At 57.3% G+C, this 111,817-nt stretch carries 110 protein-coding genes, 2 tRNA genes and 2 pseudogenes (2 of these 114 only partly in view); 61 read left to right on the top strand and 53 right to left on the bottom strand.

Annotated elements, in window-relative coordinates; genetic code table 11:
* Positions 1 to 392: the start of a deoxyguanosinetriphosphate triphosphohydrolase gene (locus ABOK31_RS06105; RefSeq protein WP_174174583.1), read on the bottom strand. The gene continues 826 nt to the left of window position 1, outside the view; only the first 392 of its 1,218 coding nucleotides appear in the window; the start codon lies at positions 390 to 392; its stop codon lies beyond the left edge, outside the window.
* Positions 393 to 697: 305 nt separating this feature from the next.
* Here ABOK31_RS06105 and erpA point away from each other — a divergent pair, with 305 nt between their 5' ends.
* Complete coding sequence (erpA, locus tag ABOK31_RS06100; protein WP_069611967.1) at positions 698 to 1,030, top strand: iron-sulfur cluster insertion protein ErpA; 333 nt, start codon at positions 698 to 700, stop codon at positions 1,028 to 1,030.
* Between the two features lie 129 nt (positions 1,031 to 1,159).
* Entirely contained in the window at positions 1,160 to 1,951 is a 792-nt protein-coding gene (gene xth, locus ABOK31_RS06095; protein WP_349958161.1) for an exodeoxyribonuclease III, read from the top strand.
* A 68-nt stretch (positions 1,952 to 2,019) separates the two neighbouring features.
* Here the strand turns inward: xth and exoR are convergent, their stop codons facing one another.
* From exoR to ABOK31_RS06070, 5 genes are all read right to left on the bottom strand, one after another.
* Positions 2,020 to 2,823, bottom strand: coding sequence for an exopolysaccharide production regulator ExoR (gene exoR, locus ABOK31_RS06090; protein WP_174174580.1), 804 nt, complete (start codon positions 2,821 to 2,823; stop codon positions 2,020 to 2,022).
* Positions 2,824 to 3,506: 683 nt separating this feature from the next.
* A complete protein-coding gene (locus ABOK31_RS06085; protein WP_174174578.1) occupies positions 3,507 to 4,766 on the bottom strand; it encodes an OmpP1/FadL family transporter in 1,260 nt (419 codons plus the stop codon).
* Positions 4,767 to 5,276: 510 nt separating this feature from the next.
* The gene (locus ABOK31_RS06080) at positions 5,277 to 8,120 is read right to left on the bottom strand and encodes a valine--tRNA ligase (protein ID WP_174174576.1); all 2,844 of its coding nucleotides are present in this window, start codon (positions 8,118 to 8,120) and stop codon (positions 5,277 to 5,279) included.
* A 122-nt stretch (positions 8,121 to 8,242) separates the two neighbouring features.
* The gene (locus tag ABOK31_RS06075; protein WP_349958160.1) at positions 8,243 to 9,142 is read right to left on the bottom strand and encodes a DUF2497 domain-containing protein; all 900 of its coding nucleotides are present in this window, start codon (positions 9,140 to 9,142) and stop codon (positions 8,243 to 8,245) included.
* Between the two features lie 240 nt (positions 9,143 to 9,382).
* Entirely contained in the window at positions 9,383 to 10,033 is a 651-nt protein-coding gene (locus tag ABOK31_RS06070; protein ID WP_174174573.1) for a protein-L-isoaspartate O-methyltransferase, read from the bottom strand.
* A 452-nt stretch (positions 10,034 to 10,485) separates the two neighbouring features.
* Between ABOK31_RS06070 and ABOK31_RS06065 the strand changes: the two genes are divergently transcribed.
* Positions 10,486 to 10,926: a Rap1a/Tai family immunity protein gene (locus ABOK31_RS06065; protein WP_174174571.1), complete on the top strand. Its 441-nt coding sequence runs from the start codon at positions 10,486 to 10,488 to the stop codon at positions 10,924 to 10,926.
* Between the two features lie 727 nt (positions 10,927 to 11,653).
* Positions 11,654 to 11,797 carry a hypothetical protein gene (locus ABOK31_RS06060; RefSeq protein WP_349958159.1) on the top strand — a complete coding sequence of 48 codons (144 nt, stop codon included), beginning with the start codon at positions 11,654 to 11,656 and terminating at the stop codon, positions 11,795 to 11,797.
* 273 nt (positions 11,798 to 12,070) lie between these two features.
* Here the strand turns inward: ABOK31_RS06060 and ABOK31_RS06055 are convergent.
* Positions 12,071 to 12,144, bottom strand: a tRNA-Cys gene (locus ABOK31_RS06055).
* A 317-nt stretch (positions 12,145 to 12,461) separates the two neighbouring features.
* Between ABOK31_RS06055 and ABOK31_RS06050 the strand changes: the two genes are divergently transcribed.
* From ABOK31_RS06050 to ABOK31_RS06040, 3 genes are all read left to right on the top strand, one after another.
* Complete coding sequence (locus tag ABOK31_RS06050; protein ID WP_349958158.1) at positions 12,462 to 12,914, top strand: acetyltransferase; 453 nt, start codon at positions 12,462 to 12,464, stop codon at positions 12,912 to 12,914.
* An 836-nt stretch (positions 12,915 to 13,750) separates the two neighbouring features.
* Positions 13,751 to 14,857: a porin gene (locus ABOK31_RS06045; RefSeq protein ID WP_092715745.1), complete on the top strand. Its 1,107-nt coding sequence runs from the start codon at positions 13,751 to 13,753 to the stop codon at positions 14,855 to 14,857.
* Between the two features lie 211 nt (positions 14,858 to 15,068).
* Positions 15,069 to 15,386, top strand: coding sequence for a hypothetical protein (locus tag ABOK31_RS06040; RefSeq protein WP_349958157.1), 318 nt, complete (start codon positions 15,069 to 15,071; stop codon positions 15,384 to 15,386).
* Positions 15,387 to 15,556: 170 nt separating this feature from the next.
* On the opposite strand, the gene ABOK31_RS06035 is transcribed toward ABOK31_RS06040, so the two are convergent.
* The 3 genes from ABOK31_RS06035 to ABOK31_RS06025 all read right to left on the bottom strand — a co-directional run bounded on the left by ABOK31_RS06035 (position 15,557) and on the right by ABOK31_RS06025 (position 16,823).
* Positions 15,557 to 15,739, bottom strand: a complete 183-nt coding sequence (locus tag ABOK31_RS06035) for a hypothetical protein (RefSeq protein ID WP_174174555.1) — start codon at positions 15,737 to 15,739, stop codon at positions 15,557 to 15,559.
* 318 nt (positions 15,740 to 16,057) lie between these two features.
* A complete protein-coding gene (locus ABOK31_RS06030) occupies positions 16,058 to 16,453 on the bottom strand; it encodes a DoxX family protein (RefSeq protein ID WP_349958156.1) in 396 nt (131 codons plus the stop codon).
* A gap of 295 nt (positions 16,454 to 16,748) precedes the next feature.
* A tRNA-Asn gene (locus ABOK31_RS06025) sits at positions 16,749 to 16,823 on the bottom strand.
* A 116-nt stretch (positions 16,824 to 16,939) separates the two neighbouring features.
* Between ABOK31_RS06025 and ABOK31_RS06020 the strand changes: the two genes are divergently transcribed.
* On the top strand, positions 16,940 to 17,251 hold the full coding sequence (locus tag ABOK31_RS06020) for a hypothetical protein (protein WP_106997669.1): 312 nt from the start codon (positions 16,940 to 16,942) through the stop codon (positions 17,249 to 17,251).
* A 77-nt stretch (positions 17,252 to 17,328) separates the two neighbouring features.
* Here ABOK31_RS06020 and ABOK31_RS06015 read toward each other — a convergent pair whose 3' ends face one another.
* Positions 17,329 to 17,886 (bottom strand): sugar O-acetyltransferase, encoded by a 558-nt coding sequence (locus tag ABOK31_RS06015; RefSeq protein WP_174174552.1) that lies wholly within the window; start codon positions 17,884 to 17,886, stop codon positions 17,329 to 17,331.
* Between the two features lie 327 nt (positions 17,887 to 18,213).
* Here ABOK31_RS06015 and ABOK31_RS06010 point away from each other — a divergent pair, with 327 nt between their 5' ends.
* The 4 genes from ABOK31_RS06010 (at position 18,214) to ABOK31_RS05995 (ending at position 23,648) form a co-directional block, all read left to right on the top strand.
* Entirely contained in the window at positions 18,214 to 19,566 is a 1,353-nt protein-coding gene (locus tag ABOK31_RS06010) for an extracellular solute-binding protein (protein WP_113345483.1), read from the top strand.
* Positions 19,567 to 19,665: 99 nt separating this feature from the next.
* The gene (locus ABOK31_RS06005; RefSeq protein ID WP_349958155.1) at positions 19,666 to 20,550 is read left to right on the top strand and encodes an ABC transporter permease subunit; all 885 of its coding nucleotides are present in this window, start codon (positions 19,666 to 19,668) and stop codon (positions 20,548 to 20,550) included.
* 7 nt (positions 20,551 to 20,557) lie between these two features.
* Positions 20,558 to 21,472, top strand: coding sequence for an ABC transporter permease subunit (locus ABOK31_RS06000; protein ID WP_349958154.1), 915 nt, complete (start codon positions 20,558 to 20,560; stop codon positions 21,470 to 21,472).
* Between the two features lie 559 nt (positions 21,473 to 22,031).
* Positions 22,032 to 23,648, top strand: a complete 1,617-nt coding sequence (locus ABOK31_RS05995; protein ID WP_349958153.1) for a tannase/feruloyl esterase family alpha/beta hydrolase — start codon at positions 22,032 to 22,034, stop codon at positions 23,646 to 23,648.
* 114 nt (positions 23,649 to 23,762) lie between these two features.
* Here ABOK31_RS05995 and ABOK31_RS05990 read toward each other — a convergent pair whose 3' ends face one another.
* Entirely contained in the window at positions 23,763 to 24,875 is a 1,113-nt protein-coding gene (locus ABOK31_RS05990) for a sn-glycerol-3-phosphate import ATP-binding protein UgpC (protein ID WP_174174546.1), read from the bottom strand.
* Between the two features lie 248 nt (positions 24,876 to 25,123).
* Between ABOK31_RS05990 and ABOK31_RS05985 the strand changes: the two genes are divergently transcribed.
* Positions 25,124 to 26,581, top strand: a complete 1,458-nt coding sequence (locus ABOK31_RS05985) for a deoxyribodipyrimidine photo-lyase (protein ID WP_349958152.1) — start codon at positions 25,124 to 25,126, stop codon at positions 26,579 to 26,581.
* A gap of 3 nt (positions 26,582 to 26,584) precedes the next feature.
* Here ABOK31_RS05985 and ABOK31_RS05980 read toward each other — a convergent pair whose 3' ends face one another.
* Positions 26,585 to 27,415, bottom strand: a complete 831-nt coding sequence (locus ABOK31_RS05980; protein ID WP_349958151.1) for an SDR family NAD(P)-dependent oxidoreductase — start codon at positions 27,413 to 27,415, stop codon at positions 26,585 to 26,587.
* A 295-nt stretch (positions 27,416 to 27,710) separates the two neighbouring features.
* Between ABOK31_RS05980 and ABOK31_RS05975 the strand changes: the two genes are divergently transcribed.
* From ABOK31_RS05975 to ABOK31_RS05955, 5 genes are all read left to right on the top strand, one after another.
* Positions 27,711 to 28,751, top strand: a complete 1,041-nt coding sequence (locus tag ABOK31_RS05975) for a cysteine synthase A (RefSeq protein ID WP_349958150.1) — start codon at positions 27,711 to 27,713, stop codon at positions 28,749 to 28,751.
* Positions 28,752 to 28,755: 4 nt separating this feature from the next.
* A complete protein-coding gene (locus ABOK31_RS05970; RefSeq protein ID WP_349958149.1) occupies positions 28,756 to 29,493 on the top strand; it encodes an alanyl-tRNA editing protein in 738 nt (245 codons plus the stop codon).
* A 60-nt stretch (positions 29,494 to 29,553) separates the two neighbouring features.
* Positions 29,554 to 30,411: a 3-mercaptopyruvate sulfurtransferase gene (gene sseA, locus ABOK31_RS05965; RefSeq protein ID WP_174174536.1), complete on the top strand. Its 858-nt coding sequence runs from the start codon at positions 29,554 to 29,556 to the stop codon at positions 30,409 to 30,411.
* A complete protein-coding gene (locus tag ABOK31_RS05960; protein WP_174174534.1) occupies positions 30,366 to 30,980 on the top strand; it encodes a GNAT family N-acetyltransferase in 615 nt (204 codons plus the stop codon). Before sseA ends, ABOK31_RS05960 begins: the two co-directional genes overlap by 46 nt.
* Before the next feature lie 81 nt (positions 30,981 to 31,061).
* The gene (locus ABOK31_RS05955) at positions 31,062 to 31,571 is read left to right on the top strand and encodes a DUF1203 domain-containing protein (protein WP_174175021.1); all 510 of its coding nucleotides are present in this window, start codon (positions 31,062 to 31,064) and stop codon (positions 31,569 to 31,571) included.
* A 17-nt stretch (positions 31,572 to 31,588) separates the two neighbouring features.
* Here ABOK31_RS05955 and ald read toward each other — a convergent pair whose 3' ends face one another.
* The gene (gene ald / locus ABOK31_RS05950; RefSeq protein WP_174174531.1) at positions 31,589 to 32,707 is read right to left on the bottom strand and encodes an alanine dehydrogenase; all 1,119 of its coding nucleotides are present in this window, start codon (positions 32,705 to 32,707) and stop codon (positions 31,589 to 31,591) included.
* Between the two features lie 152 nt (positions 32,708 to 32,859).
* Here ald and ABOK31_RS05945 point away from each other — a divergent pair, with 152 nt between their 5' ends.
* Positions 32,860 to 33,321: an Lrp/AsnC family transcriptional regulator gene (locus ABOK31_RS05945; protein WP_075852386.1), complete on the top strand. Its 462-nt coding sequence runs from the start codon at positions 32,860 to 32,862 to the stop codon at positions 33,319 to 33,321.
* Between the two features lie 6 nt (positions 33,322 to 33,327).
* Here the strand turns inward: ABOK31_RS05945 and ABOK31_RS05940 are convergent, their stop codons facing one another.
* Positions 33,328 to 34,131, bottom strand: coding sequence for an endonuclease/exonuclease/phosphatase family protein (locus ABOK31_RS05940; protein ID WP_349958148.1), 804 nt, complete (start codon positions 34,129 to 34,131; stop codon positions 33,328 to 33,330).
* Positions 34,132 to 34,291: 160 nt separating this feature from the next.
* Between ABOK31_RS05940 and ABOK31_RS05935 the strand changes: the two genes are divergently transcribed.
* Complete coding sequence (locus ABOK31_RS05935; RefSeq protein WP_174174527.1) at positions 34,292 to 34,651, top strand: PilZ domain-containing protein; 360 nt, start codon at positions 34,292 to 34,294, stop codon at positions 34,649 to 34,651.
* A gap of 138 nt (positions 34,652 to 34,789) precedes the next feature.
* The gene (locus ABOK31_RS05930) at positions 34,790 to 36,778 is read left to right on the top strand and encodes a bifunctional 2',3'-cyclic-nucleotide 2'-phosphodiesterase/3'-nucleotidase (protein ID WP_349958146.1); all 1,989 of its coding nucleotides are present in this window, start codon (positions 34,790 to 34,792) and stop codon (positions 36,776 to 36,778) included.
* A 45-nt stretch (positions 36,779 to 36,823) separates the two neighbouring features.
* On the opposite strand, the gene ABOK31_RS05925 is transcribed toward ABOK31_RS05930, so the two are convergent.
* Positions 36,824 to 37,792 (bottom strand): LysR family transcriptional regulator, encoded by a 969-nt coding sequence (locus ABOK31_RS05925; RefSeq protein ID WP_174174523.1) that lies wholly within the window; start codon positions 37,790 to 37,792, stop codon positions 36,824 to 36,826.
* 136 nt (positions 37,793 to 37,928) lie between these two features.
* Here ABOK31_RS05925 and ABOK31_RS05920 point away from each other — a divergent pair, with 136 nt between their 5' ends.
* The gene (locus tag ABOK31_RS05920; RefSeq protein ID WP_174174521.1) at positions 37,929 to 38,543 is read left to right on the top strand and encodes an FMN-dependent NADH-azoreductase; all 615 of its coding nucleotides are present in this window, start codon (positions 37,929 to 37,931) and stop codon (positions 38,541 to 38,543) included.
* A gap of 53 nt (positions 38,544 to 38,596) precedes the next feature.
* Here the strand turns inward: ABOK31_RS05920 and ABOK31_RS05915 are convergent, their stop codons facing one another.
* Entirely contained in the window at positions 38,597 to 39,178 is a 582-nt protein-coding gene (locus ABOK31_RS05915) for a TetR/AcrR family transcriptional regulator (RefSeq protein WP_349958144.1), read from the bottom strand.
* Positions 39,179 to 39,283: 105 nt separating this feature from the next.
* Here ABOK31_RS05915 and ABOK31_RS05910 point away from each other — a divergent pair, with 105 nt between their 5' ends.
* Positions 39,284 to 40,060 carry an SDR family oxidoreductase gene (locus ABOK31_RS05910; protein ID WP_349958142.1) on the top strand — a complete coding sequence of 259 codons (777 nt, stop codon included), beginning with the start codon at positions 39,284 to 39,286 and terminating at the stop codon, positions 40,058 to 40,060.
* Positions 40,061 to 40,269: 209 nt separating this feature from the next.
* A complete protein-coding gene (locus ABOK31_RS05905; RefSeq protein ID WP_349958140.1) occupies positions 40,270 to 41,397 on the top strand; it encodes a GNAT family N-acetyltransferase in 1,128 nt (375 codons plus the stop codon).
* Positions 41,398 to 41,399: 2 nt separating this feature from the next.
* On the opposite strand, the gene ABOK31_RS05900 is transcribed toward ABOK31_RS05905, so the two are convergent.
* Together ABOK31_RS05900 and ilvA are read right to left on the bottom strand one after the other, a co-directional pair.
* Complete coding sequence (locus ABOK31_RS05900) at positions 41,400 to 41,738, bottom strand: HlyU family transcriptional regulator (RefSeq protein ID WP_174174512.1); 339 nt, start codon at positions 41,736 to 41,738, stop codon at positions 41,400 to 41,402.
* A 37-nt stretch (positions 41,739 to 41,775) separates the two neighbouring features.
* On the bottom strand, positions 41,776 to 43,026 hold the full coding sequence (gene ilvA / locus ABOK31_RS05895) for a threonine ammonia-lyase (protein ID WP_350019272.1): 1,251 nt from the start codon (positions 43,024 to 43,026) through the stop codon (positions 41,776 to 41,778).
* Positions 43,027 to 43,384: 358 nt separating this feature from the next.
* On the opposite strand from ilvA, the gene ABOK31_RS05890 reads away from it, so the two are divergent.
* Together ABOK31_RS05890 and ABOK31_RS05885 are read left to right on the top strand one after the other, a co-directional pair.
* Positions 43,385 to 43,726, top strand: a complete 342-nt coding sequence (locus ABOK31_RS05890) for a hypothetical protein (protein WP_349958138.1) — start codon at positions 43,385 to 43,387, stop codon at positions 43,724 to 43,726.
* Positions 43,727 to 44,015: 289 nt separating this feature from the next.
* A complete protein-coding gene (locus ABOK31_RS05885) occupies positions 44,016 to 45,239 on the top strand; it encodes a site-specific integrase (RefSeq protein WP_349958136.1) in 1,224 nt (407 codons plus the stop codon).
* A 27-nt stretch (positions 45,240 to 45,266) separates the two neighbouring features.
* Here ABOK31_RS05885 and ABOK31_RS05880 read toward each other — a convergent pair whose 3' ends face one another.
* Positions 45,267 to 46,019 (bottom strand): hypothetical protein, encoded by a 753-nt coding sequence (locus ABOK31_RS05880; RefSeq protein ID WP_349958134.1) that lies wholly within the window; start codon positions 46,017 to 46,019, stop codon positions 45,267 to 45,269.
* A gap of 668 nt (positions 46,020 to 46,687) precedes the next feature.
* On the opposite strand from ABOK31_RS05880, the gene ABOK31_RS05875 reads away from it, so the two are divergent.
* Genes ABOK31_RS05875 through ABOK31_RS05860 form a run of 4 tightly spaced genes read left to right on the top strand, consistent with a single transcriptional unit; the run spans position 46,688 to position 49,624 of the window.
* Complete coding sequence (locus ABOK31_RS05875) at positions 46,688 to 47,764, top strand: MobA/MobL family protein (protein ID WP_349958132.1); 1,077 nt, start codon at positions 46,688 to 46,690, stop codon at positions 47,762 to 47,764.
* Between the two features lie 38 nt (positions 47,765 to 47,802).
* Positions 47,803 to 48,117, top strand: a complete 315-nt coding sequence (locus ABOK31_RS05870; protein ID WP_349958130.1) for a hypothetical protein — start codon at positions 47,803 to 47,805, stop codon at positions 48,115 to 48,117.
* Between the two features lie 23 nt (positions 48,118 to 48,140).
* Positions 48,141 to 48,614, top strand: a complete 474-nt coding sequence (locus ABOK31_RS05865) for a hypothetical protein (RefSeq protein WP_349958128.1) — start codon at positions 48,141 to 48,143, stop codon at positions 48,612 to 48,614.
* Entirely contained in the window at positions 48,599 to 49,624 is a 1,026-nt protein-coding gene (locus ABOK31_RS05860) for an HNH endonuclease signature motif containing protein (RefSeq protein ID WP_349958126.1), read from the top strand. Before ABOK31_RS05865 ends, ABOK31_RS05860 begins: the two co-directional genes overlap by 16 nt.
* Here the strand turns inward: ABOK31_RS05860 and ABOK31_RS05855 are convergent.
* The 7 genes from ABOK31_RS05855 to ABOK31_RS05825 form a co-directional block, all read right to left on the bottom strand.
* On the bottom strand, positions 49,609 to 50,532 hold the full coding sequence (locus ABOK31_RS05855) for a M48 family metalloprotease (RefSeq protein ID WP_349958124.1): 924 nt from the start codon (positions 50,530 to 50,532) through the stop codon (positions 49,609 to 49,611). The genes ABOK31_RS05860 and ABOK31_RS05855 overlap by 16 nt on opposite strands.
* Positions 50,492 to 52,243: a type IV secretory system conjugative DNA transfer family protein gene (locus ABOK31_RS05850; protein ID WP_350019271.1), complete on the bottom strand. Its 1,752-nt coding sequence runs from the start codon at positions 52,241 to 52,243 to the stop codon at positions 50,492 to 50,494. Before ABOK31_RS05850 ends, ABOK31_RS05855 begins: the two co-directional genes overlap by 41 nt.
* Positions 52,244 to 52,655: 412 nt before the next feature.
* Positions 52,656 to 53,771, bottom strand: coding sequence for a hypothetical protein (locus tag ABOK31_RS05845; RefSeq protein WP_349958120.1), 1,116 nt, complete (start codon positions 53,769 to 53,771; stop codon positions 52,656 to 52,658).
* Positions 53,772 to 53,782: 11 nt separating this feature from the next.
* Positions 53,783 to 55,033: a phage tail tip lysozyme gene (locus tag ABOK31_RS05840; protein WP_349958118.1), complete on the bottom strand. Its 1,251-nt coding sequence runs from the start codon at positions 55,031 to 55,033 to the stop codon at positions 53,783 to 53,785.
* Positions 55,034 to 55,063: 30 nt separating this feature from the next.
* On the bottom strand, positions 55,064 to 56,140 hold the full coding sequence (locus ABOK31_RS05835) for a hypothetical protein (protein WP_349958116.1): 1,077 nt from the start codon (positions 56,138 to 56,140) through the stop codon (positions 55,064 to 55,066).
* 259 nt (positions 56,141 to 56,399) lie between these two features.
* A complete protein-coding gene (locus tag ABOK31_RS05830) occupies positions 56,400 to 56,702 on the bottom strand; it encodes a hypothetical protein (RefSeq protein ID WP_349958115.1) in 303 nt (100 codons plus the stop codon).
* Positions 56,702 to 57,574: a phage integrase N-terminal domain-containing protein gene (locus ABOK31_RS05825; RefSeq protein WP_349958113.1), complete on the bottom strand. Its 873-nt coding sequence runs from the start codon at positions 57,572 to 57,574 to the stop codon at positions 56,702 to 56,704. Before ABOK31_RS05825 ends, ABOK31_RS05830 begins: the two co-directional genes overlap by 1 nt.
* A gap of 1,333 nt (positions 57,575 to 58,907) precedes the next feature.
* Between ABOK31_RS05825 and ABOK31_RS05820 the strand changes: the two genes are divergently transcribed.
* From ABOK31_RS05820 to ABOK31_RS05810, 3 genes are read left to right on the top strand one after another with little or no spacing between them, the layout of a single operon-like run.
* Positions 58,908 to 59,747 (top strand): hypothetical protein, encoded by an 840-nt coding sequence (locus ABOK31_RS05820; RefSeq protein WP_350019270.1) that lies wholly within the window; start codon positions 58,908 to 58,910, stop codon positions 59,745 to 59,747.
* Positions 59,737 to 60,240, top strand: a complete 504-nt coding sequence (locus ABOK31_RS05815) for a hypothetical protein (RefSeq protein WP_349958109.1) — start codon at positions 59,737 to 59,739, stop codon at positions 60,238 to 60,240. Before ABOK31_RS05820 ends, ABOK31_RS05815 begins: the two co-directional genes overlap by 11 nt.
* A gap of 5 nt (positions 60,241 to 60,245) precedes the next feature.
* The gene (locus ABOK31_RS05810) at positions 60,246 to 61,046 is read left to right on the top strand and encodes a hypothetical protein (protein ID WP_349958108.1); all 801 of its coding nucleotides are present in this window, start codon (positions 60,246 to 60,248) and stop codon (positions 61,044 to 61,046) included.
* Positions 61,047 to 61,065: 19 nt separating this feature from the next.
* On the opposite strand, the gene ABOK31_RS05805 is transcribed toward ABOK31_RS05810, so the two are convergent.
* Positions 61,066 to 61,221, bottom strand: coding sequence for a helix-turn-helix domain-containing protein (locus ABOK31_RS05805; RefSeq protein WP_350019269.1), 156 nt, complete (start codon positions 61,219 to 61,221; stop codon positions 61,066 to 61,068).
* A gap of 115 nt (positions 61,222 to 61,336) precedes the next feature.
* Here ABOK31_RS05805 and ABOK31_RS05800 point away from each other — a divergent pair, with 115 nt between their 5' ends.
* From ABOK31_RS05800 to ABOK31_RS05785, 4 genes are read left to right on the top strand one after another with little or no spacing between them, the layout of a single operon-like run.
* Positions 61,337 to 61,795, top strand: a complete 459-nt coding sequence (locus tag ABOK31_RS05800; protein WP_349956556.1) for a transposase — start codon at positions 61,337 to 61,339, stop codon at positions 61,793 to 61,795.
* Positions 61,792 to 62,148 carry an IS66 family insertion sequence element accessory protein TnpB gene (gene tnpB / locus ABOK31_RS05795; protein WP_192239914.1) on the top strand — a complete coding sequence of 119 codons (357 nt, stop codon included), beginning with the start codon at positions 61,792 to 61,794 and terminating at the stop codon, positions 62,146 to 62,148. Before ABOK31_RS05800 ends, tnpB begins: the two co-directional genes overlap by 4 nt.
* Positions 62,149 to 62,196: 48 nt before the next feature.
* Positions 62,197 to 63,771 (top strand): IS66 family transposase, encoded by a 1,575-nt coding sequence (locus ABOK31_RS05790; protein WP_349956552.1) that lies wholly within the window; start codon positions 62,197 to 62,199, stop codon positions 63,769 to 63,771.
* Positions 63,768 to 64,331, top strand: a complete 564-nt coding sequence (locus ABOK31_RS05785; protein WP_349956551.1) for a UPF0149 family protein — start codon at positions 63,768 to 63,770, stop codon at positions 64,329 to 64,331. Before ABOK31_RS05790 ends, ABOK31_RS05785 begins: the two co-directional genes overlap by 4 nt.
* Here the strand turns inward: ABOK31_RS05785 and ABOK31_RS05780 are convergent.
* Entirely contained in the window at positions 64,300 to 64,755 is a 456-nt protein-coding gene (locus tag ABOK31_RS05780) for a recombinase family protein (RefSeq protein WP_349958106.1), read from the bottom strand. The genes ABOK31_RS05785 and ABOK31_RS05780 overlap by 32 nt on opposite strands.
* Positions 64,756 to 65,042: 287 nt before the next feature.
* Between ABOK31_RS05780 and ABOK31_RS05775 the strand changes: the two genes are divergently transcribed.
* The 4 genes from ABOK31_RS05775 to ABOK31_RS05760 all read left to right on the top strand — a co-directional run bounded on the left by ABOK31_RS05775 (position 65,043) and on the right by ABOK31_RS05760 (position 66,909).
* Positions 65,043 to 65,300, top strand: coding sequence for a hypothetical protein (locus ABOK31_RS05775; protein ID WP_349958104.1), 258 nt, complete (start codon positions 65,043 to 65,045; stop codon positions 65,298 to 65,300).
* Positions 65,301 to 65,311: 11 nt separating this feature from the next.
* On the top strand, positions 65,312 to 65,842 hold the full coding sequence (locus ABOK31_RS05770) for a hypothetical protein (RefSeq protein WP_349958103.1): 531 nt from the start codon (positions 65,312 to 65,314) through the stop codon (positions 65,840 to 65,842).
* Positions 65,843 to 65,923: 81 nt separating this feature from the next.
* Positions 65,924 to 66,370, top strand: a complete 447-nt coding sequence (locus tag ABOK31_RS05765; protein WP_349958101.1) for a hypothetical protein — start codon at positions 65,924 to 65,926, stop codon at positions 66,368 to 66,370.
* Between the two features lie 8 nt (positions 66,371 to 66,378).
* Positions 66,379 to 66,909 (top strand): hypothetical protein, encoded by a 531-nt coding sequence (locus ABOK31_RS05760; RefSeq protein ID WP_349958099.1) that lies wholly within the window; start codon positions 66,379 to 66,381, stop codon positions 66,907 to 66,909.
* Between the two features lie 78 nt (positions 66,910 to 66,987).
* On the opposite strand, the gene ABOK31_RS05755 is transcribed toward ABOK31_RS05760, so the two are convergent.
* Entirely contained in the window at positions 66,988 to 67,554 is a 567-nt protein-coding gene (locus tag ABOK31_RS05755) for a hypothetical protein (protein WP_349958098.1), read from the bottom strand.
* Positions 67,555 to 67,891: 337 nt separating this feature from the next.
* Between ABOK31_RS05755 and ABOK31_RS05750 the strand changes: the two genes are divergently transcribed.
* A complete protein-coding gene (locus ABOK31_RS05750) occupies positions 67,892 to 68,113 on the top strand; it encodes a hypothetical protein (protein ID WP_349958096.1) in 222 nt (73 codons plus the stop codon).
* A gap of 131 nt (positions 68,114 to 68,244) precedes the next feature.
* Entirely contained in the window at positions 68,245 to 68,508 is a 264-nt protein-coding gene (locus ABOK31_RS05745; RefSeq protein WP_349958094.1) for a hypothetical protein, read from the top strand.
* 192 nt (positions 68,509 to 68,700) lie between these two features.
* Here the strand turns inward: ABOK31_RS05745 and ABOK31_RS05740 are convergent, their stop codons facing one another.
* The 5 genes from ABOK31_RS05740 to ABOK31_RS05720 all read right to left on the bottom strand — a co-directional run bounded on the left by ABOK31_RS05740 (position 68,701) and on the right by ABOK31_RS05720 (position 74,367).
* Positions 68,701 to 69,150: a helix-turn-helix transcriptional regulator gene (locus ABOK31_RS05740; protein ID WP_349958093.1), complete on the bottom strand. Its 450-nt coding sequence runs from the start codon at positions 69,148 to 69,150 to the stop codon at positions 68,701 to 68,703.
* A gap of 676 nt (positions 69,151 to 69,826) precedes the next feature.
* Complete coding sequence (locus tag ABOK31_RS05735) at positions 69,827 to 71,239, bottom strand: SAVED domain-containing protein (protein ID WP_349958091.1); 1,413 nt, start codon at positions 71,237 to 71,239, stop codon at positions 69,827 to 69,829.
* A complete protein-coding gene (locus ABOK31_RS05730) occupies positions 71,236 to 71,697 on the bottom strand; it encodes a Mov34/MPN/PAD-1 family protein (protein ID WP_349958089.1) in 462 nt (153 codons plus the stop codon). Before ABOK31_RS05730 ends, ABOK31_RS05735 begins: the two co-directional genes overlap by 4 nt.
* Positions 71,672 to 73,360, bottom strand: a complete 1,689-nt coding sequence (locus tag ABOK31_RS05725; RefSeq protein ID WP_349958087.1) for a ThiF family adenylyltransferase — start codon at positions 73,358 to 73,360, stop codon at positions 71,672 to 71,674. The genes ABOK31_RS05730 and ABOK31_RS05725 overlap by 26 nt, the downstream gene beginning before the upstream one ends.
* Entirely contained in the window at positions 73,357 to 74,367 is a 1,011-nt protein-coding gene (locus tag ABOK31_RS05720) for a nucleotidyltransferase (RefSeq protein ID WP_349958086.1), read from the bottom strand. The genes ABOK31_RS05725 and ABOK31_RS05720 overlap by 4 nt, the downstream gene beginning before the upstream one ends.
* Before the next feature lie 353 nt (positions 74,368 to 74,720).
* Here ABOK31_RS05720 and ABOK31_RS05715 point away from each other — a divergent pair, with 353 nt between their 5' ends.
* A complete protein-coding gene (locus ABOK31_RS05715) occupies positions 74,721 to 75,269 on the top strand; it encodes a hypothetical protein (RefSeq protein ID WP_349958084.1) in 549 nt (182 codons plus the stop codon).
* Between the two features lie 61 nt (positions 75,270 to 75,330).
* Positions 75,331 to 75,465: pseudogene (locus tag ABOK31_RS05710) on the top strand (DUF3768 domain-containing protein).
* Between the two features lie 147 nt (positions 75,466 to 75,612).
* Here the strand turns inward: ABOK31_RS05710 and ABOK31_RS05705 are convergent.
* The 4 genes from ABOK31_RS05705 to ABOK31_RS05690 all read right to left on the bottom strand — a co-directional run bounded on the left by ABOK31_RS05705 (position 75,613) and on the right by ABOK31_RS05690 (position 78,688).
* Complete coding sequence (locus ABOK31_RS05705) at positions 75,613 to 76,389, bottom strand: hypothetical protein (protein WP_349958083.1); 777 nt, start codon at positions 76,387 to 76,389, stop codon at positions 75,613 to 75,615.
* A gap of 495 nt (positions 76,390 to 76,884) precedes the next feature.
* On the bottom strand, positions 76,885 to 78,060 hold the full coding sequence (locus tag ABOK31_RS05700; RefSeq protein WP_349958081.1) for a hypothetical protein: 1,176 nt from the start codon (positions 78,058 to 78,060) through the stop codon (positions 76,885 to 76,887).
* A gap of 44 nt (positions 78,061 to 78,104) precedes the next feature.
* Positions 78,105 to 78,404 (bottom strand): type II toxin-antitoxin system RelE/ParE family toxin, encoded by a 300-nt coding sequence (locus tag ABOK31_RS05695; RefSeq protein ID WP_349958079.1) that lies wholly within the window; start codon positions 78,402 to 78,404, stop codon positions 78,105 to 78,107.
* On the bottom strand, positions 78,401 to 78,688 hold the full coding sequence (locus tag ABOK31_RS05690; RefSeq protein WP_349958078.1) for a type II toxin-antitoxin system ParD family antitoxin: 288 nt from the start codon (positions 78,686 to 78,688) through the stop codon (positions 78,401 to 78,403). The genes ABOK31_RS05695 and ABOK31_RS05690 overlap by 4 nt, the downstream gene beginning before the upstream one ends.
* Positions 78,689 to 79,001: 313 nt before the next feature.
* Here ABOK31_RS05690 and ABOK31_RS05685 point away from each other — a divergent pair, with 313 nt between their 5' ends.
* Both ABOK31_RS05685 and ABOK31_RS05680 read left to right on the top strand, forming a co-directional pair.
* Positions 79,002 to 80,930 carry a ParB/RepB/Spo0J family partition protein gene (locus ABOK31_RS05685; RefSeq protein WP_349958076.1) on the top strand — a complete coding sequence of 643 codons (1,929 nt, stop codon included), beginning with the start codon at positions 79,002 to 79,004 and terminating at the stop codon, positions 80,928 to 80,930.
* Positions 80,931 to 81,213: 283 nt separating this feature from the next.
* Positions 81,214 to 81,471 carry a hypothetical protein gene (locus ABOK31_RS05680; RefSeq protein WP_349958074.1) on the top strand — a complete coding sequence of 86 codons (258 nt, stop codon included), beginning with the start codon at positions 81,214 to 81,216 and terminating at the stop codon, positions 81,469 to 81,471.
* A 22-nt stretch (positions 81,472 to 81,493) separates the two neighbouring features.
* Here the strand turns inward: ABOK31_RS05680 and ABOK31_RS05675 are convergent, their stop codons facing one another.
* Together ABOK31_RS05675 and ABOK31_RS05670 are read right to left on the bottom strand one after the other, a co-directional pair.
* A complete protein-coding gene (locus tag ABOK31_RS05675) occupies positions 81,494 to 81,733 on the bottom strand; it encodes a hypothetical protein (RefSeq protein WP_349958073.1) in 240 nt (79 codons plus the stop codon).
* Between the two features lie 451 nt (positions 81,734 to 82,184).
* Complete coding sequence (locus ABOK31_RS05670) at positions 82,185 to 82,529, bottom strand: NUDIX domain-containing protein (RefSeq protein ID WP_349958868.1); 345 nt, start codon at positions 82,527 to 82,529, stop codon at positions 82,185 to 82,187.
* A gap of 263 nt (positions 82,530 to 82,792) precedes the next feature.
* On the opposite strand from ABOK31_RS05670, the pseudogene ABOK31_RS05665 reads away from it, so the two are divergent.
* Positions 82,793 to 83,127 (top strand): annotated as a pseudogene (locus tag ABOK31_RS05665) (hypothetical protein).
* A 95-nt stretch (positions 83,128 to 83,222) separates the two neighbouring features.
* Here ABOK31_RS05665 and ABOK31_RS05660 read toward each other — a convergent pair.
* Positions 83,223 to 83,498 carry a hypothetical protein gene (locus ABOK31_RS05660; RefSeq protein WP_349958867.1) on the bottom strand — a complete coding sequence of 92 codons (276 nt, stop codon included), beginning with the start codon at positions 83,496 to 83,498 and terminating at the stop codon, positions 83,223 to 83,225.
* Between the two features lie 498 nt (positions 83,499 to 83,996).
* Here ABOK31_RS05660 and ABOK31_RS05655 point away from each other — a divergent pair, with 498 nt between their 5' ends.
* Together ABOK31_RS05655 and ABOK31_RS05650 are read left to right on the top strand one after the other, a co-directional pair.
* Positions 83,997 to 84,194, top strand: coding sequence for a hypothetical protein (locus ABOK31_RS05655; protein WP_349958071.1), 198 nt, complete (start codon positions 83,997 to 83,999; stop codon positions 84,192 to 84,194).
* Entirely contained in the window at positions 84,194 to 84,832 is a 639-nt protein-coding gene (locus tag ABOK31_RS05650) for a DNA methyltransferase (protein ID WP_349958069.1), read from the top strand. The genes ABOK31_RS05655 and ABOK31_RS05650 overlap by 1 nt, the downstream gene beginning before the upstream one ends.
* 86 nt (positions 84,833 to 84,918) lie before the next feature.
* Here ABOK31_RS05650 and ABOK31_RS05645 read toward each other — a convergent pair whose 3' ends face one another.
* The gene (locus tag ABOK31_RS05645; protein WP_349958068.1) at positions 84,919 to 85,530 is read right to left on the bottom strand and encodes a hypothetical protein; all 612 of its coding nucleotides are present in this window, start codon (positions 85,528 to 85,530) and stop codon (positions 84,919 to 84,921) included.
* 6 nt (positions 85,531 to 85,536) lie between these two features.
* A complete protein-coding gene (locus tag ABOK31_RS05640; RefSeq protein WP_349958066.1) occupies positions 85,537 to 85,968 on the bottom strand; it encodes a hypothetical protein in 432 nt (143 codons plus the stop codon).
* An 88-nt stretch (positions 85,969 to 86,056) separates the two neighbouring features.
* On the opposite strand from ABOK31_RS05640, the gene ABOK31_RS05635 reads away from it, so the two are divergent.
* The 3 genes from ABOK31_RS05635 to ABOK31_RS05625 are packed head-to-tail and all read left to right on the top strand — an operon-like array spanning position 86,057 to position 89,732.
* Positions 86,057 to 87,658 carry a thymidylate synthase gene (locus ABOK31_RS05635; protein WP_349958065.1) on the top strand — a complete coding sequence of 534 codons (1,602 nt, stop codon included), beginning with the start codon at positions 86,057 to 86,059 and terminating at the stop codon, positions 87,656 to 87,658.
* Entirely contained in the window at positions 87,655 to 88,614 is a 960-nt protein-coding gene (locus ABOK31_RS05630) for a TylF/MycF/NovP-related O-methyltransferase (RefSeq protein WP_349958063.1), read from the top strand. The genes ABOK31_RS05635 and ABOK31_RS05630 overlap by 4 nt, the downstream gene beginning before the upstream one ends.
* On the top strand, positions 88,611 to 89,732 hold the full coding sequence (locus ABOK31_RS05625) for a nucleotide kinase domain-containing protein (RefSeq protein ID WP_349958061.1): 1,122 nt from the start codon (positions 88,611 to 88,613) through the stop codon (positions 89,730 to 89,732). The genes ABOK31_RS05630 and ABOK31_RS05625 overlap by 4 nt, the downstream gene beginning before the upstream one ends.
* A 32-nt stretch (positions 89,733 to 89,764) precedes the next feature.
* On the opposite strand, the gene ABOK31_RS05620 is transcribed toward ABOK31_RS05625, so the two are convergent.
* The 5 genes from ABOK31_RS05620 to wrbA form a co-directional block, all read right to left on the bottom strand.
* Positions 89,765 to 90,160, bottom strand: coding sequence for a hypothetical protein (locus ABOK31_RS05620; RefSeq protein ID WP_349958060.1), 396 nt, complete (start codon positions 90,158 to 90,160; stop codon positions 89,765 to 89,767).
* An 83-nt stretch (positions 90,161 to 90,243) separates the two neighbouring features.
* Positions 90,244 to 91,611, bottom strand: coding sequence for an integrase family protein (locus ABOK31_RS05615; protein WP_349958058.1), 1,368 nt, complete (start codon positions 91,609 to 91,611; stop codon positions 90,244 to 90,246).
* A gap of 343 nt (positions 91,612 to 91,954) precedes the next feature.
* Entirely contained in the window at positions 91,955 to 94,708 is a 2,754-nt protein-coding gene (locus ABOK31_RS05610) for a caspase family protein (protein WP_349958057.1), read from the bottom strand.
* A gap of 4 nt (positions 94,709 to 94,712) precedes the next feature.
* Positions 94,713 to 95,033 carry a hypothetical protein gene (locus ABOK31_RS05605; RefSeq protein WP_349958055.1) on the bottom strand — a complete coding sequence of 107 codons (321 nt, stop codon included), beginning with the start codon at positions 95,031 to 95,033 and terminating at the stop codon, positions 94,713 to 94,715.
* Between the two features lie 401 nt (positions 95,034 to 95,434).
* Complete coding sequence (wrbA, locus tag ABOK31_RS05600; protein ID WP_349958053.1) at positions 95,435 to 96,034, bottom strand: NAD(P)H:quinone oxidoreductase type IV; 600 nt, start codon at positions 96,032 to 96,034, stop codon at positions 95,435 to 95,437.
* Between the two features lie 241 nt (positions 96,035 to 96,275).
* On the opposite strand from wrbA, the gene ABOK31_RS05595 reads away from it, so the two are divergent.
* The 7 genes from ABOK31_RS05595 to ABOK31_RS05565 all read left to right on the top strand — a co-directional run bounded on the left by ABOK31_RS05595 (position 96,276) and on the right by ABOK31_RS05565 (position 106,011).
* Positions 96,276 to 97,031, top strand: coding sequence for a competence/damage-inducible protein A (locus tag ABOK31_RS05595; protein WP_174174504.1), 756 nt, complete (start codon positions 96,276 to 96,278; stop codon positions 97,029 to 97,031).
* A 237-nt stretch (positions 97,032 to 97,268) separates the two neighbouring features.
* The gene (locus ABOK31_RS05590; RefSeq protein WP_349958052.1) at positions 97,269 to 98,114 is read left to right on the top strand and encodes a universal stress protein; all 846 of its coding nucleotides are present in this window, start codon (positions 97,269 to 97,271) and stop codon (positions 98,112 to 98,114) included.
* Between the two features lie 314 nt (positions 98,115 to 98,428).
* Positions 98,429 to 98,926, top strand: coding sequence for a xanthine phosphoribosyltransferase (gene gpt, locus ABOK31_RS05585; protein ID WP_349958050.1), 498 nt, complete (start codon positions 98,429 to 98,431; stop codon positions 98,924 to 98,926).
* Between the two features lie 772 nt (positions 98,927 to 99,698).
* Positions 99,699 to 103,505 carry a vitamin B12-dependent ribonucleotide reductase gene (locus ABOK31_RS05580; RefSeq protein ID WP_349958049.1) on the top strand — a complete coding sequence of 1,269 codons (3,807 nt, stop codon included), beginning with the start codon at positions 99,699 to 99,701 and terminating at the stop codon, positions 103,503 to 103,505.
* Between the two features lie 372 nt (positions 103,506 to 103,877).
* Positions 103,878 to 104,534: a hypothetical protein gene (locus ABOK31_RS05575; RefSeq protein ID WP_349958047.1), complete on the top strand. Its 657-nt coding sequence runs from the start codon at positions 103,878 to 103,880 to the stop codon at positions 104,532 to 104,534.
* Between the two features lie 210 nt (positions 104,535 to 104,744).
* Positions 104,745 to 104,960: a hypothetical protein gene (locus ABOK31_RS05570; protein WP_349958046.1), complete on the top strand. Its 216-nt coding sequence runs from the start codon at positions 104,745 to 104,747 to the stop codon at positions 104,958 to 104,960.
* 52 nt (positions 104,961 to 105,012) lie between these two features.
* Positions 105,013 to 106,011 carry an acyltransferase gene (locus ABOK31_RS05565; RefSeq protein WP_349958044.1) on the top strand — a complete coding sequence of 333 codons (999 nt, stop codon included), beginning with the start codon at positions 105,013 to 105,015 and terminating at the stop codon, positions 106,009 to 106,011.
* 93 nt (positions 106,012 to 106,104) lie between these two features.
* On the opposite strand, the gene ABOK31_RS05560 is transcribed toward ABOK31_RS05565, so the two are convergent.
* Entirely contained in the window at positions 106,105 to 107,223 is a 1,119-nt protein-coding gene (locus ABOK31_RS05560; RefSeq protein ID WP_349958043.1) for an alpha/beta fold hydrolase, read from the bottom strand.
* A 313-nt stretch (positions 107,224 to 107,536) separates the two neighbouring features.
* Between ABOK31_RS05560 and ABOK31_RS05555 the strand changes: the two genes are divergently transcribed.
* A complete protein-coding gene (locus tag ABOK31_RS05555) occupies positions 107,537 to 109,159 on the top strand; it encodes an ABC-F family ATP-binding cassette domain-containing protein (RefSeq protein ID WP_174174493.1) in 1,623 nt (540 codons plus the stop codon).
* Positions 109,160 to 109,177: 18 nt separating this feature from the next.
* Here ABOK31_RS05555 and ABOK31_RS05550 read toward each other — a convergent pair whose 3' ends face one another.
* The 3 genes in view from ABOK31_RS05550 to ABOK31_RS05540 are tightly spaced (each overlapping or abutting the next) and all read right to left on the bottom strand, a layout consistent with a single transcriptional unit that may run on beyond the window.
* Positions 109,178 to 110,191 carry a hypothetical protein gene (locus ABOK31_RS05550; protein ID WP_349958865.1) on the bottom strand — a complete coding sequence of 338 codons (1,014 nt, stop codon included), beginning with the start codon at positions 110,189 to 110,191 and terminating at the stop codon, positions 109,178 to 109,180.
* The gene (locus ABOK31_RS05545) at positions 110,185 to 111,123 is read right to left on the bottom strand and encodes a hypothetical protein (protein WP_349958041.1); all 939 of its coding nucleotides are present in this window, start codon (positions 111,121 to 111,123) and stop codon (positions 110,185 to 110,187) included. The genes ABOK31_RS05550 and ABOK31_RS05545 overlap by 7 nt, the downstream gene beginning before the upstream one ends.
* On the bottom strand, positions 111,123 to 111,817 hold the 3' portion of the coding sequence (locus ABOK31_RS05540) for a hypothetical protein (RefSeq protein ID WP_349958040.1). 124 nt of this gene lie beyond the right edge of the window; only the last 695 of its 819 coding nucleotides appear in the window; the start codon falls outside the window, past its right edge; it ends in the stop codon at positions 111,123 to 111,125. Before ABOK31_RS05540 ends, ABOK31_RS05545 begins: the two co-directional genes overlap by 1 nt.

Genomic DNA, 111,817 nt, shown 5'->3' with positions numbered 1-111,817 from the left:
CCACCATAGGGCAGCAGCACCTCATGCAGCGCATCCTCGCCCGTATGACCGAAAGGCGTGTGGCCGAAATCGTGAACCAGCGCTACGCCTTCCGCCAAGTCCTCGTCGAGTTTAAGGGCACGTGCCAATGCGCGGGCAATCTGCGCCACCTCGATCGTATGCGTCAGTCGGGTGCGATAGTGATCGCCATCCTGGGCGATGAAGACCTGCGTCTTATGCTTCAATCGCCGGAAGGCGGTCGTGTGGACGATCCGGTCGCGGTCGCGCTGGAATTCAGAGCGTGTCGGGCTCGATCCTTCTTCGTAGAGCCTTCCACGCGATTCCGAGGGATTTGTTGCATAGGCTGCCTTTTCCCCATACCCGAAACCCAATGCATGCGTATCAATCGTCATTATCAATCCATTCCAGCATTTGACTCCCGCACCGCCATCAGCGCGACAGCCGCTTCCCTGCAATCGGTCCCTCGCCTTGCCCGGCGATGCGGACTGCTGTCCGCTCTTCGTATATACCAGCCCATTGACGTCGCTTTGCGGCCTTCATACCTATAGACAAGAAACAGCAAAACGGTGTGTGGCTCAACTACGAAACCATGCTGTCACCGGCCTGACTTTCATGATAAAGGCTACGGATATCAGCCGTTTGAAAGTTTGACGGCTTATTGGTTCTCTCCGGATCTTGACCCCGGCAGGAGGAAGATATGACTGAGACAAGTGTTACCCTATCGGACGCCGCAGCCAAGCGAATCGCCGCCATCGTCGGCGCGGACGCCGGAAAGCGCGCATTGCGCGTCGCTGTCGAAGGCGGCGGCTGCTCGGGTTTTTCCTATAAATTCGACCTCGTCGAAGGTCCCGAAGATGACGATATCGTCGTCGAAAAGGATAATGCCACCGTGCTGATCGATCAGTTGTCGCTGGTCTACATGGCAGGCTCCGAGATCGATTTCGTCGATAACCTGCTTGGACAATCCTTTCAGATCAAGAATCCGAATGCGGTCGCAAGCTGTGGCTGCGGCACGAGTTTTGCCATCTGATCCCTACCCGCTTTTTCCACAGCTTGATGACCGGCTCGGAGCCCATGCTCCGGGCCGGTTCTCATTTGGGCTGTAGTCAAGCCGGACGGCTGCGGATACAACAAGCCGAAGCAAAGGAATGAGCCGCCCATGAAAATCGCCACCTGGAACATCAACGGTGTCAAAGCGCGTATCGAGAACCTCTGCCAGTGGCTGAAGGATTCGAACCCGGATATCGTCTGCCTGCAAGAGATCAAAACGGTCGACGAAGGCTTTCCCAGGCTGGAGATCGAGGCGCTCGGCTACCACGTCGAGACGCACGGGCAGAAAGGCTTCAACGGTGTTGCGATTCTCTCCAAGACCAAGCCCGACGAAGTGACCCGTGGCCTGCCCGGCGACGATAGCGATGAGCAGGCCCGCTTCATCGAAGCGGTGTTTTCGATCGAAGGGCACGGCGCGCTACGTGTCTGCTGCCTCTATCTGCCGAATGGCAATCCGGTCGATACGGAGAAATATCCGTACAAGCTTGCCTGGATGGAGCGCCTGCGTAAGTTCGCATCGACCCGCCTGGCATTGGAAGAACCGCTGATCCTCGCTGGCGACTACAACGTCATCCCGGAGCCGTATGACTGCTTCGACCCGAAGGTTTGGGAGAACGATGCCCTCTTCCTGCCGCAGACGCGCCAGTCCTTCCGTCAGCTCGAGCATCTAGGCTTTACCGATGCGGTGCGCGCGACGACCGATGCAATCAAGCTTTACTCATTCTGGGATTATCAGGCTGGCGCATGGCCTAAAAACAACGGCATCCGCATCGACCACCTGATGCTGTCGCCGGAGGCTGCAGACCGGCTCACCTCGACGGCGATCGAAAAGCATGTGCGCGCTTGGGAAAAGCCCTCGGACCATGTGCCTGTAATCGCGCATCTTGATTTCAGCCATTAAGACCGGGTGCTTAACACACCGGGATCCAGGCACCGGCGCCGCCATGGCGGCGCTGCGATCAAAGCCAATCAGTCGGAGCCGGCAACGTCAAGCTGATGCGCCATGGAGACCGCCACACGGCGGTCGTTCTCGTTGGCGATGGAGAAGGCCTGCTCCTGCATGTCTTCCATCCAGCTGCAGTCCTTCGGCTTGCACTTGTCGAGCGCTGCGGTCATGAATGCCAGGCCGCGGATCGATTGACCTTCCTGGAACAGGATATTGCCGAATACGGCCATGGCGCCCGGATGGCCGCTCTTGCGCGCCTGGTTCAGCCATTTCTTGGCCTGCTGAACATTGGTGGCGCCGCCCTCGCCTGACAGCATCATCTGCGCCAGCTGGAACTGCGCCTCTGGAACGCCGAAGGTCGATGCGACCTGGAAATAGAGCTGCCGGGCCTGGTTGAGGTCGATCTTCACCGGGCTGTTGGGGATGCCGCTCTTGTAGTAGCTCGCGAGCGCCAACAGTGCATTGATGAAGAAGCCGGTGTCTTCCGAGCCCGGTTCCACTCCCTGCTGGGCGATCTCGCTGTAAATCTTGAAGGCTTCGAAATCGTTCTGTGCCACGCCGTCGCCATCGGCATACATATTGGCCAAGGCCCAGCGTGAGCCGGTATGGCCTTTCTCGGCGGCGTAGCGATAGGCTTCAACCGCCTCTTCCTTCTGTCCGTTCTTGTAGGCCTTGAAACCGAACTTGAAGAGATCGAACGGACCTGATTCCTTGGTGACGCCGGCATTGATATCGAATGCCTTGGCTTGACCCGCCAGCACCACCGCGGTGGCAAGGGACAGGCTGAGCATCATGACTCTCGCTGATATGAACTCGGACTTAAACATAACAGTCGATTTCTTTCGCTCCATTCGGACCTGTCGCGGCACTTGCATAAACGCCGTCAGCTTCACGAATGTTTTCCCTGATGGCGCACGAGACTGGATCGTCCTTCGAGAAGGCAGTTCCTGTGACATCCAACCGATGCTGTTTGCCACAATTGCGAGCATAGCTTGCAATTATGTCCAAACCAGCATTTGTGCGGCCGCTATCGCTTCCCACCATCAAAGGCACGCTCTCATTCGCTTTCCGATGACGGAGTCCAAAGATCGGCCGTCTAACGATTTCCCTTGGCAGACAGCGAGTTTTCGGCTGCGTCGGAAACATCACTGCTCCGATCCCGGATTGTTGCTTATGCCAAAGTGGAAGTTCACCCATCGACCGCTTACGCACTTTCTACAAGGCTTGCCCCTGTGCCCACGTAATCGCTGCTCCCCATTTGTGGCGGGAAATGGACAAATTGTAATCTGATCACGTGGCTGCAATGTCTTGAAATAGAGTGTTGCTAATTCGTCACAAAGATTTTATCGGACTTGAGATTTCTTTAACCATAAATCGGGCAAAAGATGCGGTTTGCACTCCGCTTTTTGCCGATCAGACAAAGAAACGTCGCGAGACTTGGAAGAGCTCGCGACGTTGATGATAAGGTGAAGGATCAGTCAATAAGCTCCTTCAATTCAATGGTTTATCGTCAGAAGCTGACTTTCACCGATGTCTGAAGAGCAGCGACCAAGTCATTGCCGAAGCTATAGGTCGCATCATTGCCGTAGACGACACCACCGCGTGTGACCGGTCCGGATTTTCCTGATGTCATGAGGCCGAGAGCACCGCCGAAATTGAACTGAACATGCTCTGTCGCCTTGTAGGCGACGCCCGCACCGAGGGTCCACGTGTCGGAATTCATACCATAGCCGTCGCTCGTACCGCGATCCCAGGTCAGGCTGACGGCGCCGCTCCACTTATCGTTGAACTTGTGTCCGACACCGCCAGTGATCGTCCAACCGTCCTTGTACAGCAGGTCAAGCGAGGTGAGCTCGGTGGGGCCATTGGCGCGGCAGGATATGCTGCGAGTGGAGCTCGGGCAGAGCGCGATGCTTTGCAGGATGCTCCAGTTTGTCCACTTGACCGAACCGAAGGCGAGCCAGTCCGGCGCGATACCGGTCTGTACTTTCCACTCCAGAGAATCAGGAGCATCGGCCGAGCCGAAAACGGACGTCACCTTGCCACCGAAGCCAGGGACAACAGGCGGCGGTACTTCGGTCAAGTCGACGCTACCCTTCAGGTTGTCGTATTTGACCCGGCTGTTGTAGACGAGGCTCGTGCGGAACGCATATTCCGGGATTTCGTAGGCGATACCGGCGCGCCAGCCCCAGCCATGACCGTCGATGTCAAGCGAACCCATGCCATTGTAAACGGCGGAAATCGGGGCCGGCGTGTCGTAGACCAGGCGCGACTTGTAACCGCTGACTTCCTGGTAGAAGCCGCCGCCGATCAGGCGCAACTGGCCCGGACCCGCATCGAACTTGTACGAGCAAGTGGCCGAATAGTTGTTCGTGCGAACCTTGACTTCAGTTTCGTTGTTGGCGCCGGCCCAGTTTACACCTTCGTTGAGGTGGCCGCCGAACGGCTGCGAATAGTCGGCCATGCAGTCAAGATCATCGGTGATACCGATCTTGAAGGCGGCATAAGGAATGGCGTAATTTTCCGACGCGTCCGTCGAACGGCTGCGGTTATTGAGATTGCCGTCAGCTGGATTGATGTCCTTGGCATTCTTCAATTTGCGGTCCGGCATCACATAAGTAACACCCGAGTCGAAAACATAACGGCCCTTATCGAAAAGCAGATCGATGTCGTAGCCGCCGCGATCAAGGCCGCCCGCAAAGGCAGCGCTCGCGAAAGATGAGCTGATGACGAGTGTGACTGCGCCCCTCAGCGCAATAGAAAATGCCATTGTATCTCCCCCACAGGTGCATTCATTTGTTTGATTGTTGCGATGATCGCGTGAATTGGCAATGTGCCGCTCGGGAGCACCAACTATGAAAGAGAGCAATTTATTTACGTAAGAAAACGAACGCCGCCTTGGAAAATCCACCGCTGTAGGTAATTTTTTCTTTCGAAATAGCATTTTAGGCCCCTGATAGATTCTCATTCTTCGCAGCAACAATTCTGTTACAATATGACAACAGTTTTGCTTTTCGAGCGTGTCCGACAACTTTAGGGGTAATCTGTTTCGCCTGTGCGAAACTGGCGGCGGATCTGGGGCTTTCGATCCAGTCAATCCCCATCGAATCGAGGGAATAAACAAAAAGGCACGCGGAGAACACCGCGTGCCTTTTTTCGATCCCAGATATCTACTTCCTCAAGCGAATCACGATTTCTCGGCTTCGCTTCTTGCGCTTTTCACCCTCGATCGGGCACATGCCGTTGTCGCAGACCACGGCATGGTTTTGCGCGGTATGCCTTAGCCGGCTTCGCTCACCCGGGCCAGCGCCACCTTGAGGCTCGACTGCTGCCCCTCGAGCTCGCCGAGGCGCTCGCGCTCGGCGGCGACCACGTCCGGATTGGCATTGGCAACGAACTTCTCGTTCGAGAGCTTGCCGGCAATGCGGGCGATCTCCTGATCGTTCTTGGCGATCGCCTTTTCGAGACGCGCCGTCTCGGCAGAGAGATCGATGAGGCTGCCGAGCGGCAGGCAAACGGTCGCCTCGCCTACGACGATCTGAGCGGCACCCTTCGGTGCTGTATCGGCAAGCGAAATCGCCTCCACACGCGCCAGCCGCTTGATGGCGGCATCATGACGGAAGAGGCGCTCGCGCGTCAGGCTATTGGCATCGACAACGACCAATGGCGCCGTTGCAGCCGGCGGCACGTTCATTTCCGAACGAACGGAGCGAATGCCGGAGACCAGATCGATCAGCCAGTTGATTTCATCGGCGGCGACGTTATCGGCATAGGACGGTGCCGGCCAATCCGCATGGCAGATCAGGCCTTCGCGCTCCTGACCATCGCCCGCCGTGTGCGCCCAGAGCTCTTCCGTCATGAAGGGCATGAACGGATGCAGCAGCTTGTAGGTCTCTTCGAGAACATAAGCGGCGCAGGATTGAGCCTCCGCCTTGGCATTCTCGTCTTCGCCGCTGAAGATCGGCTTCAGCAATTCGAGATACCAGTCGCAGAACTGGTTCCAGATGAAGCGGTAGAGAGCGCCGGCGGCATCGTTGAAGCGGAAGCTTTCCAGCGCCTCGGTGACGTCACGCTCCGCACGCGCCAGCTCCGTCAGGATCCAGCGGTTGACGGTAAGCTCGGCGGCTTCCGGCACGAAATGCGGGTCGCTCTTGGCGCCGTTCATTTCGGCAAAGCGCGTGGCGTTCCAGAGCTTGGTGCCGAAGTTGCGATAGCCGGCGATGCGGGCGGGATCGAGCTTCACGTCGCGACCCTGCGCGGCCATGATCGCCAGCGTGAAACGCAGCGAATCGGCACCGTATTGGTCGATCAGTTCAAGCGGATCGATGACGTTGCCCTTGGACTTCGACATCTTCTGCCCGTTCTTGTCGCGCACCAGGGCATGAATATAGACCGTGCTGAACGGCTCGACGGAATTGCCGTTCTCATCCTTCATGAAGTGCAGGCCCATCTGCATCATGCGAACGACCCAGAACGGGATGATATCGAAGCCGGTAACGAGGAGATTCGTCGGATAGTAGCGCGCCAGTTCCGGCGTCTCGTCCGGCCAGCCGAGCGTCGAGAACGGCCAGAGTGCGGATGAGAACCAGGTATCGAGCACGTCTTCATCGCGCGTCAGGATTTCGCCGGGCTTGAAGTTCTCCAGCAGGTCCTCGACATAGGCCTTCATCGGGCCTTCATGCGAAAGATAGTGCTGGATCGCCGCCTGCAGCGCTTCCTCTTCGGATTTTTCGACAAAGACCTGCCCATCCGGACCATACCATGCCGGGATCTGATGACCCCACCAGAGCTGACGGGAGATGCACCACGGCTCGATGTTTTCAAGCCAGTTGAAATAGGTGTTTTCCCAGTTCCTGGGCACGAACTTGGTTCTGCCCTCGCGGACGGATTCCAGCGCCGGCTGTCCCAACGTCTTGTTGTCGACGAACCACTGTTCCGTCAGGCGCGGCTCGATCGGCACGCCGCCACGATCGCCATGCGGCACGGCATGCGTATGCGGCTCGATCTTGTCGAGCAGACCCGCCTCTTCGAAGATGCGGACGATGATCTTGCGCGCCTCCAAGCGGTCCTTGCCTTCCAGCTCGTCCCAGGCGCCATGCAGCGCTGCGGGATTATCGAGGCCCTCGAGGAAATCCTCGTTCTCCTTGATGTTGATGGAGGCATCGACGTTCATGACGTTGATGGCACGCAGTCCCGTTCGCTTGCCGACTTCGAAGTCGTTGAAATCATGCGCAGGCGTGATTTTCACCGCGCCGGTGCCGGCGGTCGGATCGGCGTAGGAATCGGCGACGATCGGAATGCGACGACCGACGATCGGCAGAATGACATGCTTGCCGACGATGCCGCGATAACGCTCGTCTTCCGGATTTACCGCAATACCGGTATCGCCAAGCATCGTTTCCGGGCGCGTCGTCGCGACGACAATATAGTCCCGAGTTTCGAATTCGGTCGGCTTGCCTTCCTCATCGAAGGCAATCGGATATTGATAGGTAACGCCGGGCTCCAGCGGATAGCGCAGGTGCCAGAGATTGCCCTTCACCTCATGCTGCTCGACCTCCATATCGGAGATTGCCGTCAGCAGTTTCGGGTCCCAATTGACGAGGCGCTTGTCCTTGTAGATCAGGCCTTCCTTGTAGAGCGTGACGAAGACTTCGAGAACGGCCTTTGACAGGCCCTCGTCCATGGTGAAGCGCTCGCGCGACCAATCGCAGGACGCGCCGAGGCGTTTCAGCTGGTTGAAGATCAAGCCACCCGATTCAGCCTTCCATTCCCAGATCTTCTCGATGAAGGCCTCGCGGCCCATCTTGCGGCGATCCGGCTGCTGGCGTTCGGCGAGACGACGCTCGACGACCATCTGCGTGGCGATGCCGGCATGGTCCATGCCCGGCTGCCAGAGAACGTCCTTGCCGCGCATGCGCTCGAAACGCACCATGATGTCCTGCAGCGTGTTGTTCAGTGCATGACCCATGTGCAGCGAACCGGTCACGTTCGGCGGCGGGATGACGATGGTGAAGGTTTCCGCGCCTGGCTTAGCGTTCGCGCCGGCGCGAAAGGCGTCGGCCTCATCCCATTTTTGGGCGATCTTCGGTTCGACGGTGGCGGAATCATATGTTTTGTCGAGCATTTTATGACCGGATCTAGAGGATTGGGTGATGCGGGTTGTAAATAGGATGGCCGTGGGCAAGTCAATAAAAAAGCCGCCCCGGAGCCCGGAGCGGCGGATCGTCTACCCGAAGCTCAGGCTTGTCAGCGGCGCGGGCCGCGGGCCACTCGCTCGATTTCCTCGCGCACGAGGCGCTCGACAAGCGTCGGCAAGTTGTCGTCGAGCCATTCCTGCAGCATGGGGCGCAGCATCTCCTGGGCAAGCTCATCAAGAGAGCGGCGCGGGCCACCATCGACGATCGCTGCGAGCTCTTCGAACGAACGGCTAACCTGCGCACCGGCTGCCTCGGACATCAGCGGCGATACCGATACGGCCTGGCCCTGCAGCACGGACGCTTCCGTTTCCGCGGCAACGACTGACGGTTCCGGCGCCTGGAAAATCGGGGCCTCGACCGGTGCGACCAACTGAGGTGCGGGAGCAACAGCCATCGGCCTCGACTCTTCCATTTCAGGCTCAATCCGGACTTCGGCGACGGCCTGCATAGCGGGCGAAGCGGCCGGCGCCGGGATATCGGCAACGGCATGTCGCAGCGCAACGTCGGCAACCGGCTCGACACGGGCTTCAGTGACATCAACTTCGGCAAGGCGCGCGGCCATGGCCGGCGGCAGCTCGCGCGGCTGCGGCGGTTCGCGGCCGGCATTCAGCAAGGCGGCGGTATTGCGCTCTGAAGCGGCGCGGACGCGGGCGGCGACATCAGCCAGTGACAGGCCGCGACCGGCACCTTCCGGCTCGGCAACCGGCATCTGCGAGTTTGCCGCAACGAAACGAGGATCCTGTTCGGCGGCACGGGCGCGATCAGCGGCAGCAAACTCTTCGTCAACGGTCAGTTGAATATCGTCGGCGCGCATGCCGGAGCCGGCAAAATGCGTCGCGGGGATCGGCTTGGCGCCTACGGGGTCGTTGCTTTCGATGATCCTGCGGATCGACGCCAGGATCTCTTCCATGGACGGTTCACGCACTACATTTGGCTGAGCCATATTCATCCCCGTTTTCCCATATTCAGCGACCGGAAACTCGCCAGGCGGCACCCGAATCAGGGCCACCCTAGATGACTGTCTTCGGGAAAAAAATCACCTGGAAAGCACTAAACCCGGTGATGCACAGTTTTGTTACGATCACGACGAATCGCTCTGCTAAGCACGATTCTGCCACAGGCGGCGACAATAAAAAACAGGCGCACAAAGGCGCCTGTCGCAAGCTCAAAAAGCAGGTCGTTCAGGAAATCAGAATACGAATTCCTTGGCCTTGGCAAAGCCCGGAAGCGGCTTGATCGATGCGTTGAAGAAGACGTTTTCCGAGAAGGCGCCACGTTCACGCATGAAAACGGTCGCGCGGGCGGCATGGCCATAGCCGATGACGGTGATCAGGCGGCCATCTTCGCCGAGCTGGTCAAGCAGGCCCTGTGGCAACTGCTCGATCGAGCCATTGAGGAAAATCACATCATAGGGTGCGTTGCCGGCATGACCCTTTTCAAGGTCGCCGCCAACAACGGTCACGTTGTCGTAGCCAAACGCGGCAAGATTGGCCTTTGCCTGAGCCGCAAGCTCCTCGTTGGATTCAAGTGCGATAACCTTGCCGGCAACCAGCGACAGGACGGCGGAGACATAACCCGTGCCACAGCCGACATCGAGAACCTTGTCGTCCTTGGTGATAGCGCCGAGCTGCAGCAACTTTGCGAGCGGCGAGGCTTCCATGAGGAAACGCCCGGGAGCAACCTCGATATCGCAATCGACATAGGCCAGGAGCTTCGACTTCTCCGGCACGAAATTTTCGCGCGGTACGGCGAAAAACGCATTCAACACGGAATGGGAGGTGACATCCGTCGTCCGGATCTGGTTCTCGACCATCTTCACGCGCGCTGCTTCGAAATCCATCTTATCCTCTTGCGCCCTTGGTGCCCGAACGGGCTGGCTCTACTTTCTGTTACGCGTGTCTTAATCGCCTGACGCTACGCTTTCAAGGCATTGCGGTAACAGGCGCCGAGATTCATGACCAAGCGTCGCCGACGAACAACAATCGATGCCCTTAAATGCCAGCTGGCGGTTTCCGGCATCCGGGATCTGCGACGCCTTGCAAATCCGCCATGTTCCAGACCGGGACGCTCGTTAGCAAAATGTTAACTTCACACGACCACGCTTCAGGGCATTGGACCCGCCCGGGTGTGGTGACCAATCAACCTTCCGGCCCGAAGCTATTCGGCCGAAACATTAAATTTGAATAGAAGGTGGCTGGGATGCCTGTTTCTCTTGTTCTTTTCGTCGTAACGTCGCTGCCGCTGGTGGTTTTTCTGGCCGCGAGTCTTTCCTCGATGATGTAGGTTTTCCGAATGAGGCTTTCGCTCTTCGTCGCAGCGCTTCTCCTTCTCTTACCCCAGGTCGCGTTGAGCGAGGAAACGTCAAGCGAGGACGAGCCGAAAGAGACAGCCCCGATCATCGGACACGTCGTTACCGGAAAACAGCTCGACGAATGGTGCGAAGAGGATCGAACGCTCGCGTCCGTCTATATCCAGGGCATTCTCGATGAGGCCCAGCGAACGAAGAACCTCACGATCCGAGCCACCAAACAGACGCCGAAAAACTCGTCGCGCTACGAGCGCTATCTTCAACAGTTCGTCGGCGCTTTCTGTCTGCCGCCAGATCTCAGTAATGCAAAGGCGACAGCAACCGCCTGCAAATGGATGGCGGAGCACTCATGGCAGCTCGAGCGGCCTGCCAGCTCGCTGATCGCACGCGCCTACAAATTCGCCTTCCCTTGCCTTGAGGAATAGTCATTCTCCCGCAATGGCGGTCGAGCGGCGGCGTGAGACAGTTAAAGCTTTCGCGGAAGATTGAGAATCATCCAAAGCGACGAGGCCTCTGCCCGCCGATATTGCGGACCAAATGCCCAGCGGAAACCGGCGGTTCGAACGACGATCGCAAACAAGCCAAAGAGCGCAGCGCTTGATGCGCGAAGACGTCATATCGCATTTGCGTTGACAATTACTAAGTCCACCTTATAATTAGGATGCTGAATTTGATTGACCTCTAGTCCAGCAAAAGGCGGCCCAGTTTTTTCCCTAGACTGGACCGCTTTTGCTTTTGTAGAGCGTCAACTTTCCTGTCCATTTGCTTCCACATGTCTGGCGCAGATAGACCCGATCGGGCAATGGATGTCGCCACCTGGATGACAAGCACCCGGTTCGCAATCTTGGCGCGGTATTTTTCCTGATGCCTCATCCGCTCAGCCACCGAACCCTCGATGCCCTAGCAACCAGGTACTTTGGACCCACGAGGACACCTGTACCCTTGCGCCGACCTCCGCAGCTGCTGCTGCGTTCAATATGCAATTGAAAAATATGACGGATGTCGGATCGGCATCCGATTGGATTTGCTACTCAGCCGCAATGCCGAAACTGAAGCGCCGGCACCTACGGCCCTCAACTCCTGCAACTCCCCAATACCTTAAGCGTCAGTTCAGTTTCGAATGCGACGCTGAGACGGGGATAGGGAGTATCAATGTCGTTACCGAAGTCACGGTGGCTTGCGCTGACAATGGGCGAGCGCAAGAAGCTTGCTCGCCAGATTATGATTCTGCTGCTGCCAATCCTTGGCGCTTTGGCGCTGCTCGGCAGCGTGTTGCTTATAGTGTTTACCCAATAGAGAGTTTCGAAGATCAAACGCTACCACTTTCGTCTCATAGTGGAGAATCATATCTCAGATCAGCAATGCGACCCGAGAACGCCGCGTCTCACCTCTCATTCCGAGCCATGGATAGGCGCCAAATCATTGCTGGCGGCCGATGAGACGGAACGCTGAAAGCGGAACGGATTGCCACACCCCGTTTGGGTGCGGCGGAACGGTTCAGGTCCAAATTGCCGCACCAGAAAAATTCGATAGGGAAAACAAATACTTATAACGGCAACAAGGGAAGGATGGAGGCCTCGCCCGGAATCGAACCGGGGTGCAAGGATTTGCAGTCCTCTGCGTAACCACTCCGCCACGAGGCCATCCGAAAGCAATTTGCGTTGTGGTGGCGCGGATTTAGAATGATCCAAAGAAAACCGCAAGAGGCTTATTCTGAATTCTGTCCTTTTTTCATTCTGAGGCGATAATTGCCTGCTGCTCTTGTGGAGGCCGTCAATGCGGGTGATGAAACACATCGCACGCAACACTGCAGGAGTGTCGCAGATGCGAGTTCTATCGGGCGAACCGAAACAGCACAGGGAATAGTTGCGCAGTTAAAGGCCGCACAGCCTTTACGCGGCAGCGCGAGGACATTAAACAGCCATGCTGAAATTTCGGACAGCATATCGAGAATTCAGACATGTTCCTGCTGCGACCTGCAACGCCCGACGACATCCCACGCAGTTATGAGATATGGCGAACCTCCGTCGAGGCAACCCATGATTTCGTCGATGCATCAGACTGGGAGGCGATTGCGAGGATGGTTTTGGAAGACTATCTGCCGAATGCAGAGTTCACTGTAGCGGTGGATGCCAATAATTTGTCGCACGGCTTCCTGGGAGCGACCGGGAGCCATATCGATTCACTCTTCATACATGCCGACAGCAGAAGCACGGGTTTGGGACGTCTGCTTTTCGACGGATTCCGTACTGGGAAAGATGTCGTCACTGTCGACGTGAACGAGCAGAATGCCGGCGCTGTCGGCTTTTACGAGCGACTTGGGTTCATGGCGACAGGGCGTGCCGATGTCGACGATCAGGGCCGTCCCTACCCGATCCTTCATTTGCAATGGCAAAGACCGACTGCGCCATGAGGCACAGCTGCCGACGATGTTCCATTTCGGATGCTGTGCCGATTATCTTGGATTTCGGCGAACCCGTGGGAATTAAGGGCCAAAAGATCATTGCCGGATCGGGGCGCAGCCACCCCGTCTGGAGGCTAGGACTGCCAGCCCATTCAGGTAGGTTATAGAAACCTATGGTAGATGCTAAAATTAACACCACCGGTTTGTACGCCACCCACGGACCGGACAGTGCCGCGTCCGACGAGACTACGCCCCCAGTAATGTCGTCGGACGCACCGTGGCCAAATGCCCGGCAGCGGCATCGCAACGAAGCGCGATTGCCAGGCAGTCTCCCCCCTTCTCTTCTATAGAGTGATGCGCATCCCCTATGGGTTTCTCTGCCCGAGAATCGTTTCAATACTCGCGACTCGAAAGTGTCGCGACCCGGCTGCCATGCCTATTGTACGGTGATCGGCTGCGCCCGGTCTCAGGATTGACGATAATCATATGGCTGCGGCTTCCTGCCCTCACCCGCCTTACGCCAGCGCGCTCACCGCCTTTAACACCTAGAGACTTAAACGCTTTCCGGGCTCGTAGAACGGAAGCTATTCAAATGCGATGGAACACACGCAGGGATCAGACACCCCCGCGAATTGCGTCATTTTTGCAACAACGCCGGTTTTCAAGTAGTGCACATATAGTTCCATACCCTTAGTATCTTGCCAAATCACCGAAGCAGGTTCAGGAAATAGTTCGCGAAGCTTATTACTTCGCACCTACTGATAGGGAACATGAACGGGATGGGGTTGGGCACGTCGTTTCTCGGCGCGATATCTCATGCCCAATCAAGAAAGATTGGAGTTATTATGAACATCAAGAGCCTTCTTCTCGGCTCCGCTGCTGCGCTTGCAGCAGTATCCGGTGCTCACGCGGCTGACGCTATCGTAGCAGCTGAGCCGGAGCCGCTGGAATACGTCCGTATCTGCGACGCATACGGCGCTGGCTACTTCTTCATCCCGGGCACCGAAACCTGCCTCAAGATCGGCGGCAAGGTTCGTACGGAAGGTGAATGGTACAACGCTTACAACCGCGACAGCCATCAGGGCACGCTCTGGCACACTCGTGCTGAGTTGAACGTCGACACCGCGACCGACACCGAATACGGTCCGCTGAAGACCGAAACCATCGTTCGTTGGGACTGGAACGACGGCGGCTCCACCTCCACCAACCTGCTGTGGTCCTACATCAGCCTCGGCGGCTTCACGGTCGGTAAGAAGGACTCGCAATACAACCTGTACATGGGTTACGCCGGCGACGTCATCAACGACGACGTGATCTATGACGGCCCGTACGAACTCAACCAGTTGACCTATGAATATGACGGCGGCAACGGCTTCTCGGCTGTGATCTCGCTCGAAGATTCCAACTCTGCCACGACCGGCTCGGCATCTTACGGTGCAAGCTGGTGGACGGACGACAAGACCAACCACTACGCTCCTGACGTTGTCGCCGGTGCTGGCTTCAAGTCCGGCGCATGGGGCTTCAAGGTCGTCGGCGGTTACGACTCGATCGTCGAACAGGGCGCTATCAAGGCTCGCGTCGATGCTGACTTCGGCGCATTCACGGCCTTCTTGATGGGCGGCTGGAACACCGACGGCGACAAGCTCAACAAGTACGCAGGCACCAACCAGGACGTCTCCGCTTGCACGGCACCGAACGGTACCGTCAATGCATCGAAGTGCGGCTGGGGTGACTGGGCAGTTTGGGGCGGTGTTGGCGTTCCGTTCAACGACAAGCTGAAGTGGAACCTCCAGCTCGCCTACTCCGACTCGAAGATCTTCGAAGCCACCACGAACCTCAAGTTCAACCCGGTCAAGAACCTCCTGGTCGAGCCGGAACTGACTTACGTTCACTACGACTATGCCCACGACGACACCGTTTCGGGCATCCTGCGCTTCGAACGCAACTTCTAACCTGATCAGACTTGACCTCCGATCAGAGAAGGAAGGGGGCCGGCTTTCCCTGCCGGCCCCCTTTTTTTGTCGTCAGCTCCTAGAATTATCAGTTTCCCCTGCGATCAGCACACGAGCCGCAAGGATCTCCAATCAACGAAAAGGGGAACCTAGTCGCTACCGTGGCGTTTAGCCATGAAAAGGGACGTGACTGAATATAGGAGTTACCACCTTGAAACATCTGGCTTCGTTCGCTTTGACCGCCGCGCTGGCCGTAGGCGCGGTGCTGTCCGCCACCCTGCCCGCAGCGGCCGTGCCGCTCGCCAGCCCATCATCGACGACGGCTTCCAATATCATCCTGGTGCAGGAACAGGGAACACGCAGATATCCGTATGACGACCGCCGGACTTATTGGCGTGATCGCGATCGTGATCACCGCCATTGGCGCGAGCGGCGCTGGGAGCGGCGCCATTCGGATGACAGATGGCGGGACGACCGTCGCTATCATCATCGGCGTCATGGCGGTGTAATATTCGAAATTCGTCCGTGACGCCCACACTGTGGCATGGCGGCGCGCTGCCATGCCCGTCGACGCCGGCGATTGCATGCGCCGGTTCGGCCCTTCAAACACCAGTGAAACAATAAGGCCGCTGCCGGAGAGACTGGCAGCGGCCGACTAATCTTGTAACGGAACTTGCGCCAGTTCCGGATGTCTCCCGATTAACGGCAGACGCGCACTCTGCGGACGACCCAGCGGCCGTGAACCCTGTGCTTCACCTTCTTCATGTAGCAGTGATGATGATGGTGGTAATGACGATGATGCATCGGGGCGGCCTCAGACGGCACGCTGACGGCAAAAACCGATGCCACGGCTACTGCAGAAGCAAGAATCAGATTTTTCATGTCGAACCTCTAAAGCATTGGGGGACTATGCTGCGCGGATCGCGCATATATGTTCATGCGCCGCGTCGCATTAACGACACATGAACATGTTCTCACATTCGTGAGAGCAACCATACCTTGAACTATTTTTTCCGGAAATACCACATATATCCGCTCGAGAACCGCCGTTACGAAACGTCGAAAACCATCGATGTGTCGCGTTGGCACACTCTTATTAGCCCGCTACCAACCGCGATGACAGTCGAGGCGATGTGCAGCGCAAGATATTGTTATTGCATCGCAAAAGTCTGAGTGAGCTATGCGTCGATTTTCAGCCGCTCAGCGAACGAAGGGCAGCAAGCGTCTTACACGTTCGTCACGAAGATAGAGACCGCCCCATGCGATGACGCCGAGCAACAAACTTATAAGTTGTGACGGAGACCCGATTTCCGCGAGACGAAAATGGGCGCAAATAGCGCCGCCGAAGAAACCGGTCGTGAGGATCGTTCCAAGGACTGCGGTGCGCGGAATTGCGTAAAGAACGACGCAGACGAGGATGATTAGGCCAACTGGTGTTGCCAGACCGGCGGGAAAGCCCGTCTCCTCCATCTGTGCGCCGACCAATGACGGTGCAAACAGATCAACGGCCGCATCGGCCGCCAACGCAAGAATCACGATTGCGCTCAGAAGCCACCCCAGCGCCACTCCTCGATGAAAGCTCGTATTCTCAGCCATTTCATCCCCCAATGCGCCGCATCTGGCTCATACCCCCGATCGCCCAGCCGGCTTTCGCGTCTGGCTGACAAGCGGCGGCAATCTGGCACGAATGAGAAAGCGAGGTCAACGAAGATGCGGCCGGCGAACGGAGCGGGCTCCGGCCGGAATCAATGTCCCGAGGCATGTGCAATAAAACTGCAAAAATGCGCTGGTATAAGCCCGTCGGCGTTCATCGAGCTTCAGAACAGCGGATACAGGGCCAAGTCGTCAGGCGCGTAAGCGCCGACATATGAACAGTTCTGTAGAAGAAGAGTGGCTCCCCGGGCCGGATTCGAACCGGCGACCTGTCGATTAACAGTCGAATGCTCTACCGCTGAGCTACCAGGGAATGCGCTTGGCGCGGTGTGAGCGGGGTAATACAAATGCTTTCCCGATTTGCCAAGCGGTTTTTTCAAAAAAATCGCATTCTCTTGCATTATTTCCTCGCGCCACCATTTCCTGTGGATGACCGATCAAAGCGAAACGACAGCAAATGCCGATCGGAATGGCCGGAAAACCCGCCGTTTTGGCATTGATCCCTCGACCCGGGAGCTGGTTTTTGGCTCCGTGAGAATTCCCTTGCCCCGATCGCGTCTTGCCCGCGTCGGCGTGGGAATAGCCCTCATATTTGGCGGACTGCTTGGCTTTCTGCCAGTGCTCGGCTTCTGGATGCTGCCATTGGGCTTCATCGTGCTCTCGCACGACATGCCGATGGTTCGCCGCTGGCGACGACGCTTTGCCGTATGGTGGACGCGAAAGCGCCGCCCAGCAAACTGAAGCGCGTCGCGATCATTCAAATTCGCTTCTCGCGCTTTTGGTCTTTGATTTTACGCGACATGCTTTAAGCCCTCCCCCTATCCTGCGTGAACGGGACGAGCCGGATTGCCGACGACCGTCGCACCGGCGGCAACATCTCTGGTGACGACTGCACCGGCGCCGATGATCGCGCCGTCCCCCACCGACACGCCGCCCACAAGGATCACGCCGCCGCCGATCCAGACGCTTCTGCCGATCGTTACTGGCCGTGCGACTTCCAGACCCGCTCCGCGTAATTCGGCGTCCTTGTGATGTTCGGCGCAATAGATATGGACGCCCGGCCCCAGCATGCTGCCGTCGCCGATGCGGACGCTAGCGCTGTCGAGGATCGTACAGCCAGCATTCATATAGACCCGGCGGCCGAGCGAGATATTGATACCATAGGAGCAGTGAAACGGCGCCTCTACGAAGACGCTCTCGCCGATGTCGGCAAAGAGCGCGGACAGGGCCGGCGCGAGATTGCCGCGTTGGGAGGGCGGCATTGTGTTGTGCGCATGCACAGCCTCGCGCGCCTGCCAGCGCAAGGCGTCGAGTTCCGGATCGAAACAGCAGTACCACTCTCCCGCCGCCATTTTCTGCCGCTCGCTGAGACCCATATTCTCATTCCTCCAATGCCATCCGAACTTCCCGCCAGCAATCTTGCAACACCGTTCCGTGCACAGGCAAGGAAGACCGTCGCGTCTTTTTAGGCGACCAACAATCTATGGGCGAATGCGTGCGGCCCACATCTCTTGATTAGCAAAATCTCAAATGCACGATCCTGCAAGGAGCGCTTCTCTGCAAAGCCGCTGGCCCTGTGAAAAAGCCCGCCAATGCGGGATTCTTGCCCTCAACAAACTGTCACACAGCTTGTCTATAACCCGCGCTACCGCGGACTTGCGCAAGACCACCGGTTCCGAGCTTTCAAAAAGGAAATAGGGATTATGTCTAAACTTAAAAACCTCATTTCGGCTGCAACAGCCGGTGTCATGAGCGTAGCGCTCGCCATGCCGGCTGCCGCTGCTCCGGTCAAGTTCGATTTCTGGTTCGGCCTGTCGGGCGACCTGCAGCGCGTCGTTGAGACCATGTGCAAGAACTTCAACGACTCCCAGAAGGATTATGAAGTTTCCTGCGTCAGCCAGGGCAACTACGACGCCGCTCTGCAGAACACGATTGCCGCCTTCCGCGCTGGCAAGCAGCCTACAATCGTTCAGGTCTATGACGTCGGCACCGCGACCATGATGCTTTCGGGCGCCTACTATCCGGTCAACAAGCTGATGGCCGAAAATGGCTACAAGGTTAAGTGGGACGACTATTTCCCGGGAATCGCCCGCTATTACGCCACCTCCAAAGGTGAACTGCTTTCCTTCCCCTTCAACTCTTCGACCGCCCTGCTCTACTGGAACAAGGACGCCTTCGCGAAGATCGGCAAGACTGCCGCTCCGAAGACCTGGGAAGAAGCTGCCGAAGACATGAAGGCGCTCAAGGGCGCCGGCTATGATTGCCCGATGGCAATCAACATCTCCGGCAACGAAAGCTGGCAGCTCATGGAGCAGTTTTCTGCCATCCACGACCAGCCGGTTGCCACGAAGAACAACGGTTATGATGGCCTCGACGCTCGTCTGACGGTCAACAAGACCAAGTTCGTCAAGTACGTAACGGACCTCAAGAGCTGGTACGACCAGGGCCTCGTCAAGATCAAGTCCAAGGACCTCGGTCAGGACATGGTTCAGGCCTTCGCTTCGGGCGACTGCCAGATGATCATGACCTCGGTCGGTGACCATGGTTCGGTCACCAAGACCCAGAAGGCTGGCATGAACTGGGATGTTGCCGAACTTCCGGTATACGCTGGCACCGAGCGCAAGAATTCGCTCGTTGGCGGCGCGTCGCTCTGGGTTCTCTCCGGCAAGTCGGCTGACGAGTATAAGGGCGCTGCTGCGTTCCTGAACTTCATCGCCAAGCCGGAAACCGCTCTCTTCTGGTCGACCAACACCGGTTACATCCCGGTCACGAAGTCCGGCTTCGAATTCATGAAGTCCTCCGGCTTCTATGACAAGGCTCCCTTCAAGGGCCGCGAAGTCGCTATCGCCAGCTTGACCGCTTCCGAGCCGACCCCGATCACCCGCGGCGTTCGCCTTGGCAGCTTCACGCAGATCCGCGCTGAATTCGGCAACCAGATGCAGGCCATCTTCGCCAACAAGGTCAGCGTCCAGGAAGGCATCGACAACCTCGTCAAGAACGGCGATGCTGTCCTCGAGCGTTTCGAAGCCACCTACAAGGGCAAGCAGCTGCCGTAATCGGCAGAACTCGTAGCAAACAGCGTCCGCCGAGATTTTCCCGGCGGACGTTCGTTATGAGAGCAGGCGTGGCATCAGGCCCCCAAGCCGGAAGAGACAATGGAAAAGCGTATAACTTTCAACAAGTGGAGCGTCGGCATCCTGTTCGCAGTGCCGCAGCTGCTCCTTATCTTCACCTTTTTCTATTGGCCGGCCGGTCAGGCGGTCTTCTGGTCGGTGACGCTGCAGCAGCCCTGGGGCGGCGGCAATATCTGGGTCGGCCTCGATAATTTCAAATCCATTATTGCCAATGCGGACTACTGGAACTCGGTCACGATCAGCATCACCTTCGCAGCGATCAGCACCGGCATTTCCATGATGGGCGGGCTCATACTCGCAGCGCTGACCGATCGGCAGCTGCGCGGTTCGAAACTCTACCGCGTAGTCCTGATCTGGCCCTATGGCATCGCAGCTCCCGCGGCGGCGATGGCCTTCCGCTTCATTCTGGCGCCGGAAGCCGGCCTCATCGCCGTGGTCAATCAATGGTGGCCTGGAATCTGGGACCCGGGCCTCGACGGCAACGCCGCGATGGCTTGCATCATCGCCGCCTTCTCGTGGAAATATATCGCCTACAGCTTCATCTTCTTCCTGGCGGCTTTCCAGGCAATTCCTCGTTCGTTGATCGAAGCGGCCGCCATGGACGGCTCTAGCGTGCTCCGTCGCTTCTGGGACGTCCAGTTCCCGTTGATCACGCCAACCATCTTCTTCCTGCTCGTCATCAACATCACCGAGAGTTTTCAGGATTCCTTCGGCATCGTCGACATCATGACATCAGGCGGCCCGCACAACTCGACCAATCTCATGGTCTACAAGATCTATTCCGACGGCTTCAAAGGACTCGATTTTTCCGGCGCGGCAGCGCAGAGCATCATTCTGATGCTGCTGATCATCGTGCTCACCGTCTTCCAGTTCCGCTTCATCGAGAAGCGCGTACATTACCGTTGAGGCTGACATGGTCGAGCGCACACCCATTCTCAATTTCTTCACCCACCTGATCCTGTTTATTGGCTTCGTAGTCGCAGTCGGACCGATCATCATCGTTGCCATCGCCGCGTCCCACAATATCGCCGACGTCAATAAGGTGCCCATGTCGCTGATCCCCGGCTCGGATTTCTGGGTCAACATGCAGACGGCCTGGACAACCGCCAATCTCGGCCCCAAGCTGCTGAACAGCCTGATCTTTGCCAGCGGCGTGGCGGCAGGAAAGGTGATCATTTCGGCGATAACGGCCTTTTCGCTGGTCTATTTCCGTTATCCCGGCCGTCACTTCATCTTCTGGCTGATTTTCATCACGCTGATGCTGCCGCTCGAAGTGCGTATCGTGCCGACCTATGCGGTCGCGGCAAACGTTCTGTCGCCCTTCCAGGGGATTCTCGACATTACCGGTATCACCTGGCTTATCGAAAAGCTTACGGGCGTCGAGGTCGCGCTGAGTTTCGGGCTGCTCAACTCCTCGCTCGGCTTGATCCTGCCATTGATCGCGACGGCGACAGGCACCTTCCTCTATCGTCAGTTCTTCCTGACGATCCCGGACGAGTTGACCGAGGCTGCCCGCATGGACGGCGCCGGAGCACTGCGCTTCTTCATCGATATCCTGCTGCCGCTGTCACGCACCAACATGGCCGCACTCGGCACCATCATGTTCCTATGGGCCTGGAACCAGTATCTGTGGCCACTGCTGGTCACGACCGATCCTGCGCACGTGACGGCCGTGCACGAGCTCAAGTCGCTCATCCCGAACGTCGGCGGCCTTCCGGAATGGCACATCGCCATGGCAGGCACGCTTGTCGTCATGCTGCCGCCGCTTCTCGTCGTCGTGCTGATGCAGCGCTGGTTCGTTCGCGGCCTCATCTCGACCGAGAAGTGATACGATCATCCGTCGCGTCCGCTTGCGGGCGCGACAGTTTCCGACAGGGGAGCCGCCGACGACCCGTTTTGGCGCTGGGCTTATGGCCCTCACCCAATCCCCGAAACAATGCCGCTGGTCCGAGCTGGCCGATTGCCAGCCCGATTGCTCGCACCCGTGCGAACACACCCGCCGCCAGCATTTTACCGCGGCCGAACTCCCACCGAATGATCTGACCGCAACATCGCAAAGGCTCCGGCCTCTCGCCCAGGGGCGATATCTGGCGCATCCGCCGATGTTCGATTAGTGCAATTTATTGCTTGAAAAATGCATTGTGACGCTCCGTCGTTCCCTGCATTTTTCACTCACGCAATCGGATGGAGAGGCCGATTGGAGGAGTCGTCAAGCTTCCCTTAGCCGCATGTTTTTCGCCGTGATCTCGCTTCGCTCCGCTGAGGCGGAGCCGACATCCGTGACGAAGCGATGCCGCATGCGCAAATTTCGGGAGCGAACCCAGGAACTCTTTGGGGCGACAAGTCCAACCGCGCGAGCATTTCAAAATTGCAAGGAGGAGGATGGAATGAAACTGTGGCATTTGACGATAGCAAATGCAGTGTTTTTGCTGAGCGCGGGCATCGGTGCTGCTCAAGACATGCCGACGCCGGAAGAAGCGCACTGCATAGCTCTGCGCGGAATGTTGATCTCGCCCGAAAAGATCGCCGAGCCGGCCCGTCGCGGCGTCGTCTATTCCGCCGATCTCGTCAAAGGTGATCAGTCTGCCGGGGGCGGCTTCTGCAAGGTGCTCGGCGGCATCGAGCCAATCGACCCCAAGGCGCCCAATATCAATTTCCAAATCAACCTGCCGCTGACCTGGAACGACAAGATCATCCAGTACGGCGGCGGAGGCTATGACGGAACCCTGATCGAGGCGGTCAAGAACGTCTCCTTCGGATCGGACGCCGTCAAGACGCCACTGCAGCGCGGCTACGTGACCTTCGGCAGCGACAGCGGCCACCAGTCTCCTTCCGTGCTTGACGGTAAGTTCCTTCTGAACGACGAGGCGCTGGCCAATTTCGGTGGTCTCCAGATCAAGAAGACCCATGACGTCACCATGGCCGTGGTCGAAGGCTATTACGGCAGAAAGCCGCGGAAGAGCTATATTCAGGGCAATTCGCAAGGCGGGCATGAATCCCTGATCGCGATCCAGCGCTGGCCGGCCGACTATGACGGCGCCATCGTCACTCATCCCGCCAACCCTTTCTCGGCCCTGCAGCTTTCCGGCAATTATCTTGCAAAGGCTTTCTACAAGAGCGGCGCCTATCTGAGCCCTGCGAAAGTGGAGTTGCTCAACACGGCTGTCGCCAAGGCGTGCGACAAGCTCGACGGCGTCGAAGACGGTCTCATTTCGAATACGGCAGCGTGCGATGCGACCTTCAAGGTCGAGGACCTTCGTTGCGCAAGCGGCAAGGATGAGGGCAATGCCTGCCTTTCGGATGCGCAGATCGCCGTGCTGAAGACGATCAATACGCCTTACAAGTCTCCGGTCAGGCTGGAGGGTGGCGTCGATGGCTTCGCCCGCTGGCCGATTTTTCAGGGCGGCGATCTCTACGGTCTCTGGAGTTTCGGTTCATCGCCTGATCTGACGACACCGCCGACACCCTTCGCCAATTTCGGCCTGGCCGTCCTTGCCGATCCAATGATCCGTTATGCGGTCGTGCGGGATCCGAAATTCGACTCGATAACGTTCGATCCGACGAAATATGCCAAGCGGGTTGCGCAGGTTTCCAAGCTGATCGATGCAAACAGCGCAGACCTCTCCGCCTTCGAGAAACGCGGCGGCAAGATGTTGCTGATGCATGGCACCATCGATTTCGCGATCTCGCCCTACAATACGGTTTCCTATTATGAGCGCGTCGTCAAAACGATGGGGGCGGATAACGTCCACAGCTTCATGCGCTTCTACCTCGTGCCCGGATTCGGCCACGGCAGCGGCAAGTTCATCGCCGCCTGGGATCCGCTGACGGCGTTGGAGAACTGGGCTGAAAATGGGAAAGCACCGGAGAACCTAATCGTCAGCGATGCCGGCAAGGATGGCGCCGGTCGCACGCGGCCCATGTGCGAATATCCGTCCTATCCGAAGTACAAATCCGGCGCGACCGATCCGAGCAAGGCTGGGAATTTCGAATGCGCGAAATGATCTGCCGATTGGTTTAAGCCGGACCTCTGCCGCGTTCAGTTCAGGCCCGGCATAAAAAAAGCCCGGAAGTCGGGAAAACTTCCGGGCACACCTACTGAAAAGTTATGTTTGAAATCAGCTCGCCAGCACCTTGAGCGGTGTGACGGAGGCGACGGCGTCGAGCCGCAGCCCGGTATCCTGGGCAAAGAGATGCGTGTGCTGCTGCGGCAGCTCAAGCGCAACAGATTGGCCGGTCTGGCCGGTCGTGTGGTCGGCGACCGCGACTGCGAAGCTCGAGCCGTTGATGTCGCAATGGATGACGCGGCCGGCACCGAGTTCTTCGACAAAATCGACCGTTGCCGGGATTGCGCCCGGCGTGCCGGCAGGAACGAGACGTGCATGTTCCGGACGGATGCCGAGAGCAACGGGCTGGCCGGCATGGCGCTTGCCGATATTGGCGTCGATGGCAATCGGAATGCCGTCGAAGATGAATTGCTCGCCATTGGCAGCAAAAGTGCCTTCCAGGAAGTTCATGGCCGGCGAGCCGATGAAGGAGCCGACGAAGCGGGTGCGCGGCGTGTTGTAGACCTCGAGCGGCGTGCCGACCTGCTCGACATTGCCCTTGTACATGACGACAAGCTTGTCGGCGAGAGTCATGGCCTCGACCTGATCGTGGGTCACGAAGACCGAGGTGGCCGATAGGCGCTTGTGCAGGCGGCGGATTTCGACGCGCATCTGCACGCGCAGCTTGGCATCGAGGTTGGAGAGCGGCTCGTCGAACAGGAAGACCTTCGGCTCGCGGATGATGGCGCGGCCCATGGCGACGCGCTGGCGCTGGCCGCCGGAAAGCTCGGCCGGCTTGCGGGCGAGGAAATCTTCAAGGCCGACGATCTTGGCGGTTTCCTTGATGCGGCGATCGCGCTCCTCGCGCGGCACGCCGGCGACCTTCAGCGCGTAGCCCATGTTGGCGGCAACATCCATGTGCGGATAGAGCGCATAGTTCTGGAAAACCATAGCACAGCCACGCTCGCGCGGCTCGAGCTGGTTGACCACCTTGCCATCGATGATGATCTCACCCGAGGTGATGTCCTCAAGGCCGGCAATCATGCGCAATAGCGTGGACTTGCCACAGCCTGAAGGTCCAAGGATCACGACAAATTCGCCTGAGCGGAAATTCAGGTCGACGCCATGAACGACTGGATTTCGTCCATAGGCCTTGCGAACTTGTTCGATGCGGATTTCCGCCATTTTAATCTTCCCCGCCTGTCAATCCTGGGCCTGTCAATCGGGTGGACTGCTAGCGAATTTGCATTACAGAACAGTGACAAGCACGCCTTATATCACAAACGGCATCCAGATTTCCTCACGAGAGTTGCGTGTAGGATTCCCTTATAAAACGCGCGGTGGTGGAACCATCTTGCTGCCGGTGCCGTATATTGGTTTCGGCGGAGGCAAGGAATGTGAAAGAAACGAAGGATAGGCGATCGACAGCGACCATGACGACATCGAAGACAGAGCCCAATCCCATCCTGCTGTGGTTTCGCAAGGACCTGCGCCTCGACGACAATCACGCCCTGCAAGCTGCCGCAACATCGGGCCGTCCGATCATTCCGATCTATGTTCGCGAGCCGGAAGGGGATGGTAACGGGCCGCTGGGCGGCGCGCAAGAATGGTGGTTGCATCATTCGCTGGCTGCGTTGCAAAAGGCTCTCGGCGCACTGAACAGCAGGCTCATCCTTCGACAAGGCGATGCGCTGGCCGTGCTCGAAAAACTTATTGCGGAGACTGGCGCCGGGGCCATCGCCTGGAACCGGCGCTACGATCCGGCCGGCATAGCGGTGGACATGCAGATCAAGAAGGTACTGCGGGACAACGGCATCGAAGCCAAAAGCTTTGCCGGCCAGCTGCTGCATGAGCCGACACGCTTGCGCACCGGCACCGGCAACCACTACAAGACCTACACGCCGTTCTGGCGCGCATTCGAGCATTCCGGCGAACCGCCGTTTCCAGTCGAGGCGCCCGAAAAGCTTCTCGCCCCCAGCCATTGGCCGAAATCGGATACGCTCGATGCCTGGTCGCTACTACCCACAAAGCCGAACTGGGCATCCGAGTTTCCGAATATGTGGAAGCCGGGCGAAGCTGCAGCTCTTGAGAGGCTGGAGGACTTCATCGACTATGCGATCAACGACTATGCGGTCGATCGCGATTTTCCAAACAAGCCGGCAACCTCCCTGCTCTCGCCGCATCTGGCGCTTGGAGAAATTTCACCTGCCCGCATCTGGCATGCGACGCGCGGACTGGCCGGCAAGATCCCGACGGACGATACCATTCGCTTCCGCAAGGAGCTTGTCTGGCGTGAATTCTGCTACCATCAGCTCTTCCATTTCCCGAAGCTCAGAACGGCCAATTGGAACGACCGTTACGACGATTTTCCGTGGCTTTCCGATACCAGGCTGCTGATAAGCTGGCAGCGCGGGCAAACCGGCTATCCGATCGTCGATGCCGGCATGCGGCAGCTTTGGCGCCATGGCTGGATGCACAATCGCGTCCGCATGATCACCGCCTCCTTCCTGATCAAGGATCTGCTGATCGACTGGCGCGAAGGCGAAGCCTGGTTTCGCGATACGCTCGTCGATGCCGATCCGGCCGCCAATACGGCAAACTGGCAGTGGGTTGCGGGCTCCGGCGCCGATGCCTCGCCCTTCTTCCGCATCTTCAATCCGGTGCTGCAAGGCGAGAAATTCGATCCGGATGGCGGCTATGTCAGGACCTTCGTGCCGGAGCTCTCCAAGCTCGACAGCAAATATATCCATCGGCCGTTCGACTCACCCGATGACGTGCTCATGCGCGCTGGCATAGAGCTCGGCAAGCACTATCCACGGCCAATCGTCGATCATGTCATGGCGCGGCAGCGCGCGCTCGCTGCGCACGCATCGCTTAAAGATGATGGATAGGCGCTATTCGGCCGGATGTGCGGTTATACGCGGCCCGACCGACCGGCGCTTATTGCCGCTCCCGAGAAAGTATTTGAGCACCTTGAAATAGAGGCTGTAGGGCAGAAATTTCAACAGCTTCGCCCGATAGACCAGGCCCTTCGGGAAGCTGATGTCGAAAGATGGAGATTTCAATCCGGCAGCGATCGCATCCGCCGCCTGCTGTGCCGACACGATATCAGGCATGTCGAACTTGTTCTGCGCCGTCAACGGCGTGTCGACATAGCCGGGGGTGACGAGCTGGATGTGAATGCCCATGCGGTCGAGCTCGAAATTCAGGCTTTCGGCCATGTTGATCAGCGCAGCCTTGCTAGCGCCGTAGGCCGCGCCGCCGGGCAAACCGCCATAACCGGCCACGGAGGATACGAGGGCAACCTGACCATATCCCCTCGCCCGCATATGCCGCACCGCCGGAACGAGACAATTGACAACACCATGAAGATTGACGGCAAAACTGCGCTCGAACACTTCGTGATTGAGATCCTCGCCCCGTGCCGGCAAATAGATGCCGGCGTTCAGAACCGCCAGAGCGATAGGGCCGTGCTGATATTCGATTGCGGCAACCGTATGCTCCATATCCTCGGTATCGGCCACATCGCCATCGAGTACGACGATGTTGCCGGCAAGCGCGCTGGCCTCTGCCTGCAGCGCCAGAAGCTTGTCGTGGCTGCGTGCCGTAACGGCGACCTTGTATCCTTCTTCGGCCAGCTTCAGCGCGAGCGCGCGGCCAATCCCGGAACTCGCGCCGGTAATCCAGACGACTCCGTGTTCAGGACGTGCGATGAACGGGCTCATGGCTCTTCTCCTTGGCTGGCGGTCGCCTGTATCAAACGCTCAAACCGCGACCGCCCGTGGCATTTTAGAAATAGCGTATCATTGTGGCCGCTTTCGGCCAGCTTGGTGGCTCGAAGCGGAAATCGATGTCACCGATTAGGGACTGATGTGCTATTTGGAAAACCTCGGTCAATGATTGCCGCCAAGTCGAATTTTGCGGCGCGAACAAGGAGCGAGGAACAGAATTTCTTGCCTATGCAGCCTTGTGAAGGGAAAAGACCGTTCTTACAGTAGTTGCGAACAGAAGGCAGATTCCATGACCGTCCATCCCTCCGTCCTCGAAGCAATTGGCAATACGCCGTTGATCAAGCTCAAGGGCGCCTCCGAGGCGACGGGCTCGACCATTCTTGGCAAGGCCGAGTTTTTGAATCCGGGCCAATCGGTCAAGGATCGCGCCGCGCTCTACATCATCCGCGATGCCGAGAAGAAGGGACTGCTGAGACCTGGCGGCGTCATCGTCGAAGGAACGGCCGGCAATACCGGCATCGGTCTGACGCTGGTTGCCAAGGCGCTCGGCTATCGCACCGTCATCGTCATTCCGGAGACCCAGAGCCAGGAAAAGAAGGACGCGCTGAAGCTGCTCGGTGCCGAACTGGTGGAAGTTCCGGCCGTCCCTTACAAGAACCCGAACAACTATGTGAAGGTATCGGGTCGGCTTGCCGAACAGCTGGCCAAGACCGAGCCGAACGGCGCGATCTGGGCGAACCAGTTCGACAACGTCGCCAACCGTCAGGCCCATATCGAAACGACAGCCAAGGAAATCTGGGCCGATACCAATGGCAAGATTGACGGTTTCATCTGCTCGGTCGGCTCCGGCGGCACGCTGGCGGGCGTTGCCATGGGCCTGCATGCCTTCAACAAGGATATCAAGATCGGCATTGCCGATCCGGAAGGCGCCGCCCTCTATGAATTCTACAGGAACGGCGAGCTCAAATCCTCCGGCTCCTCAATCACCGAGGGCATCGGTCAGGGCCGCATCACGGCCAATCTGGAAGGCTTCACGCCCGATTTCGCCTATCAGATCACCGATGCCGAAGCACTTCCCTACGTCTTCGACCTCGTCGAGCATGAGGGCTTGTGCCTGGGTGGTTCCACAGCCATCAACATCGCCGGCGCGGTTCGCCTGGCTCGGGATCTCGGTCCCGGACATACGATCGTGACCATCCTGTGCGATTACGGCAATCGCTATCAGTCCAAGCTCTTCAATCCCGACTTCCTGAAGTCGAAGGGCCTGCCGCTGCCGGCCTATTTGGAAAAGCGGGCGGATATTGCCGTCCCATACGAAGCAACAGCGTGATCATATGACCGTCAATGCCCTCTATCGTGATGATTTCTATCTCTCGACGGCCGAAGCGGTCGTCACCGCAATTCACGAAGACGGGGGCATAGAACTCGACCAGACCTGCTTCTACGCCACCTCAGGCGGCCAGCCAGGCGACACGGGTTTCCTGGAGCGCGGTGACGGCTCCAGGATTGCACTCGGCCAGACCAAGCATGGTCCGATCAAGGATATCATCATCCATGTGCCGCTCGAGGGTGAACCACTGCCCATCGTCGGCGAGAAGCTGGTGCTTCATATCGACTGGGCGCGGCGCTACAGACTGATGCGCATGCATACCGCTTGCCATCTGCTCTCGGTGGTCTGCCCCTTTCCGATCACGGGTGCGGCAGTCGGCGAGGATGAAAGCCGCGTCGATTTCGACATGAGCGAAACCATCGACAAGGACGAGGTGACGGCGAGGATGATGGCGCTCGTCAACGAGAACCATCCCGTTTTCCTCCGCTGGATCACCGACGAGGAGCTGGTTGCCAATCCCGGCATCGTCAAATCCAAGAATGTACGCCCGCCGATGGGCCTCGGCCGTGTCAGCCTAGTCTGTATCGGCGAGGATTCGGCCATCGACAGCCAGCCCTGTGGCGGCACGCATGTGTCGGAGACGCAGGAAGTCGGCGCGATCCACATCGCCAAGATCGAGAAGAAGGGCAAGGAAAACCGCCGCTTCCGCATTCGTTTCGGCGCACCGACCGACGAGAATTGACCGGGCAAGCGCCTATATCTCGATATCAAGACCAATAAACTATAGCAGGGAGTGATCATCATGGCAGCGGACAAGAGCCGTTTCGTCGTATCCGCCGACTGGCTGCAAGGCGAGCTGGGCGCCAAGGACCTGCGCATCCTCGACGCATCCTTCTATCTGCCGGCGCAGAAGCGCGATGCCGATGCAGAATATGCCAGCGGCCATATTCCGGGCGCGATCCGCTTCGATCAGGACAAGATATCAGATCACTCGACCAGCCTGCCGCATATGGTCCCCTCGCCCGAATTCTTCGCGGCCGAGGTCGGCAAGCTCGGCATCAGCGAGACCGATCGCATCGTCATCTATGACGGCCCGGGCCTGTTCGCCTCGCCGCGCGTCTGGTGGCTGTTCCATATCGTCATGGGCGCGCCGAACGTCTTCGTGCTCGACGGTGGTCTGGATGGCTGGAAGGCCGAAGGGCGGCCGCTGGAGACGGCGCTGCCTGCCTTTGCGCCCGCAACCTTCAAGCCCAGCTTCAACGGCAGCCGCGTCGTTTCGCTCGACGAGATGCGCGGTATCGTCGACAGCCGTGCCCTGCAGATTGCCGATGCCCGCAGCGGCGGTCGTTTCGCAGCGACAGAGCCGGAACCGCGCGAAGGTATGCGCTCCGGCCACATGCCGGGAGCCAGAAGCCTGCCATCAGGCGTCTTCGCCGTGAACGGCAAGTTCAAATCGCTGCCGGAACTGCGCGAAACGATCGAGAAGGCCGGCATCGATCTCGACAAGCCCGTGGTGACGACCTGCGGGTCCGGCATTACCGCCGCCATCATCACGCTGGCGCTCGAATCCCTCGGCCATGGCAATAACAAGCTCTATGACGGCTCCTGGTCGGAATGGGGCAGCCGGGCGGATACGCCTATCGTCACCGGTCAAGCTTGAGCATCGCCGCCGTGAAGACGCCCTCGTCGATCAAAGTCCACATCACCCGTCTGGAAATGACCGCGCCACCCAAGGCAAGCCTGCCCGTGCCGGTCAATATCCAGACAGCGATCATGCGGGCGCCTGGTATTCCGCTGCCCTTCTATCGCTATCTCTATCGTCAGGTCGGTGCCCGCTGGCACTGGGTGGAGCGCCTGCGCCTCTCCGACGAGCAATTGACCGCAGTCCTTCACGACCAGCGCAACGATATCAGTGTGCTTTACGTCAATGGCGCGCCGGGCGGGTTCTTCGAATATTTCCGCCAGGACGAGGAGACGATCGAGCTCAGCCATTTCGGCCTCATCGAAAACGCGCTCGGCCTCGGCATCGGCAAATGGTTCCTGCTGCAGTCGCTCTACGCCATATGGACGCTGAACCCGCAACGGATCATCACGACGACAAACAATCTCGATCATCCACGGGCGTTGCAGCTCTACCAGATGTTCGGCTTTTCGCCGATCTCAACCGGCGAAGGCATCGTCAGGCCGCTGAGCGACAAGGAACTGCTCGAGCTCGCCAAGAAGGGCTAGGGGCGCCATAGCTGCAGGAATCGGGTGGCTTCGCGCCTCGCTCCGGAGCATCACATGGCAAATCTCGAAAGGAGCTTTGCCATGCCTTCCATCGCCTTTGCAGCCATGCCCACCCCCGACGCCGAAACTTTGTGGAACGGTGGTGCGGATGCCTACGGTCACCAGCCGGAGACCATGATTTCCGATGGTCCGGGCCATCCCTGCCGCCATTGCCTGCGCAACATCGATGCCGGCCAGGCGCTATTCGTCTTTGCCTATCGGCCCTTCCCGGAATTGCAGCCCTATGCGGAAACAGGGCCGATCTTCCTGCACAAGACGCCGTGCCGGCGCTACGAGGCGGAAGAGATCCTGCCGCCTGTACTGGCAAGCAGCCGGGACTTCATCGTGCGTGGCTATGGCAGGAACGACCGCATCGTCTACGGAACCGGTGCCGTAACGCCGACCGACGATATTGCGGTCTATGCGGCCTCGCTGCTTGAGCGTCCCGACATCGCCTATGTCCATGTCCGCTCGGCGCGCAACAACTGCTATCAATGCCGGATCGACAAAATAGGAGCGCCGGCATACGCGGATGCCGGCGTCTCCATCTGACGTACGCGCGATCGGCTTTACGCGACGTTCAGAATGCTTTCCGGCGCAACGGCCTCATAGCCGAGCGCTTCGGCCACCGGCCGGTTGGTGATGCGGCCCTTGTGGACATTGAGGCCATTGCGGAGGTGCTTGTCTTCCGCGATGGCGCGCAGGCCGCGATCGGCGAGCGCGAGGCCGTGATAGATCGTGGCGTTGTTGAGCGCATGTGCCGAGGTCACGGGAACCGCGCCCGGCATATTGGCGACGCAATAATGCACGACGCCTTCGACCACATAGGTCGGATCGGAATGGGTCGTTGCGTGCGAGGTTTCGAAGCAGCCGCCCTGGTCGATCGCGACGTCGACAATGACCGAGCCCGTCTTCATGCCTGAGAGCATTTCGCGGGTCACCAGCTTCGGCGCGGCAGCACCGGGGATCAGCACGGCGCCGATGACGAGATCGGCGGAGAAGACTTCTTCTTCGAGCGCCTGGATGCTGGAATAGCGGGTATGGACGCGACCGTTGAAGATGTCGTCGAGCTGGCGCAGGCGCGGCAGCGAGCGATCGAGGATGCTGACATCGGCGCCGAGGCCGGCTGCCATCTTGGCCGCATGCAGGCCGACGACACCGCCGCCGATGATCGCCACCTTGGCCGGCAGCACGCCCGGTACGCCGCCAAGCAGGATGCCGAGGCCACCATTGGCCTTCTGCAGAGCCGTCGCACCCGCCTGGATGGACAGGCGACCGGCGACTTCGGACATCGGCGCCAGAAGCGGCAGGCCACCACGCTCGTCCGTCACGGTCTCGTAGGCGACGGCGGTCACACCGGAAGCCAGCAGGCCCTTGGTCTGTTCCGGATCGGGCGCGAGATGCAGATAGGTGTAGAGAAGCTGGCCCTCACGAAGCTGTGCCCATTCGGAAGGCTGCGGCTCCTTGACCTTCACTATCATGTCGCACTTCTCGAAGATGTCCTTTGCACTTGCGGCAATCTTGGCGCCTGCAGCTGCATAGGCATGATCATCGGCGCCGATGCCGGCACCGGCCTTCGTTTCCACCCAGACTTCGTGGCCATGGGCGACATATTCCCGAACGGATGCCGGCGTCAGGCCGACGCGATATTCGTGGTTCTTGATTTCCTTGGGGCAGCCAACGCGCATTTCATTCCTCCTCGAATGCTTTTGCGTCTTTCATTTTCTCCAACCGAAATCAGACCACCACCGCCCCGCAATGTCCTTGCAAAGACGATTTGCACTGCAGTCATTTTTCGTGATTTATTGCGTAGACAGGAGTTTTTTCGAAAGTTCTTCGAATGTCTGACCTCGACGCCATAGATCATTCGATTCTGCGGATGCTGCAGCAGAATGCCAGGATCACCAATGCCGAGCTGGCCGAGAAGGTCGGCCTCTCCCCCTCGGCCTGCTCGCGTCGGCTCGATATCCTAGAAAAAAGCGGCGTCATCGACGGCTATCACGCGCATCTCTCGCACAAGGCGCTTGATTATAAGATGATTGCCTTCGTGCACATCTCTTTATCCGGCCAGTTCGCCAAGACACTATCCGAATTCGAGACTGCGGTGAAACGTTGCCCCAACGTACTCTCCTGCTACCTCATGTCGGGGGAATATGATTACATCTTGCGCGTCGCGGCGCGGGACCTCGAGGATTACGAACGCATCCACCGTGACTGGCTCTCGGCCCTGCCCCACGTTGTGAAGATCAATTCCAGTTTTGCGTTGCGTGAAATCATCGACCGGCCGAATGTCGGCCTCTGACGCCGTTCAGCATAGGTCCAACAGCAAGGCGCGATGATCCGAAACTTCGGGCTCGGCGACAGGATCGAAACCGACAACCTCGATGTCAGGCGTCACCAGCATATAGTCGGCAAAGCGCGGCTGCTTTCGGTAGTAAGAGGTGCGCGTGTCGTCATGTCCCCGTGAGGTGACGAGATCGGCAAGCCCCAGGCTACCGAGAATTTCGAAGGTTTCGCTATCCGGCAGCACGTTGAAATCGCCGCAGACGACCAGCCGGTCGCCTTCCTGCAGAACCTGGCGAATGATCTCGACGAGCGCATTCGCCTGATGGCGCCGGGCCGACGTATCTCCCTTACCCGCGATGTCGCGAAGGCCATGCATTTGGGCGATGGTGATGGGATAGCCACGCTCGTAGTCGAACAAGCGGATGCAATGGGCATTGCGCGAGCGCGGGTGCGGTCCCCAACCATCGGCGGAGAATTCGCCGTGGACGAAGCCTGCCGCCTGGCCAATGATCGGATAAGTCTTGCGGACGAAGGTTGCCAGCCCGAATTCGGAAGCAATCCGTCGATCGCCATCGAAGAGATCCCCTCGGGCAACCGGGAGAAAGAAACCATCATGATCAGGCAAAGCAATCTGCAACTCGTCGAATAGATTGACCCGCTGCTGAAGTTCGACGCCGTGATCCCGATAGGTCAGCCAATCGGCTTGCGAACCAGGCGCGCGTCCCACCTCTTGCAAGCATAGAACATCGGCATCAACATCGACCAGGTACCGCATCAGCGGCTCATGCAGCAGGCCGCCCCATGCATTCAAGGAAACGATACGCATATCCCGCACCCCAATATCCATATTGCCGGTCGCGATCAGCCACCGGATTCCAGTGCCGATTCGGAACGCCCTGATACAATTTTAACGATTACACTAAACATCTTTCAATGCACACATGCTATCGAGGAACGGAAAAGGGTGTACGAGCCGGGATAACATCATGCAGTTCTCTTCGAAATCTGTCGTTCAAGGCAATCTGAAAATCAAGACACGAGGTACGCCGCGCCATCACGCCCGGCTGGTGGGGCAGGTTCGATATTTCACCAAGCTCGTCGCCGGCCGTGTCGTCGATATTTCCACAAGCGGCATCGCTCTCGATCTTCAAGCGCCGCTTTATGCCGCTGCGGGCAGCAAGGTTCGCGTCGAATGCGACGATATCGGCCTGCTGGACGGTTTCGTGCGCTGGGCTCACAACGGCCGCATCGGCATCGAGTTCGACCGCTCCTCCAATGCGTCCGCAAAAGTCGCATCCTATTTCCGCTTTTTCCACAAGGACATAAAGCCGGTTCTCAAACGTTGACGGCATGCTGGCGCAAGCCGGCTACGATCCACAATAAGCCTGTCACATTACTGGTGCACACCTTCAAAAATCGTCCTAATCTCCCTCGCCTGAGAGATGATCGACGGACTTATAGCCCCATCGTTGAAGGAGTGTCTTATGTCTTCCATTCTGGATTTGCCCAGCATGTCGCGCCGTTCCCTGCTGCAAGGCCTCAGTGCCACGGCGGCGCTGATCGTGCTGCATCCTTTCGCCGCCCGTGCCGCCGGCAACCAGGCACATCTGCGCCTGATGGAAACGACTGATATCCACGTCAACGTCTTCCCCTATGACTACTATGCCGACAAGCCGAATGATACGATGGGCCTGACGCGCACGGCAACGATCATCGACAATATTCGCGCCGAAGCCACCAACTCGCTCCTGATCGACAATGGCGACGTGCTGCAGGGCAACCCGATGGGCGATTACATGGCCTATCAGCACGGCATGAAGGACGGCGACGTCCATCCCGTCATCAAGGCGATGAACACGCTCGGCTATTCCGTCGGCACGCTCGGCAACCATGAATTCAACTATGGCCTCGACTTCATGTTCAAGGTGCTGGCCGGCGCGAACTTCCCGTTCGTCTGCGCCAACCTGACCAAGGGCCAGCTGGCCTCCGACCCGACGAAGGACGACCTGTTCTTCAAGCCCTATCTGATCCTCGAAAAGACGATCAAGGACGGCGCCGGCAATGAAAGCCCGATCAAGATCGGCTTCATCGGCTTCGTGCCGCCGCAGATCATGCTTTGGGACATCAAGAACCTCGAAGGCAAGGCGCAGACGCGCGATATCGTCGAAGCCGCCAAGGCCTGGGTTCCGGTCATGAAGGCCGAAGGCGCCGACATCATCATCGCCCTCTCGCATTCCGGCATCGACGGCAGCGGCCCGAGCGACAAGATGGAAAACGCCTCGCTCTACGTTGCCGCGGTCGATGGCATCGATGCCGTCTTCACCGGCCACCAGCATCTCGTCTTCCCCGGCCCGAAGACCTGGGACGGCATCAAGGACGCCGATCCGGTCAAGGGAACGCTGCACGGCAAGCCCGCCGTCATGGCCGGCTTCTGGGGCTCGCATCTCGGCCTCATCGACCTGCTGCTCGAAAAGGACGGCAAGAGCTGGAAGATCGTCGACTTCACCTCCGAAGCACGGCCGATCTATCACCGCGATGACAAGAAGAAGGTCGTCGCAGATGTCGCCGACAAGAAGGAAGTGGTCGAAGCCGCAAAGGCCGAGCATGAGGCAACGCTGACCTATGTGCGCACGCCCGTCGGCAAGACGTCTGCGCCGCTCTATTCCTACTTCGCGCTGGTCGCTGACGATCCGTCGGTGCAGATCGTCAGCCAGGCACAGGTCTGGTACATCAAGGACATGCTGAAGGAGACACAGTACAAGGACCTGCCGGTTCTTTCGGCTGCGGCTCCCTTCAAGTGCGGCGGCCGCAACGGCGCCGATTACTATACGGATGTTCCCGCCGGCAATATCGCCATCAAGAACGTCGCCGACCTCTACCTCTATCCGAACACAGTGCAGGCCGTCGTCATCAACGGCGCACAGGTCAAGAACTGGCTGGAAATGTCAGCTGCGATGTTCAACCAGGTGCAGCCGGGCGCCAAGGATGCGGATCTCATCAACAACAGCTTCCCGTCCTACAATTTCGACGTGATCGACGGCGTCACCTACCAGATCGACGTGTCGCAGCCGCGCCGCTTCGGCGATGACGGCAAGGTTCTGAATGCCGACGCAAACCGCATCCAGAACCTGCAGTTCAATGGCAAGCCGATCGACCCCGCACAGAAATTCCTGGTCGTCACCAACAACTACCGCGCCGGCGGCGGCGGCAATTTCCCGGAAATCGCGGCGGACAAGGTCGTCTACCAGGCGCCCGATACCAACCGCGACGTCATCGTGCGTTATGTCCACGATCAGGGCACGATCAACCCGACCGCCGACGGCAACTGGACCTTCAAGCCGCTGGCGGACACGACGGCACGGTTCCAGAGCTCGCCGAAGGCCAAGGATTTCCTCGATCAGGTCAAGAGCGTGAAGATCGAAGACGCCGGCGAAGGCGCGGACGGCTTCCGCAACTACCGCCTAATGCTGTAATCACCGGCGCGATTGTCCTCTCCCCGTTTCGGGGAGAGGATTTCCTCATTCTGCGGCGAGACGCTTGTCTCCCGGATGGAACATCTCGACCGCGGATTTGAAATCCTCGTGATTCGGGCATCGCGCCAGACGCGAGCGGAAAGCCTCTATCATCCAGGCCGCAGCCGGCCCCGGAGGATTGTCGACCTTGCGCACCGCATAGAGCGGATATTCGCTTTGGTCATAGGCATCGAGCGCCAAAGGCACCAGCCGCTCCTTCTGCAGATCTTCCATGATGAACGAGGCCGGCAGGCCGCCCCATCCGAGACCGCCGCGGATCAGCTGATGCTTGGTAGCGATATCGCTCACATGCCAGACCTTGTAGGACAGGACGTTGAAATCCCTGCCATTCGTCAGGCTCGAGGCGTCAGTAACGACGAGCTGGATCTCGTCGCGCACATCGGCCAAAGTCAACGGCCTTCCCATCTGCGCCAGCGGGTGAGTCGGTGCCGCGACCGGCATCATGAAGGAATGGCCGATGCGTTCGATGACCAGGGCATCATCCTGCTTCACGACAGAGCCGCCGATGCCGATCGTCGACTTGCCACTGGAGACGAGTTCCATCATCGAGCCGAGTTCGCCGGTGTCGAGCCGCAAAGACACGTAGGGAAAACGGTCACGGAATTCGCGCAGCACGTCGACGGTGGCGTGCACCGGCACCATGACGCTGATGGCGACGGCCACTTCCGCCTCAAGCCCCGTCTTCAGGCCCTTCACTCTGGCGCGCATCACCTGGAGATCGGAAAGGATGCGGCGCGCATCCTCCAGCATCACCCTGCCCTCGTCCGTCAGCTTCGGCTGGCGCGAGCCCGACCGCTCGAACAAAGGCATTTCGAGCTGAGCCTCCAGATTGGCGATCGTGTAGCTGATGACCGATTGCGCACGGTTGAGCATACGCGAAGCGGCCGAAAAACTGCCTGACTCCGCAACGGTCAGAAAGACCTGCAATTGGTCGAGGGTGGGATTGGGGAGCATCTGCCATCCATTCTATCGATAATTCCAATCCATATTATCACAGTTTTTCTCGATAGCACTGAAGACTTATCTATTGATGCGAAGGCGATCGGACTCTCCCAGCCGATTTAGCAACTCATTGAAAAGGAAAACGGATATGTCCTCCATTCTGCTTCTGACCTCCAGCCCGCGTCCGGACTCACTCTCCACCAAGATCGCCACCGAACTGGCCGAGAAGATCAAGTCCAACAATCCGGGCAAGACGCTTGTCAAGCGCGACCTCGCTGCCGATAACCTGCCGCACATCGACGGCCCCTTCACCGCCGCCATCCGCACGCCGGCCGACGCCCGTACGCCCGAACAGCAGGAACTGGTCAAGGTTTCCGACGCGCTCGTCGACGAGCTGCTGGCAGCCGACACCGTGGTCATCGGCACCGGCCTCATCAACTTCAACATCTACTCGTCGCTGAAGACCTGGATCGACAACATCGCTCGCGCCGGCCGCACCTTCACCTATACCGAAACCGGCCCGAAGGGTCTGGCCACCGGCAAGAAGGCCTATATCGTGCTCGCTTCCGGCGGCGTCTACTCCGAAGGCCCGGCTGCCCCGCTGAACCATGCCGTTCCCTACCTGAAGTCGGTTCTCGCCTTCATCGGCATCACCGATGTCGAGACCGTCTATGTTGAAGGCGTTGCCTTCGGCCCGGAAGCTGCCGAAAAGGCAATCGGCGCCGCTCAGGCCCGCGCTTCCGAGCTGGCTCTCGCCGCTTAATCGACAGCATTATTCCGATAACGAAAGGCGGCCGGCTCCAACCGGCCGCTTTGCTATTCTGCCTGTGGCAGCGCCTTAACGAATTGCTTCACCGTCTCCAGAATTTCGTTCGAGAGCGCCTCGTCGTTCGCCACGCGCGCAAGACCGAGCGCGCCAGTCATGAGACAAGAGGCGATGATTGCCTTCCGTCTGGCGTCGGCGGTTTCCGGCTTTGGCATACGCGCCGTCATGGCCTCGAAATTCCTTTGCAAGCCTTCCGTTGCCACGGCGCGGACTGCATCGCTGCTACGTGCCATATCGGCCGTAAGTGCCGCATAGGCGCAGCCCTCGCCGCAATGATCTCGGTGTCGTTCGCTGAGATAGGTATCGACATACTCGTCGAGCGAGATGCTCGTCGGATCAATCCCCTTTTCCTCCTGCTGCCGTCGCCATGATCCAACCGCCGATTCCACGGCTTCCGCTACGAGTTCGTCGCGGGAGGCGAAGTGCTTGTAGAAGCCGCCGACCGTAAGCCCCGCTTCCTTCATCAGGTCGGCGACGCCGATCCCTTCCAATCCTTCTTCACGCAGACGCTTGGCGGCAAGGGTCACGATGCGTTCGTGCGTCTTCTGTTTTTCCAGTTGCGAACGACCCATCGAAAATCCTTTCGTGCTCGGCTTGACAAAATGGATTACGATCATAATCCTTATAGATAACGATCATAATCCAGATCGTGACAAAAGCCAACAGGAGCTACGAACATGCGTCTCAAGAACAAGGTTGCCATCATCACTGGTGGAAATAGCGGTATCGGCCTTGCCACAGCCCGCCTCTTCCTCGCCGAGGGCGCCAAGGTCGCCATAACAGGCCGCAACGCGAAAACGTTGGCCACGGCGGCCGAGGAACTTGGCAGCGGCGTGCTGGCGCTTCAGGCCGACACAACAGACATACCAGCGATGGAAAAGGCGTTCGCCGAGGCTGCGGAGAAGCTTGGGAAATTCGACATCGTCTTCGCCAATGCAGGTATCGGCGGCGATACCCCACTCGGCAAGACCACGCTTGAGCAGTTCGAAACCATCGTGCGCATCAATTTCACCGGCGTCTTCTTCACCGTGCAGGCCGCTCTGCCACATCTGAACGATGGCGGCTCCGTGATCCTGAACGGCTCGGTCCACGCCGTGCTCGGCATTCCCGGCGCTTCGGCCTATGCAGGCACCAAGGGCGCCGTCCGCGCCATGACCCGCAATCTCGCGTCCGAACTTGCGCCCCGCGGCATCCGCGTCAACCAGGTCACGCCCGGCGCGACCAAGACACCGATCTGGAACCCGCGCGCTGCGACACCCGAGGCCATGGATGTGTTGGAACAGCGCTTCGGCGGCCTGAGCCCACTCGGCCGCATGAGCGAAGCCGACGAAATCGCCAGGGCCGCGCTCTACTTCGCCTCCGACGATTCCGCCAATGTGACGGCCATCGAAATCACCGTCGACGGTGGCGCGACCAACGCTCCGTCGGGCGCGAAGATGTTCCGCACGGCTTGAGCCTGCCAAGATTGAATGACGGTTGATAGAGACAATCATATCGGGTCGCCCGACGCAGATGCGAAGGGCGACCTTCGCGGCCAATTCCCATTGCCGCGACGGGCGGCTTTTGCAATGCTCTGGTCGGGAAGCGGACAAGTCTCGTCTTTAGCGCCGTTCTTCGTACATCAATCCACCAACAGGGCGACGACTCGGATGAAGAGAAAAAGATGCTAATTCCGTTGTACACGCCGCGACATTTCCGGCGCTTAGGCACCTGGTACATATCCGGTTGGCGCATCAAGGCTTACGGGATCTCTGCGCACGCCCCGGAAAAAGAACAGTTCCTGCAACCGGAATTGATCATAGAGGCGCGCTCTTTCGTCGAAGCCAATCTTGGCCGTATCGAAGGGGCGCCCCATTACTCCGTCGGCTTCGTTATCCTTCATCACGGAAGCAGCGCAAAGACCTTGTTGACCCAATGGTGGGTAAACGAGTGCGTTTGCATGCAATACGCCGCTCAGTCGAACTATTCAGGACAACCAAAATTTTCATTCACCAAGAGCGATCTCATGGCCTGCGCTTACGAACTGGTCGCAATTGATTTTGAACGGCGCGCCTGGATTTCGACAGTCATGTCGGGAAAGCCGATTGAAGACTATCTGGAAAGCTGGCTGCCGGACGGTCTTAACTTACGCGGCATATCGCGATGTCGGGCAAACGTCTTTATGACTGCTTGCCGCGTTTGCTATCCTTCTATTTTGCAAAAGCCGTTCTCACCGGCTTGGAACCCGTTGGATGAAGGTATGATCCCAAGCTTCCGAGCAATAACCCCGGACGACACCGCAGACCTGCAAGATTTATGGAGAGATGCCTGGACCGCTACCTACGGCCCGAGTCTGGGCCAAAACGCGCTGTCGGCTATGCTCGAAGATATAGAGCGCAAAGGAACTGCATCGATGCTGCCGGGCTCAGGTGAGCGCGGCCATTGCATGGCCTCGGACCATCAAATCCTCGGAAGTGCTATCGTCGCGGAACGTGGAGCCATCGCCTATCTCTGGGGGATGTATGTTCATCCCAGCCAACAAAGGAAAGGCCTCGGCTCGCGGCTGCTGCGTGGAGTGGCGGCTACAATCGAAACCGCTGAAAAGGTCGAAATCAGGGTTCTCGTTTCAAGCCCGATGGCTATCGGCTTCTATAGAAAACACGGCTTTACGGAAACGAGCGGCGAGACGATCGAAATTTTGGATAGCGTGAAAGCCTCGGCACTGGTGATGTCCGCCAATATCGAGAGTTTGAAGGCGGCGGTGCAAGGAAATCCAAATTCCTTCATTGCGACGTCGAATAAACCTGCCTGATATCAGACTTGGCGAATCTTTTCGCCGTCGCCGAAAAGACCGGCGCCGTTCTGGTCGATGATCTGCTGGCCCTTGCGGAAGGTCGATTCCACGGCATCATCAGACGAGGTGAAGACATCGGCGCGGATGAAATTGCGCACCAGGATCTCGCCGTTCACATCCTTTTCGATCCGGCCCATGAGGCGGAACTGATTGCCCTCGCGCTGCGGGGTCGCATGGATCGTGCAGCCGGCATGCACCTGGGGCTCGACGCTGACCGTGGAACCACTAGACTTTTCAGTGCCCGCCTGCGACGCGCCACCGGTGAAGATCGAAATGATATTTGAAAAGAACGAAGCCATGAATGGCCTTTAGCATGAAGGTTGCAAGGTCGCAAAGTCAAATGATCAGGTTGGCCAGGATCTCGTTTTCGGTGATGTCCTCATAGCCCATGCCGGAACTTTCAAAATTGGCGATAAGCTGCTTGAAATTATCCGGATTCTTCGTCTCGATGCCGATCAGGATGGAGCCGAAATTGCGGGCGCTCTTCTTCAGATATTCGAAGCGGGCGATATCGTCTTCCGGTCCGAGCATATTGAGGAAATCGCGAAGCGCGCCGGGACGCTGAGCCAAGCGCAAGATGAAGTATTTCTTCAGCCCGGCATAGCGCATGGCGCGCTCCTTGACGTCAGGCAGGCGCTCGAAATCAAAATTGCCGCCGGAAACGACGGCGACGATGGTTTTGCCGCGGATGCTGTCCCGATCGAGCTTTTCCAGAGCGGTGATCGCCAGAGCCCCGGCCGGTTCCAGCACGACGCCTTCGACATTCAGCATATCGGTGATGGTCACGCAGATGGCGTTTTCCTCGATGAGCTTGACCTGCTCGGCCGCAAAGCCCTCGAGGGCCGCAAAATTCAGTTCGCCGATGCGGCCGACGGCCGCGCCATCGACGAAATTGTCGACCTTGGCAAGCGTCACCACCTGCCCTGCCTCTATACTGCGGCGAAGGCTCGGCGCACCGGCCGGTTCTGCGAAGGTGAAAGCAGCAGGCGGAAGTTTATCTGCAAAATAGCCGGTGATGCCCGCCGCAAGACCGCCGCCACCAACCGGAAGAAGAACATGGTCGGGAACAACGCCGTCGGGCAGTTGCTCGGCAATCTCGGCCGCAACAGTTGCCTGCCCCTCGATAATATCCGCATGATCAAAAGGCGGCACCATGACACCATCAATCTTTTCAACGTGCTCGCGCGCGGCCTGATAGCACTGGTCGAAGAAATCGCCGAAGAGCTTGATGGTGATGAACTCGCCGCCGAAGATGCGGGTTTTGTCGATCTTCTGCTGCGGCGTCGTGACTGGCATGTAGACCACGCCCGGCACGCCGAAATGGCGGCAGACGAAGGCAAAGCCCTGGGCATGATTGCCGGCGGATGCGCAGACGAAGGTCTTTCCCGTGCCGCCCTCGGCAATCACCTTGCGGAAGAAATTGAAGGCGCCGCGGATCTTGTAGGAACGCACCGGCGTCAGATCCTCGCGCTTCAGCCAGATTTCCGCGCCATAGCGGGCGGAAAGATGCTCGTTCAGCTGCAGCGGCGTTGCGGGAAAGAGGCCACGCATGGCCTCTGTGGCTTCGAGAACAGTCTGTTTGTCCACGGCTTGTCCGTCCTTCTTCAATCCCCCCGCTATGACACAGGAAAGATGACTAAAGAAAGCCTGTTTATCGCGCTTTCGGTCCTGTCGGAATGAGATTTCCGCTGTACAGGTGACGCTGACTATTTTTGCGTCCAAAGACTGGCTCCCTAAATCTGCGAGTTGACAGCCAAGCGCCCCCTCCCTCCAATAGGAAGCAGCCATCATGACGATGGTTAGAGGCCCGCCTTAAATCCGATCCGTCGGCTACGGCGGGCTTCGCTTATCAGCGACAAAGCAGCAATTAACTTCATAATTGCGCTCCCGATTGAAAGTCGCGCGAAAGATGCTATCCCGACATTGTCCAAGGGAGACCATCATTATGCGCTTTATACCATCCGCGTCGTTCGTCTTTGCCCTAGCCGTTCTGGCCTCCTGCACGTCCCAGGAAGAAAACTTCAAGAAAGGCGTTCCGATTATCAAGGAAAGCCCGACTGCCCGTGCGCAGCTCATCTCCAAGTGCATGTCGCAGCACTTGTCGCCGGAAACGCTGGATGAAGTCGCCTTTTACGTCAAATCCCAGAGAAGCGAAGCAAAGCGGCTCTTTTGTCAGCGGCTGACGAACGGCTTGGCATCGGGAAAAATCAGCTATGCCGATTTCAAGGCCATGTTCCAGCAAAAGAAGGTGACGCCAGCGCTTGTCAGCGTTCTCAAAGGTCACTGAGCAACGCGCGTCGCGCCGACACCTGTCGGCCCTTTCCCACAAAACATTTCCTTGACTGAATCGCTCAAGTGCTTGATGGGGAAAGGCACGCGGACGTGGCGAAACTGGTAGACGCAAGGGACTTAAAATCCCTCGGCCTTTGTCCCTACGGGTTCTCATCATCAAAAATAATTATGTGAAATCAGCTATTTAATATTTCACCCGCCATAAAATCTCCGCCATTTTGGCGTACACATTCCATACACAGTCTGATGCACAGTTTTCGGGACGCAAGGATGGGATTGAAAGCATGGCCACGCACGAGATTTTAGGCGGCAAGGTGCTCGTCTACCGCCGTGAGAACAGCAAACGGTGGCAGTGCTCCACCCGCATCAACGGCAAGAACTGGCGGACCAGCACCGGCGAAGAAAGCCTCGCCCAGGCGAAGGAATTCGCGGAGGACTGGTTCTTCCGGATGAAAGCCAAGGAGAAAGGCGGCGGGCTGAAGGACGAGAAGACCTTCAAGGAGGCCGCCAAGCGTTATCTTGAGGAATACGACGTGGTGACCGGCGGCGCCCGCAACCGCACTTACGTCGATGGCAACGAGCGCCGGTTGCGGCTCTACCTTACCCCCTTCTTCGGCGAGTTGGGGCTGTCGGAGGTGACGGCGGGCAAAGTGCAGGAATACCGGGTCATGCGCTACACCACCGCGCCTGAGGTGGTGCCGAAGGACGATCCTGACGGCAAGCCGGTCAAGAAGCTGCCCGCCAAGAACACCCTGCATCAGGAGATCGTGGTGCTGCGACAGGTTCTGAAAACCGCCATCCGGCATGGCTGGCTGACCCATCTGCCGGATCTTACGACCCCGTATAAGTCCGCCGAGAAGATCTCGCACCGGGCGTGGTTCTCACCCGATGAATACAAGCAACTTTACACGGCGACCCGCAAACGCGCCGAGGAGCACCAGGGCAAGCGCTTCGAGTGGAATGCGCAGCAGTTGCACGACTATGTGCTGTTCATGGCCAATACCGGCCTGCGGCCCGACGAAGCCAAGAGGCTTCAGTACCGGGATGTCGAAATCGTCGAGGATGAAGAGACCAAGGAAACCATCCTGCTGATCCAGGTGCGTGGCAAGCGTGGTGTGGGCTATTGCAAGAGCATGCCTAGCGCCGTGTTCCCGTTCGAGCGGCTGCTCAAGCGGAACCTTCCGAAGCCGGAGGCGCTGATCTTTGAAGACAACCACATGGAGATGTTCAACAACATCCTGGAAGAGGAAGGCCTGAAGTTCGACCGCGAGGGCACTCGCCGCACGGCTTACAGCCTGCGGCATACCTATATCTGCCTGCGGCTTATGGAAGGCGCCGATATCTACCAGGTCGCCAAGAACTGCCGGACCAGCGTCGAGATGATTGAGAAATACTACGCTTCACACATCTCGACCAGCATCAGCGCCGCCGCCGTGAACGTCCGGCGCAAGGTGAAGTCGAAGAAGAAGATCGTTGAGCATGAGAAGCGGAATGCACACCGAGCTTAGTTAGCGCCTTTTGAACGTCGCGGTGAATTACCCACCCCCGGACGGAGCTGCTTTCACAACGCGCAACGTACCGCTCAGAATTCGCCACCAGATCAGAAATCCAAAGGCGACCATCACTAAGCCCGGATAGTTGGTGGAAAGTCTGAGGCCGAGGAGTTCAATTTCGCTCGTCCCCGCGAGGCTTAGAAAGAATAAGGCAAAACCTGCGCAGAAGAGCACAAGTGCGAAGAGGCCGGAAAGCCGCCGTGCGTGCCATTGAAAAAAGAACTCGGGGTTTTTCGTCGCCTGAATCTCTGATCTGCTCATGCGATAAGAGATGAAATAAATAATTGGAGCTCCAATCGTCCCAAAGACAATTAGCGCCAATATTACGAGCATAATCGGATAGCCAATCCCGGTACCGTAAGCGGTATAGTACTGGCCGCCAATTTTTGTTGTTAATATACCGAAATCATCCATTTGAGAAATGAACGCTTTACAGCTGCACTCGGGATTTTGATCGTTTAGAAACTTGGCCGGTGGGCACCCTCCGAAGAATGCTCGTATCTTTGAGATATTGACGATTTTTGGAACTCTGCATGTATGCCCATTTGCATCGAATACGCCGAACTCGCCGTTGGTCTCACCAATCAGCAAGGGCTGGTACTGCGGCAGGATGGGCATAGGACCCGCACCGATCGGCGGCAGAACAGCCGGCGCCGATGCGTCGGCCAACATTCCCGGCGGGCGACTTGCTGCCGCCGATTGATGCACATCTGGGATTGCGCTGAAGTCGCTCATGAGAACCCCTCCCTCTTACGCGCACAGCGGTATGAATAGAATTACCGAGAAAGGGATTTGGTCAAGCTAATATTCAACTATATGCAATTGGTGCGGACGACGGGGGTCGAACCCGTATAGCCAAAGGCCGAGGGATTTTCTTACCAGCTACGGCTTTCGCCGCCGCCATTCGGCGTTTGTGGTCTGGACTATACCTTCACCCTAGCGTTGCCTTAGGTGCTGCCCGTCTAGTCTCTACACCTTCCTCTCGCGAGGCTTGGCTCGGGATCGCCATCTGACAGGGTTCCCCGACTTTGAGCAGTTCTACAGCCAGCGTTTCCGCCGGTGCACTCAAATTGCGTTTAAGTCCCTTGTGTCTACCAGTTTCACCACGTCCGCGTGGTTTCCTCTGCTAGCAAAGTGGCGGGCCATTCTCAACTGATAATCGCGCGCTCGGGAGACTTTCCCAAGGAGGTTCGGCAACCTGCAGTGTTGCCGCCATCTTGAAAGAAACAACCAACCATGTATCAATGCGTAACAGCGCACCTACGCATCGCCCCAATGTGTACGCATTGGCAAAAGAGGCGATGCGTTGCACGATTTTCTAACCGGCCGCACGGCGTCCGGAGAAAATCGGCAAGTGCGCCCGGGGAGACCCCTGGACCCCCGTCCGTGCCGAGGAGAGGTGTGTGGCCATCTACCATCTGCATGTGAAAAACATCAGTCGCGGCGACGGGCGGACCATCGTGGCCGCCGCCGCCTATCGTGCCGGTGAGACCCTGCCCAATGAAGCCGAGGAGCGCGAGTCCGCATTCAGCGGACGGCGCGATGTCGTCGCCAATGAAATCCACCTCCCCGCGGGTGCGCCATCGTGGATGGCGGATCGCGCGCGGCTTTGGAATGGCGTCGAGGAAGCGGAAAAGCGCGTCGATGCACGTCTCGCCAAAGAGATCGAATTCGCGATTCCGAGGGAGCTGCCGCGCGAGACCTGGCTCACCGTGGCCCGTGCCATGGCCAATGCGTACACGACGCAAGGCTTCGTGGTGGATCTCGCCATCCACGAGGACGGCACTCGCCACAATCCCCATGTCCACCTCCTGATGACCACACGTGTGGTCACGCCGGACGGGTTTGGGCCGAAGATCCGCAGCGCTGACGGGCGCCAGTTCGTCACCGAAGCGCGCAGCCTCTGGAAGAAGGTGGCGAACGAGGCCTTGGCCAAAGCCGGCGTGTCCGTGACGATCGATAACCGCAGTCATGCCAAACGCAATGCCGAGCAAATACCCGGAACCCACCGTGGCGCCAACCCGGACGAACGGCGTGCACGCCGCGCCCATGCGCGCAAGGAGAACGAACAGATGCGAGCCGATGAGCCTGACCATGACCTTCCCGTGCCCGATCCCGACGGGTCGCCGATCCATCCCCGCGACTTGGACGCGGCGGAAACCAAGATGCTTGACGCCATGCACTGGCCGGTGCCGGCAGAACGCGTGGAGCAAGCCGGCGACCGCGCTGATGCGCAGGCCGCCCTCGACCGCCAGAATAGCCGCGAGTTGAGCGAGGACGAAGCCGCCGCCTATCGGTTGGCTCCCGATCATACGTTGGACTGGATGGACCGACCAGAGCAGCATGCTGAAAGTCCGGGTGACCTAGCGGTTCTGGAACGGTGGGAAAACCATCTCGACTGGCTGGACGTGGAGATTCAACCTCTCCCCAAACCATCCGAGGATGGCGAATGGCACGAGCCGGAACAAAGCCGCAGATAGCACTTGCAGAATGGCGGAGGTCGTCCCATCATTTCTGCATGACACAGGTTTACACAGGCTCGGTACTTGGCATCCGCGAGTTGACGGATGAGCAGCGCGCAAAGACGCGGAAGGAGCTGGAATGGTTGGAAACCGACCTCATTCGCCGCCGCAAGCGGCTCGCCTACTGGGCGATGCGAAAGATCCAGGCGGACACCCTGCCAGATATCAGCGAGGAACTGCGCCAGAGCACCTACTACTTCCACGCCCGTGCTCAGGAACTTGTTGCGTCAGGTGAGCGCCTGCGCGCCTTTCTCATTGCCGAACTACAAGACCAGCCCGATCATCAGCCCACCTACTATTACGCCCACTGACCTTGCCTTGACCGGAGGCCACCATGGATATGAAAGCGCAACTGGAAGCCTTGCGTGAACATGCCCACACCCTTGAGGATACGATAGAGGATCTCGACTATCAGATCGAGCGCGCCATCCATGCGATAGCCGCCGCGACCGATGATGTCGGCCACGCCATCATGGTACTCACCGAGCGCCAGAAAACCCAGGCTGGCTTTATGTTCGAGCTCGGTAAGGCCACGGCGCAGATTGAAGATCTGGAAAACCGTATCCGCGAGCAGGACGAAAGAGGTGTTGAAAGGCTGGTCACTCAGCAATGGGAAGCCAAAACGCCCGCCATACAGGAAGATCATCTGGACTGGTTACGGCCTGTCCTTGATGCGCCCGGACCGGAACGGCGGGACATTGCGCGGGATGAGCGCCACCCGCGTCGTGAGGCTGAGGAACGGATGCTCGACGAGATGCATCGCGAAGATCGCGAACCGGAGGATTATCTGGATTGGTGGAAACCGTAGCGATCGATTTTCCCGACATTCAAATTCATACACGGTCCTTTCACGAATTCGGAAATAGCTACTTCATGAGGCCAACCCGCCGTATCTATCCTGCAAATCGCGCCGTCGTACTCAAGAATGCGCGCTGCGCTTATTGTGGCATCGCATTGACAGACAGCAACCGCACTAGAGACCATGTAATTGGTCGCCGGTTTGTCCCCAAGGGGAAGCTCAATGGTCAATGGAACCTGATCCTCAACGCCTGCCGATCATGTAACAACGATAAGTCAGACCTTGAAAACGACATTGCCGCCATTACTCTTGCGCCCGACCCGACCGGACGTTACTCGCATGACGATATGGCTGCGATTCAAGAAGCGCGACGACGCGCGGCAAACTCCATTAGCCGACGCACGAAGAAGCCTGTTCAGGACAGCCGCGAGACATTGAACATCGGTGGTAGCCTTGGGCCGGGAGTCACTGTGAATTTCAGCATGGTGGCGCCTCCACAAATTGATGAGGCGCGGGCTTTTGAGTTAGCGCGGCTGCATCTCGTGGCCTTCTTCTTCATGCAGACCTATAGTGCCGAGACGTGCGAGGGTCGCTGGTGGCTGCATGGCTTTCATCCCGTCCTCATGACGCGCTGGGAAGACTGGGGCAATCCCGTCATGCGAGGGTTTATGCGGGAAGTCGAAGATTGGGATAACCGTCTGCATGCCGTAACGGCTGACGGTTTCTTCAAGCTCATGACGCGACGGCATCCATCTGCGGACTGTTGGGCATGGGCCATTGAGTGGAATAGATCTCACCGGCTTATCGGGTTCTTTGGTGAACGCGAACCAGCACAGGAAGTAGTAAATCGCTGCCCTCCGCGAAAACGAATCACGGTCTTTGAAGGGCCCAGCCAGTCGTTACACTACAGTCCCGAAACAGCTTTATCCGAGGACGACGACACTCTTTTTAAGGTGCCAGCGGAAGTGGAGGAGGCAGAAAAGGCTTTAGCCAACAATTTCACCTATCGCTTCGCATAGGCGATATCCTCGGCCTTTGGTAAGACGCCAGGAACTTGCGGTGGCAACGATCTGGGAGCGTGTACCGGAATCCGCTTGAGGAATCTCTCCGATTGGAGGGCAATCCGCCGCTCCTCAAGCGTGGGATGTGTCGAGAGCATCGAACCGAGCGCCCGCCCCCGGACCATAATGCGCGCATTGTCGTGTTCAAAACCGCTAATGGCCGGGCCGTTGTGCAGCTTCTCCAGAGCCGAAATCATATGTTCCTTGCTCGTCAGCGCCGCGCCGATGGCGTCGGCCCAGTACTCGCGCTTCCGGGAAAGCCGTAGGATGGCGAGTTCCGACATCCATGTGAGTATCCAGCGCGCCCAGGTTTCGAGCGTCTGCGAAAACCGGACATACCAGACCAGCGAGTTCTGGAACGAACGTGCGAGCCCCATTCGGCGCATGTCATTGTTGGCGATGTGACCAAGCTCATGGCCGATAATGGCGTCAATTTCGGCGGCATCGAGCGTGTCGATCAAGGGCTGTCCGATCACCACCATGGCATTGTCGGCGTTGGCGCCGATGGCGAACGCGTTGTTGTACGGCATGGTGCCAACCCAGGGCTTGGTTTTGAGACCGAGTTGGGCGGCCAACGCGTGAACCCTTTGCGCCAGGGGTTCATCTTCCTTGAGCAAGGTCACGCCTTGTCGTACGGCCCTGTCTCGCTGGCTGCCAAGACCAATCAGGCCCCAGAACGTTCCCCACAAGGGAACGGCGATGAAACCGCCAAAGCCGCTTAGGGCGGCAACACCAACGCCTACGCCGATTGGAGAGGAAATCAGGCTGCCCCAGATCAGGCCGCCCCATGTTCCGAGAACCAAGCCCAACCAGGTCGGGATACTGCTATTTCTGAGATTGTGAAGATTCACCCTTACGTCGCTCATGATCGTTCCCCAGCGATATCATTCCGATGCGTTGTCTGCAGGTTTCGCTCTTCTCGTGGACGACGAGTCCCGTTTTGAACGGGCGTGTCCCCGCGATGTCGGTAATGCCGTAGCGCCAGCCGTCGCCTTGCCATCCGCCCAGCAGTTCACGGACCTCATCGCTGGTCAGAAGCGGGCGACCCAGAAACTGGACGCTCTCGCTCATGGAGATGCCGCTGTTGGTGGAAGCGTCACTCGGCCATCCGCCAAGATGGGATGATAGGTTCGCACTGCCGCTGGTGTTCATGTAGGCATGGGTCTTGTGGCCGAGATAACTGCCGATCAGCTTGGCGGTTTCCTCGTCGTTGACCCCGAAAAACTGCTTCACGGCGCAGTTCAGGAACGGCTGCCAGCTGGCGCCGGGATAATGTTCCTGAATGGCGTAAAGATTTTGCAGGAAGAACCAGAGCCGGACGCCCGCGCCGGCATGGGTGTTGATGGCATCGCGGTATTCCGGGAACGGCCCGATGTTCAGGAACTCGTCGAGCATGAACAGAACGGGGATTTCCGGAATGCGTGGATTGGCGAGCATGGCGTCAAGCGCAGCCTTCAGGACGACGCGCAACCATCCCGAAAGGGTTTTCATCATGTCGAACGGGATTTCGATGTAGACGGTCGCCGTTTGATCCTTCAGGCTTTCGAAACTCACATCGTTTCCGCTGATACTCCGCTGAATATCCGGGTCTTTCCATTCATAAAGCTTGCTGGAAAGCGTTTCCTGCAACACCTTCAAACCGCGCTGCGGATCTTTTTCGAGGACGGCCTTAGCGGCATCGGCGGATGGCGGAAACGTCTCCAGTTCCTTCATGACCTTGAGCAGGCTCGCGCCCTTCAAGGATGCCATCTGGCAGACGGTCGCAAGGCTCCGTCGATGCGGTGGCGCTTTATGGCGGACGTATTCGATGACACCGGTCATGAAGCCGACGACATCGTCAGCGAAAAATGACGGGGATTTGGGATCATGGGGAAACATCTGCTGCGCGATGGAGCGTGAATCCGACGGACGACGAACCCGGCTCACGGGATCGAAGCGATGCACCGGCTTGCCACAACCACCATCCAGCGGGGCAATGCGGTAGACTGGGCCAAGCTTGCCGCGCCACGCCGATGTCGCCTCGAACAGCTCACCCTTCGGGTCGAGGACCACGCAGCTGCCTTGGTAGCGTAACAGATTGGGTATGATCGTGGTCTTGCCTTTGCCGGAGCGCGTCGGCGCGATGGTCAGCAAGTGCCCATCCCCATCCCAATGCACCAACCCGGCCGATTTGGTCTCGCCTTCGTCGTTGAAGGCACCCAGCAGGAGCGAGCGTGGATGGTCGAACGCCTCACGAGGCCTGAGATACTGACGAAGATCCTGCGATGTCGGCCATCGCGCCGACCCGTAAAGGGGTGGCGGGTTGGCGACGAGCCGCTCCCGCTCCTGGCGGGCGGCCAGATCCCGCTCGGCGCGCTCGATGATGGGCCCGGGATCCCGGCCGGAGCGGATGGCCGCCTCGACGGCATCGGCCACCTCTGGCCCATACATCCGCTCAATATCGCCCCGCGTGAACTTGGCTCTCAAATGCCTTCCGGCTTTGAGGCCCCAATTCCCAAATTTTGTCGCTATCGAAAACTGACGTTGAAAATCACCAAAAGGATCAAACTTGTTGGTCATCGTGTCGCCCCAGTCCAACTTGGGGCAGAGTAGCAACCGTTGTTAGAATTGCAACATAATTTCACTTCCCTATAGGTTGCTGTATTCTTCCGTCGATTCCCTGTTCTATCCGTGCGCCGTGGCTTTTATTTAAGCTGTTGCAGGGAGGGACTAGTTTGTAGCGACTTCAAAATGTCCTTCTGAAGGTCAGGCGACACTTGTTTCTTGAACATGTCTGGAGAAATTTGCGACTTGAAGTCTTTATCTTGGACATGTTGCTCAATGACACCAGGCCCATTACTTACGATAGGCGGAGCGACCCAGGGCAAATTGCTGAGGGTGCAACCTACATCTCCGTCGGCGCATATGGGCGCCGGGTTTTTGGGTAAATCGTCTGCCAGAGCTTGGAGTGGCAGAAGTAAACCCAAGATAAGCGTGGACCTACTTATACTCATTTCCCGTTCCCCAGGTTAGTACTGTTGGGCTTTAGGGCGAACGACACCTGACGGAATCCGAACGCTATCGGTCGTGAAAATGGCCGCTCCAGCTTCACGCCATTTGAGTATCTATTCTGGTAGTCCGCAGAAGTGGCTGCCTGTTTTGATGGAGTTTGTGTGCCCTCGTCGGCGGCGCCTTGGTTGGCCGGCTCTTTGAAGCCAGCCGTAACTCCATCTCCGCGGAAACGTTGAGATTTGATATACCGGGTCAGGAAGACCTGTCGGATGAGACTAATGCGGATATTGAAGGTATAGGCGCCATTAACGCGCTCGTTCACCGCATCGCCAAACGCATATGAGAGAATTTTCCGCGCCGCGTCATCTTGGCAAAATGTGGCAGTCGATTTCTCGCCGCAGAATTTCGCCAATCTCAACACTGCATCCACCACTGGCACGGAATAGGTTTCAGCAGTCGGGATCGAAATTTCCTCAGTTTGGCCGGTCTTTCTGCCAAGCGAAAAGTTCCATCCACTCGCCTGGCTTCCGACGAATGTCTTAACATCGACCCCGGGGAAAGCTGTGATCGAAAGCTCGACAGGTGCGGATTTATCGTCGGTTGAATTCGTCGTGGCGGGAGCCTGACTTGCTTCCTCGATTTTTGGAGTTGTTGGGTCGTTTTCCGTGAAAGTAAATGTATACGGTCTCCTCGAAAAATTATCGCGCATATCGAGCGTTGCGATTTTTACGCTTCGTCCCTTCAGATTCCCGTCGGTGTCTGCGGCGCCACCATGAGCGGCATCGAGGATGAGATAGATATCCCCCACGGACAGATCCTCTTGAGGCGGATAAACTGGATCAATATCCAGCCGCCGCATGGTCGTGTTCCACGCAAGAGCAACGTCATCCGCATTGCTTTCCGCTGGTGATTTCCAAGGCTTAATAAAGAATACTGTCCAGACTACCAGGACGGCCAATGGCAACCAAGTCAACAAGGTCCGCCCGGATGGCATGGAAAAACGCCTACTCTTAGTTTCGTTGTTTGCCTGCGGTGATTGTGCTTGGTTTGGATCGGGTGGCGGTTGAGGCGGAGCTTGCGCACCTGCCGGCGTGGGTTCATTTCCGTCGCTCATGTTGGCAGCCCCTAATGAACAAGATTGACAGCGATCTGAAGGCGCGTGGTTATCGCGCCAGCGGTGTCGGCAGGGCGTTCGAACTTTCTAACGAAAATTGATACGGCATCCTGTAGCGATGTCGCAGCCCGAAACAGCAGATCAGAAGCATGTTCCTCACCGCTCATATACTGCAACATAATCGCGATATTCCGTTCGGGGTCACGCAGCTCATCTGCGCTATGGCCTGCCCCAACTCCGTTTTGGTTGAGCTGAAATAGTCCGTAGCTTTTTTCGGTTCCCGCAGATTTAATCGTGGGGTCAAGCCCGGATTCGGCAATCGCGTTTGCCAGCGCCGCAACCTCCTGAATAGCTCCGTATCCGGCCTCCTGAAATCGCTGAACTATTAGCTGTGCCATGTCTTTTCGCTTGGGTGGGATTTTGGCAGCGTCAAAATTAATCGACACACTCGGGGATGTTGTCGGCGACAACGTTGCGTCCGAGGACGACAGGATCTCTGCTGCGACCGTCGCTATGAACTGGCTTGTGTTCTTGAGAGCAGTATCGAGCGCCGCTCCCAATTTATCGAGAGCGGCGGCGCCTGTTAGATTCAGCAAGCTAGCCGCGATTTTCTGGGGCTCAATTCCCTCTCGTCCCAACTCGCTGGCATCAACAGCATTCAATTTTGATGCAAGGGAGGTGGATGGGTCGGCGATAGCAGCAGCAGCAGCAGCAGTTCCAACTATCTGTGCAAGGTACAGCTCGCGAACCGTGGGCTGATCGGAGAGCAATGTTGCGAGGGTCTTTTGTGTGATCCGTGTAATGACCGCGAAGACAACACACTGAACAAGCCAGTCGTTGATATCAGCAGCCGCAAATTGGCCAAGGACTTCGGGGCGCTGCGCATAGGCCCCCCAGACTTGAGGAGATAACGAGAACGGTCCGGTCTCCGCGCCATTCGCATGCGGACCGTCGGTAATATCAGTGCGCAAGGAAGCGACGGCGACCAGGTAATGCGCGCTGACATCGTAGATAATCGCTTGCCACGCGCATTGTGACGCAAAGGCCAGTTTGTCCAACGGACCGGGTGTATCGCTGTTAAGGTCGACAGCAGCTTCCGCCACCCAACCTTTGGGAGTGTCCGCAATGCCCGGAATCTGAATCTCAACCCAGGGGATTTTCGTATCAAGGATTGAAACTTTGGCGCGAGCCGGCGCATCGATACCGATAGAGTTGCCACCAGGAGCATCTCTGAGTGTACGCGTCGAAATCATGACTGCCATCGAATGCTCCGTAGATTTGAGGGAAATTATTCAGAACATCAGTTGTCCCAGCTCGGTGGCACTTTTGTATTTGCGTGCGGAATCACCCGTACCGGTGCAACTTTTTGGAAGCTCGGCTTTGTAGAGCTGCAATGCCTCAGATATTTTCGGCGTCACATCGTTCTGTTGAACTCCGTCCTTTGTGATCGCGGGTCTCGGATGTTCTCCGCCTTGATAGAAGGCGACGAACGCATTGCGGGTTTCTTGATTCCAGACGCCGGTAGGGGGGACACACAAAAGGGATTGGATTTGTTTAAGCAGAACAGGAGGAAGCTTGCTCTCGAACGGCGTGATTGCTCCCATGGTTTGTTGTGGTGGCCGCGGAGCTGGCAAGTGTTGCCTGCTGTCCGGCAAAGGCCGCAAGGCTTCGATCTTTTGCGCAACGCTCTGGCCGGTTCCAACAACGACCCTCGCCTGGCCGTCTGTTGTCACAACGGCAGCTTGAGCGTCGGCAACATAGTCCGCAATTTCAGCCTCAATCATCGGCGGCATGCATAGCTTCAGATAGCTTTGTATCTCGTGGTACGCCTTTGATGGTGAGTCGATCTCATTCTGACGTCGGTAAGCGCCCCCACGATAAGCCGTTTGAAGCGACCCAACAAACTTCATAGTCCGGTCTGGGGGCAATCGATAAAGGAACGAATTGGCTGAAATATCCACCAGCCTGCCGCCCAGTCCAAATGCCTGCGCAACAACAGCCAGCGAAATACCACTCGCACCCGTCGCGGCCAATATCGCCGACGTTGTTTGTGAGAAACCCGATAGCGTATCGCGAACCGCAAGCCGGTCACGATCCAACTTAAATAACGTCACGAAATAGGCGTCGCAGCGGGTATCAACGTAATTAAACCCCGCCTCCGTTACTCTATACCAGTTTGTTTTTCCTGTAGAATCCGCGCTGTCTTTCGACAACGCATAGAGTACTCGCTGTACGTTATTTGAATTCGACTCCACCCGAGATGCGTCTATCGCTACGACTTCTGCATCCCCTGCATTAACAAAACTTGAGCATGAAGATACTCCGGCTGCAAAAAGCAAAATAGTAGCGTTCAGACTGCTACGAAACATAGCATTCTCCAAGGAATCAAGAATAAACGACATTTCACTTCGGAGAAATATTTGCGAGTCCTACTGTCGCAAACAATAGATACTTCAATTCAACCTTTGCTTTTCCACAGCTATATCTGCTTTCGCGCAGGCGGGGCATTGCGGTGGAATGTTGATGGAAATTTCTAACGGGCTGGTATTGGGCATTGCCATGAAATCGGACGTCCAGATACGGAAAGACATGAGCGCAGCCCCGCGTGGATGGCTGCGCCTCTTGTGCTTACCAGACGATTAGAAGCTCGGGATATTCGCTAGAAATCGTAGGCCGCATATCATCCGGCTTAATCAGGGTCGGTCGCCACATATAATGGAACTGTTCCTGATCGAGCCATTCCTCCAAGGCCTTGGCGGCCTCAGTATCGGACAGGTCGAACGGCAGTTCCTGAACAATGCGGTACTGCCGGTGACCCTTGAAGGCCACCTCGTCGATGGCGGTGGCGACTGTTTCCGGCTTGAAGATTGTGTTGGCGTATTTGGTGCGCACCTTGGTCGCCATCAGGAAATTGCCCTCTGCACGTTTCATCAGAAAGCACTCCCCAGATAGGTGTCGGTGATTTTCAAGCGGCCATGGCCGAGTTCGGCCGAGATTTGCCGCCTTGCGGCGCGATCGGCTTCGCGCTCCTTGGCGTCCATGTCTTTCCAGCGTTTGCCGCCCGCGAGCGGGCACGGCTTGCCGGTGAGCGCGGCGTAGCGCCGTTGGGCGTAGGCGTGGCGGAACCCGTGGGTGTTCCGCAAGCCGGCCTTGCTGGTCTGGTATTCGTAGCGCTTGAGGTGTTCGACGTAGGTTAGCTCGGCGGGGATCAAAGAATCCTGGCCCTTGGCAATCGTCATGACATATTGCAGCACCTGGCGCTGCTCCAGAGTCGCAATAGCGACAGTTCGTGCTCGCCCCCCTTTCGTCCAACTCGCCTGGAGCGAGATATGGTCGGCACGTATAGCCACATGCGGCCGGAACTTCAGGGCTTCCTCGCGGCGAAGGCCGAACGCGACCTGCAACTGAATCGACGCCTTGATGTGGGGATCTTCGATGGTATTGAATTTCGTCGGGTCGAGTACCTGCGCGCGATTGCGGGTCGCCTCGCCACGCTCGGCGACGCCATAGGCGGCGTTATCGCGGCTGACGACATTCGGTTTGTCGATCTTTTCCGCCCACCAGCGCAGCCAGCTCAGCCGGTTGCGCACGCTCGCGTCGGTCTTGTCCTCCTCGAGCCATTTTTCGACAAGGGCCTCAACATGCTTGGGTTTGAGGGAGGAAGCTCCCGGTAGCTTGTAACCAAGCTCCTGGAGGTCTTCGGCCATTGCGGTCAGTCCGCGTTGGCGATTGGCTTGCGTGCCGCGCGAACCGTCACGGTTCCGCCGGCACAAGCGTACAAGGTCCATGGTCAGATCGTCCATCAGACTCTATTCCTTTGTTCAAGGTGAGTGTTGATGGCCGATGCGAAGAGATCCTTGGATCAATACATCCCGCGAAAAGACATTCGCGGCGGGGGCCGGAATGCGGTTAGTCTCCTTTCTTGCGGTAAGAGCCGTCCTGAGCCAGCCGGATGGCTGGCCGATGTGGTGTGCCCTGTTGGGCGTCCGATACCGGCTCGGTGAGCTGGTATCGGGAGTTGCGCCGCCGCGGCGGCGCACGAATGCAGTGAGCAAACATGTTGCTCTCCTTTCTGAGTGGGGAAACGGTGAGGAAGATGGATCAGGCTTAGGCTTGATCTGGGGGGATAGTGAACGATGGCGCCTGCTAAATGCCAGCGCCTTGTCGGGTAAAATGATGCCGCTTCGTTCCGTTCGGAACGGGCATCATTCATCTGTCATGTGAGGGCATTTGAATAAACCAATGGGGTGATTGGGGTTTGGCGGGTCCGTCACTCCCCAACACGTTGGCGAGTGACGGACCCGCCGCCGCCCGCACGGTCGGACATCTGATGTCCGACCTATTCCGCCTTTGGCTTTGTGCCGATAGGTCCGCGTTCTGCGATGGGCAATCGGTGTGAGGTGGCACCGTGATCCACCGTCAGCAACCCGCAAGTCGTGTGCCGCCGCCGGGGGCGGTCTCCCGAGCACAGACTTGCGGAACGCTGATGTCGGTGGATCTTGTCGGGACCACCTACCGATGCCTGCCCATTTGGACCGCGGGCCGCTCGTGCCTGCACGCCGCGTCGGCGGAAGTGCCGGCGGCACATTGTTTTGTTGATGGGTTAGGAAGCTTGGAGGGGAAAGCCTTCCCCTGACTGCAACCCGGCGGGCGGTTTTACGTCACCCCTTCTGCGGGGGAGCCCGCAACGCCCCATCGCAATTCACGGCGTCTAACCTATCCGCGCGGGGTTTTGGTGAGTGGCAAACTACCACTGCTTTGGCAGACAAACGGTATTGTCAAGCTTCCCGACGGCACTTCGCACACCTACACGGTTGCGATAACACCAAAGACTTTCGGTATTAGCTCGAACGCAGTCTCCGGAAGTTGGGTTGGCAAGGTGGAATTTAAGACCAGGGCATAGTCTTCATTTGGCTATGACGGTGGCCGGCGGCGCTAACGCGGCGCACGTTGGCCTTGCTCGGCACCAGCCGGGAGAGCGGATTTTTCGATAGCCGCGCGGATGCTGACCGGCCCGACAATGGTTTCAGGGGGCATGAGCCCCTTGGCTCCATCCCAAATCTAAAATTGTAGCAATCCATAGTTGACAAACAAGACCGCTGAGATTGAAATAAAGAGAAATTAGGATCTACCACGGTGAGTAATAGAGCAAATATATCAGGCCCATTTACTCGCGAGATTTGGGTCAGGAGAGACGATGGGGACTTGGAGTACAAGCCGTGGCTGATTTTTGACGTTTCTCTGCCGGACAGTGCAAATCGTAAAATTTCGGCATTCGTTAGTAGCGAACTTGAGAGAGCATCAGTCTTTTTATTAAATCCGCCGTCACGAGATGAAGTTAGCAAAACCTCTGGGAGCTATTGTGATTTAGAGAATGCCCCAGCGACGGTCCCTCCAAGACTGCTCGCAATAGATACTCGCAAGCTGGATATGCTGCCGACTGAATTGGTAAATGAAAATTGGTACACTCTGGGTGACAGCGTTGGCGGAATAAGCTTAGAGAAGCCGCCGACACATAATGCAAAGCTGGCCACGCTGGTAAATCAATCTTCCCATGACATTCTATTTAGCCCCGGCCTGTTATGCCGCATTCGCGTTCCGCTACCAAATGGAGATGCCTTTATTTTTCAACTGGCTGAAAAAAATCTTAGGACGAAAGGCGTCGCGTTCTACAAGCCAATTGGCGGCCATCTAAAATACAAATCAAGATTCAAGAGCTATATAAACGACCTTTCTCTCAAGGTTAAGGGCTCGACTATGCCGCAAGATGAAGGCGACGTATCGTTTTATGTGTCGCCGACAAAATTTGAACGCCTGCGGACGCTTGTCCTAAATGACATTAACAAGCACAAATGGGATCATCTAATTGATCCAATCGATACTCTTCAGCATGAACTTTTAGAGGAATTGGGACCAGTTAACGCTTCGGACGGTATATCTCTATTATCCCGCGAGGAGCTTGAAATTGCTCGTTAAGTTAGCAGAAGCACCAATTACTACCGAAGTCACCACCTTTCTCGAGACCGTTTATACTGACGGCAAAGATACCGCCATTGCATTATCACTAGGCAATATATCAGAAGCAGACCCATTACTTCTCCGAATTCACAGCGATTGCCTAAGTTCGCATGTATTTTTTTACACTGGTTGCGACTGCCGACAGCAGATGTATCGCGCGCAAGAAATCTTGGCGGCCAATGGAAGCGGAATGATCGTATGGCTGGATCAGGAAGGGCGAGGCAACGGCCACACGGCAAAAGTTGCTTCTGAGCAGTGGAAGGCTCGTGGCATGACACAAGCAGATGCCTATCTTGCAGCAGGCTATAAAGCTGACGCTAGAGAATATGGATTGGCCGTTAAAATCATTCACTCCCATTCACCCAAAGGTATCCGGTTGCTCACCAGCAATCCCAACAAGGCCGCGGCAATAAGGAGCCTTAACGTCCCGTTTTCAAGTGAAGCGATCTAGCCATCATGTCACCCTCACCAAGAAGAGCGCGTATCGATCGGATTCTGACAGATATCCGCTCAGGGGAGAATATTGATCTCTACCTTTCGGTCGTCGTGTCGATTGCACTCATAGTGGCGAATTTATTTGGCCTAGTGACCGAGAAGTATTTTGTTCCGGTCACAATGGCAACGATCGCGATACTGACATATACAGTTTTAGGCCTGAAGCAGGCTGTAAGGGACTTCGGGGATAAGATTGAACCACCGTTGGCGAAGCCACCATTTCAATCTGAGTTTCCGGCAGATTTTTATTCAAAGCTTGAGGCAGCAACAGAAGTTTGGTTTTCCGGCACCCACCTAGCTTCAGTGCTCACTGCATATCATGAAATGTTGAAGAGGAAATTGGATCGCGGCGGGAAGCTACGGTTTCTTCTTATTCAACCTGACGGCACTGCCGCTATTATGGCAACAAAACGATTTCCTGGAACTGTTCCCCTTGATCAAGAAAAGCTCAGAATAGAGACAAGTCTTTCTATTATTGAAAACTTAAGAAAGATATATCCGGGCCAGATCGAGGCGCGCGTTATCGACTTTCCAATTGAATATACGACATATTTCCTTAACCCAAACTCTAAACAGGCTAGGATTTATGTTGAGCGATCAACATACAAGATATCGGGCGGCATGCATAAGCCTAAGTTCGTCTACGAAAAAGACGATGGTAAATGGTATCAACACATATCGAATGAAGTAAAACTTCTCTGGAGCGATGCCATCCCATGGAAGGGAATTGAAGCTACTCCAATTTCATCCTTGGAGCGTTGATGTAGAAATTTCCGATTAATCAGCGCACTCTTAAAATTGTGCTCTCGCTCACCCCATATGACCGCGCAATCCGCGCATACGGTTCGCCCATTGCCTTCCTTTTGGCAACCTGAGCCCTCTGACCGATATTCAGCTTCGGTTTCCGCCCGAACTTTACCCCTCGTGCTTTTGCCATCTCGCGACCGCTAGCAGTGTTCGCGAGAATCTTCGTGAGCGCGACGCACAACCCACCTTTTCTTTTGTGAATGAGGCCGCGAGATAAGCTCCTTCATCGATAGGAGCTGAATGGAATGGTTGGAGACCGCGCTGATGCCATGCTTGAAGTCATGGATGAAGCCAGGCATGAGGGAAAGTATCGGCGGATCGAGGTGATCACCGGTCGGCGGCAGCGGCGGAATTGGACTGATGAGGAGAAGGCGCGGATCCTTGTGGAAAGCGCGGAACCTGATGTGAACATCTCGGCTGTGGCCCGGCGCTGGGGCGTCAATCGCGGCTTGCTGAACGTCTGGCGTCGGGAAGCCGGGCTGACCTCTCAACGAACCGCGAAGGCCGGCGCGCAGCAGGCGATGTTCGTGCCGGTGACGTTGGTTGGCGATCAAACGTCTCCCCAGAACTCGCCGTCGGATGTCGCCCACTTCGCCGCGGGTCGGATTGAGATCGAGATTGCTGGCGCGCGCATGACAGTTATCGGCTCGGTAGCGCCTGAGCTGGCACAAGCGATGGTGGCGGCGTTGCGAGGTCGCCGGTGATCGGAGTTTCGCCAAATGGCGTGAAGATCATGGTGGCGACGCAGCCTGTCGACTTCCGGCGCGGCATGAATGGCCTGGTGGCTTTGGTGGCGTCAGCGCTTGCGGCCGATCCCTATTGTGGCGATGTGTTCGTGTTCCGCGCCAAGCGTCTGGATCGGCTTCGCTGCATTTACTGGGACGGATCAGGCATGATCCTGGCAACGAAATGGTTGGAGGCGGGCAAGTTCGTTTGGCCGCCGATCCGTGATGGCGCGATGCAGATGAGTGCCCAGGAGTTCTCGCTTCTACTAGCCGGCATTGACTGGACGCGCGTCAAACGAAACGCGGTGAGGAAACCCTCAAAAGCAGGCTGATCCTATTGGTTTTGCTTGAAGATTCAGGCTCATATGGTAGGGTCTGTCATGCCGCTTCGACCCGATCCCTTGCCCCAGGACAGTGCGCAATTGACCCGGATCATTCTCTTGCTCGACGAAGAGAATGCCGATCTCAAGGCGCGCGTTGCCTTCCTTGAGCGCCAGCTCTTCGGGACGAAATCGGAGAAGATGACGGTGCTCCACCCGACGCAGGCGGCGCTCGATTTTGGCGATCTCAATGAGATTCCCGTTGCGGCCAATGACGATGTCGCGCCTGCCGCCGAGGACAAAACGCAGCCACGGCGATCGCCAGCCCGCAATATCGGCCGTTTGCCCAAGCACCTTCCGCGTTATGACGAGATCATCGAACCGGAGAACAAGCTCTGCCCCTGCTGCTCGTTCGAACTTCATTGCATTGGCACGGACGTCAGCGAGGCGCTCGACATCGTGCCGGCGGTTGTCCGGGTGAAGCGGACGATCCGGCCGCGCTATGCCTGCCGGGCCTGCGAAAGCGTCGTTGTGCAGGCGCCGGCACCAGCGCGCGTGATGGACGGTGGCATGGTGACCACGGCGTTTGCCGCGCATGTCGCTGTTTCGAAGTTTGCCTGGCATCTCCCGCTCCATCGTCAGGCCCAGATGCTTGCCTCCTGCGGCGTCATCATTGATCGGGGCACACTCGGTGCCTGGGTGACGCGGGTCGCCTGGTGGCTAGAACTTCTCTATGACGAGCTACTCGCCTTCATCCGCTTGCAGCCGAGGGTGTTTTGTGACGAGACGCCGCTCCCGCGGCTTGATCTAGGGCGCAAACGTACCAAGGTGTGTCAGTTATGGGCGCAAGCGATCGACGATCGCCCATGGAATGGTCCGGCGCCGCCGGCGGTTGCTTATATCTTTGCCGAAAGCCGCAGCGCTCGCGAGATCGAGGGACAATTGTCGTCATTCGCCGGCGTGCTGCAGGTCGATGGATACCAAGCCTATAAGACCATGGTCAAACGTCGGGGGAAGAGCAATGTCGCGCCCATGCGGCTGGCCTTCTGCCTTGCCCACGCGCGGCGCAAGTTCGTCGATGTCGTCAAGCTCACCGGCTCCTCGGAGGCTCTGTCGATCCTTGCCAGGGTTGCCGAGATCTATCGGATCGAAGCGAGACTGCGCGGCGAAAATGCCGATACCCGGCTCATAGCGAGGCGTCGCGAGGCAGCTCCTATCATGGGAGAGCTGAAGGTCCACCTCACCAAATTGAGCGACGAGGTGTCGGCAAAATCGGCGCTTGGCAAGGCCGTCACCTACACGCTCAACCACTGGAGCGGACTGGCAGCCTTCCTGGAGGATGGCCGGATCGAAGTGGACTCCAATGTGGTGGAGCGTTCGATGAAATCGGTGGCCCTGACGAGGAAGAATTCGTTGTTCGTGGGCAACGAGCGCGGTGGCAAGACCTTCGCTGTCCTGGCATCGCTCGTCAACACCTGTAAATTGAATGGTGTGGACCCCGAGGCCTGGCTTGCCGATGTGCTGGAGCGCATCATCTCCAGCAAGGTAAAAGCCAGCGAAATGGAATGTCTTCTCCCTTGGAACTGGAAGGCTGAGCGCGAGGCGATGACAGAACAGGAGCGACGGGCGGCATGACATCGAACAGCCAAGAGACGACCGCACGACCGAAGCTCGATGACAAGGCATTCGAAGCCTTTATAAGGGCACGTCGTCCAGCATCGCCAATCTGGTCAATGAGCGGTCTCGACGGTTATCTTACGGCTCTCATCATCGGCCCGAAGTTCATCGACCCACGCCAATGGATCCCGGAACTGACCGGTCCGCATGCCCTGAACCTGCCGATGGAGACAACCGAACATCGGGCCGTGCAGACGATCGTTGCGGAGTATAACCGCATCTCGGCGAGCCTTTCCGAAACACCGAAAGACCACTGGCCCAGGTTCACCAAGATCGATGATCAGACCTTTGATCCGTTCGATTGGGACCTCTGCTTTTTGTTGGGAACAGGATACGCGCCGAGGCTTTGGCAGCCGGTTCTTCGAGGTCATGCCGGGACTGGCGATATCATCGCGCCCATCCGCAAGCTCGGCGAGACAAAACGGAAAGCGACCCGCCAAGATGCTACTGCCGTCGCCGAAGCACTTGTCAATATCCGAACCTACTTCATGCCGAAGCGGGCAAAGCAGAAGTTCTGAAAGAAAGTGCTATTGCGATCCCGTCAACGCCGAAAGCAGTGGGCTGTTCGTCGCGCTCACGAATCTTCAGCCGCTGCACGCGAGCGACCCAGCCCCGCAAATACGCAATGACGTCAGCAAAATCGAACGTCGAGTCGATATAGGGCTCATCGAGAAGCCGGAGTTGCGCGCCCACATTTTCAACCTCACGCAGCGCAAGAACCATATCGATCGGTTCCCTGGCAATGCGATCCGAGACTGTAGCAAGCAGAATATCGCCGGGCTCAAGACTCGCCAGAAGCCGCAGGAATTCCGGCCTCCCCTTGGTGTCTTTACCGCTCTTCTTCTCTTCGATAATCCGGTCGCATCCGGCCTTCTGAAGCCTGTCGAGCTGATAGGCGAGATCCTGCCTTTTCGTGGAAACTCTGGCGTACCCGTAGATCATTGCCTTATTCCGCCCGTTAAATGAGCGCGCGCCGCTGGCTGCAACATGACTTCTAAGTCTTTCAATTATTTAATGAATAACCCCAAATTGCAAACCGTCAAAAATCACGACTTATGCAAGTGGGCCGGATTCACGTTCTGTTACAGATTTCCGCGTTCGGCAACAATTTAAGTACTTGATTCCATTACAGCGACCTTGGCCGGATAGCCGTCAAATATGGACCGTCAAAAATCGTGATTTTTGACTATCCCGAACAAGCCGCAACGTCGCGGTTTCCGGGGGTTTCCATGAAATTCTATGCGCATTTTTCCGGCCTGCTGTGCGCCAGTCTTCTTCTCGCGTCGTGCAATCCGTTCGAAAGCAATCCGTCCGCGAAGGACATTTCAAAATCGTTCAACAACCTCGTTCCGGTGGCTTCCATCACCGACGTGACCTGCGTCGCCGCCGTCGGCGCACCGGGCCGCGTGTGCTCGTTTAATGTCGACGGCAGTCCCCGCAACCGGCGCTTCACCAAGGACGATCGCGGCCAGTGGCAGCACGATTAACGGAGAACCCGATGTCCAAGACCTATGCGCTTGCGCTTGTGCTCGCCCTTGGCGTAGCCGGTTGCAGCAAGGCCGACGGCACCCCGTCGGGAGCGTCGGTGGCCACCACTCTGGTCTCAGGGATGGAACCGGGGCTGTCCGGCACCGTGGAGATTCGTGGCGAGAACGTAGCGTGGACAACAAACCTCGTTTCCAGCTCCCCCTATACCATCCAATACATGGCCGGGTTCCAAGAAGGCACGTTCACCCAAACCTATACCGTCAAACCCGATAGCGCTTGCAAGTACAACGTATCGGCCAAACTCGACGTATCGGGCGCCAACGGAGAACACCAGGAACATGAAACCAAGGTCGATTTCAGCACCCTGAAAGACGTCAAGTCGGAAGCGGCACTGAGAACCTTCAAGGTTCTCTTCGGCGACGCTTGCGCTCTGAAAAGTCCCGTATGCCTTGCGAGCATCGACGTCGCGAATTTCATCCTTTCCCTTGAGCAAATGCAAAAGGCCGTCTCCGACATGAAGGTGATCTGCAAGCCTTCCTGACGCAGCGCCACGACCTCGCGATGCGGCCACCCGCCGCTTCGGCCCCAAAACCTCTCCAACAATCGAAGCAAGGACCGCCTCATGACGTCCCGTTCCATGCGCGTACTCGTCACCCTCACCATGACCCTCGGCCTCGCCACCACGGCTGCCATCGCGGCACCTCTGGCCGATACCCCTGACAACCGCGACAAGGTCGTTGCGGGCGTCACGAAGATGTTTAGCACGCGAGGCATTACCTCCGACAGGATTCAGCAAACAGGGTTGTGCCAAGTCACTGTCGACGGCAAGCTCGTGTTCGACTTCACTCAGTTGCACGGCCTTGTTGAACTCGGCCTGACCAGCCAGTTCGGCAACGGAAAGCACGTCGCGGTCACAGGAAATACCGCGAACGGCGGCAATGCGCCGTTCGTGTGTGTCCTGGGCGGTAGCCAATGCGACACCAAGATTGAGGCGGACGACGTATCCTCGAGCGGCTACGCGACGATGTCAGCGGGTGTCGAGATGATCAAACAAGTCTGCAATCCGTAGGCGTCCCCATGAGCCGTATGTTCCCTGCTACTTTGCGGGCTGTTGCCCTTGTCACCGCCATGCTTGTGTCCTTTGGCGACGCCGGAGCCCAAGGCATGCCGGATGCGGCGCTGTCCGACCCTGAGTTTCTGGTGGCGTGTCGCAGCAGTCTGCCGGAACTCGGGCGTCAGCATGCCATTGGACTGAAGGCGACGAATGTCGAAGTCGATGCCCGGTTCCTGATCGTCCACTTCGGCACCAAGGTTCCGAACTCCCAACTCGATTACACGTTGACCGCTGAGCTATCACCAAGCCAGCAGGCCGCGATGCTCTCCCGCTTGGAAAAGGCCAAGGAGCGGCTGTGGATGGTCAACCGGCCCGCCACGATGCCCGCGAAGCCGCAAGGCTACGGGCCGCTACTGGTATTTGATCTCTATACCGACGATGGCAAGGGCAACTGCCGCAACCTGACCAAGGGCCACAGCATGGAAATGGCATTCGATGTGAAGGACAGTCTGCCGCCTGCGGTAGCGGCACGGTTGATTGAGCTGCGGCGCTGAAACCAAACCCTGTCACAGCCGCGTGGCGTCGGCGTGACAGGGTCATCGCTGCCCAGCTGACGGGATGGCTGAAACACCCTATCCGAATATGCCTTGCGATATGTAGAAGACACCTGCAGGGAACCAACCCAGTGCAAAAAATCCTGCTCCGATCGCGATCCCTATGCATACCCGAGCTCCACTACTGGGTTTTAGAGCATCGCTCTGATAGCGGCTAATATAAGCCATCATCGCCGACAAAGCGGATAGAAACACGCCAGCACCGAAACACCAGCACCCATATTTTATGCATAGCGGATCGGCAAGCATAAGACCGCTTTGCACTTGTGCAAGTGCTCCTTGCGACTGCGGGTTTTGTCCCAGGGTGCTCTTCATCGCAGAGCCAAGAAACGAGAAAACCGCAATCGCAGCAGCACCGTTGATGAGAAGAAGTGATCTTAGAGCAATGAACGCGTATTGGCTGGTGATCTCTTTTCGACGGCCGAGCATGTCATTCGCGACCTTCTCCTTTTCCACTGCGAGCTTTGCTCGTTCGATTAAGATCTTTTGGTATTCCCACTCCCGGCTGTTTTGCTCAGGGGCTGCATCCCTATCAGCGGATGCCCTGCCTGCAGCCCGGGAATTTCCACGACGCATTAGAAACATGTGTCCCCCAACACTTTCAAATCGAGATGAACAAGTTAAAGTAGAGATTTACGACGAATCTTTTCAACTGACGCATACTTAAGGGTATGCTGGCTCGGCTTGCTCTACGAGGCCCGAGAGGGCTCGCGGTTGATTGAACTGCGGCGATGAAACCAAGCCCTGTCACTACCGCGTGGCGTCGGTATGACAGGGCCGTCGCTGGCATGTAGGGAATGGCAGCGATCACGCGGCCTATATCAGACAGGAACAACAGCTGCGACACAAGGACTAAACACCATCTATTGGACACTGGCGATATCTACAATAAATGTCCTTTACCATAGATAGGAGAGTGACCTTGGTATCGATCTGGTTGCCTATAAAGAACGGCCCTTTGTTAATTGGAGCAAAATGTTTGCTGGATGCTTTTCAAGCAGATCCTGCCTTGAGGGGCCGATATCGTGTCGGTGATGAGCGTAGAAAGGACGGCAAACGCGAGATCGAAATTATTTGTGACACGGAAGCGACCGCTGATAAAGCCAAGGACGTTGCGATGATTGCAAAACTTTCCTGTCCATAAACTCATCTATTTTTACTCGCGTAAGAAATTCCAGCACCTGCGTTTATGAAGCAGTTGGCGGCGCCTTCTTTTGCTCGAAATTTAACAACTGCCGGAAGCAATCTGCAATTGTATCCGACTATCGTTGCGTCATGAGCAAGTTCGCGTTCCTCGTCATCGGCAGCTCGACCGCCATTTTCCTCGCCTCTGGCGGATACACGCTGGTGCCGCGTGAGTTCTATGATCCGGCCTGCACCATCAAGGGAAACATTTCCTACAACGGTGGCCAGAAAATCTACCATATGCCGGGTCAGGAGTATTACGCCGAGACCGTGATAACCTACACCAAAGGCGAGCGATGGTTCTGCTCAGAGGCCGACGCCAGGGCCGCCGGATGGCGGAAAGCGGGAAGATAGGCGCCGAACCTGAAATTTCTCAGGTCAGCTTGGGAGCGGCTCGTGGGTGAGGATTGGAATCCTGGGGAGCCCTGCCACCACTATGGGCACGTGGCAGCAGGGCACGTCGCCGACACAAGGGTACATGCGTCAGCGACAGGGCATACAAGCCATATCAGACAATCCGCGGGCCGAACCATCTTTTTCTCGCCGTCAGGTCTCGGGCGTTCGCACGTCGGATTGCTCATCGGCCAGGATGCCGGCGATCGCAACGACCCGGTTTCGGAGCCGCGGCGAAAGACGCAGCATGGTCTCGATCAGTTGCCGCCCATCGGTTGTCGCGATGTAAGCAAGACGCTCATCGATCTCGGCGGCCGCGTCGTGGACATCGGCGCCGGGTTCCGGCAGACCATCAAAAAACCGGGCCGGCGAAACCTGGAGGAAGCGCGCGATCTCATAGAGCATCGAGGCACTGACGCGGTTCTTGCCGGTCTCGTATTTCTGCATTTGCTGATAACTGATGCCGATCCCTTTCCCCAAATCCCCTTGTGACAGGTTGCATTGAACGCGGAGAAGCCGGATCTGGCGCCCGACATGGCGATCGACAGGGTGGATTTCCGAATTCAGTGGCAACGCGATTTCTCGCGTGTTGTTGGCTCTCATCTTCGACGACCTCAAGGTTGCGAAGGCGCGATGTTAGCCTGACTGAGGCATTTCCACTTTCAAGTTTGTGACATTTTCGTAATGTCGCGCATTTTTGATCGAGGACCGTCTGCAACCGATTGGCGATCTATTCAGTGCACGCTACTATCCTCCCCCATACATAGCGAGGGTGCGCCTGATGCCAAAATACAAGAGGTTGTCGGATGATGATCTATTGCTGGCGATCGATCGAACACGCGCCGAGATCGAGGGGCAGAAGCAGATTGTCGCCAGGCTCGTGGCTACTGTAGGATTCCCGGACGAAACCGACCATCGGCGGCTGTTGACACGCACATCCTGATGCGCGCCATGCTGGAATCGGATCTTACGAAAATGGAAGCCGAATGGCAGCGTCGCCAATAAGTCCCCGTGTCCAATCCCTCCAATGGTTTTCGGCGTCGTCTCGCACCCTCCGCGGCTGCCCAGATGAGCAAAGCAAGCCTGGATTCTACTTGCCCGTTGCCAGCGCAATGATCGTCAATTGCGCGATCGACGATGGCTCAGATCGTCGCCTTGTCGAGCTCAGGAAAAAGATCTTCCGCAAGTGCCGTGCGCTACTCGCACCACTCAGCTCTATGATCGTCGCGATGCGACGTGAGCCTTGATGAAGTGGAACGCATCCTGATCTAATGGCGGGTCAGCTCAGGGTCAGTGTAGCCACATATTCCCGTGTTACAGCATTGAACTCGTGCAGCACTGTTTCGGGCATCGAATTCCACCGGTGGCCTAGCGCGACCGCAAACTGGGCAGGACCGGCATAATAAAGCCTGATCTGCTTCAGCTGCTGTTTTGCCGCGAGCCCGGCAACGCGTGCTTTGACCTGTCCGACGAGCGCCTGCATTTGCTTGGCTGATGTAACCGGGACCGAGAGGTGAAACCGCTGGGTTTCCTCAGCAGGAATGCCCGAGGCGACCAGGTCGCCGTAGGGGTCCCTGAGGATTCCAATACTCACGGTAAGGACGTCAGCCGCGACCTGAGGATCCGACACATCCCACTGCGGATAACTCGCGCCGGGTTCAGGCCGATCGTCTGTTGCCCAAACGCCGTCGCGGGTCACGATATCAATGTCGAACCCTGTGGCGGCCCGGAACGACCATCCGAGTGCGAATCCAGCCGACAGACGATAGGATCCCTGCAGAGTCAGGCGGGAGGCCCCCTGTTGTTTGAACCAGGTGGCTGTCCGCCGCAGGGGCTTGAGCAAACCTTCATTCCAGTCGGCCGTACTGCCGGCACCGGCCGAAAACGCTGCGGCGTCAAGCTCCAGCATCGAGGAATTGCTTTCCTTCCGGTCGGATAGGACATGCAGCGCAGGAGGTGGCAACGGCAGGCTCTCGCCCATGGCATTTTCGATGCACTGGACCAAGATCTTCCTAGTCAGAAAACTTCCGATGTTGTGGTTCGCCTTGGCCAGGGCCAGAAGGTCGTCGAAGACTTTCCGGACTTGGCTGACCTTGAGGTCCAAGGTGGGGAAAGCCTCATGGAACGCGCTGTCAAACAGGCTCCGGGCGGCCTTCTCATCCGGTATGTTTCGCTCTTCAAAGTCGACGAAATCCACGACGAATCCGCCAAGCGGATCTGGGTAGAAAGCAAGAACATCCGAACGGAATTTCGCGTCGAAGGCTGCCTTGAGATCGACAAACGGATCGTAGAACGGGCGGGCCTTGCGAACACGGTCGCGATCATTCGCCATGTAAGCCAAGGTGGCCGGAATTTGTGGCGTGACGAGAATATGCGTGCGGGCAGTATCTGGGTAGCTCTTCTGATAGTGCAAGAACCCTTCCACGATCTCCTTGATGTCAGCCGGCTTGAGCACGCCGGATTTGGCCTGATGACGGTCGATGACCGAGCCGTGTAGGGCAAGGGGCGCGAAAAACCGGACCTCAAGGTCTTCGAGGCCCTCGAAAATCATGCCTTCAAACGCGGGATTCATCAGCCAGGCCGGGAGACGCGCAAGGCCGTCCCAGATCTGATATTCGAAGCCATCCTGGGCAATCACCCCACCCATGCCCTTGGAATCGGTCAGTGTCGGTGCAGGTTGCTTGTCGGTCATGTGTCCATTTCCAGTCTTACATTGTGTTCGAAGCCGTGCGGATCGAAGAGCCATGCTCCCGCCTCGAACTTCTCATCGCGCAGGCGCACAATCATCAGGACGGCGAAGCTACCTTTGAAGTCCGGATCACGGACCAGATCCCGCATGCTCTGGACGTCGATCCCGCTAGGGCGGACTTCGAAACTGGGATGGCTGTGCCACTCGCCAATATAGTTGTAGCGCCGGTATTGGTGCCGCGCCCGATCGAAGAACCGCGTTGCATCGCGGGCGGCTTGGAGGATATCGACCAGAAACCGACTGAAAGTGCCGGGTCTGGCCTGAACCGTCATGGTCGACACGCGGAAGTGAGAAGGCTCGATCTGTTCGCCGAACAGTTGGCCCCCAATTTCCTTGTCCCCTGCACGCTTGAGAGCAGCCGTCAATGTTGCCAGTTCACTTGGTGAAAGCTTTAAGAGCATCCAGCAATTCTCCGGCAAGTTCGATTACAAATTTCTGAGCTTCAGCATCCTGGGTATTGTTGTTCCATTCCGACGGACCCCCAACATCAAGCGCGATTACATGGCCGTGCATGTCGAACGCCCACTCCTTGCGGAAGCCAATCATCAGCCAGCGGACATCTTCAAGCTTGTCGTCGAGAATATCGAGGATAACGCGTGCGGCATGCGACGCAGCCATGCTAATCGCCGCGTCATCGGCCACGATGACCTCACCATTGTCACCGATCGCCTCGTAGTCCCGACCGCCGGTAGAAAGCGGCACTACTCGTCCTTTTTCATCCGTCCAGTTTAAGAGAGCTTCCCGCCCGAGGGTGTAGGCGGCATTGCGGTTTGGCACGGACGGCGCAACCAGTGCGCCGATGCCGCCTTCGAACACCTCCACAGAAACAAAGGGCTTTTGGTTTTCGAAAGCTAGGGCGCCGAGGAGCATCGATGTCGCCGGATCGCCCGAGGCGTCCACAATAATATCGCAACCCGTGATCAGGTCGAAATGGGCTGCGTTCGTCCGGGCTGATTTCTGCCAGTTCAGGTTTTCGTCAACAGTCGTAATGTTAGCTCCGGGAACGATATGTTGTAATCGGCGCTTCAGGCCATGGACTTTATGATAGCCGACATCCCTCCAGTCGAGGACATGCCGTTCCAGATTGCCCGGCAAAAAGACGTCACCGTCGAAGATGCGCATGGTATCGATCCCACTGCGCAAAAGCATTTCCGCAACTTTCGAACCGACCGAACCTGCGCCGATAATAGCGACCTTCTTGCCCTGAGCCGACGGCGCGCGTCCGGATCGCAATCCGGTTTCGGGCGGCAAGATATAGACTTTGCGATGATAGGCGGTCTCCGCCAGTACATGGAAGACGTTGACGCCGTCGTTTTCGATGAACACGGTAACGAACGCCGCCTCCCCGTCGACGGGTGGGCTCTCCCAGATCGCAGAAATGAAGGCGTTTCTTTCCAAGGGGAGATCATCAGGCGTCTGTCCGCTTACCAATATGACGGGGACCGGAAACCGCCATGTGTCCAGATCAAAAGATGGCGGCCGTTGCGTGCCTGCGCGGTCGATGGCGTCACTCAGGAAGATAGGTCGGACTTTCTCCGAGACAGACCACCGCAGCGCATGAACATCTTCGATACTGCCGCTCAAGAGCCGTTCAAGGAAGGCACGCCCAATAAAAACCGGTGACTCACCCCAGGTGTATCGCTGGATTTCGCCTACGTGATGGGCCGACTTTACTTTGCCCTTCTCCCCTTCCCCGAGCGGATTTTCCAAATCGAGCAGCCCGTAAGCGCTACGCAGGACATCTGCACCACTCGCGCGAGACGTCCAATTATCGGGGCGAAGCTCGAGACAGAGCGTCCCACCCTTGCCGTACTGATGCTGGGACCATTTTGCTTCAGGATCCTGAGGCTCGACCCACGCCGGCACGAGCGGGAAATTATCGGGGTAGACGAGCCGGATAGGATAGGTGGCGCCGTGCGCCACGATCGAACCGACCGCCGCAAACTTGTAATCGTGAATTTCCCAGCGATCGAAAACAAACCAGTCGTTTTCGGCCGCCAGGTTCTCCACAGCTTCTTTTTCGCGAGCAACGCGGACGGTGTTATTAACCCACCAGATGCTCATGCAAATCCACGCGGCTTCGTGGGAGCGGCCATCGCGTCCGGAAACACATACGTGGACGTGCCGGCTGTGGCCGCAGCCTTCTCGAGCAGGCTGCTGGCTTTGGCTACCTTCTCCGTTGTGGTCGCGGGGAACCGTTCGCCGAACACCTTGCGCCAGTACCAGGTCGCATCATCCATGTCGTCGGTAGACTGGGCTTTTCGCGCATAATCGGCGTAGGTCTTAACCTTCGCCATGAACGCCTTCCACTGAGCGACTGACACCTTCGAAAGGATATCGGTGCCTACAGAGGGGTCGCTGATGAAGGGCTTGATGTCCATCTCTGCTTGGAAGCCATATGCACGATGGATGCTCTCGAGCATTTGGGCGAAGGCTTCACCGTAATGAACTTCATTTTTCGGCGCATGAAGAGCCGTTAAAACCTCGAGTACGAAGCCTTTGGGTCGTTTGCCCGAATTGTTTTCGCGGCGCCACCATTTGAACATTTTGACCAGCGGCTTGAGGCGACCGCCGAATTCACCATTACGGTCTCGACTCCATTCGATATGTCCTGGGGGATCGGTCAACTTCCACTCGCCCGATTCACGATCGGGAATCTTGTACTGCTGCCCCCATTCGATCACCGGCACGACGTCCATTTCCGCGAGCGGAGTGATTAACTTAATCGAACGTTTGTTGATACGCTCGACGTCATAGCCTTCGCCCCCATCCTCAAGAGCAGCGCAGAGCTCGTTCAGCACATCATCTGGCTTGTCGTCCGTCGTGTAGTTGGTGACGATGATGATGTCGACGTCCGGCCGAACCATCCCATCCGCATCCATCTTAGGACGAATGGAGGTGTTACGTGCGTAGCTCCCCGACAGGAAGTCTCCCACGAGCCTCGCCTTAAACTCGCCCAGCGCTTTCAGGTGGTCACGGACGCCCGTGTGGGCTTTTGAGGAATTGGTTTTCGTGGTGGGGCTGGGTTCAATATCTTGCAGTAACTCGAGAAAGCGCGCGTTGGGGACCATATATACCTCTGGAAGTTCGTGTGAGTCTGCCGGCCCTCTCAAAGCCAAGTAACTCTTCGCTAACTATATAGGAATGTTGCGCGCAATTCCAACCCAACGTTGCGAAGTCCACATGGCATGTTCGCGCGACATTCTTCGAGTTGACCAAAATCGAAGCGGCCCGCCGACTCGGCCGCTTCGGCGCTATTTCGTTGATGACGCTATAGGATGAAACGAACCGCACTCCGGGCGCGATCTGTGCTTCCATAACGCTAATCCAAGTCCGGTCGCCAAGCCCGGTGATCTCGGTTTTAAGTTTCGGTTGTTTCAGATTTGGGATGAATTAACGTGCCCAGGAGTTGGGGGAGATATCTATGCTGAGAAAGTTGTTTCGCATGTTCACTTCGAAGCAGACCGAAGATCCGGAGGCCATGCTTTATAGCGCCGTATTCAACGAAACAGCAGCACAGGGCCACCTGCTGGGTAGGCGAGCGACGGATCGCTGCACGGAAATGCTCGGTGAAGCTCTCAAGAGTGTCGACGAGCCGCCAATGATGCGGGCAAAGCGAGCATATGCTGGCTACAAAGCCGTCGAGGAAAAATACAGTGAGATTCTTCTTGAGCAGATGAAGCCGTGGGTTGAAGCAAACCTTGGCGGCAAAATCAGATCACTGAACCTCTCCGCCAATATCGAAGAGCTACTGCCGCAAGCTGCGGAACATGCGCGTGGCCAGTTTCGGGAGAATGCTGCATCGGTATTTAGTCGGAAAACCAAGGACCTGCTGCAGGCCGAGCTAACTTGGCGATTGGCCAACGCCGACCGTCTTGAACAGAACGCCTTCGAGCCTCCGCCATGGGCCACGGAAGATGAACAATTGAACGCCAGTAAGATGATGGAAATTCCGAGCCTATTGAAGGGATAAGTCTTCGCATATACGAGCCACCCCGGATAACGATCCTAACGGTGAGCACGATTTCGGCGCGGTGGATGTCGAAGGGTATAAGATCTTCTGGAAGATCGACTACTACGTCCTGAATATGCTCTAAGGCTCCGAAGATCCGTCCAATCCTGAGATCACCAAGCGCGTGTTGACGATCATGCTCGCCGAAGAATACTAGGCCTTTGCGGCAGATGCGGGCTTTCGCCCGCCTCTCACACTTTGGGGGTCTCACTGGATGGCCAAGGCCAATGATAGCTTGGGTCGTGAATTAAAACCCCGAATATATATCGCAAGCCCCGACTTTCAGCTCTGCTTGGATGGTGGATCAGTTGATTTGCCGCTTCACTTCACGCTCAAGCCCATCCATCCATTTACAAACAGCAACCCGTCCCTTTGCCTTGGCAAGGTTGTCAATCTGATCGGCTGTTTTCATAAATGCGTCTTTGATTTGAGCTTCGGTCATCGACTGCGCACATGGCCGAGACATCGATAGCGCGTAAACACCAGCTGGTGTATCCATATAGTCCTTCTTGCAATATGTCGTCGCCCTAATGAAAGCAGCATTTGCATTGAGCATATCCAATTGACAGGTCGGCTCGGTGGTGCCGTTCTTCTCATCAGACATGCTCGGTTCATCAGAAAGCCAAGAGACAGCGTCAGGGCTGACTTTGTAGTCGATCGCTACATCCGCGAAATTTCTCGCATCAAACTTTTCCCATACCATTTTCTTGTTGGTGCTATCGTCGAACTTCCATGTCACAGCAGTCAATTTTTGAGACGCCCCGAATTTGTCGTCGTATGTTACCGTGATCGAGAAAGCACACGTCGATGAGAGAGTTTTGTCACTATACAGAGCCTCTGTCACAAGCTCAGCGAAGCGCTTCACAACGACGTAGACAAAGATTTGCTTGCGTCTTTGCTGGTAGAAATCAACGGAATAATCCCGGCTCAGCCAAGCATCGCGAAATATCGCCAATTTCTCAGCGTATTTATTAAAGTCCATGGAGGCTGTAACCAAGCAGCCAGCATCATTGATTGTCTTCGATGTGAGGGTTGAAAATGACTTTAGCGCCGAATAAGCATCTTCTTCAGAAGAAGCCATGCTCTCCGAGGGGATAATGCATAGAATACATAGCACAACAGTCATGATTATATTTAGAAATCGCTTTATAAAATAGTCTACCGTCCCAATAAAGTTTGACATTCCGCAATTAATCCTCATGAAAACTTCGATTAAAGCGGAAAATACATATAGAATATTAAGATAGCTTCAACTATCAAAGACGCCACATGCAGAACGCACGGGCAGTGCAGTCGGTCCCGTCGCCCCTCGGACGCGATGCTGAGGCTCCTGCGGCTGCCCTAATTCGCCCTTAGCGTGGCGAGAATCCCCGAAATCCCGCCCGCCGCGGCGCGATACTGATTTCTCAGATATTCTTCATTCTCAGATTCGAAGCGCCTTTGTCGCTCCAAGAGCTGCCATGCATAAGAGTTGGCTGCGGCAGTGCCGGCGATGTGGCCAGGTGACTTGACCAACGTTAAGGCCAAAATTGCAGCTAAACGGATTTTGGGTTGGCTGAAACTGATGGCTTTTGGCCTAGCGAACGCGGCCCGACGCTTCAGCCGCCGCAATATTCCGCTGCACCTCTTCGGCAAGCTTCGCTCGTTCGAGCATCTGTTCTTTCGTGGGCATATAAACCGACACTTCTGTCTGCCGTCTGCCAACGCCCTGTATATCCATATCAAGACGCACGGGCAGGCGTTGATTGATAGGAGTTTCCGCCAGCAGTTCCAGACCCCGGACGCGAATGACGCATCGTAGGGGTGTGAACTCTGTTTTGAAGGCCTTATCTACCTTCGGGATGGATGCTTGGCGGATCACGTCGATCTTCATCAGTTCTGGCAGCCAAGGCGATCCAGCAAATTCCTCAGAATACTCGAAGAACCGCATCCCACTTTTGGGGCGGAACACGTTCTCGCCCCGCTGCAGGGAGAGGAGTGACTGCAAAATCTGCGGCAGGGCCTCTACTCCCTCTACCCGCGCAATGTGCCCCTGAGCATCAAGATAAATATCACCGGTATCTGGATGAGCCGCGAGGATGCTCCCGAGCTTTTGCGCGTCGATACGTTGAGCGGCGGATGCTATCGGGCATACCAAGGTCAGCCCTCCTGGATGCCGCGTCAGGATCGGAGCCTGCACAAGCTGTCTGCCGTCGCCGAATTCGTTCGATAGGATGTACCTGTCTTCGGCGCTGACGCGGTCAAATCCGTCAATGAATGCAATCAGGTCGTGCTGGTCGCCCAAAAGGAAATGCTGAAGCTCAAGGGTCCAGCTCGTCGCCGATACCGTGGCGATGTTACCGGTACAGATCACGGCGGGACCGATGGCCAGCAAACCGCCGACCGGCGTACTTCCCGATCGTCCCAGGTTCTCGATTGCGGCGGCCTTTTCGCGTTCCCGCTTCATGTCCCTCAGCGCCGGCGCTGTGTATGTCACTTCATCGCGATCGATGAGCCGCGCGTGATCGGCGCAAAGCCATATGGCGTTGCTGATATCCGACCTTTGCTCTGGGGTCATTGAAGCATCATAACGACGTCCGCCGGGAGCGGCCGCGCAGATATGAGCGGCTTCACCCGTATTGGCCACTGCGTCAGGAGCCTCTTCGCTCGGGCCGATCGTCCCTTTCCCGCAACCCGCCATCGAGCAGTGCCAGCCGGCACGCGCTGCAACGGCATTTTTGACCTTGGTCGAGAAGTTGTCGCGATTGCTCATATGCTGGCTTTCCAATGCTCACCACGTGGAGATGGGTCTGACGCCTATTCGTCGGGGAACAACAACCTTTCATAGTCGACGGCGCCATGGAGGACATGCAGCACTTCCACGGCATCATCCGCGATCCGGTAAAAAATAAGGTAGTCACCATAGGGGCGCCGGCGGATACCGGCGTCTTCTCGGCCGGGCAACAACGGAAAGGCTCGCGGCATATCTTCCAGAGCTTCACAGCGGTCGTAAAGCTCCCTGACAAACGTCTCTGCGCGAGCTGGATTGTCCTGTTTGATCCAACGACCAATGTGCAGCATGTTTTCCCATGCCGCATCGGTAATCCTGACCTTCATTTACGGCTGCTTTGTTCCGGCAGGCCAAGCTCATCACGAAGCCGTTTGAACGCGACATCAAGCGGCATGGTCCGCCCGGCTTCAGCGTCGGCAATACCCCGTGCAAGAGCTTCATCCAGCGCCTTCAGCTTTTCAGCACGATCACGCTGCTGGTTGTAGCGCTCCCGAACCAGATCGCGAATATACTCGCTGCTTGACGCGAACGCGCCGGTGCGTACCTGTTCGCGAACGAATTGCTCCAGTTCGCCCGTCAGGCTTACGGTCATCTGTCCTAATGGTTTCATGACATCGTCTCCTTTGCTCTCTTATAGCATATAGTGAAAATTAGTGACTAACACTATTTTACACTAGACACTCGCCCGGAATGGTAACGCTTTGACGCGGTTCCCGCGGCTCTTGTCCTGAAGTGGGGGCCAAGGGCTTCGCCCCTTTCTCCCCCAAAATGGTCTTCCGCCCAGCTTCCTCCGCTATGCGGCGTGCAGCCGGTTCCCCGCGAAGACATTTTTCCCCTTCCATCCCCATCGCTCGCGCGACCCCGGGAAGCAGAACGCGGTTCTGCTCCGTGTTCGATTTGAACAATCAAGGAAGGAAGACATCATGGACACCATTGCCATCATCCATGAAACCATCATCGAGCCGGTCAGCATCCGCGCGGCCATCGAACAAATCCCGCTGTCACGTCTGATGCCGAGCAAGGCCAACGTGCGCCGCGTCAACGCCGCCATCGGCGTGTCGGAACTGGCCGACAGCATCGAGGCACACGGCCTCATCCAGAACCTGACCGTGCGCAAGGCCAAGAAGGGGAAATACGAAGTGGTGGCGGGTTCGCGCCGCTTGGCTGCCCTGAACCTGCTGGTCAAGGAGGGACGGCTGGCCGAGGATACGGAAATCCCGTGCAACGTCCGCGACGACAACGACATCGAGCTTTCGCTGGCCGAGAACGTGCAGCGGGAGGCCATGCATGTGGTCGATGAAATTTTGAGCTACCGTCAGCTTGCCGAGGACGGCATGGCGCCGGACCTTATTGCCTCCCGTTTCGGGCAATCCATCATCACCGTGCGCCAGCGGCTGAAACTCGCCAACCTCTCACCCAAGGTGTTGGAGGACCTGCGCACCGAGGACATGACCATCGAGCAGGCGCGTGCGCTGGCTCTTAGCGACAGCCATGAGGAACAGGAACGGGTGTGGTTCGAGGCTCCGGCATGGAACCGCGACCCGCGCAGCCTGCGCTCCCTGCTGACGCGGGACCATGTGCGCAGTACCGACCGTCTGGCCCGTTTCGTGGGATTGGAGGCGTATGAAGCGGCAGGTGGCGGCATCGTTCGCGACCTGTTCGGCGAGGACAGCAGCACCTTCCTGACCGACAGGGCCTTGCTGACGCAGCTTGTTACGGCGGAGTTGGAACTGGCGGCGGAAGCCGTGAAATCCGAAGGGTGGGCTTGGGTTGAGACCTCGTTGGAAACATCGTCCTTGTACATCAGCGGTTACGGGCGGATTTATCCGCAGACCCGCGAATTGACGGAAGAGGTGGAAACCGAACTCTCTGCACTGGCCGAGACCTTCGACGCTTTGCAGGAGCAGATCGAGGGATACGAGGAAGGTGACCCCGCCATTGAGGCTGAGGAAACCAAACTGGCGGATATCCAGCAACGAATGGGGGATATTCAGAATGCGGCGCGCAGCTACGAACCGCAGGAAATGGCGCTGGCCGGATGCATCGTTGCCATTGACCACGGCGGCGCGCTGCAAATCAACCGTGGCTATGTGAAATCGGAAGACCGCGAGGCGCTGATGAAGCTGCAACGCGGTGACACGGACGATACGATCACGGACGACGAAGACGATGGCGAGGCCGGAACTGCCGAACCGGACGCCATCTATTCCGCCGCGCTGGTGGAGGAACTGACCGCCATCCGCACCGCCGCTTTGCGGGTTGAGGTTGCCAACCGTCCGGCGATTGCGCTTGCCGCCTTACTCTATCCGCTGGTGGGCCGCATCTTCCTCATCGGATACACGTCCTACGATGCCGCCGTGGAGGTTCATGGCCAGCGCCCCGAGCTGGCTTCGTCCATCAAAGAGCCGAGAGAAGCCCGCGCGCTGGCGACATGGCAGGCGATGAAGGAGGCGTGGGGCGATACGCTCCCCGGTCAGCCTGCCGACCTGTGGGCATGGTTGCGTGGCCAGCCGACCGATAAGCTGCTCGACCTGCTGGCGTTCGTGACCGCCGCCAACCTCAATGGGGTGAAGGCGAAACACGACCAGAGCCGCAGTCGGTTGGAGAATGTCGAGCAGATTGCCGTGGCGGTGGGCCTCGACATGGGAGCCTACTGGACGCCGGATGCAGCTTTTCTCAATCGCCTAAGCAAGACGGGGATTGCCGAGGTGCTGATTGAAGCGGGATGTGCTCCGCAGACGCGCAGCATCGAGAAAGGCTCAAAGGCCGAGGCCGTCGCCACAGCCGAAAAGCAGCTTGTCGGCAAAGTCTGGCTTCCTTCCGTGCTGCGGACAGGTACAGCTGCCGAATAGCCGTTACTTCCGGGAACCTCAAAAGCCCGAGCCATCGTGTTCGGGCTTTTGCGTATCATGACTTCCAAACCAACTCCGGTTGGGCCCGACCCATCCGGAGCTAGGGCGAGAGGAACCCTTGCCCCTTCCTCTCGCGCTCTCTTCCCCGCCCCAGACGATATGTCATCGAACTGAAACACAGAAGCGATATCGGCGATGGTGACGCCATTCCAGTGGCATGCAGATGTCAGATGGAATCGCGATCGACAGTGAAACGCACGCAGATCCCTGGAGGGAGAGTGCCATGAAACATGAGGACGATGAGACCGAAGTTGGAGCCCCGATCGCTCCGCGCGTGAAAGACCGCAAAGATGAGACGCGGCGGCCAATCGCCATCTGGTTGACGATTGCGATTATCGCATTCGCTTTCGTAGGATTACTGGGGGTGATTTTTCTGCCGGATCGGGCTCCTGCGATCAAGGATCAGACTGCGACGACCCTGGCAATGTTGGTCGGCATCTACGGAACGGTATTGGGATTTTACTTCGGTAAAACAAAATAACCGGCCCAGAGGCCGGTTATCGCTAGCGAAGGACGATTTCCTTGACGCGTCCACCACGTTCCTCGATCAGAATGGTCGAGCCCTTCTGCTTTTCTTCAAGAAGGAACCGCTCGGTACCTAAAGCTCGGCGCATAGCTTCGTTTAAGCTGATGTTGCCGTAATATTCGGCGATCCATTCAAGGGTCGCACGGGCCTCATTGCTGAGACGCAGCGTAATCTTGTCAGCCGAGCGCTCACTCAGGCTATTCTCGTTTCCAGGCATGATAGTCCCCTAGTAAACCGTCATAACGATGTCACATACAAATGTATTTGACGCCAAAATGGCGCCACCCAAGGGTCATGTCAAGCCTTTCCCTCTCCCTTGCACGGTAAGCCGCTGGTGTTTCTTGATATTCGGTGTCAATTCGCCACAATTATTCGGCTCCTGGCCCATGGCAGATATCGACTGCGCTTGGCTTCCGGAACGCCTGTAGGGTCCCGCGCGCTTTCGCAGGATTACAGCGTGAATAGGCGAAAAGGCGAGTGACTCGCCTCCTGCACGCCCTTGTCTCCTGACGTTTCCGAGACCTTATTTGTCTATAGCGTCGAGATGTGACCTCCATCCCCGCATATCGCTACCCGCAAAAGCGTTAGCTTGCGTGTCAATTGCAGGAATTAATAGGGTCCACCCGCTCCCAATCGGTGTGGTTAGGCATAGGGTCGCGAAGGTTGCGCTATAAAGCGCTGCGGGTGCCGCGCAAGACGTTACCATATAATGGGTATCTCATCACGGAAGCGATGATCCGACCAAGGGCGGGATTTGCCACCACGCGAGGCGCATCGGCCAGCCGTACCCATTGGATTTGCCGCTCGCCCTGTTCGGGATAGCCGGTCGCGGCCCCTTGCACCGTCAACAGGTGAACCGAAACCTTGTATATCAGCGGACGCCCTTCCTTCCGATAAAGGAACCGCCCAATGACCGGCTTCCATGCCAAGCCTTGGATGCCGGCCTCTTCGAAAGCTTCCCGTTGAGCGGCGTGCTGCGAGGTTTCGCCGGGTTCAACGTGCCCTTTGGGGATTCCCAGCTTCCGTTGGTACGACTGGCAACGAGAGCAATCTCGCTCTGGAGCTGGTGAACATTCATGCGCAGGCAGATGGCGCCCGCCTGTGAGATCACCGGTGAAACATGCGGATCCGAGCCCGCGCTGCCGACGTTACATGCAACTGTCATCGTCGCTTCCTACCCTGAATGCAAAGGCACGAGAGAGCCCGGCGTTGGTGCGGCTACCGCCATCTTTTGAGCGATAGCTTAATGGCTATTCTGGGCAAATAGGAGAACCTGATGAGCGAGAAACGCAAGAAAATCTATCACGCTTTGGTAGAAGGCGTGACGGACGGCCTCTCTGACACGGCTATGAATTTGTCATTCAGCGTTGTCCGAAGGCGTCGAGCAAAAAGATCGTCCGCGCCGCCTTGCTTGCGCTGACCGATCCTGAGGTCACCGACCGGCATGTGCTCAACACCATCTACGCTCTCGCGATCAAGCATCGCATGGACGAAATCGGCCAGGGTGACCTCGAACAGGACGAGGATAACGAAGAGCCAGCTGAGACAGCCCCATCGCTGAAGCGCACCAAGAAAGGCCGGACCGCGCCGATTACGCCGCCTACAATGTAGTCTTCGCGTCCGGCGCGCGGGCGGAGAAGATCGAAATCGAAAGGCAGGTCCAGGAATCCTCCGGTAACCCTGCCTGACCAGTCTCGGCGAACCGTTCAATGTAAGGGCGGGTTTTCGCTCCAATGGCTCACGCCACTGCCAACATCCAGATAGCGGCCAATGGAACGGAGGTAGGCGACGATTTGTAACCGTAGAAAATCACGTTCCCCAAACCGTCTATTGATATCTCGCAACTTGGGCTCGGCTTCTTCCAAAGCTTCTTCCGAAAGATCTGCATCGCCGATCAGATACAAATCGTGCCCCACGGCACAGATGTCGCATCCGCTCTCGATCACCGCCGCGACGAAAAGCGGAATTTCATCCTCGCGCATCAGTCGATCCGCCACTATGGCCTCCTCTTTCCATGCACCTCTCGGAAATTACCCCATCCAGTACCAGCTACAATCCTGAGAATTTACGGATTTACGAATTGCAACGTTCCGGATTACCGGCCTGCTCGGCTTGCCGTGGCCAACGGCCCGTGAGCGGGGCATTGGAGGTCGTGACATTCCGGCACCTGGCCGTCGGGTGTGGCCCCAAGACCGAGCGCCGCTCATTTGGTCTTGGCCTATTGCGTGTACCCCTGTCCCCGAGAGCGCATAGGGCCTTGAGGCGCGCTGTTTCATGATTTCTCCCGTGCCGTCTGCCCTCCGCGGCCGGAACGGTCGGGATATGCGTCCTGTCTCTGCCGCCGGCAATCGGTTGCCCACTCCATTCGCTGCGCTCCCGTGTTGCCGTTGCCTTCAGCCATCCCATTCAGAGTCTAGGCGCTGAAACTCCCCGACCGGCCGCGATAGGCGCAGCCGGATAACCAACGGGAGAACCACACCATGAAACAGACTAAATCCAGCAAGCCCGACTACGCCGTCTACGTCGTAGAGGGAGATGGCGATAAAGCCTACTGGACTAAAATCGGCTCGGCCTGGAGCCACAAGGACGACGAGGGTATGAACATTACCCTGACCGCCCTACCCCTCAATGGCCGTCTCACCATCCGCAAGCCCAAAGCCGAACGGGACGACCAGTAATGGTTCCGGCCCGCAACACAATCCTGTGGGGCGACTGCATCACCTTGATGCAGCACCTCCCGGGCGGGTCGGTGGATTTTATCCTGACCGATCCCCCGTATCTGGTCCGCTACCGCGATCGCAGCGGCCGCACCGTCGCCAATGACGCTGACGCCTCCTGGCTCGTCCCAGCCTTCGCGGAAATGTACCGCGTCCTGAAAGACGACAGTCTCGCGGTCAGCTTTTATGGCTGGAACGAGGTCGACAAGTTCATGGCGGCTTGGCGTTCGGCGGGGTTCCGCGTGGTCGGGCATATGGTCTTCACGAAGTCCTATGCCTCGTCGCGCCGGTTCCTCCAGCATCGTCACGAGCAGGCTTACCTGCTCGCCAAAGGCAGACCGCCTTTACCAAGACGACCGGAGTCCGATGTCCGCGATTGGGACTACACCGGCAACCGGCTGCATCCGACCCAGAAGCCGCTCGCGCCGCTTGAACAGCTGGTTCAGATGTTCAGCAAGCCCGGTGATCTGGTGCTTGACCCGTTCTGCGGTTCTGGCACATCGCTGGAGGCCAGTCGCCGGCAGGGCCGGGATTTCCTGGGCATCGAGCTGGATGGTCAACATCACCAGACGGCCAGTCTGCGGGTTCACGGCAACTAGAATCATGAGACTGCCTGGGATATATGCTCTCGAGCGGTCTCACCCTATTTTGTTAGATTGAATGATGGCTTATCGGCAGCGCCCCTTTATCGCCAATAGCGAGACCATTTCCATTCAACTGGCTCTCCGACGCAACCGTCATGTCCTAGTGAGTTAGCCCAAGATAAAAAGGCGCCGACCTCCTTTGGGGTATAATCATACGAATAAAGGGGGCGACCAATATGGAATTTCGCGAATTTTTGAGGGATCTTCGGTGCTTGATCCCCCCAATAAATGAAAGTCTTCGACAACAGCACATTATCCGTTGTGTCCGTATCGCGCTTTAGATTAGTCATATTTGCGACCGCTCCATGTTGGCTGTGTCGCGAATCAGCCTGAATCCAGGGGCTTTCTGGCGTGGGGCGGTGATAGATGTTGTCGCCAAACCGCACTTTAAAACTGCCGTTGAGCACGGGGCGCTTGCGGGCAAAACGTGCATCCTGCCAGTAGGCATTGAACGTCGTTATCTCATCGACCCGCATCAAAAAAATAGCGTGATCCGACAGCTTGCGGTTAGAGGGACCTGTTCCCAAGATCCAATCACCAACAACCGCTTTTTTCCGAATGCCTGGCTTGCAGGTGGCAAGGCTGCAAGTTCCATGGAAAGGATTGGGAGCAAAACCATGATCCCACCTGACGACATAAGAGAAAAATGTCATATGCAGTCAACCTTTGTGCCGTGGTGTTCTCTGTGTCGGTCGCTCATCCCCAGCGGGTAACTGCCAGATACTATCTCCGCAAATAACTGCCTTCTCGATGTTTTCCTTAGTTGGCAGAATTGCACCGTCCCCAAGGCGATCCAGAATGGCGGGAAGCCTAGGAGCGGCCCCGTCTTCGAGCCAAATTCCAACGACGCGTTTTCCCGTCTTCGCTGCGTATTCGATCACCTCTCGATACGCTTCGTTATCGGTTTCCGCACAGATGAGAATTGCGACCACATCGGCCTGATCAACGCATTGCCGGAATCCGACGAGATCTTGCTTTTCCGAGCATACTATGTCGCTGCCCAGGCTAACGATGATCTCCTTGATCTTCGCAATCTCCTTTTCGCGGCCTACAACGGGGCACACGTATACCTTTACTTTATCGCAGTCCAACTTAACCTCCGATTTTAGTTGGCATTACGATTGTTTACGTATTTTATGTTGCATGTCGAGTCCGATTCAGTAAACGCAGGGTTGGGCAATGCCAAGCTATCGGAATATTAGTTTCGCCACAGCAGCCAGTGTGGCGGATGTACTGCAATATGGCTCGGAAGTGGTCGTTCGCGGCAAGCAGACTCGCGAGCTGATCGAAAGAGTGACAGTTCTTGAGCGACCGCTGGAACGTTATCTATTCCTACCGAAACGGCATAACGATGTGTTCGCCCAGTTTGCTGAAACAATGTGGGTATTAGCCGGTCGCAATGATTTTGCCTGGCTGGAAGGTTACCTGCCGAGGGCTGCCGAGTATTCGGATGATGGTCATACCTGGCGCGGAGGCTATGGGCCTCGGTTGCGGCATTGGTCTGGCAACGTTGACCAGATTGACGAAGTGCGAAAGTTGCTTCTCGCCGATACGGTAAGCCGGCGAGCTGTAATGGTACTCTTTGATCCAGGACAGGATTTCGTCGATTCGCAAGACATCCCCTGCAACAACTGGCTGAGCTGGATTGCGAGGGATGGCAAGCTGCATTTGAGCGTGGCCATCCGTAGCAATGATGCGATGTGGGGATTCTCCGGGGTCAACTCCTTCGAATGGAGCATCCTCCACGAATTAATGGCCCACTGGTTGGGTCTGGAAGTCGGCCGGGCATCGTATTTTGCCACATCTTTCCATTTGTACGATCGGCACTACGAACGCGGCCGACAAATGGTTGAGCAGTTCCATGATCTTACACCATATGACTTCGGGGTTAAGCGTCTACGCTTTGAAACGTCCTGGGACGAATTCCAGACAAAGCTCGATCAGTGGTTCAGTTTGGAACGAGTAATCCGGGCCAATCCAACTGTTTCCCTCTTTGGTCATGGTCGCACGGGTGATCCATTGCTCGATAGCGGGCTCGCGCTGGTTCATGTGCGTTGGGCGCACGAACGCTGGGGTATTGACCGGCTAAAGAGCGAACTCGCCGGGCTTCCGGCGGATGACTACGCAGCGGCGATGTATGATCAGCTTGGGCGGACATATCCGGCTTTGCGAGATGATATACCCCAAGTTCCAATCGCAAACTTCTTCGATGCGTGCAGCAACCGCACGACCAATCGCCCCGATGACTTCAAAGCCGCAATCAAAAGTCTTCACTCAATGAAAGACCGGGCATACGGAAGCTCGTGGAAGCGTCGCGGAGAATTGGTCAGTATCCTTCCGAATATCGCCCGGAAATCAGACAGGTTGGAAACGTTGGTGTCGACCGGTGCCGTCATGAAAGGCGAGACCATGTTGGATACTGCGGTCGATCTTCTCGTCTATGCGGAGAAATACCGGTTGTTTTTGGCCGAGAGCTTGGCGGACGGAATTTTGCTGCCGGTGGGAGTACCACAGCCTTTGAGCAGTCACGATGTCAATTTTAACGCACTCATCGATGGGCTCGACCTCGAGCCGCCTGACCAACAATTCCAAGAGCTTGTTCAAGACATCGTCGGTCATTTCGACACATGTTGGCGGGCAGCAGAAGCCAACACGGGAAAGGACCACAGATTGATCCAGGCAGGCCATCTCGCTGCGGCGGCCGGCCGTCTAGTAGCCAAGGTCCTGAACGAAGATCAGGTCTCAGCGGCAAAATTCGTCAGGGCGGAACTTATATCATGAATGCAGAAGATCTCGCGAAACTCAAAAAGAAGCTGCTCGATGAAGTAGTAAACCGCCCACAGCCATCCAAAGTAGCAATCGTTGGATGGACACCGACCGCCATTGAATTGGCGAGTGAAGCAGTCTTTTCGCTGGGTGCTATTGTGCTACTCGGTATCTTTGCTCCCTTGGCAAACACTGGCAGCGCGTCCGTCAAACCTCTGGACATGCTCGCCCACGAAAGCCCGGATATTGTTCTGATTGCGGAAGATGCAGGAAAGGAACTCCTGCTGGAAGCGGTTGCCGAGTTGGTTCCTCCCGGTACCAAGCTTCTTATTGGTGGATTTTCACATTTTGTATTCCGTGATCCCGTTTTTGACCGAATTCGACAGGAGAATTTTATTCCGTCATTCGCGAATGGATACCAAAACTGCTTGATCCACATCTATCAATGCCTTCGAAACGCTCATCGCTTAGGCCTCAAAGGCGCGGTGGCCGAATTTGGGATGTTCAAAGGCGGAACCACGATGCTTATTTCGAGGTTTATCGAAGAAATAGGCGCTGACTGGAAAGTATTCGGGTTTGATACTTTCAGTGGTTTTCCACCAAGGCGTAGTGCGCTCGATATGTACGCTCATCCCGATTGCGTCTTTCTGGACGTCGATATGGTCAAGGCGGTATTTGCCGGGCGAAACGTAGAAGTTGTCGAAGGAGATGTGGTCCGGACGGCGTCGCGACTCGGTGATCAGGACCTTGTACTGTCTTTCGTGGATACTGACAATTTCACCTCGGCAAGGGCAATTATTCGTGTCATAGCTGAGCGCACGTTGGTAGGTGGCGCCATTGTATTTGATCATTGGACCGGTCACGACCGGCATCTCGATACGATCGGTGAACGAATAGCGGCAAAGGCACTTGCCGCTGACGATCGTTATTTCAACCTCCACGGTACTGGAGTATTCTTGAGGCAACGATGAACAAGTTCGCAACTCACAGCATCCGCCGTTCGCCCCCGAAGCCGAGACGCGGGGTTTATGAACTTTACTGGACTTTTGCTTCCAGACGGCAAGCAGCCTTTGAAGCTCGTCTAGCGGGCAAGAGCTGGCCATGGTCAGACGATCCGATCCTGCAAACTTTCAAGTTCTGCAATGTGTTTCGAGCTGCCGATCGCGTCTCCCAATTCATGATACGCGACGTTGCCTATGCTCAGGATCTCGAAAGCACGGCTCGGGATCGCATCTTCCAGATTGTTGCCTTTCGTACATTCAGCAATATCGAGACATGGCGTGGCATCACGGCAGAATTAGGTGGTCCGCCACGCATTGAACACCTTCGGAATGGCGCGTTTGAGAAAGCTCTGGATCGGGTAAAGGCTGTTAACGGCGGATTATATACCGGGGCGTTCATTCTTTGCGCCAACAAGGCTTTCGGCTTTGATGAAAAGCATCGCAACCATGTCGCTCTTTTCAAGCACATGTTCCTAGAGCAGGCTTGCGCTGAACGCGTGTTGCAACTTCCATCACTCGAGGCTGTTGTCGGACTTCTACAAAGCTTTCCGCTGATGGGACCGTTTATGGCCTATCAGACTGCCATCGACCTCAATTATTCCGATCTCGTTCACTTCAGCGAGAACGACTACACGCAGGCTGGTCCGGGCGCGTTGCGCGGCTTAAAGAAGGCTTTTACCGATCTTGGCGATTTCAGCCCGGCAGATACAATTTTATGGATGGTGGAACAGCAAGACGATGAATTCGCGCGGCTTGAATTGCCATTCAACGGGCTGTTTGGGCGAAAATTACACGGAATTGATTGCCAAGGGCTGTTTTGCGAACTGGATAAATATTGCCGTGAAGCCGTACCTGAGCTTGCCAGCGCCCGCAGCCGTATCAAGGCCAAGTACAATGCCGGCAATAGCGATATGAGTCTGTTCTTTCCTCCCAAATGGGCCCTGCCGTCAGGCGGCTTGGTGAAATCCACTGGCGCGTCGACAAATCAGCATGTCTCAACTTTGAAACAAGCCGATCGGAAAGCTCCCAAAGGAAGTAAGCGCGATAACGATCGCGAGCTTTTTGCTGTAGCTGATTTGTTTGGCTAGTCGGTCCACCGGGCACGGAATCTACGCCAAAGTTATTGCCTGCGATAATACGAATTCCAAGCAAGCTTGATATCAAAGAAAGACCATTCGCGGCGGCGTCCATAGGCCGGGCTTGAGCGGCTGAAACATTCATTGAGATGGGTTTCGCGCTGAAACTTCATGAACCATGCGGATGATTTTGGCTTGCCGCGCGGCGTCGGTTCGATGTTGCAGATAATGCCGCTATGCGCCCAAAGGTCGTGCGGATTAGAGATCGAGGCCGGATCGGCAAGGTAGCACCGAAGCTTGCGCAGGGTGGCCTCTTCGGGTGACTGCTGAAGCTGGTTCCGAAGTTCGTCGACGGCGAGAACGGCACCTTGCTTTGCGGCCTCCGTCAACATCTCGCGCAGTTGAACGTTGGTCAGCACGACGGCCTGGAGGACTTCCATGGGCAATGACTTTCATCGGTAGGATTGGGCGATCCGATATGACCGCAGTTCATTGCCGCACAACCAGAAAATGACGTCAAGGATTAGACGCCGAGTAGAGCGCCGAGCTTTTCAGTGACCGGCCGCATCGGATCCACTAGGCCGAGGTCATAGATCATCGTGGTCTCAAGGTTTCCCTTGTGGTCAACGTAGTGGGAGATGGCTTCGTGTGAGACGCCCTGCCCTGCTAGCATCAGCGAAATCGCAATACGCTTCAGGTCATACAGTTGGAAATACTCCGGCACGTCCGGTAAAGCTTTGAAGCGCGCCAGCCCGCGACGGAAGTTGTCGCGCGGCTTGGACTCATCGGTATGCGACGGAAACAGAAGCTCACTTTCAGGCCAGCGAGCCCGCTGTGCCTTTACCATGCCGGCCACCCGAGCATGGATAGGTACCGAACGGTACGCATACTCATAGACCGAACGGGATAACTTGATGCCCTTGGTATTGTGCTTGTGCCATATGAGTTTTTCGAGGTCGAAATGCTCGAATTTGGCCGTGGCTAGGTCGCTCGGCCGAGCCATGGTCAGGAACAGGATACCCATCAGGTTGCACAGTTCCAGCATCTGGTCGTTGGCGGCCACTACCGCCGCCTTGGCGAGGACTGCATTCCGCTTTTGAAAGCCGATGAGACCTTCGATCTCAGGCACGGCGTCCAGGACCGGATAGAAGATGTGGGCTGCAATCTGGCGGATCTGTTCCGTAGAATAGTCGCGGCGGCGGCGAATGACCTTTTGCAGCCGAATTGGATCACAGGGATTCCGCATGTCGACCAATTGCATGCGGTTTGCCCAATTAAATACTGCCCTGATATGCTTCAATGCGTCGTTGTGGCTGGATGGCGCTGTGAATTGCTTTTGATAGCGTTCAATGTCCAATGGCTTGATCGACGCGAAAGAGCGATCGGCGAACATTGTGCCAAAGTCGGTATAACTTTTCTTGATATTCTGGCCGCGTTTGGACGCCGTTTGCGGCGCTCTCTTTCGCCAGTTCGCTACGTATAGTGCGAACGCATCCTGGTATCCTGCCGATAGCGTATGAACGTAGCTTTGCCAATACTGGTCAATTACGGCGCGAACAGTGAGCAGTTCGGTATCTTCAGCCTTCGACTCCGCTGGTGTATCCGCATCAGGATTCTTGCCCGCCTCAAGCTCCTTCAGCCGTTCGCCAACGAGCAGCCGAACAGATGCTACACTCACGTTGGCGGGAGTGCCGAGAATTTTCCGATAGCGCTCGCCCTTGAACCGATAGTCGTGAATGAACGAGCGTCTTCCCAGATTGGTGACTCTCAGACCCAGGCCAGAAACCGAACCATTACGGGTACGTCCGTCGATTCCGACGGGATGATCCCAATAAAACTCCTGCCGTCTTCCGGACTGGCAATTTAGTGTCAGAACCACGGAGTCGGTCAAATATAGTTTCGGCATTCTGCGTCACTTTCGTGTCACCAATTTATAGCATTGGTGACGCAAGAAATGAAGTAATGACGACTATAAAAATAGAAAAAATGACGCAATTACATATCGCTGGACATATTTCCTGACAGTCGAAATATGCCCATGAGCGGCTCCGAAGGAAGGGGTCATGCGTTCGAATCGCGTCGGGTGCGCCAAGTTTTTCAATACTTTGCACGATATGCTCTCTATCCAATCGTTCCAGTGTCACCTTTGCGTCACCACGCTCGCCTCTCACCTTCAGAATGTGATTGGAAATTCTTCGTACGAAAACCAGAAGCCAGCCCAAAACCTAGGCTCTTTAAGGTTCTCCGTGTTGAAATTGTACGCTGAGGAGATCATTCAAGGCCTCGATCTTGCCCTCAGCGAGGAATTTATCAGCGGCCTGCTGCATCGCCTCGATGGACTCTCCCCAAGGCTCTGCACTCTGCGCCAAGACCGTCTTTTTACCATCGCGTTCATATAGTTGCCATTCCTGTGTGGTCGTTTCCCCTCCGCTTTCAACCCTATAGCGTGAGCTCGAAACCAGAGTTGAAGCAATGTTGACGCTTGGGTACAGCACTCCATCCTTGGCAATGCCATACACGCTAACGACCAGCGATGATCGCGGTTTACGCGAGCCTCGCAGTAGCAAGCCAAGTCCCGCGCCGATTAGCGCCGCCCACATGAATTCGGAATACATTGCCGACAATAGATATGTTAGCGCTGCCAGGACTGTAATAAAGATCAGCGGGATGGAGCATCCACGAGGCACCGCATAGGCTTTCCAAGGAGCGATTACGAACACCTTACCGATAGCCTTGCCGCCGAAGCTGATCTCGACTGAGTAATCGCCAGTTGAAAATTCAGCAACTGCGACATACTCCCATAGATGGCGCAGAGAGGTGAGTTGCTTCAATTCGATCGAGGCATGCTGCTCGGCAACCTTATCTCCGATCGTCGGCGGCGGCGACAAGGCTATTCCATGTGCGGCGTCAGAAGCGAAACGCCAGTGTCGCTGGCCAAGACCGATATCGCTTAGACGTTCAGCTGCCTCGTCACTGATTGCAATGAGACTAGCTTGCCGCTTCAAAGCGAGGCAGGCTTCAATTGCATCCGCTATAGCCGCCGTGAAGAAGCTGGGCGCCCCCTGTGGCGCATATGCCTCCTGATCATCGGCGGTGGCGGCGAGGACGGTGATCAATCCGCGGTCAGTCTCGAAGAGTTCAGAAAGGTTCGCCTCCGTCAATCCTAAGGCTGCGCCGCTCGCACCGGACATGCAGCAATCCAGCACGAGAATAAGATGGCGCACGCGCGCATCGGCGGCAACATCGACCAGCTTAGCAACGGGAAAAGCGGTCTCAGCAAGCCGTTCCGGGCGGGTTCCGGGAAAGGCCAACATTAACTCGTCGCCGGCTACAATGCCGTGGCCACTGAAGACAAGGAGCAATATCTGACCGGCGGCCGCGTACACGCTGTCACCCAGCCAAGACTCAAATGCCGCAAGTTCGGGATTGGCGCACGTTGCAGCAGTGACTCCGCATTGAGCTAAGACTGCGTTTAGCCGCGTCAAATCATGCTCCGGGGCACTTAACCGCGGCAGATGCGAGTAATCCCATACGCCGACCAAGGCAGCAGCGGTCATGACGCGTTGGAACGGCATCTCGCCGTCGCCTTCAGCTAATTTTAGGGGCGCTACCTTCGGGACCGGCATAATGCTCATCCGCATGTGTAGCCAGCGCAGAAACATCTCCCGAAGCACTTCGATCTTTACGGGATAAGTACTCTCGTCAATCTCGAGGGGTAGACCTTTACCGCGGGCTTCTATGACGAGTTTCGAGGACTTAAAGCCGCCTTGGTTAATGACGCTCTCTATTCGAACAGCGGTCACATCGGACCAGATATAGATTTCGACTCTCTGGTCGTTGCGGTGCCCTTTGCTTAATACAAACCCATCGATGTTGAAGAGCAGAAAGTGGATCCTTCGATCATGGGAAAGGGTCTCAACGAGAGCGGGAACAACGAGAACAAATGCCACTATCACCGCGGCCATGAGGCTGAGTTTAGAGTCATCCGAAAAAATAATGAAAGCAAGAAATGTGAGAAACGCACCGCCAGCGATGCCGCGGAACCAGCCAACGGCCACCTCTCGTTTCGTCACCCTGACGATTTCCGCGCCCTCTTCCGGAGGCAGCGGTTGGTCCTTGCCCGCGAACTCGGCAAGTCCGCGCAATTTGCTGTATCCGTCTTCCGCGCCAGTCATGCGCATCACTATCTTAGCAAGTGTACGCTCGGCTCTCGCCTCCGCGGCATCGCCAATCCGTGCATCAACCGAAAAGCCCGGATTGCGACTTAGGGCAAGACCAGCGACGGCCTTGCCCTCTCGCAGACCGGGCCAAAATTGCTCGGAAAGCTTAGCGTAGCGCATCTTCGCTTTGATCCAGTCGACGATATCCGCTGGGGTCACATGCTGCTGTGTCTCAGGGCACCCGGCACCAGCACGAAGACCTTCGATCAGCAATCCGGTAAACAACCCCGAATCGCTGGATTCGTAGGCTAGTTCGCGAGCACGCGCCGAATAGATGATGGCGAGAGCCGATTGCTCCGGAGGCGGCGGTATTAAGGGCTGCTCACCTCGTGCCTTTAGCGCCGACTTCACCTGACCGAAAGATCCTGCAAAACAGGTGTCCAAGACCAAGATGCCACGCAATCCCGGCCGCTCAGCGATCAGCAAATGCAAATCACGTTCGGAGAATCCGGTTGTGCTGAGCCTGTCGATGCGGCTATCCTGGCAGGGAAAGATGAGACGGCCTGAGGATTGTGGATAGGCATGGCCCGCCAGAAACAGGACGAACTCGTCCCCCTCCATCATCCCGGCGAGGAAAGCTGACAAGGCGGCGCGGAGCATATTATGTGTAGGCGAGAGCAGCAGCCGCGTTTGCTCCGGATCGACGCTCCCAATAACCGGATCGGTCAAAGTGGCAAGAATTGCTTCGGCGTCCTTCTCCGCCGCTGGCAAAGCGGGAATTCTCACGTCCGCAAACTGGCCCAACCCAATGACGAAGGCCTTGCGCAAAAGATCAGCCTTTCGACAGAGCCTCTCTCAACGTTTCCATAGCGGTATCGACATCGTCTGATGCGACCTCTATCTTGACATTGCCGACGCTTAGCTTAACCCGGCGTGCTTTTTCGAGCTCCGCCCGCCCCTGGAAGTAGCTACGGATAGCGGCAGCAATCTGCTTAACAATTGCCGCGATCCCGGCGCCGCCGCCGACCGCGACCAGCAGTGTACTGAGTTCTGCCACGCCTTTGGCCTCAATGACGACGGCGTTGATCCCCTGTTCAGAAAGTCGATCGTGAAGATCTGTCCCTTCCTGCGCTTCAAATTTGATCGTTGTCAATTCTACCCCCGCGTGAAATTGGTCAATGTAAATCTACAGCCCAGCGTGAAATTATCCAAGGAATTTCCTGCCACCCATTTGAGCTTTCACGCCAACCAATTCCTGTGGGCACGGCAGCTATGTTAGCCGATGCGATGATATCGACCCCCCTGGTTATGCTTGAAAGCTGAAAAACTTCGTATTCAAATCGTACACATTATCATACACATTGACGTAAAATAACAAATATTATATAGTAATAACAGCAACTTACCTATCACCGTACAGGACTTAAAATCCCTCGACCTTTGGTTGTACGGGTTCGACCCCCGTCGTCCGCACCAAGATCAAGTTCCATTAAAGTCCAAACGAAAAAGGCGCAGCTTTCGCCGCGCCTCTCTCAATGATGTGAAAAGATCGAATTAAGCGGTGAGCTTCGCAGCGATCTTGGCGACGTGGGCGCCCTGGTACTTTGCTGCTTCCAGTTCGATTTCGGAAGGCTGGCGCGAGCCGTCGCCGTTGGTGATCGTCGAAGCGCCGTATGGCGAGCCGCCCTTGACTTCTTCCGTGCCCATCTGGCCCTGGAAGCTATAGGGCAGGCCGACGACGGCCATGCCGTGGTGCAGGAGCGTCGGAATGAAGCCGAGGATGGTGGATTCCTGGCCGCCGTGCTGCGTTGCGGACGAGGTGAAGACCGACCCGACCTTGCCGACGAGCTTGCCGCCGAACCAGAGGCCGCCGGTTTGATCCCAGAAATTGCGCATCTGCGAGGCGACCGTGCCGAAGCGGGTGCCGGCGCCGACGATGATGGCGTCATATTCGGCCAGTTCGTCCGGCGTTGCGATCGGAGCTTCCTGATCGAGCTTGAAGTAGGAGGCCTTGGCGACTTCTTCCGGAACGAGTTCCGGCACGCGCTTGACGGTGACGTCCGCGCCGGCGGACTTTGCACCTTCTGCGACAGCATAGGCCATCTTCTCGATGTGACCGTAAGCGGAATAATAGAGAACCAGAACCTTAGCCATGAGAACGTCTCCCGTTTGTTGGACGCGTTGAATGTCGAGGAATGTTGTATCAGCGATGCGACAGGGGCGCAGCCCCCGCGCTCAGAACGCAGTGTTCATCCTGTGTAGACGGAAATTCACTTGCAACATCTTGTGATGACCAGCGCCCTAGCAAAAGGAGCGTTTGCATTCGCCGCAAACAACGCTACCTATCTCGAACCTTTTTCGAACGCGCCGACTGCGCATTTTCCTGGATGTCTTCATGTCGAACGAAACCATTGTCACAGCCGCCATGCTCGCCATCGGCGACGAATTGCTCTCCGGCCGGACGAAGGACAAGAATATCGGCCACCTCGCCGACGTGCTGCTGCTGGCCGGCATCGACCTGAAGGAAGTCCGCATCGTGGCCGACGACGAGGATGCGATCGTCTCAGCGCTGGACGCTCTGCGCGGTCAGTATGACTATGTCTTCACCTCTGGCGGCATCGGCCCGACGCATGACGACATCACCGCCGATGCCATCGCCAAGGCTTTCGGTGTGCCCTGCGAGCACGATGCCGAGGCCATGCGGATCATGGGCGAAATGTATGCCCGGCGCGAGATGGAATTCACCGAGGCGCGCCAGCGCATGGCTCGGATGCCCGTGGGATCGAAGCATATCGCCAATCCGGTGTCGACCGCTCCGGGCTTCAACATCGGCAACGTCTATGTGATGGCCGGCGTGCCGCAGGTTTTCCAGGCGATGCTCGACAACGTCATCCCGACGCTCAGGACCGGCGCACGCATCCTGTCAACAGCAATTTCCTGCCCCTATGGCGAGGGCGAGATCGGCACGCCGCTTGGCCTCATCCAGAAGGCGCATCCCGACACCAGTATCGGCTCCTACCCGCGCTATGTCGGCCAATTCTTCTCGACGGAAATCGTCGTCAGAGGCCGTTCCGCCGAGCTGGTCGAAAGTGTCGCAGCGGAAGTGCGCGCGATGATCGAAGCCATCCGACAGTCGAAAGCGACTGCATAATTCCTTCAATCGGGATCGATTTAAGGATAAAATTATGCAGCAGACCTAAAGTGCTACAGCGACCTTTGCGCGTCATATATGATGCGCGGCGCTGTATGGAAAATCAGTCTGCTGAAGCCTGACATTCAACGAGGGCGTGCACTTTCGAGGGAACCCTAAGGCTATTCCGAACATTATTTTATAGCGGAATGCTGATATCATGATCCGATCCAACCCTTCCGCATGGGAGATCTCTTCATGTCCTACAAAACGATAGTGACCGTTCTCGATAATCCCGACAATACGCGCATCGCTGCGGAGTTTTCGGCAGCGCTTGCAAAGGAGCACGGCGCCTATGTCGTCGGGCTTCATGCGGAAATCGTCTCGACCGTGCCGCTGGTGGCGCCGATGGAGATTCCTGACCCCGTCGCGGTTCAGGCGCTTCAGGATGTCGCCCATAATCAGGCGGTCGAAATCGAGCGGGTGTTCCGCTCCAAGATGGAACGCGCCGGCCTCGCCTATGAATGGCACAGCTTTACCAGTACGGTCGGCTATGGCACCGAACCGCTGATCGAGAGCGCGCGCAGCGCCGATCTCCTGGTGGCCGTGCAGCCCGACCCGTCGAAATACGCCGACACGCAGGTCGATGTCGAAACCTTCCTGTTCGACAGCGGCCGGCCGGTCCTGCTCATCCCCTACATTCTCAAGGAGCCGAAGCCCGTCCGCCGCGTGCTGATCGCCTGGAACGGCTCCAAGGAAGTGGCCCGCGCCACCTTCGATGCGCTGCCTTTCCTAAAGGCCGCGGATTCAGTCGAGATTCTTTCCGTCAGCACGTCGGAGAAAGACCCGCATCCCTCCAAGGAAACCGGTGTCCAGATTGCCGCAGCGCTGACGCGTCATGGCGTTCGCGCCAGGTTCGAAACGGCGGCGTGCAGCGGTAAGTCGACGCCGTCGCAAGTGATTGAAAACCGGCTGGTGGACGACAGTATCGATCTGCTGGTCATGGGCGCCTATACGCATTCCTGGCTGTGGCAGATGATCTTCGGCGGCACGACGCGCACCCTGCTGCAATCGATGACCGCGATGACGCTGCTGGCCCGCTGAACGGCTGAAAGCTCAAATCCTGTGGCAACCGGTGCAAATGTGCACCGGTTGGCCGCTTGGCAGCTATTGCCTTTTGCCCGTAAATCCAGCAGAAAGCAGCGACCGATGACAGAATTCCCGCCAGGGAACCGTTCGCGCGGTCGAAGGAGCATGATCCCGAAAGCCATGGCTTTCCCCGGATGAGATCCTGTTCAAGCAGATAGCAAGCGAATCGCGTTCCGGATTTGGTTCTTGGTCCGCGCCCGCCGCGGGGTCTGCTCAGGGTCGCCGGTGCTGCCGGTGTGTTATTATTCCATGCCCCGGAGCTTTCTGCCATGTCCCTGCCCGATAAAGCCTTTCCCGTATCCTGGGATCAGTTCCATCGCGATGCGCGCGCGCTTGCCTGGCGGCTTGCCGGCCTCAACCGTGAATTCAAGGCAATCGTCTGTATCACCCGCGGCGGCCTGGTGCCGGCCGCCATCATCTCGCGCGAGCTCAATATCCGGCTGATCGAGACGGTTTGCGTCGCCTCCTATCACGACTATTCCAGCCAGGGCGAAATGAACCTGCTGAAGGGTATCGCACCGGAATTGTCCGTCAATGGTGGCGAAGGCGTCCTCGTCGTCGACGACCTTACGGATACCGGCAAGACGGCCCTCGAGGTCCGCGCCATGCTGCCGAAGGCGCATTTCGCCTGCGTCTATGCCAAGCCGACTGGTGTGCCAACCATCGACACCTTCATCACCGAAGTCAGCCAGGATACCTGGATCTACTTCCCCTGGGACATGGGCTTCAGCTATCAGGAGCCGATCGCCAAGGGTCATCGCGGCTGATCTCCAGTGGCCAGCAGCGCGAATCAGTCACGATCCGTGCGCCCTGGCGAAATATGATTCGAATAACGGTAATAGAGGTGGGCGCTGCGGCGCCCACTAGATTTAGTAGGCCTCCTAAGGGCGAGAAAGCGTGAGATTCAAGGCGTTCCGCGCGAATCATGATGCTCCACGGCATGAATTTGCTGCCCTGCCAATGGCATCGAGGTCACGGTCACATTTTTGTCGCTTTCGACTCTGCCAGTGATGATACTTGCTGCGTCAACGGTCGCACAAAGGGCGAGCATCCCTCCCCAAGCTCTTGAATCTCTTGCTCTACTGGCGTTTCCCCAATTTCCACAGGCAAGCCCACAAGATATTGTGGTTAACAATCCCTAGCAAACCACCCCTTGACGGAATCGGGTCTTTCAAAGTTAATGGACGACGTTGCGGCGGCGACTGGACCAGGCGGGTTTACGAGGGCTGGTTCTCATTTCGAAATCGGATTTGGATTCAAGGCGGTTCACCCTAGCCGGTGACCGCCGAGAGGGTTTTTGTGCCGATATCGATGCTGCCAAAAAATAGATGCGGGGACTGGCGGCAATAAGCTGTTAATACTATATTTAGTGTTTGCAGCCACCATCACCACAAGATACAGGAAAGACATCTCCGGATGACACCTCCTGTCAGAAAGCGGATCAGAGACTGGCTGCGCGTTGAATTCGCGATGCCGGAATGAGAATATCTGCGCCCAGTTTTCTTGCGGGCGCGCACCAACGAATGAAGGATTGGGACCATGCGCATCGAACGTCGTTTTACGAAGGCCGGCCAGTCACCTTATGCGGAGATAGAGTTCCGCAAGGCGACGAGCGAGATCAAGAATCCTGACGGTTCGATCGTGTTCCGCCTCGAAAACATCGACGTACCCGCGCAGTTCTCGCAGGTTGCCGCCGACATTCTGGCACAGAAGTATTTCCGCAAGGCCGGCGTCCCCGCCAAGCTCAAGAAGGTTGAGGAAAACGACGTTCCTTCCTTCCTGTGGCGTTCCGTGCCCGACGATGCCGCCATGAAGGATCTGCCCAAGGATCAGCAGAGCGGCTCGGAAACTGATGCGCGTCAGGTCTTCGATCGCCTCGCCGGCACCTGGACCTATTGGGGCTGGAAGGGCGGCTATTTCTCCTCCGAGGAAGACGCATCGGCGTTCTGCGACGAGCTTGCATATATGCTCGCAACCCAGCGCGTCGCGCCGAATTCGCCGCAGTGGTTCAACACCGGCATGCACTGGGCCTACGGCATCGACGGTCCTGGCCAGGGCCACTATTATGTCGACCCGTTCACCGGCAAGCTCACCAAGTCCAAGTCGGCCTATGAGCATCCGCAGCCGCATGCCTGCTTCATCCAGTCCGTCGAGGACGATCTCGTCAACGAAGGCGGCATCATGGACCTTTGGGTTCGCGAAGCCCGTCTCTTCAAGTATGGTTCCGGCACCGGCTCGAACTTCTCGATGCTGCGCGCCGAAGGCGAAAAGCTTTCCGGCGGCGGCCGCTCTTCCGGCCTGATGAGCTTCCTCAAGATTGGCGACCGCGCTGCCGGCGCCATCAAGTCGGGCGGCACGACCCGCCGCGCCGCCAAGATGGTCGTCGTCGACATCGACCATCCGGATATCGAGGACTACATCAACTGGAAGGTCAAGGAAGAGCAGAAGGTTGCTGCCCTCGTTACCGGCTCGAAGATCGTCGCCAAGCATCTGAAGGCGATCATGAAGGCGACGGTCAATTGCGAAGGCGACAACGACGATTGCTTCGACCCGGCCAAGAACCCTGCCCTCAAGCGCGAGATCCGCGCCGCCAAGAAGGACCAGGTTCCGGAAAACTACGTCCAGCGCGTCATCCAGTTCGCCCGCCAGGGCTATACGGATCTCGAATTCAAGACCTACGACACGGATTGGGATTCGGAAGCCTATCTCACCGTCTCGGGCCAGAACTCCAACAACTCGGTCTCGATCAAGGACGACTTCCTGCGCGCCGTCGAGAATGATGGCGAATGGCACCTGACCGCCCGCAAGGACGGCAAGGTCGTCAAGACGCTGAAGGCCCGCGACCTGTGGGAATCCATCTCCTACGCCGCCTGGGCATCGGCCGATCCGGGCCTGCACTTCAACACGACGATGAACGACTGGCACACCAGCCCGGCTGCCGGCCCGATCCGCGCATCCAATCCGTGCTCGGAATACATGTTCCTCGACGACACGGCTTGCAACCTCGCCTCGCTGAACCTGATGACCTTCAAGGATGCAGCGACGAAGCGCATCAACATCGCCGATTACGAACACGCCGTCCGTCTCTGGACGGTCGTTCTCGAAGTCTCCGTGATGATGGCGCAGTTCCCCTCGCGCCGTATCGCCGAGCTTTCCTACGAATACCGCACGCTCGGCCTCGGCTACGCCAATATCGGCGGCCTACTGATGTCGTCGGGCATTCCCTATGACAGCGACGAAGCCCGCGCCATCGCCGGCTCGCTGACCGCGATCATGACCGGCATCGCCTATGCGACCTCAGCCGAAATGGCCTCCGAGCTCGGGACGTTCCCGATGTTCAAGCCGAACCGCGAGAACATGCTGCGCGTCATCCGCAACCATCGCCGCGCCGCTTACGGTGAGACCTCGGGCTATGAGAGCCTGTCCGTCAATCCGGTGGCGCTCATCCATTCCGACAATCCGGACCAGGATCTCGTTGCCCATGCCAAGGCTGCCTGGGACAAGGCGTTGGAACTCGGCGAAAAGCACGGCTACCGCAACGCACAGGCAACCGTTATCGCGCCGACCGGCACGATCGGCCTCGTCATGGATTGCGACACGACCGGTATCGAGCCGGACTTCGCCCTGGTAAAGTTCAAGAAGCTTGCCGGCGGCGGCTACTTCAAGATCATCAACCGCGCCGTTCCGGAAGCGCTGCGCACGCTCGGCTACTCCGAAAGCCAGATCGCCGAGATCGAGGCTTATGCAGTCGGCCACGGCAACCTGAATCAGGCTCCGGCCATCAACCCCTCGACGCTGAAGGCCAAGGGCTTTACGGCCGAGAAGGTCGATGCCGTCAACGCCGCGCTCAAGAGCGCCTTCGACATCAAGTTCGTCTTCAACCAGTGGACGCTCGGCGCTGACTTCCTGAAGGGCACGCTGAAGGTTTCCGACGAGCAGATGGCCGACATGAGCTTCAACCTGCTCGACCATCTCGGCTTCTCCAAGAAGGACATCGAGGCTGCGAACATCCACGTTTGCGGTGCGATGACGCTGGAAGGCGCGCCGTTCCTGAAGAACGAGCACCTCGCCGTCTTCGATTGCGCCAATCCGTGCGGCAAGATCGGCAAGCGCTATCTCTCGGTCGAAAGCCATATCCGCATGATGGCGGCAGCTCAGCCATTCATCTCGGGCGCCATCTCCAAGACGATCAACATGGCCAACGAAGCAACCGTCGAGGATTGCAAGAACGCCTACATGCTCTCCTGGAAGCTCGGCCTGAAGGCGAACGCTCTCTACCGCGATGGCTCCAAGCTCAGCCAGCCGCTGAACGCCTCGCTGATCGAGGACGACAGCGACGAGGATGCGCTGGAAGAATTCCTGCAGGCCCCGGCAGCCGCACAGGCCGTTACCATCACGGAAAAGATCGTCGAGCGCGTGATCGAAAAGGTCGTCCGCACGCAGGAAAAGCTGCCGAGCCGCCGCAAGGGTTACACCCAGAAGGCCAAGATCGGCGGTCACACGATCTTCCTGCGCACCGGCGAATATGACGACGGCCGTCTCGGCGAAATCTTCCTTGATATGAACAAGGAAGGCTCTGCCCTGCGCGCCTTCATCAACAACTTCGCCATCTCCGTCTCGCTCGGCCTGCAGTATGGCGTGCCGCTCGAAGAATATGTCGACGCCTTCACCTTCACCAAGTTCGAGCCGGCCGGCATCGTGACTGGCAATGACGCCATCAAGAACGCCACGTCGATCCTCGACTACGTGTTCCGCGAACTGGCGATCTCCTATCTCAGCCGTCACGACCTTGCCCATGTCGACACGTCCGACTTCAACAACACGGCGCTTGGCCGCGGTGTTTCCGAAGGCAAGGCCGACGTCGTCTCGAAGGGCCTGACCCGCGGATACAAGCCGACGCTGGTTCCGACATCGGGCGAGCGTCCGGCAGCCGAAGTCAAGGGTTCGGCAACCGCCGCCCCGGCTCGCGCCGCCTCGCTTTCGACTGTGACAGCCTTTGCCGGCAACACGGTGCGCAAGCTGGAACCGGCCGGCGCCGTCTCCACCTCCGAAGTCGTCGCCTTCAAGCGCGATTACGAAGAGCGAGCAAAGGAACTGGCCGAAGAGATTGCAGAAGAACTGGCAAGCGAAACGACGGAAAACACCGGCCTCTTCAGCGACAAGGCCGCAAGCGACGCGGCAGCCGCGAAGACCGAGGCCAAGAAGCTGGAATCCGAACGCCGCGCCCGCTCCATCATGCAGGGCTACACCGGCAACATGTGCACCGAGTGCCAGAACTTCACGATGGTCCGCAACGGCACCTGCGAAAAGTGCGACACTTGCGGCGCGACGAGCGGCTGCAGCTGAGCGCGAGAAGGTATTACTCTGGGCGGTCATCCGCCCAGTAGGAAATGCATCCCGATACCGATTACACGGATCACAAGCCTGCTAATTCGGTTTCAGTATCAGTTGGATTTTCCGGACAGAATCTGTCCGGAAAATCCAACTAGGAACAAACCAAGAATCTTGAAGAGAGGTAAATTGGAGGATTGTCGCGGTGGCGCGGCTTAGAAATACAAAAGCCGAACCCTCTCGGATTCGGCTTTTGCGATCACGAATAAGCTGAAACCATTCGTGAGGCGAAGTAACGTTCTCCACCCTGTAGCAAGGTGATTATATGGAGAGTCGCGTACAAGAGTCGAGTTGGGTTTCGGCGGTTATCAACGAAAAGGATGAGCGATGGCTCAGATTCCTAAATTCGGATTTTCAGCATTTCTGAAACTCCTTAACGCCAACCCGAAACCACAAAAACGCCTCGTGCGGGATCGATATCGGCCCAGCAAAGGTGGATACGACTACCATAAGAGCCTCAGATTGAGAGTGCAGCAGATCGCGTTCGGCGAGCTTTCCTTTCAACAGGTATTCGATTCAACGTCTGAAATTACAAAACTTTCCGAGCGGGAGTCGGCGCGGCGTGGGCTCAAGCGTTTCTTCGAATGGAAGCAGCAAAACTCAGGCCTAATTGAAACCACCAAAAGCCTCCTCTTCCCAAGCCCCAAGGGGCTCTATAAGGTGGAATTCACGCCCAACTTTCTCCTTGAAATAGAGGGGCGTCGCACTGCGGTGCATCTCTGGAATACTCAGTTTCGTCTAAGTGGCCAGTTGGTAAGAGCAGCGCTGAGCACAGTTGCGGCTCGTTATCCTCTTGAAAATAGACCTGACGATTTCGCCGTCCTCTCACTGCAGGATGGCTCTATCTATAAATGGTCGGAAGCGGATAACGAGCTTGCGCTCCTCGGGGAGAAGCTACTAGAGTTCCTGGACAATCAATTTGAGATCGCGCGGAATGAACTTGGGCTATCAATCGGTCCGGAAGCACCATCGCCGCATCTGTGATCTTTAAGTAGTCTAGCGCCAGTTAAACAAGATCTGATTGGTCAGATGTGAGAGCCGAAATCAGCTCCAGGCACTTCTGCTTGGGGCTGAAATTATTATGTAATTGCCCGCGCCCCTCGAGCCGCGCTGCACGTCAGAACCGAAATCCTTGAGGATTTCCCAAAACCCTGGCATGAGGCCCGCGAGATCGTCGCGGCGGGGATAGGTTCTTTGACGATACCCAAACAAGCTTCCGTATCAGGGAAAGCCTTGAACTATACCGCCATGGCCTCGTATCCCAATTGCCCGATTTCGGCCACGAAACCGGCGGGAAATGATCCATTTTCATTGAAATTGTTGCTGCAGCAATATGCAGCAACATTCGGTCTGCCGAGCCTCAAACCCGTCATGCACGGTGCCCGGCCTTTCGACGCATTTTATCGCTGAATCTGGCCCTTGGGGCATCGGAGATAGCAGTTCAATCGTGTGAGGCACCGCTTTGAAAACCGGCAGCGATATCGCGAGCATTCAATATCTGCGGGCCATCGCCGCAATTTCCGTTCTTTGCTTCCATGTCTGCGAAACATACGGCCTGGACTTCAAGAGCGGAGCGGCGGGCGTCGATATATTCTTCGTCATCAGCGGCTTCATCATGTGGGTTACGACCGATGGAAGATCGCTCGGCCCTCAGGAATTCATGTGGCGCCGGCTCATCAGGATCGTGCCGCTCTACTGGATTGCGACAGCGGCAACCTTCGTCGTCGCCGTGCTGAAACCGCAATTCTTCTTCGACACGAATTCGAGCATCGAGAATTTGATCGGCTCGCTGTTCTTCGTGCCCTTCATGAAGGACGAAGCCCTGCACCCTGTCGTCGAGCAGGGATGGACGCTCTCCTACGAGATGTTCTTCTATCTCGTCTTTTCGATTTCACTACTTCTGCCTGAGTTCAGGCGGCTATGGTTCCTGATGGTGGCCCTGGTGACCATCGTGATTGCGCATTACCTGCTGCCTTCCGGCTATCTCAGTGTTTTCACACAGCCGGTCATTCTCGAATTCGCCGCCGGCATCGTCATCGGGCGCCTGTGGAAACGGGGCTTTCGGCTGCCTTTTCCCGTTGCTGTCGGCTTGATGATCGTCGGGGTCGTGCTACTGGTGGCAAGCGACCCGCTGATCCATCTGGAACGGGCTGTGCGCTGGGGCATACCGGCAGTGTTGCTACTGTCGGGCGCTGTTTTCGCCGAGCGGGAACGAGGTGTGCCGCAGCTGGCATTCCTGCATTTCCTGGGGGATGCCTCCTATTCCATCTATGTCTGGCATGTGCTGACCGGCATCCTGGTCACGGCGCTGCTTTTGCGCGTCGGGGTGCCGCACGGTATGCAGCCTGTGCCCATCGCAGTGGGCTCGCTGGCCTTTGCCATCGTTTGCTACGTGTGCATCGAGCGCCCGATACAGCGAAAAATGCGATCGTCGCGCCCGCGGCCGGCCTATCGCAGCTGACGCATGAAAGTGGCCGAACAGATCTCAGCGGACCGAAATGCATCAGGCTGCAATGGCATGCAGTCGCCATAAGGATCGACAACTCGAAGAGACTTACGGCACCGCTCCGGATACTTTTGCCGTCCCATCGATAACCGGGCAGGATGGCGGCACCGGTCGATCAAACAGGACGGCAATGCCGCAATCCGAGGTGAACATCGCCTCGTCGTCATGCCCCACGCCCGGCACCTCGACGACCTTCTGATTGAGATCGGATGGATGCCGCTTCTTCATGTAGTCGAAATAGGTCAGCCCGCGCGCAAGCCGGTATGGCCCTTGTGCCATCGCCCCACAGGAGCGGTCGATAAAATGGGTGTAGGGATTGGTGTCCGCCTGCCCCAGCAGATAAACAACGTCGCGCGCCGCATATCTGCTTTCGAGAAGCTTCTGGTCCTGCGAGGCGATGTATGGCGGTGCGCCGGCGAGCCCATATCGCCACTGCGTCGCCTTCGGGCATGATTCGAGCCCCGACTGCTGATCCTGCAAGGCCGGTCGCTCATTGTCGAAATAGACATAGCTCGACGGATTGGCGACGAGATAACGAACGGCGATGCCGGCGCTCGTGAGATTTTCCGCCTCCCGTCCGACCACGGCATAGCGCTGGACCAATTGTGCTCCTGCCGAGTGCCCCATCACGACGATGGTCTTCAGCGAAGGATACAGGCGACGATCGGTAAAATGCCGCAGCAGGGCATCGAGCGCGGAGAAGGAGCTGATCGGCGCCGGCTGACGCGCGGCGTCTCCACTTTTCCAACCGTTCTGCGTCCAGGCCAGCGTCTGCGCAGACAGCGAGAAGGCATTCACATCCGGTCTTATAAGGAATTGCGGCGCGACCACCATCGTACCGTCGGCGAGATCGCCGGCCTTTGCGAGCAGCTCCTGCCCGGTTGCGTAATAGGCATCGGCGTTTCGGAGCGTGCCGTGGACTATGATCAGCACCTTCGTCACGTCAGGCGACGCCGCTTCGATCGCGTGATCCGCGTAGATCGGCAGCTCTCCCTTCCCCTCGGGCGTATCGAGAAGCAAGCGCTGATCTGCGACTTCCTTGACGGGTTCTTCGAGCCGCGCGTGTTGGGAAGTCGTATTGGCCGACTGGACTTCGCCTGACATGCCGATGGCGATCAGTGCTGCGATCGTCAGTCGGGCGCAAACCCGGCCCTGAATGCTTCTCATAATCTTCATCTGTAAAAACTCGGCTGGGACGGATGACAATGAATATAGCGACTTCCAACCAAGCGGAAGACAGCCGGCGATCCGATCAAGCGCCGATCCTGCTGGAAGCCATGCTGCTTGAACGAGCGCGTGGACGAGAATCCGTCGCCCCGGCGAAAGTTTCTCTCCCGCATGGCAGATAGGCGGACCGGAAATTGTCGCCTATGAACCTCAGTTCGCTATCGATCTCACATCTCCGCCCGAAAAGCTGCGACAGAGCGCGCAACCCGTGGCATAAGGCCCCCGAAAAACTTTCTTCGGGCCACGCGTAACCATGATTCGTATCGAGAATATCAGCAAGCAGAACAGCCATCGCATCCTCTTCATCGAGGCATCTGCGGCGCTCAACAGGGGCGAGAGCGTCGGGCTCGTCGGGCCGAACGGCGCCGGCAAGACGACGCTTTTCCGGATGATTACCGGACAGGAGCTACCCGACGAGGGCCAGGTCTCCACCGATAAGGGCGTCACCATCGGCTACTTCAATCAGGATGTCGGTGAGATGGAAGGCCGCAGCGCCGTCTCCGAAGTGATGGAAGGCGCCGGTCCCGTCAGCGCTGTTGCCGCAGAGTTGCGGGAGCTGGAAGCCGCGATGAGCGACCCCGACCAGGCCGACAAGATGGATGAGATCATCGAGCGTTACGGCGAAGTGCAGGCGCGCTATGAAGAGCTCGACGGCTATGCGCTCGAGGGCCGCGCCCGCGAAGTGCTGGCGGGCCTGAGCTTCAGCCAGGAGATGATGGACGGCGATGTCGGCGGGCTTTCGGGCGGCTGGAAAATGCGCGTGGCATTGGCCCGCATCCTTTTGATGCGTCCCGACGTCATGCTGCTCGACGAGCCGAGCAACCATCTGGATCTCGAGAGCCTGATCTGGCTCGAATCCTTCCTGAAGGGCTATGAAGGCGCGCTTTTGATGACCTCGCACGACCGCGAGTTCATGAACCGCATCGTCACCAAGATCATCGAAATCGATGCCGGCAACCTGACCAGTTATTCGGGCGACTATGAGTTCTACGAGCAACAGCGGGCGCAGAACGAAAAGCAGCAGCAGGCGCAATTTGAACGCCAGCAGGCCATGCTTGCCAAGGAAATCAAATTCATCGAGCGCTTCAAGGCGCGCGCCTCGCATGCCTCGCAGGTGCAGAGCCGCGTGAAGAAGCTGGAAAAGATCGATCGCGTCGAGCCGCCGAAGCGCCGCCAGACCGTTGCCTTCGAATTCCAGCCGGCACCGCGCTCGGGCGAAGACGTGGCCGTGCTGAAGAATGTCCACAAGAAGTATGGCAGCCGCAGCATCTATGAAGGGCTTGATTTCATGGTTCGCCGCCGCGAGCGCTGGTGCATCATGGGAATCAACGGCGCCGGCAAATCGACGCTTCTGAAGCTCGTCGCAGGTTCTACACAACCAGATGAAGGCAGTGTCGCGCTCGGCGCCAGCGTCAAGATGGGCTATTTCGCCCAGCACGCCATGGATCTGCTGGATGGAGAGCGCACCGTGTTTCAGCAGCTCGAACATGATTTTCCGCAGGCAGGCCAAGGCTCGCTGCGGGCGCTTGCCGGCTGCTTCGGCTTCTCCGGCGACGATGTCGAAAAGAAATGCCGGGTGCTGTCGGGCGGCGAGAAGGCGCGGCTCGTCATGGCGATCATGCTTTTCGACCCGCCGAACCTGCTGGTGCTGGACGAGCCGACCAACCATCTCGATCTCGACACCAAGGAAATGCTGATCGAGGCGCTGTCGCAATATGAAGGCACGATGCTGTTCGTCTCGCACGACCGGCATTTCCTGGCAGCGCTCTCCAATCGCGTGCTGGAGCTGACACCGGAAGGCATCCATCAATATGCCGGCGGCTACACGGAATATGTGGAGCGCACCGGTTACGAGGCGCCTGGCCTTAGAAGCTGAGAGTTCGCGGACCCAGCGCTATTGCGTATTGGTCGAGGGCGACGTGCCGGCGTTGATAACAGCGACAGGCGTCGTCCTGCCACGCACACGGATTTCGATGCGACGGCGTGCTTCGACGGCGCCGCGCTGGCCTGAGGTGACGGTATCGCCGGGCAGGATCAGCTGCGCGGCAGACATCGGCAGGACGGTCGCATCCTTCAGCTTCGGATTGGCCTTGAGTACGTTGGCAACCGCAATGGCGCGGGCAAGACCGAGACCGGCATTGTCGGCCGGCAGCAAAGCCGAGACCGGCAGCTTGCCATCCATCGCGCTGATGATCGTATCGTCGAGGTTGGATTTCTCCCGCGCTACCGGCTGCTCGTCCGTGTGGCCGATCACCTCGACGATATTGGCGCCATAGAGGCTCAGATTGCTGGCGATTTCATCTGTTATCGTCGTGCTGAGAAGCTGGGCGAAGGTACCGGTGAGCTCAGCGCTTCCCGATTGGAAATAGTTCTTTTTGGCATCGTCGAGATTGATGATCGGCGGCCAGTCATGCATGCCGTTTCCGCCCGCGTTACCAGCCAAAAGCTTGTTGACCTCATCGGGCGCCGCCGCCAGCGAAACGCCATGTTCCTTCAGAACGGCCGCAACCTTGGACAGCGATTGCAGATCGGCCGGGGTCGCGCCCTGGTCCGCCATGCTGTCGAGTGTCTCTTTCGCCAGCACCAACTCCCGCCACTGCTTGTCCACGATAGCCTTGTCCGCAGCCGAGAGATCACCGGAGACGACCTTGGACTGCAGCAAGACGATCTCGGACGCCTGCTCCGCGCGTTTCTTCTCCAGCACCGCGACTTGCTGCTCAACCTTCCCAAGCTTCCGCTCGACGTCGTAGCGCTTGTTTCTCTCTGCGGAAATCATGGCGGCGGCCACGAGCAGCAGGCAGAAGACCAGGAGCAGCATGGATTCGGCCATGGTCAGGCCGAGGATCAGGCCGCGATTATAGCCCTTGTGCTCCAGTTTCGGCGTGCTGTCCGAGCCTCCCGCTACCATAGATGCCACCAGCGTTTTCGCGGTATATCCTCGGGCTCAACAGCGATGACCTCATCGGCTTTCGGCCGTGGCAACGGTGCCTGCCCCATCGCCTCCGCCATGCGACCGAGCGCCACTTCGATGTTGCGCAGAGGCTGCAACTGCGCCTCCGACATTTCCTTGATGGCAGCGATCGCCGGTGCCAGCTCGGCCCGCACGACATCTTCCGGCGAGCGGATCTCCTCCAGCTTCTTTCCGACATTCTCGACGGCGGCGCCAAAGGTGCCGATGATGTCGGAAAGCTGCGATGTCGTCGCCGTCAGCTGCGCAGCGGCGTCGTTGATCGGGGTCACCGCCTGCTTTGCCAGCATTTCAAGGATTTTGTTGATCTCCTGGCCGTTGCGCTCGGCCTGCCGCGCGATCTCCTCGAACCCTTCCGACAGCATCTGGTTGCTGACGCGCCGGTAGTGTGAGAATTCGCGCGAGGAGGAATCGAGTTCCGTGCGCACGCGCCGCGTCATCTCCGCTAGCTCATGGCGCACGCTGCGTTCGATGTCGATCGGATCGCGCCGCATCTGATTGAAGAGGATGCGCAGCGTCACGCCGGCAATGGTCGAGGTGACGGCAATACCGAAATTGCGGACAATGGTCTCGATCGATGTTTCGCCGGCAAAGAGATAGAGCGATACGCCGAGGCTCGATAGGGTAAAGAGAAACCCCATATAATAGAGATTGTCGCCCGCCTGCTCGTTGTGCAGCCGGAACCCGGCAACGGTCAGCGACACGATGAAGTAGATCCCCATCAGCACCAGCGGCACGCCGGTCACGACAGGCAGCGACCAACCCATGAGCTTCGACGACCAGATGAAGATCATGCCGCCAACCGTGATGGAGGCGAACAGCACCATCGGCCCGTAATCCCGGATGAGATATCTGGCGTCGGTGTTAGCCATCAGCGTATCCCCTCCAAGCGTACGAAGCCGTCAAAATCACCTTTGTTGTTCTTGATCCACTGCGCCCAGAAGTTCGCGAGATCCTCTATGCTGAACTTCATGTTCGGCCTTTGAAAGGCAAGGATTTTGACCGTGACGCCATCCAGCGACGTGCGAAAGCGGTCGTTCGCCGGGCTACGCTGGTATTTCGGGTAGGAGGCACCATCACGATAATTCGAAAAGGCTGCCGTATGTTCAAGCATGTCCGAGGCAATGTAGAGGCGCTTCGGGATGCGGGCCGGCGCATTGGCAAAGACTTCCAGATTGATCTTCTGGATAGCCGCCATAATCGGCGACAGCGTGCCGGACCCACCTGCCGTCAGCTTGCCGGCGATGTCGGTGAGCGGTTTCTGGAATCCCTTCTCCCACCGTGCCTGCGCCAGCCGCGGGTTGCTGGTCCATTCGTCGACATTCGTGCCGCTTCCCGGGTTGCAGCCGTGGAAGGTCTGGATCAGCTCGCCTTCCTTCTCGGTCAGCGCATAGATGTCGATCGCGCCGCCGATCGGCACATCCGCGACGATCTTCTGGAACTGGTTGCGAAGATCGAGCGCCGTTGCATCGGCAATCGGATCGGTGACATCGAGCAATATGGCCGTTTCCGCCTTTGGGCCGTCCACGGGGCAGAGGGACGCCTGGTCGACGGCAACATTACCGC

The sequence above is a fragment of the Rhizobium sp. ZPR4 genome (assembly GCF_040215725.1).
GTDB classification, from domain to species: Bacteria; Pseudomonadota; Alphaproteobacteria; order Rhizobiales; family Rhizobiaceae; genus Rhizobium; species Rhizobium rhizogenes_D.
Note: the sequence above shows the minus strand (reverse complement) of the source record. Positions and strands in the feature narration are given on the sequence as shown.

What these genes read in the sequence shown, in the direction of transcription:
- erpA (WP_069611967.1), top strand. Translation starts at nt 698, where the DNA reads ATGACTGAGACAAGTGTTACCCTATCGGACGCCGCAGCCAAGCGAATC.
- xth (WP_349958161.1), top strand. Translation starts at nt 1,160, where the DNA reads ATGAAAATCGCCACCTGGAACATCAACGGTGTCAAAGCGCGTATCGAG.
- exoR (WP_174174580.1), bottom strand. Translation starts at nt 2,823, where the DNA reads ATGTTTAAGTCCGAGTTCATATCAGCGAGAGTCATGATGCTCAGCCTG.
- ABOK31_RS06085 (WP_174174578.1), bottom strand. Translation starts at nt 4,766, where the DNA reads ATGGCATTTTCTATTGCGCTGAGGGGCGCAGTCACACTCGTCATCAGC.
- ABOK31_RS06080 (WP_174174576.1), bottom strand. Translation starts at nt 8,120, where the DNA reads ATGCTCGACAAAACATATGATTCCGCCACCGTCGAACCGAAGATCGCC.
- ABOK31_RS06075 (WP_349958160.1), bottom strand. Translation starts at nt 9,142, where the DNA reads ATGAATATGGCTCAGCCAAATGTAGTGCGTGAACCGTCCATGGAAGAG.
- ABOK31_RS06070 (WP_174174573.1), bottom strand. Translation starts at nt 10,033, where the DNA reads ATGGATTTCGAAGCAGCGCGCGTGAAGATGGTCGAGAACCAGATCCGG.
- ABOK31_RS06065 (WP_174174571.1), top strand. Translation starts at nt 10,486, where the DNA reads ATGAGGCTTTCGCTCTTCGTCGCAGCGCTTCTCCTTCTCTTACCCCAG.
- ABOK31_RS06060 (WP_349958159.1), top strand. Translation starts at nt 11,654, where the DNA reads ATGTCGTTACCGAAGTCACGGTGGCTTGCGCTGACAATGGGCGAGCGC.
- ABOK31_RS06050 (WP_349958158.1), top strand. Translation starts at nt 12,462, where the DNA reads ATGTTCCTGCTGCGACCTGCAACGCCCGACGACATCCCACGCAGTTAT.
- ABOK31_RS06045 (WP_092715745.1), top strand. Translation starts at nt 13,751, where the DNA reads ATGAACATCAAGAGCCTTCTTCTCGGCTCCGCTGCTGCGCTTGCAGCA.
- ABOK31_RS06035 (WP_174174555.1), bottom strand. Translation starts at nt 15,739, where the DNA reads ATGAAAAATCTGATTCTTGCTTCTGCAGTAGCCGTGGCATCGGTTTTT.
- ABOK31_RS06030 (WP_349958156.1), bottom strand. Translation starts at nt 16,453, where the DNA reads ATGGCTGAGAATACGAGCTTTCATCGAGGAGTGGCGCTGGGGTGGCTT.
- ABOK31_RS06020 (WP_106997669.1), top strand. Translation starts at nt 16,940, where the DNA reads ATGACCGATCAAAGCGAAACGACAGCAAATGCCGATCGGAATGGCCGG.
- ABOK31_RS06015 (WP_174174552.1), bottom strand. Translation starts at nt 17,886, where the DNA reads ATGGGTCTCAGCGAGCGGCAGAAAATGGCGGCGGGAGAGTGGTACTGC.
- ABOK31_RS06010 (WP_113345483.1), top strand. Translation starts at nt 18,214, where the DNA reads ATGTCTAAACTTAAAAACCTCATTTCGGCTGCAACAGCCGGTGTCATG.
- ABOK31_RS06005 (WP_349958155.1), top strand. Translation starts at nt 19,666, where the DNA reads ATGGAAAAGCGTATAACTTTCAACAAGTGGAGCGTCGGCATCCTGTTC.
- ABOK31_RS06000 (WP_349958154.1), top strand. Translation starts at nt 20,558, where the DNA reads ATGGTCGAGCGCACACCCATTCTCAATTTCTTCACCCACCTGATCCTG.
- ABOK31_RS05995 (WP_349958153.1), top strand. Translation starts at nt 22,032, where the DNA reads ATGAAACTGTGGCATTTGACGATAGCAAATGCAGTGTTTTTGCTGAGC.
- ABOK31_RS05990 (WP_174174546.1), bottom strand. Translation starts at nt 24,875, where the DNA reads ATGGCGGAAATCCGCATCGAACAAGTTCGCAAGGCCTATGGACGAAAT.
- ABOK31_RS05985 (WP_349958152.1), top strand. Translation starts at nt 25,124, where the DNA reads ATGACGACATCGAAGACAGAGCCCAATCCCATCCTGCTGTGGTTTCGC.
- ABOK31_RS05980 (WP_349958151.1), bottom strand. Translation starts at nt 27,415, where the DNA reads ATGAGCCCGTTCATCGCACGTCCTGAACACGGAGTCGTCTGGATTACC.
- ABOK31_RS05975 (WP_349958150.1), top strand. Translation starts at nt 27,711, where the DNA reads ATGACCGTCCATCCCTCCGTCCTCGAAGCAATTGGCAATACGCCGTTG.
- ABOK31_RS05970 (WP_349958149.1), top strand. Translation starts at nt 28,756, where the DNA reads ATGACCGTCAATGCCCTCTATCGTGATGATTTCTATCTCTCGACGGCC.
- sseA (WP_174174536.1), top strand. Translation starts at nt 29,554, where the DNA reads ATGGCAGCGGACAAGAGCCGTTTCGTCGTATCCGCCGACTGGCTGCAA.
- ABOK31_RS05960 (WP_174174534.1), top strand. Translation starts at nt 30,366, where the DNA reads ATGGGGCAGCCGGGCGGATACGCCTATCGTCACCGGTCAAGCTTGAGC.
- ABOK31_RS05955 (WP_174175021.1), top strand. Translation starts at nt 31,062, where the DNA reads ATGCCTTCCATCGCCTTTGCAGCCATGCCCACCCCCGACGCCGAAACT.
- ald (WP_174174531.1), bottom strand. Translation starts at nt 32,707, where the DNA reads ATGCGCGTTGGCTGCCCCAAGGAAATCAAGAACCACGAATATCGCGTC.
- ABOK31_RS05945 (WP_075852386.1), top strand. Translation starts at nt 32,860, where the DNA reads ATGTCTGACCTCGACGCCATAGATCATTCGATTCTGCGGATGCTGCAG.
- ABOK31_RS05940 (WP_349958148.1), bottom strand. Translation starts at nt 34,131, where the DNA reads ATGCGTATCGTTTCCTTGAATGCATGGGGCGGCCTGCTGCATGAGCCG.
- ABOK31_RS05935 (WP_174174527.1), top strand. Translation starts at nt 34,292, where the DNA reads ATGCAGTTCTCTTCGAAATCTGTCGTTCAAGGCAATCTGAAAATCAAG.
- ABOK31_RS05930 (WP_349958146.1), top strand. Translation starts at nt 34,790, where the DNA reads ATGTCTTCCATTCTGGATTTGCCCAGCATGTCGCGCCGTTCCCTGCTG.
- ABOK31_RS05925 (WP_174174523.1), bottom strand. Translation starts at nt 37,792, where the DNA reads ATGCTCCCCAATCCCACCCTCGACCAATTGCAGGTCTTTCTGACCGTT.
- ABOK31_RS05920 (WP_174174521.1), top strand. Translation starts at nt 37,929, where the DNA reads ATGTCCTCCATTCTGCTTCTGACCTCCAGCCCGCGTCCGGACTCACTC.
- ABOK31_RS05915 (WP_349958144.1), bottom strand. Translation starts at nt 39,178, where the DNA reads ATGGGTCGTTCGCAACTGGAAAAACAGAAGACGCACGAACGCATCGTG.
- ABOK31_RS05910 (WP_349958142.1), top strand. Translation starts at nt 39,284, where the DNA reads ATGCGTCTCAAGAACAAGGTTGCCATCATCACTGGTGGAAATAGCGGT.
- ABOK31_RS05905 (WP_349958140.1), top strand. Translation starts at nt 40,270, where the DNA reads ATGCTAATTCCGTTGTACACGCCGCGACATTTCCGGCGCTTAGGCACC.
- ABOK31_RS05900 (WP_174174512.1), bottom strand. Translation starts at nt 41,738, where the DNA reads ATGGCTTCGTTCTTTTCAAATATCATTTCGATCTTCACCGGTGGCGCG.
- ABOK31_RS05890 (WP_349958138.1), top strand. Translation starts at nt 43,385, where the DNA reads ATGCGCTTTATACCATCCGCGTCGTTCGTCTTTGCCCTAGCCGTTCTG.
- ABOK31_RS05885 (WP_349958136.1), top strand. Translation starts at nt 44,016, where the DNA reads ATGGCCACGCACGAGATTTTAGGCGGCAAGGTGCTCGTCTACCGCCGT.
- ABOK31_RS05880 (WP_349958134.1), bottom strand. Translation starts at nt 46,019, where the DNA reads ATGAGCGACTTCAGCGCAATCCCAGATGTGCATCAATCGGCGGCAGCA.
- ABOK31_RS05870 (WP_349958130.1), top strand. Translation starts at nt 47,803, where the DNA reads ATGACACAGGTTTACACAGGCTCGGTACTTGGCATCCGCGAGTTGACG.
- ABOK31_RS05865 (WP_349958128.1), top strand. Translation starts at nt 48,141, where the DNA reads ATGGATATGAAAGCGCAACTGGAAGCCTTGCGTGAACATGCCCACACC.
- ABOK31_RS05855 (WP_349958124.1), bottom strand. Translation starts at nt 50,532, where the DNA reads ATGAGCGACGTAAGGGTGAATCTTCACAATCTCAGAAATAGCAGTATC.
- ABOK31_RS05845 (WP_349958120.1), bottom strand. Translation starts at nt 53,771, where the DNA reads ATGAGCGACGGAAATGAACCCACGCCGGCAGGTGCGCAAGCTCCGCCT.
- ABOK31_RS05840 (WP_349958118.1), bottom strand. Translation starts at nt 55,033, where the DNA reads ATGGCAGTCATGATTTCGACGCGTACACTCAGAGATGCTCCTGGTGGC.
- ABOK31_RS05835 (WP_349958116.1), bottom strand. Translation starts at nt 56,140, where the DNA reads ATGTTTCGTAGCAGTCTGAACGCTACTATTTTGCTTTTTGCAGCCGGA.
- ABOK31_RS05830 (WP_349958115.1), bottom strand. Translation starts at nt 56,702, where the DNA reads ATGAAACGTGCAGAGGGCAATTTCCTGATGGCGACCAAGGTGCGCACC.
- ABOK31_RS05825 (WP_349958113.1), bottom strand. Translation starts at nt 57,574, where the DNA reads ATGGACGATCTGACCATGGACCTTGTACGCTTGTGCCGGCGGAACCGT.
- ABOK31_RS05810 (WP_349958108.1), top strand. Translation starts at nt 60,246, where the DNA reads ATGTCACCCTCACCAAGAAGAGCGCGTATCGATCGGATTCTGACAGAT.
- ABOK31_RS05805 (WP_350019269.1), bottom strand. Translation starts at nt 61,221, where the DNA reads ATGGCAAAAGCACGAGGGGTAAAGTTCGGGCGGAAACCGAAGCTGAAT.
- ABOK31_RS05800 (WP_349956556.1), top strand. Translation starts at nt 61,337, where the DNA reads ATGGTTGGAGACCGCGCTGATGCCATGCTTGAAGTCATGGATGAAGCC.
- ABOK31_RS05790 (WP_349956552.1), top strand. Translation starts at nt 62,197, where the DNA reads ATGCCGCTTCGACCCGATCCCTTGCCCCAGGACAGTGCGCAATTGACC.
- ABOK31_RS05785 (WP_349956551.1), top strand. Translation starts at nt 63,768, where the DNA reads ATGACATCGAACAGCCAAGAGACGACCGCACGACCGAAGCTCGATGAC.
- ABOK31_RS05780 (WP_349958106.1), bottom strand. Translation starts at nt 64,755, where the DNA reads ATGATCTACGGGTACGCCAGAGTTTCCACGAAAAGGCAGGATCTCGCC.
- ABOK31_RS05775 (WP_349958104.1), top strand. Translation starts at nt 65,043, where the DNA reads ATGAAATTCTATGCGCATTTTTCCGGCCTGCTGTGCGCCAGTCTTCTT.
- ABOK31_RS05770 (WP_349958103.1), top strand. Translation starts at nt 65,312, where the DNA reads ATGTCCAAGACCTATGCGCTTGCGCTTGTGCTCGCCCTTGGCGTAGCC.
- ABOK31_RS05765 (WP_349958101.1), top strand. Translation starts at nt 65,924, where the DNA reads ATGACGTCCCGTTCCATGCGCGTACTCGTCACCCTCACCATGACCCTC.
- ABOK31_RS05760 (WP_349958099.1), top strand. Translation starts at nt 66,379, where the DNA reads ATGAGCCGTATGTTCCCTGCTACTTTGCGGGCTGTTGCCCTTGTCACC.
- ABOK31_RS05755 (WP_349958098.1), bottom strand. Translation starts at nt 67,554, where the DNA reads ATGTTTCTAATGCGTCGTGGAAATTCCCGGGCTGCAGGCAGGGCATCC.
- ABOK31_RS05745 (WP_349958094.1), top strand. Translation starts at nt 68,245, where the DNA reads ATGAGCAAGTTCGCGTTCCTCGTCATCGGCAGCTCGACCGCCATTTTC.
- ABOK31_RS05740 (WP_349958093.1), bottom strand. Translation starts at nt 69,150, where the DNA reads ATGAGAGCCAACAACACGCGAGAAATCGCGTTGCCACTGAATTCGGAA.
- ABOK31_RS05735 (WP_349958091.1), bottom strand. Translation starts at nt 71,239, where the DNA reads ATGACCGACAAGCAACCTGCACCGACACTGACCGATTCCAAGGGCATG.
- ABOK31_RS05730 (WP_349958089.1), bottom strand. Translation starts at nt 71,697, where the DNA reads ATGCTCTTAAAGCTTTCACCAAGTGAACTGGCAACATTGACGGCTGCT.
- ABOK31_RS05725 (WP_349958087.1), bottom strand. Translation starts at nt 73,360, where the DNA reads ATGAGCATCTGGTGGGTTAATAACACCGTCCGCGTTGCTCGCGAAAAA.
- ABOK31_RS05720 (WP_349958086.1), bottom strand. Translation starts at nt 74,367, where the DNA reads ATGGTCCCCAACGCGCGCTTTCTCGAGTTACTGCAAGATATTGAACCC.
- ABOK31_RS05715 (WP_349958084.1), top strand. Translation starts at nt 74,721, where the DNA reads ATGCTGAGAAAGTTGTTTCGCATGTTCACTTCGAAGCAGACCGAAGAT.
- ABOK31_RS05705 (WP_349958083.1), bottom strand. Translation starts at nt 76,389, where the DNA reads ATGGCTTCTTCTGAAGAAGATGCTTATTCGGCGCTAAAGTCATTTTCA.
- ABOK31_RS05700 (WP_349958081.1), bottom strand. Translation starts at nt 78,060, where the DNA reads ATGAGCAATCGCGACAACTTCTCGACCAAGGTCAAAAATGCCGTTGCA.
- ABOK31_RS05695 (WP_349958079.1), bottom strand. Translation starts at nt 78,404, where the DNA reads ATGAAGGTCAGGATTACCGATGCGGCATGGGAAAACATGCTGCACATT.
- ABOK31_RS05690 (WP_349958078.1), bottom strand. Translation starts at nt 78,688, where the DNA reads ATGAAACCATTAGGACAGATGACCGTAAGCCTGACGGGCGAACTGGAG.
- ABOK31_RS05685 (WP_349958076.1), top strand. Translation starts at nt 79,002, where the DNA reads ATGGACACCATTGCCATCATCCATGAAACCATCATCGAGCCGGTCAGC.
- ABOK31_RS05680 (WP_349958074.1), top strand. Translation starts at nt 81,214, where the DNA reads ATGAAACATGAGGACGATGAGACCGAAGTTGGAGCCCCGATCGCTCCG.
- ABOK31_RS05675 (WP_349958073.1), bottom strand. Translation starts at nt 81,733, where the DNA reads ATGCCTGGAAACGAGAATAGCCTGAGTGAGCGCTCGGCTGACAAGATT.
- ABOK31_RS05660 (WP_349958867.1), bottom strand. Translation starts at nt 83,498, where the DNA reads ATGCGCGAGGATGAAATTCCGCTTTTCGTCGCGGCGGTGATCGAGAGC.
- ABOK31_RS05655 (WP_349958071.1), top strand. Translation starts at nt 83,997, where the DNA reads ATGAAACAGACTAAATCCAGCAAGCCCGACTACGCCGTCTACGTCGTA.
- ABOK31_RS05650 (WP_349958069.1), top strand. Translation starts at nt 84,194, where the DNA reads ATGGTTCCGGCCCGCAACACAATCCTGTGGGGCGACTGCATCACCTTG.
- ABOK31_RS05645 (WP_349958068.1), bottom strand. Translation starts at nt 85,530, where the DNA reads ATGACATTTTTCTCTTATGTCGTCAGGTGGGATCATGGTTTTGCTCCC.
- ABOK31_RS05635 (WP_349958065.1), top strand. Translation starts at nt 86,057, where the DNA reads ATGCCAAGCTATCGGAATATTAGTTTCGCCACAGCAGCCAGTGTGGCG.
- ABOK31_RS05630 (WP_349958063.1), top strand. Translation starts at nt 87,655, where the DNA reads ATGAATGCAGAAGATCTCGCGAAACTCAAAAAGAAGCTGCTCGATGAA.
- ABOK31_RS05625 (WP_349958061.1), top strand. Translation starts at nt 88,611, where the DNA reads ATGAACAAGTTCGCAACTCACAGCATCCGCCGTTCGCCCCCGAAGCCG.
- ABOK31_RS05620 (WP_349958060.1), bottom strand. Translation starts at nt 90,160, where the DNA reads ATGGAAGTCCTCCAGGCCGTCGTGCTGACCAACGTTCAACTGCGCGAG.
- wrbA (WP_349958053.1), bottom strand. Translation starts at nt 96,034, where the DNA reads ATGGCTAAGGTTCTGGTTCTCTATTATTCCGCTTACGGTCACATCGAG.
- ABOK31_RS05595 (WP_174174504.1), top strand. Translation starts at nt 96,276, where the DNA reads ATGTCGAACGAAACCATTGTCACAGCCGCCATGCTCGCCATCGGCGAC.
- ABOK31_RS05590 (WP_349958052.1), top strand. Translation starts at nt 97,269, where the DNA reads ATGTCCTACAAAACGATAGTGACCGTTCTCGATAATCCCGACAATACG.
- gpt (WP_349958050.1), top strand. Translation starts at nt 98,429, where the DNA reads ATGTCCCTGCCCGATAAAGCCTTTCCCGTATCCTGGGATCAGTTCCAT.
- ABOK31_RS05580 (WP_349958049.1), top strand. Translation starts at nt 99,699, where the DNA reads ATGCGCATCGAACGTCGTTTTACGAAGGCCGGCCAGTCACCTTATGCG.
- ABOK31_RS05575 (WP_349958047.1), top strand. Translation starts at nt 103,878, where the DNA reads ATGGCTCAGATTCCTAAATTCGGATTTTCAGCATTTCTGAAACTCCTT.
- ABOK31_RS05560 (WP_349958043.1), bottom strand. Translation starts at nt 107,223, where the DNA reads ATGAGAAGCATTCAGGGCCGGGTTTGCGCCCGACTGACGATCGCAGCA.
- ABOK31_RS05555 (WP_174174493.1), top strand. Translation starts at nt 107,537, where the DNA reads ATGATTCGTATCGAGAATATCAGCAAGCAGAACAGCCATCGCATCCTC.
- ABOK31_RS05550 (WP_349958865.1), bottom strand. Translation starts at nt 110,191, where the DNA reads ATGGTAGCGGGAGGCTCGGACAGCACGCCGAAACTGGAGCACAAGGGC.
- ABOK31_RS05545 (WP_349958041.1), bottom strand. Translation starts at nt 111,123, where the DNA reads ATGGCTAACACCGACGCCAGATATCTCATCCGGGATTACGGGCCGATG.